The organism is Aristophania sp. ESL1142 (genome assembly GCF_058107345.1).
Genome location: NZ_JBYLUH010000001.1, coordinates 677501 through 792843 on the forward strand (window position 1 = coordinate 677501; position 115343 = coordinate 792843).

Sequence of the window (115343 nt, forward strand, 5' to 3'; positions counted from 1 at the left end):
GGCTAAGTGGGAAAGGATGTGGGGATTCCAAAACAACCAGGAGGTTGGCTTAGAAGCAGCCATCCTTTAAAGAAAGCGTAATAGCTCACTGGTCTAATAGAAACCCTGCGCCGAAAATGTAACGGGGCTCAAGCCACGTGCCGAAGCTGTGGGTGTATGAATTATCATACGCGGTAGCGGAGCGTTCTGTAAGCCTGCGAAGGAGACGGGGTGACCCTCTCTGGAGGTATCAGAAGCGAGAATGCTGACATAAGTAGCGACAAACAGTGCGAGAAACACTGTCGCCGAAAGTCCAAGGGTTCCTGCGCAAGGTTAATCCCCGCAGGGTGAGCCGGCCCCTAAGGCGAGGGCGAAAGCCGTAGTCGATGGGAACTGGGTAAATATTCCCAGGCCTGCCAGAAGTGACGAATGAGAAATGTTGTATGCTCTTAACGGATTGAGCATGCTTTTGGACCATTCCAGGAAATAGCTCTGGCGAATAGACCGTACCCGAAACCGACACAGGTGGACTGGTAGAGTATACCAAGGCGCTTGAGAGAACGATGCTGAAGGAACTAGGCAAATTGCTCGTGTAACTTCGGGATAAACGAGACCTATATGTGGGCAACCATGTATGGGTGGCACAGACCAGGGGGTAGCGACTGTTTAGTAAAAACACAGGGCTCTGCGAAATCGAAAGATGACGTATAGGGCCTGACGCCTGCCCGGTGCCGGAAGGTTAAGAGGAGATGTGAGAGCATTGAATTGAAGCCCCGGTAAACGGCGGCCGTAACTATAACGGTCCTAAGGTAGCGAAATTCCTTGTCGGGTAAGTTCCGACCTGCACGAATGGCGTAACGACTTCCCCGCTGTCTCCAGCATCGGCTCAGCGAAATTGAACTCCCCGTGAAGATGCGGGGTACCCGCGGTCAGACGGAAAGACCCTATGAACCTTTACTGCAGCTTTGCAGTGGCATCAGGAAAATTCTGTGTAGGATAGGTGGGAGGCATTGAAGCAGTGGCGCCAGTCACTGTGGAGCCGTCCTTGAAATACCACCCTGACTTTTTCTGATGTCTAACCGCGGCCCATAAGCTGGGTCCGGGACCCTGCATGGCAGGCAGTTTGACTGGGGCGGTCGCCTCCTAAAGGATAACGGAGGCGCGCGATGGTGGGCTCAGGTCGGTCGGAAACCGACTGTCGAGTGCAATGGCATAAGCCCGCCTGACTGCGAGAGTGACAGCTCGAGCAGAGACGAAAGTCGGCCATAGTGATCCGGTGGTTCCACGTGGACGGGCCATCGCTCAACGGATAAAAGGTACTCTAGGGATAACAGGCTGATCTCCCCCAAGAGTCCACATCGACGGGGAGGTTTGGCACCTCGATGTCGGCTCATCACATCCTGGGGCTGGAGCAGGTCCCAAGGGTTCGGCTGTTCGCCGATTAAAGTGGTACGTGAGCTGGGTTTAGAACGTCGTGAGACAGTTCGGTCCCTATCTGCCGTGGGTGTAAGAGACTTGAGAGGATTTGTCCCTAGTACGAGAGGACCGGGATGAACGAACCTCTGGTGCACCGGTTGTCACGCCAGTGGCATAGCCGGGTAGCTAAGTTCGGAATGGATAACCGCTGAAAGCATCTAAGCGGGAAACCAGCCTCAAAACTAGGTCTCATAGAGCCGTTCAAGACCAGGACGTTGATAGGTCAGGTGTGTAAGTGAGGTAACTCACTTAGCTAACTGATACTAATCGCTCATATCTCTCACACATCAACACATGCACAGTCATCTCCTACTCACAAAATAACTAAAAAGAAATACTTCTCAATAAGCACTAACCCCCTCACTCTTTACCTTAAGGGTGAGCGGGAAGACCTGGTGGCTATGGCAGGGGGATTAAACCCGATCCCATCCCGAACTCGGCCGTAAAACACCCTAGCGCCTATGATACTGCACCTTAAGGTGCGGAAAAGTCGGTCGCCGCCAGGTCCCCTCGCTCACCCTCATATATACCCCACCAATGCGGGGTGGAGCAGCCCGGTAGCTCGTCAGGCTCATAACCTGAAGGCCGCAGGTTCAAATCCTGCCCCCGCTTCCAAATACATACTCCCATACACTAAAAATAATACCCAAAGATGCTTAGCCTCATCTCACTATGAGGGCAGCACATTCAATCAATATGCCTCATTGGTGATATAAGAGCCCCATAAAAAGCTAAAAAGCAGGATACACTCTTTCTAGAAAAATACAGTTCTGCTTGTTACAAGAGCCCCTGTTAAAGGGATTGGAACCCATATCCAGCATCAAGGATCAATGCTGCTCCCTCTCATTACCAATATAATATGACGGTCCGCGCTTATTTGGAGGAAAAACGACTAATCAGGGAACAGTGATAGGTCCTGGAGTGCTTGTTCCACTGTGCCAGACTTCAACTATCTTGTTTAAACTTCCAAAATCGCTGACAGGATTGCCTCTCACTACTAGAAGATCAGCCTTCTTGCCGGGAGACAGGACGCCTCTATCCTGTAAGTTTAACAGATGAGCCGCATTCTCTGTCGCTATATGAATTGCCGCAAGTGCAGGGAGGCCCGCCTCTTTGTAAAGTGCAAGTTCCCGTTGCTCCGCAACTCCAGGAACCCTGCTCGGAAATGCACCACTATCCGTGCCAAAGCCAATTCGTACGTGCGCTTGATAAAGAAGTTGTAGATTTTTTATATTGATAGCAAGGGAATTGCGTGCATTTTGCGCATCCTTACTATGGCTGTGCTGTTCTGCCCAGGCAGGGTCATTGATCTGTTTAGAAAAAGAATTCCCTAACCCAGCCTTATAAAAAGCTTCTCTCGTCCAGGATAATTAATGAATCTCTTGATTTAGAGATCTGAGCTGTGTTTATTGAAATAATTATCCTTTTTAAATAAAAACGAAAAAATAAGGTAAATTATAATATAAATTTCGAGATGGGGTAAGAAAATACATGAATGATGATTCTACTATTTCTAAAAAGATAAATAAATATAATGATAATATAGAAATATTTTTTACTATTTTATTTTTGACTTCGCCAGCTATTTCTGGATTTATTTTGATTGTTTATGGTTTTGAATATGGATGTATTCCTTATATTATTAAGAATATCTCGTTATTTAACTTAATTATTATTGAATTGTTTGCGGTATTAATTGTTTTTCCGACTTTATTTTGTGGTTTGTATAGTAATTTATGGCTTTTTATATTGTTTAGTAAGTTATTTTGGAAAAAAGGTTCCATAAATAATTTTATTCTACTAGAAAGATCAAATTGGGGTTTGATGGCCTTTGTATTATTTATATTTTTTTATTATATTTAATTATAATGTTCAGAATCTTTAATGGTAATTTCGTTTATTTTTTCCTATTTTTATTAATATCATGTTTTATAATTTTATTTTTTATTAATTTAATAGATGGTAGTTGGAAAGAAATAAAGCAATTTAGTTTCGTCTCTATAATGATATCAATGCTAGGCCTTTTGGCATTTATGGAAAAGCCACTTCCATCGGCTGTTAATCTTATTATGACTGTTATGGAATACCGCTCTAATGAAAACGAAGCAGCTTTTGTTGATAGCCATGCTTATAAACAAGTTGTTGATCGTTTACGTCTCTATGGAATAAAGCTAACCACATGTGAAGTTAATATTGATACACAGACTATGTGGTATCTGCCTCATGCATATATTGTATTGAGATATATTGGTGAGAATACGCTGATTTCTGTTCATGCTCCTTTATCTCTCTTATATTTTGAGGCAAAACAGGTGATAACATTGCCTCGTAACGGTCTTTTAACGTGTAATCAACATGCGGCTTCCAATAAATGAGTTACGGACTGAACCAGTAAATTGGTAAGTAAAATGTCTTCTTAATTGCCTTTATTTCTCATCTGAGGAGAGTTTCCGTGCACCAATGAGATATTGGGTCAAGATATTGGCTCTATCTGGGAGCATGCCGCCAATAACGGCAGAGACTTTTCGTGGTGACATATGCTGGGCGACAGGGACAAGAACACGCATATCAAGTACGTTAAACACAGCAGCTGCATCGCGAGGGGGCATTTCTTCATAAACATGCGCCAGACGCACAAATTTCTGCTCAGAATCTTTTTTCTTACTTTCTTGATCTTGTGAAAGTTCAGTCGTTTTCTGATCTAACTCTTTGAGTTGATTATTAATATTTTCCTTTTCTCTCTCAAGAGCTGTTTGCTGATTATTTAAATATTGAAAATGGGGATTATTCTGCTCCTGTCTTTCCTTGATTGTTTCTTTCAGTTTCTGTTCTGCTGCATGTGTCAGAGGGTCTGATAATGGTGAATCCTCTGTTGGAGATCCTTTTTCTGTGTCTTTGGGTTTTATATTATGAACCCAGCCAAGCTCTTCTTCTGTGACGAAGTTTTTCTCTTCACCTTTTGAAGATTTCTTCACTTTCTTTTTAGGTTTTAATGGATGAGGCTGGGTTTGAGGAGGAGAGGGCTTATTAAGCTGTTCTTTTACCTCAGCAGCAAGAGAATGCAGACTGAACGCCAAGGCCACAAGCATCAGGCCTGTTGAAACATTGACAATCTTGCTTAAAGGCAAATTGCTGATTTTCATGTTTCAGAAGACCTTCCTATTGGAAGAATATTAAGCGACTGGGAGATCTCGTGCATGCAAATTAGGATTTCATCATATTGATTGTACGCGTGAGCATGGAACGTGTAATCTGCATTGTATTCAGATTGGCCTCATAAGCATGCTGTGCATCATGTGAATCCATGATTTCGATTAAAGGATTAACGTTCGGAACTTTGACATAGCCCTGAGCATTAGCGGCTGGATGGTTGGGATCGTAGCGTGTCTGAAAGTCAGAGCGATCAAGGCCGACTTTCTGGACCTCTACATTAGAGGTGCCTGTTGTACGATCCAATGCTTCTTTAAAGGTGATCGTTTTCCGGCGGTAAGGGTCACTTCCTGGGGAAGAGCCTGTCGTTTCAGCATTCGCCAGATTTTCAGAAGCAATACGCAACCTCTCTGCCTGAGAGTGCATCCCACTGGCTGATATCCCTATGATATTAGAGAAGTCCATAATTATTATCTCCTGTTTTCAAAGGCTTATATAGAAGAACCAGAACTTCCGAGTGCCATGGAATACATACTCATATAACGCCCATAAACTGTTGTTGCAAAACGGTGCTGATCATTCGTATCGGCAATTTTGACGAGTTCATCTTCAAGAGAAACTTTATTTCCTGTGAGAGAGGAAAGAGTGCTCATATCACGAGATGTCGTAATATCCTCGGCGTTTTTTTCAATATGTCGTGGATCTGTTTTCGATAAAGCGAGTGCGTTATGGGAGTTGAGAACGCCTTGAAAAGGAGAAATGTCTTTCGGCTTGTAGTCTGGCGTATTGGCATTGGCCACATTTCCAGCAAGAAGGGATTCGCGGCGTTGCAGCCAGTTCATCCGCCGTTCTGCAAGATGGAGAAGATCTGTGCCTTTGATCTGTTGAGACATTAATTGTGTTACATCTGTCATGGCGTTGTCACTTCATCAGTCGTTTCAGGCGTTACAAGAAGCTTGAAAATGTGGTCAGTATTACCACTAAAAGGTCTGCTGTCTATTTTTGTCATTAACCAGTTAAGTGTATCAGCATCTTTTGCGCGTGAGGCATCGGAGGCGAGACGTAAGGATAGCAATTGCTGGTCGAGCGTCAATGCCCCTTTATCTGGTATATTGGCTTCTGCCAGTTTTCTGACGTCAGGGATAGCGAGAGCCCATTCATTACGAGTCTCATGAATTTTGGCTCTCATATCTGCTGCTGCGAGGCTGTCATCGCCATTGAGGAGGTACAAGGCGACCTCAGACTTCCCGGAAGAGACAGCGATCTGGGCAATAAGCTGGTTTCTTTTAACCCGCTCTGCTTGAGATGAACCAGATTGGTCGGCTGTTGTCAGTATATGGTTCGCTTCATTATAGTCTCCTTGCTGCAAATAGGATGTTGCCAGGAGGTTTGTCGCTTCTGCTTTTTCTTCAGGATTTTGTAGCATAGGGATGGCTGATGAGAATGTCTGGGAAGCTTCTTCTAATAGGCCGAGGGCAGAGAGTAATTTTCCATATGAAACGAGAAGCGTCGCTTTGTCGGGACCATCTGGCAGATCGGGAAGATGGGCGCGCAAAATTGCTGCTTTGCGAAGCTCGGGACTCTCTTGCCCTGGAGTTTTCTGGAGTGGCGTGCCTGGTTCTAGAATGATTTTATCCAGAATATGCGACAGCATGGGAAGATAACGCTGATTATATTTCTGAAAAGAGAGATATTTTCCCTGATCCAAAGCTGAAAGAGCCTGTTCCCATTGCTGGGCGCGCATGGCTGCTTCAGCCTGGAGCATCAAAACCAGAGCCTCACGTCTCGCAAGGCGTGCATCAGGCTGAAGGGCTGCAAATTTTTTAATTGCATCGCTCGGTTTTAAACGGCCTTCATTTAGATCCAGAGAGATTTCAGCCTCAGTTGCTTTTTCCGAAAGAATAATATCCTGGTTAACGCTGAGAGATTTTAGTCTTTTTCGGGCTTCTACTGTCCTTCCTGTGCGAAGGTCGCGTAAAGCCAGAGCAAGAGATATGTCAGGTGTTTCTGGGAGATGATCCAGAACCCGCATATCCTCTATGCTACCATAACGGGCAATCTGCTCTGTGGCAGCAGGGAGAAGAAGTGGCCTTAATATATCAGGATAGCTTTGAAGTCGCTGAAAATCGGTAGATAAAATATGGGCTGATTCAGAATTTTTTATGCCTAGGGCTGCGTAATAAAGTCCCTTCCAGAGTTGTGTCGCTCGTAAATCATCTTCCGGCCATTTGGCGTCAAGGAGATCTGCCTGCTTCAGGTCGCCATTCAAAAGTGCGATGGCTCCGGCGAAAAAACGTATCTCAGGTCTTAAAGATTCTTCGGGATCGTCATCCAGGGCAACGTTCAAAATAGTACGTGCGGCGATGAAGTCTCCTACGTTAATGGCAGCCTGTGCTGCTTCTATGCGTTTCTGGAAACGTTCCTGAGGATTCGAATCTGCGGCTGCAAGAAGTGCTTTGCGGTATCGTTCTTCTGCTTCCTGAGGGGAGTTATGTCTTAATCCTAACCATTTCAGATCAACATCATTGGCATAGATGGCCTGATTCATATCTGGCAGAAGCTTTCCTGCCATGGAAAGAATGACGCCTTTATCAGTGCGCCGCATTTCTATTGTATGTTCAGGTGTGTTGTCATGCACAACGACACCTTCCAATGTTGGCCACAACTCATAGTGAGCACCCTGACGGAGGGAAAGGATGCCACCATCATCTAGAGTAGAGGTGGCCACAAGTAGTTTCTGCTGGGAGGCAGGATCACTGATAGAGAAAACTCTTCCCGGTTTTCTCATAGGCAGCAAAAGCCCCTCAGGAGTAAGCCTGGGAACAATTTCCTTACGTAGTTTATATCCCTCACCGGGTGGAGGGGCGTCACCTAGAATCCATCCTTCGCTCTGTTGGGAGAGAAAGAGCCTCCTTGTATCAGGAAGCGGAATTGTGATCAGTGTGACGAGTGGAAGAGATTGAACCGTTAACTTGGAAAAAATTCCATCCCCGCGTAACGAGGATGTATCCATTGGTTGGGCGCTGTCGATGACAATGACAAACTTCCCGCCGCTTTTATAGGCAGCCACGCCCATTCCTGAGGGAATGGGTATGAGGATACGGTTATGCGAAATTTCCGTGGAGGCAGGGTGTTCTGGATTAGGTTGTGCCTTTGAGAGTTTCCCTTTGGGAGGAGGCGCAGTTTTGCCCGGAAGCTTCTGGGAAGGGGGCAGAACTTCCTGACGCGCTTTCCCAACGCCAATCACGTGGGCATTCCACCCAGGAGGGAGGCCTTTAAGAAGTAAGTCTTCGTGAGAAGGTGCCTGCGTGGCGGCAGCAGAGGGCGACGAAGCCGGCGCCGTTGCAGCCAGAGCTGGGAAAGACAGTAATGTTAAGCAAGAAGCTAGTAGTAAATATTGGGGCGAACTATGTGAAGGTTTCTGACACGCTTTGAGATTTTTAACTGCATGACCTGAAAAAAACTTATTATAGGCAGGCGGCATTAAAATACTCTTTCCAAAGCAAGGCGAAACATTATCCAACACGGTCTTAAATAAAATGCCGCATGCCTATAATAAGTTTCTCTTCAGTGTGATTGAAGGTGGGAATTAGGCCAGAAGATCAACGAAATTAGCCGTTGCAGAATGTTTTTCAACATTTCGGGCTGAGGGCACAATCTGCCCAGTCGCATCAAACTGTATGGTCATTTTAGCATTTTTGCCATGGTCTGAAACGAGCTTAATGTTACCGGTAGTGTTTTCAGGACGGTTTTTGACGCGGCTTATGGAAGCCTCATGCGTGACCGCACTATGAAGCACTGAACTAGCCTGATTAGTTACAGCAACATCGGACATGAGGAGTCTCCTCTTCAAACATAGAATCAGCTTTACGCTATTAACCATTTTTAAAATAAACCAACCTTCAATGTAAACCAAGTTTTTTAGTGAAAGCTACCTTTAATATACTGGTCAGGATGTAATTTTTTGCTTAAAATGAATACCTATCCAGTTTATGGTTTTTCTGGATTAGGACAGTCTGTAAATCAATAATATTCTTTTGCCTTCTATAAGGTGGTGTACGGTTTTGTATACACCGTTGATGAAAAAGACAGGGATTGCATTGCAGGGAGCTATAATAAGAGGTTTATGACTTATGGCAGCAAACGGATTATCTTCTATCTCTGGGCAGAATTTTGATGCTGTTCGGGCATATGGAAATGCTCAGAAATTAAGGGAAGTGAACTCTCCTTCTGAAACTGATGAGGCGTCTGGCTCGGGGGCTGTCAATAACTCTTCTGATGCAGTATCAAGCTTTGGACAGGTTCTTAACCAGGCGGTTAGCAATGCAATCCAGACCGGAAAAGTTGCTGAATCCCAGACGGCAGAGGCTTTGTCAGGCAAAGGGAATCTGTCGGATGTTGTCGCTTCTGTTGAAGAAGCTAAACTGACATTACAAACAGTAACGACTTTGAGAGACAAGTTTGTTAATGCCTATCAGGAAGTGATGAGAATGTCTGTTTAAGGACAGGTGTTATGCATAATTCTGTAGATATTCAGGAGATATTGCGTCAATCCCTCATCGTTGCCGTCAAGATGGGTGCACCTTCGCTCATAGCGTCTCTTCTGGCAGGTTTATGTGTGTCACTTTTCCAGGCTATGACGCAGGTTAACGAAGCTACGCTTTCCTTCGTGCCAAAATTTACTGTTGCCATGTTTACCCTGTTACTGACGGGGTCCTTTATGGCTTCGGTTATGCGTACTTATGCCCTGATGATTTTTGATCAGATCATCAAGGTTGGAGGGTCTTGATTGTCTTGGTTTTCTGATTTTCCGGGTTCACCAAATCTGGGAGATCCTAACGGCTCAATTGCTGTTCTCGCCGGAATGTTCCTGATCATTCTATGCCGTGTGAGTGCCATTATCATGACGGCTCCCGGTTTGGGCGAGATGGTTGTCCCGATGCGGATAAGAGCTGGCATTGCTTTAACTGTGACGGTGACTATCCTGCCAGTTTTGCAGGATAGGCTGACGCCGCTTTCTGGAGAGGTGCTCCGCATGCCGGCTCTGGCAATGGGGATTATATCAGAAGAGCTGATCTGTGGGATATTTATAGGGCTTCTGGCGCGGTTAATTGCCATGTCTCTGGTAATTTCCGGACAAATTATTGCTGTCTTTACAGGGTTGGCGAGTGTTATCCAGTCTGATAGTGAGCTGGGGGCTTCGAGTACTGCTGTTGCCCACTTAATGAATGTCCTGATGCCTGTTATTTTCCTGAGCACAGGTCTTTATGCGCTACCCTTACTGGCGGTAACTGGTTCTTACATAACGTTTCCAGCCGGTCATATTACAGGGTTGATGATTGGTGATATGGCGATGAGTATGACAGAAGCTGTCAGTGAAACCTTCCGTATTGCTATGCAGTTGGCCTCTCCTTTTATTCTTGTGGGAACATTATGGCCAGCTATGTTGGGTGTTCTGAATCGTCTAATGCCAGCCTTGCAAGTCTATGGGATTGCTATGCCAGCCCAGATATTGGGAGGTATTTTCCTGCTTGCATTATTGATACAGGTTATGGCCGGAACATGGGCGGAGAAAATTGAAGGGCTTTTGTCAGCTTTGCCGGGTATTTCCGCTTTCTCCTCCGGCCTTCTATTGCCGCGGCCTTAGGAGGGGAAGAGGCTTATGGCTGACGAAAGTGGCGGAGGAGAAAAGTCACAAGCGCCGACCCCGGGAAAACTTCAGAAAGCCCGTGAAGAGGGAAATATACCCCAATCTAGGGAGTTGCTCCTTCTGGTTTCATTGGGTGGGTTTTTGCTGATCTATATTCTGACAATGGCCGATTCTGCCAAACAGTTTCTTGTTTCCATGAAAGATCTGATGTCGCGTTTCTGGCTTGTGGAAGGGGATCCGCGAATCATTTTTGCTTTGACAAAACAGGCTGTAAATAATGGGATAGCTGTTTCTATACCTTTTTTGGTTTTTGGCCTGGGGATAACAGTTCTGTTTGGTATGATGCAGACGGGCTTTCTGTTTCGGCCGCAAGCTTTAAAGCTGGATATAACGCGTCTTTCGCCAGCAAAGGGTATAAAGAGAATTGTCAGTCTCAATAATATTATTGAATTACTTAAGAATATAGTAAAATTCTCAGTATTTGGCTTTATACTATATGGTGTAGCCTATAAAACTCTGGACATATCACCGCAAACGGAAAGATGGACAACTCTGAGACTTGTTAAGGAATTAGGGAATTGGTTTGTTTATGCGGTTTTTTTAGTCATTATTGTTCAATGCGTTATTACAGTTCTTGATGAGGTCTGGACGAGATATCGACATTTTTCAAAGCTGAAAATGAGTTTCCAGGAAATTAAGGATGAAGTTAAGCAGAGTGATGGCGATCCTCTCATTAAGTCACGGATACGCCAGATCAGGATGCGTCGTGCGAGACAAAGAATTCGTGAAGCCATTCAGAAAGCGACAGTCGTAATAGTTAATCCTACTCATTATGCTGTTGCACTCTCTTATGACACTACTAGTGGTACGGCTCCGTTACTGACTGCTAAAGGCGTCGATGAACTGGCTTTCCGTATGAGGGAAATGGCTAAAGAAGCGAAGGTACCTATTATATCAAACCCACCCTTGGCACGCTCACTTTATACACTCCCTTTGGACTCTGAGATTCCTGAGGAGTTCTGGAAACCAGTCGCAGCAATTATCGCCTATATTATTAAACTTAAAACGCCGGGAGCCCGTACAGGAACGTATTAAACAGTTTTCTGATTATTAAGTTAAAGGTTGCTTTTTGTAGATTCTCTAGTCATGATACAAGAGTGTAGACATTTTTTTGGAAATTGCCGTTATTCCTTTTCTTGAAATTTATTTCGATAAGAGGATTAATATCTGGAACGTTCTGTAATTTCCTATGAGTTGAGGACGATATTTTATGTCTGGTGTTTTTAATGCGCTATCAACAGCAGTGAGCGGTATTAATGCTCAAGCTGATGCCTTTACCAATTTAAGTAATAATATAGCCAATAGCCAGACGGTTGGTTACAAAGCCACCTCAACATCTTTTCAGGATTTTGTAGCTGGAAATAATGCGAATCTGGCGGGCGCTTATTCACATTCCGTTTCCGCTTCTACCGTACAGCATGTGGATAATGATGGCGCTGCGAGTAATAGTAATAATGCTCTAGCGATGATGGTATCCGGTAAAGGTATGTTTATTGTTACCAAGCCTCAAGGGACCTCTGGTACCGGAGTTGCCTTTGGGAGCCAGCAATATTATACCAAAAATGGCGATTTCAATATCGATAAGAATGGCTATATCGTTAACACATCTGGTTATTATCTTGAGGGTTACTCCGTTGATAGTAATGGCTCTCTGAGTAATGCATTGACGCCATTACAAGTTGGTAATGTCGAGTTTAAGCCAACTGAGACGAATACTATTACGCATAATGCAACTGTCGGTAAGGTTCCAACCGATATGAGCAGTTATCAGCCCTCGGATGCGCAGACCTATACGACACCGGCAACCACGATATATGACGGTCAACACCAGCCTCATAATGTCGCTGTTCAATGGACCCAGAGTACGACGAACCCTCTCGTCTGGAAGGTTGATGTTTTTGATGCCGATGGAAAGGGCGCTATTGCTCCTGAAGATTATCAGGTCACATTTAATTCTGACGGGACTTTGGCGTCAATTGCCGACTCCAAGGGTAAACAGGTCAGCTCTTCCGCGAATGGTGCCCCGGCTGAAATTCCAATTCATGCTAAATATGGGGATAATAACACCCAGGATATGGTTCTGTCTCTCGGCACGATTGGCGGGCGCACTGGTACGATTATGGCGACAGGTAACAACCAGCCTTCAGCTTCCCAGTCTGTCCCTGTGGACCTATCAGGAAGCACTCTGAATATGGGGAATGGTATCATTCTGGGAACAACGACTGGCAGTAACCAGAGTTATATGACGTCTCCAACCACTTTGAAAGACGCACAAGGGAATCCTATCACTGATAGTGACGGGAATCCTGTTTCGGTCGCTTTAAGCTGGACACAAACATCTGCCTCCCCGCCAACATGGAGTGTTAAAGCGGTGGATCCTTATAATCCTGCTTCAAGCTCAGTCAGCGGGTCTTATTCTGTTGTGTTCAATGCTACGGGTGGGATTGATAGTGTCAAAGATGATAATGGTGCTGATGTGACTCCCTCTCAGTTAGCTTTTACTGTAAATGGTAGTTCCTATAATCTGGATGCAACAACAAGTGTCCAGCTTACAACAGCGACGTCTGTGAATAGAGATAATTCGGCCCTTATGAATGATAGTGTCACGCAGGGGAAATATCAGACGACTAAAATCAGCAGTGATGGGTCTGTCATGGCGGTGTTTGACAATGGTTATTCGCAAATGGTCGGAAAAATTCCTGTAGCGACCTTTAATAATATGAATGCATTACAGGCAGTGAATGGACAGGCTTATTTGGCTACGTCAGATTCGGGTATACCTGTAGTTGGCTATATTGGTGAACATGGCGGCACAGCTCTAAATGTTGGACAAGTAGAAGGTTCAACGACGGATCTGACCAGTGATCTATCTGCCCTGATCGTGGCACAGGAAGCCTATAGTGCTAATACGAAAGTTATTACGACGGCCGATACGTTACTTCAGCAGACGATTGCGATGAAGCAATAAGATAGCTGATTGAAAAAGGTAGCCATCTTGTTAGGGGCTGCCTTTTAATGCAGTAATATTCTGTTGGAGGGGTGTTTCCATATAATGAGGCGATTTCCTTCCTTCTGCGGGCGGTTCCTTCTTCTTACGGTGGGGATATCCAGTTTTGTAGGGGAAGTGCCTCCCGCTTTTTCTGACGTTATTTTTCACGGCCCGTTTCCAACATATCCTTCTGCACGGCCTCCCATGATAAGGCCGCCAGGGGGGGTGGGGCGTCCACCACATCATCGTCCACCTTTTCCGCCTTCTTCTTCAGGTGGTGCTAACCGTCCACCCTTTCCTCCATCAGCAGCTGTTCCTTCTTATGGGTATGGGGGCTATTGGGGAGGGGGGACTGTTATAGAACAGCCTTATAATACGCCTGGCGTGACAACCTCTCCGCCACCTTTCCGTAGAGGGAGGTCTTGCGTTGATAAAATATGTATTGGGGATTGATATTTCTTTACCCCAGAGAGAACTCTGATTAGGGTATTTTACGGCCTTTATGAGAGGTAATGCTTTTATTTAAAGCCGTGATATAAGAAGAAACTTATGAATTGGTCGGAGTAAGAGGATTCGAACCTCCGGCCCCTGCGTCCCGAACACAGTGCTCTACCAGGCTGAGCTATACTCCGAAGCTTTAAGAATTTCCTACCGTGCTCTTGCTTGATAAGCAAGACCCAGAAGTGATTAAACAAAAAAAGACTTTCACTTTTAATGGTGAAAGTCTTTTTCTGTGGAACAAAAATCGTGATTTAAAGGGCTTTTTCCAATGCGGGTAGGATTTCGAAGAGATCTCCTACAATGCCGTAATCGGCAACTTTGAAGATAGGAGCTTCAGGGTCGATATTAATCGCCACGATGATGCGACTATCTTTCATCCCTGCCAGATGTTGGATGGCACCTGAGAGACCTACGGCGATATAAAGCTCAGGAGCAACAACTTTACCGGTTTGTCCCACCTGGAGCTCATTCGGCGCAAAGCCGGAATCTACCGCTGCACGAGAAGCTCCGATGGCTGCGCCAAGCTTGTCGGCAACAGGGGCTAAAATACGCTCAAAATTGGAGGCATCTTTCAAACCCTTACCGCCAGAAATAACAATACGGGCTGTTTCAAGTTCAGGTCGGGTGGACTGGCTAAGTTCAACACGGACAAAGCGGACATCTTTATTATTTTCCGGTGCCTCAACTGCTTCAATCGTCGCGCTGGTTGCAGAATCTTTCACAGGGTCAAAGCTTGATCCACGGATTGTCAAAATTTTGACTGCATCACGTGACTGGACAGTCGCAAGAGCATTGCCTGCATAGATAGGGCGGACAAATGTTGCCTCATCCTTAATGGCAATGACGTCTGCAATAGGCTGAACACCCAAAAGGCCAGCAAGACGGGGAAGAATATTTTTCCCAATGGCTGAAGCTGCTGCCACAATATGGCTGTAAGCAGGGGCTAATTTCGCGAGTAAATCGGCAACAGGCTCAGCAAGGGGCTGGTCCAGGTTCGTGACATGAAGAACCTTTCTTATGCCTTCGAGGTGTGAGACAGCTTCGGCACCATCACCAATAAGCAGTGCATCTACTTCACCAAAAGAACGTGCTGCTGCAATGGCAGAGCGCGTTGCCTGACGGACTTTGCCACCTTCGATTTCAATCAGAACAAGTGCGGTCATGGGAGCACCTTCGCTTCTGTTTTAAGCTTGGATACCAGCTCTTCAACATTATTGACCAATATGCCAGCTTTACGTTCGGCTGGTTCTTCAACTTTAACGATTGTAAGATGCGGCGTCAGATCAACACCAAGGCTCTCTGCCTCGATTGTTTCCAGCGGTTTTTTACGCGCTTTCATGATATTGGGCAGAGACGCATAACGAGGTTCGTTCAGACGAAGGTCTGCTGTGATGATCGCAGGAAGAGGAATGGAAATGACTTCGATCCCGCCATCAATCTCACGCGCAACTTCAGCACGATTATCAGCAATTGTAACCTTGCTGGCAAAGGTAGCCTGAGGCCATGAGAGCATAGCAGCCAGCATCTGGCCTGTTGCATTCATATCGTCATCAATGGCCTGTTTGCCCATGCTGACAAGGCCGGGCTGCTCGCGCTCAATGATGAGTTTTAAGAGCTTTGCAACAGCCAGAGGCTCAACCGTCGCGTCTGTCTTAATCAGAATGGCGCGATCAGCGCCCATTGCCATGGCTGTGCGGAGAATATCCTGGGCTGCTTGTGGCCCGATGGAAACGGCTACGACTTCGCTAGCTGTTCCTTTTTCACGCAGCCTTATGGCTTCTTCAAGAGCGATTTCGTCGAAGGGATTCATCGACATTTTCACGCCTTGCGTTTCAACACCACTACCATCAGCCGCTACACGTGGCTTGATGTTATAATCAACAACCCGTTTGACGGGGACAAGAATCTTCATTGTCATCTTTCGTCGTTGTTGCCGCTGGAAAATCCAGAATAAATTAAAAAAATCCCTACTAGACTATCTTGTCTTGGCCTAAAAGTCACATCCTCTCTTCCAGAAAAGCTAATAAAAAGGAGAGGATGTCTGATTATATTTACATCCCGGAAGAGTAATTGGGTCCACTGCCTCCTTCTGGTGGTACCCATTTGATATTCTGGGTCGCATCCTTGATGTCGCAGCTTTTACAGTGAACACAATTCTGGGCGTTAATTGTCAGAGACCAGTTTCCTGTCGTGTCCTGCGCGCCTTCATACACACCCGCTGGGCAGTAACGCGTTTCAGGGGAGGAAAAATGCCGTGCATTGACTTCTTCCCAAAGCGTTTGACTACGTAAATGCAGATGAACGGGCTGGTCTTCATCATGGCTCAGATTACTGAGAAAAACAGAGCTAGGCCGGTCAAAAGTCACTTTATGATCGGGCTTGGGATAGGCAGGTGCCTTGCATTGGGACGCAGGAAGCAATGTTTCATTATCTGCATGCGTAAAATGAAGTGTCCATGGCGCTTTGTTGCGGAAGATGAAGCCGTCAATAGCGCTATAAAGCGCCCCACCCATATTGCCCCATTTTGCAAAAGCAGGACGAATATTGCGCGCTTCATATAGTTCAGACCAGAGCCATGAGTTTTTTACTCTGGAAAGATAGCTGGTGGCTTCGTTTTCTTCATTCTGCAAAGCTTCAAATACGGCTTCCGCAGCCAAGATTCCTGACTTCATGGCTGTGTGTGTGCCCTTGATTTTAGGCATATTCAAAAAGCCTGCACTATCTCCAGTCAGGACACCACCGGGGAAGGTGAGTTTAGGAACAGACTGAAAACCGCCTTCCGAAAGGGCGCGGGCACCATAGCTGATACGCCGTCCCCCTTCAAAATGAGGGCGGAAAGCAGGGTGTAATTTGGTACGCTGCATTTCCTCAAAGGGAGAGAGCCAGGGGTTACGGTAATCCAGACCCGTTACAAAACCATAACTGACCAGATTTTCTCCAAAGTGATAGAGAAAAGCCCCACCATATGTATGATTATCAAGAGGCCAGCCAAAACTATGCTGAATAAAGCCGGGTTTGTGGTTTTCCTTAGGGATTTCCCAGATTTCCTTGATCCCCAGACCATAGGTTTGTGGGTCTGATTTATCACGCAGGTCGTAGTGGTTAATGGCATGTTCACTCAGAGAGCCGCGCGTACCCTCAGCGAGGATGACTTGCCTGCCACGGAGAATCATGCCTGGAGTGAAGTCTGGTTTTTTTGTTCCATCACGGCCAATACCCATATCGCCGGTGATAATTCCGCAAACGCGCCCCTCTTCGATATAAAGCTGTCTCCCACTGAATCCGGGATAGATCTCCACATCTAACGCTTCGGCCTGTTCACCAAGCCAGCGGCACAAATCTCCAAGGGAGATGACATAATTACCCCGATTGTCCATTTGAGGCATGACAAGATGCAAGGCAGGGATGGGGAAGGCTTTTTCCTGGGTCAGGAAAAAAAGCTTCTCTTCCGTGACAGCTGTATCAAGTGGTGCACCGCGTTCTTGCCAATCAGGAAAAAGTTCAGAGAGAGAGCGTGGCTCAATGACAGCGCCAGAGACGATATGCGCCCCTATCTCACTGCCCTTTTCAAGCAGACAGACAGAGAGGTTGGGGTCAAGCTGGCGGAGTTTGATGGCAGCGCTGAGACCAGCCGGCCCTCCACCAACGATCACGACATCAAATTCCATTTCTTCACGTTCAATGGGTGTTTGTTCTGACGCAGATTGTGTCATCTGATGAGGCTCCTAAAGGGATTAGGGACGGCGTATAAAGGTCCAGTAAAAAGGCTGTCTTCCTTCCCGGAAGGCTTTGGCTTCATAGCGCGTTGGAGACCAGTCCTCAGGGCGGGTTTTTGTGAAAGAAGCCAGTTCAAAATAAGGTTGGGCAGACATAACTTCAGTGACCCATTCCTGATAGACCGGATGGTCACTTGCAATGCGCCATTGGGCCTGCGTCTTCAGAAGGCGGGCCAGCTGTGCAATATTTTCAGGATGTACAAAACGCCGCTTGGCATGTCGGGCTTTAGGCCAGGGATCGGGGAACATGAGATAAGCCTGGTCAAGGGATTGATCGGGCAGTTCTTTCATTAAAAGCCGTGCATCGTCAGTCCAAAGGCGTAGATTCTCTGGAGGAGGGGCTGTCTTTTCCTCTCCTTCAGGAACGATGCGCGAAAGGAGAGAACATATCCCGTTCTCAAAGACTTCAGAGGCGATATACCCTGCTTCTGGATTTTCTTCCGCTTGTTTCAGAGCGTGCTCCCCACCACCAAAACCGATTTCCAAGAAAATCTTGGAAACAGGGCGTGAAAATCCTTCAAGAGGTTTTTTAAAGTTATTGAAAGTGACGCGGGGAAGCGTTTCGTCAAGCAGGAGCTGCTGGCGTGCACGTAGAGGATGCCCACGCTGGCGGCCATAAAGGCGTTCTGGTTGTGGTTTCAATTCGTCAAACAACGGAGGCGTCATTTCAAAATGGTAAGATGAAAAAACCCCTTCCCTTGAGGAAGGAAAGGGGAGGCTCATTCTTCTGGGAAGAGAGTGACCTGATTAGCGGTTTAGACCGTTTTTGAGGCTCTCGACTAGGTCTGTCTGTTCCCATGTGAAGTTGTCGAGAACAGGATCAGGTGTGCGTCCGAAATGACCGTATGAAGAGGTCGGAACATAGATCGGCCGGTTAAGGCGCAAATGCTTACGGATACCACGTGGAGAAAGATCCATGATCTCATTGAGCAGAAGGCCCAGTTTTTCCTCATTGACGTCACGGCCTGTGCCATCGAGGTCAACATAGACAGAGAGTGGACGTGAAACGCCAATCGCATAGCTGAGCTGGATTGTGCAGCGGTCTGCAAGACCGGCGGCAACGACGTTTTTCGCCAGATAACGTGCCGCATAGGCAGCGGAACGGTCAACTTTGGTTGGGTCTTTTCCTGAGAAAGCGCCACCACCATGAGGTGCCGCACCGCCATATGTATCAACGATGATTTTACGCCCCGTCAGACCAGCATCACCATCAGGGCCACCAATGACAAAGATTCCTGTTGGGTTGACGTAGAAATGATCTTCCGGGCACATCCAGCCTTCAGGCAGAACTTCGTGAACGCTTTCACGGACCATTTCACGGATCTTGTTTTGAGCAAAACCTGCTTCATGCTGGGTGGAAACAACGACAGATGTTGCACCGACAGGCTTGCCATTAACATAACGGAGCGTTACCTGGCTTTTAGCGTCAGGTAGCAGACCCTGGCCATAGGCATCGCCGGCCTTGCGGTGGTCGCGCATGCGTTCAAGAATTTTATGAGCATAGAAAATAGGGGCTGGCATAAGGGTGTCGGTCTCATTTGTAGCGAAACCGAACATGATTCCCTGGTCACCAGCGCCTTCGTCTTTATCGCCGGCACTGTCAACGCCGACAGCAATGTCGGCAGACTGGGCATGGAGATAAGATTTGATATCTGCTTTTTTCCAGGAGAAACCTTCCTGATCATACCCGATGTCTTTAATCGCTTCACGAGCGCGGTCGATCAGGGTCTTTTCTACAGCTTCCGGTCCACGGACTTCACCGGCCAGGATGACACGGTTTGTCGTAACCAATGTTTCACAAGCCACACGGGCTTCTGGGTCTGCTTCAAGATAGGCATCAAGTACTGTATCGGAGATACGGTCTGCAACTTTGTCAGGATGACCTTCAGAGACGGATTCGGAAGTAAAAAGAAAATCGCCGTAATTGCGCACTCAGGGACCTCACAGGGAATGAGTGGAAAGGAAAAGACACTTATGCAACGCCCGATTACAGGCGTTACAACAGTATCAGGAGACAGATTGGTCTGATAAATCCATGACTGGATATCGTGTAGACAGGAATATTTGTCCTATCGCCTTAAATCAGACTATGTTCCCCTTCACTACATCACTCATAGTGTAGTGTCCAGATGGTTTATGATCTGCCAGCCAAATAGCTGCTTTTACAGCACCCCGTGCAAAAACGCGTCTGTCCAGTGCTCGGTGGGAAAGTGTAATTTCTTCATCAGAGGTTAAGAAGCGCAATTCGTGCTCGCCAATGACCTGCCCTCCACGAAGGGAAGCGAAGCCGATAGCGCCATCGGGGCGTTTACCATTCTGGTCCAGTCTTTTGGCCTTATCAAAATCAACATGGCGCCCTTTGGCAACTGCACGGCCAATTGCAAGTGCAGTACCGGAAGGAGCATCTAGTTTCTGGCGGTGATGTGTTTCAAGAATTTCTGCGTCATAATCGGGTAATGCTGCGGCTAGCTGGCTGGCAAGATCAAGCAGCATGGTCAAAGCGGGCGAGAAATTGGCTGCCTGCAAGACAGGAATTTTTTTGGCCGCTTCATCAATAACCTGCTGGTCTCTGCTGTCCAGACCTGTTGTGCCGAGGACCCAGGCACAGCCTGCCTCAGTAAAGGCTTGAGCATGAGGGATAATCTGGCTGGCATGGCTGACATCAATAATGACATCACATTTCCTGGCAAGTTCTAGTGGATCACTCACAATAAAACGTGCAGGGTCCGCTTTGCGTGAGAGGCCACCGACCAGATGGCAAGCTGCCTCTTCTGCGCAGAGTGAACCAAGCCGGCCTGAAATACCGGCGATACCGATTTTGGGAGATTGGATTTTTGTCATAAAGTGACTCTTGCCTTCCTTGTGGGGAGAGGCAAGAGAAAAATCACTTCATGGTAAAATCATTTCCGGTCAATTACCTTCGAAAAAGTCTTTGACGCGTTTGAAGAAACCTGCACTCTCAGGACTGGCTTTCTGGTGGTCGTCATTATCTGCTTCAAATTCCTCAAGCAGTTCGCGCTGGCGCTTGGTGAGGTTGCGCGGCGTTTCTATGTTCATCTGCAAATACATATCGCCTCGTGCGCGAGAATGAAGAACAGAAAAACCCTTCCCGCGCAGGCGTAAGGTTTCGCCGCTCTGTGTACCGGCAGGAATCTTGACCTTGGCAGATGTGCCATCAATAACGGGGACCTCAATCTCCGTACCTAGGGCAGCTTGTGTCATGCGAAGGGGAACGCGGCAGTAAATATGGGCTCCTTCACGTTGAAAAAGGTCATGATGTGCGACCGTGACGAGGACATAGAGATCACCTGGCTGTACATTTTCACCACCAGCTTCTCCTTTGCCTGCAATGCGAATCCGCGTGCCATCTTCGATGCCTGCTGGAATATCCACATTTACAACATCAGTTGCGGCTTCTGTACCGCTGCCGTGGCAGGCTTTACAGGGGCTTTCAACTGTCTGGCCAGTTCCCTGGCAGGTGGGACAGGGGCGTTCTACAACGAAGAAACCCTGCTGGACACGAACAGCGCCGCGGCCATGACAGCTTGCACAGGTGACTTTTCCTTTAGAAGGATCGGCTGATCCGGTGCCATGACAGCTTGAGCAGCTGACTCTGGTCTGGATTGTGACGTCTTTTTTGATACCAGTGAAAGCTTCTGTCAGGGTGATCTCAACCTGGACCTGAATATCAGCAGCACTGCGCTGGGAAGGACCTCTCTGCCCTCCCATTCCGAACATCTGTTCGAAAATATCTCCCAGACCACCTGCGCCGAATCCTCCAAAACCGCCGAATCCTCCAGCGCTACTACCGCCGCCATTCTCAAAGGCGGCATGACCATAACGGTCGTATGCTGCACGTTTATCTGCATCACGCAGAACTTCATAGGCAGCATTAATTTCCTTGAATTTTTGTTCGGCCTCTTTGTCGCCGGGGTTACGATCGGGATGGTATTGCATCGCTTTTTTACGAAAAGCTTTTTTCAATTCATCCTGCGTTGCTGTACGGGAGACCTCAAGTACTTCGTAGTAATCGACTTTTGTGACCATGTCCGCTTCTAACTATCCATGTCCAAAGAAAAGGAGATGTTAACTCTTTTGATGAAAAAAGGGCGTCTGGTCTATAAAAAAGACACAGACGCCTGTTAGAGGGAGGCCCGGGAGCTCCCTCAGAGTGATCAGTGAAGCTTATTTCTTCTTTTCATCATCATTGATTTCTTCGAAATCGGCATCGACGACGTTTTCTTCATCTTTTTTGGCGGAAGCCTGAGCTTCCTGCGGTGCTTCACCCTGTGCCTGATAAGCAGCCTGACCGACTTTCATCGCAGCCTGTGTCAGACGTTCAGAGGCAGCCTTGAGTGTTTCGAGGTCATCGCCATTCAGGGCATCACGAGCTGCCTTGATGGCTTCTTCTGCTTCGCTCTTGTCAGCAGCAGGAACCTTGTCGCCAGCTTCAGTGAGGGATTTCTCGGTCTGATGGATCATGGCTTCCGTTGTATTGCGCTGCTCAACAAGTTCACGACGGGCCTTATCCGCTGAAGCATTGGCTTCAGCATCTTTCACCATACGGTCAATATCAGCATCTGACAGGCCACCAGAAGCCTGGATGCGGATTTGCTGCTCTTTCCCAGTTGCCTTATCCTTGGCGGAAACATTGACAATGCCGTTTGCATCAATATCGAACGTCACTTCGATCTGAGGCACACCACGTGGTGCAGGCGCAATTCCCTGAAGGTCAAAATTGCCGAGAAGTTTGTTATCGGCAGCCATTTCGCGTTCACCCTGGAAGACCTTAATGGTCACAGCAGGCTGGTTGTCTTCAGCGGTGGAGAAAGTCTGGCTCTTTTTGGTCGGAATCGTCGTGTTACGATCAATCAGACGTGTGAAGACACCGCCTAATGTCTCAATGCCGAGTGAAAGTGGTGTGACATCGAGAAGAAGGACGTCTTTGACATCACCCTTCAGAACGGCACCCTGGACAGCAGCGCCAATGGCGACAACTTCATCAGGGTTCACGTTACGGGCAGGATCCTGACCAAAGAATTCTTTCACAGCTTCGATGACACGTGGCATACGGGTCATACCACCAACGAGGATAACTTCGTTGATTTCCGTTGTTGACAGTCCTGCATCTTTAAGAGCGGCCTGGCAGGGAGCGAGGGTACGTTTCACGAGGTCTTCGACCAGGCTTTCCAACTTGGCGCGTGTCAGACGGACTACGAGATGTTTTGGGCCGGAAGCATCTGCCGTGATAAAGGGCAGATTGACTTCGGTCTCTTTGGAAGAAGAAAGCTCAATCTTTGCTTTTTCAGCAGCTTCTTTGAGACGCTGAAGAGCCATTTTGTCTGAACGTAGGTCGATACCCTGTTCGCGTTTGAACTCGTCTGCAAGAAAGTCGATAATCTTGTTATCAAAGTCTTCACCACCGAGGAATGTATCACCATTGGTGGATTTGACTTCGATCACGCCATCAGAAATTTCCAGAATGGAAATATCGAATGTGCCACCACCAAGGTCATAGACAGCAACATGACCGGAATCACGTTTTTCAAGGCCATAAGCAAGAGCCGCGGCTGTAGGCTCATTGATGATGCGTTTGACATCAAGGCCAGCGATACGGCCTGCATCACGTGTTGCCTGACGCTGGGCGTCGTTAAAGTAAGCAGGAACGGTAATGACAGCTTCTGTCACTTTTTCGCCAAGATAAGCCTCAGCGGTTTCTTTCATCTTGCCAAGGACAAAGGCAGAAATCTGGGCAGGAGCGTAATCCTTGCCTTGAGCGCGTACCCACGCATCGCCATTTTCACCCTTAACGATTTCGTAAGGGACCATGCCCTGATCTTTTTTGACTGTTGCATCATCAAAACGGCGACCGATCAGACGTTTAACGGCATAAAGTGTATTTGTGGGGTTAGTAACAGCCTGGCGTTTGGCAGCCTGACCGACCAGAACATCGCCATTATCCGTGAAGGCAACCATTGAAGGGGTCGTGCGCGCACCTTCGCTATTTTCGATGACCTTCGTTTCATTCCCTTCGCGGACTGCGACGCAGGAATTGGTCGTACCAAGGTCAATACCGATCACTTTACTCATAATCTTCGTCCTTTCAGCGGTTACGCCCAACCCTATATTCAGGCATTGGACCTAACCCTATATGACATTATGCCGAAACGTATTTTCACATTACGGCTCTTCTATTGTGATCTAGGAAGAAAGGCTGTCTGTTTCAAGGGCGTTTTTGTGAAAAATAATCTCGGGCAATGATTGATCGCTTTTTAATTCTTTCCCAAGATTAAGGTTTATAAAATAAAAACGAGTCTAAGATGAGGCCGTTCTGAATGAATGGCCTTATGTCTGAATATCTGACTGTTTTATCTGGTTTTACGGTTTATCATGGGAGGATACCTTATTTCATTACGCTCTATAATCCTTCCTGTCGTCTTATGCGTTTTTGCCTTGAGTGGATGTATGTGGGTTGGGCCTGCACGGATGCAGAATGACCAGCTTGCCTATACGCGCGCTCTGGGTGAGACGCAGAAACGCGAAATGCTGCTGAACATTGTTAGGCGCCGTTATGCAGACCCTCCAACATTTCTTGATACGACCCAGGTGATTGCTGGTTATAGTTTCTCCCGGAGTGTGTCTGGTGGGTATTATGGATACCCTGCCTCAGCGGTCAGTAATTACCTTTTCGGGCAGGGTTCAATGTCCCTGGCGGAAAACCCGACTATTACCTACCAGCCCCTGACAGGACAACAATATGCTGAGAATGTGGTGCGGCCCATCCCCCCGAGTGTGATCATGCCATTATGTCTGGGAGGGATGTCGATTGATACGTTGCTGCGTCTGACCGCGCAGTCAATTGATGGTCTTTCTAATGTCAGAGGGCTTGGTGCCGGTCCTTTTGGAGGAGGGTCCGTGCGGTTTTATCTTTTGCTGCATGACTTAAAACAGCTCCAGCTTGCTGGTGCCATGACTGTGCGGATTTCAAGTGAGGAGGTTATGTCTGAAGAGGTCTCTGATAAAAAGAAAAAAGGAGGCCGGTCAGGAGAAGATTCTCATATTCAGAAAAGTGAGCATGTCTATCTAGTTCTTGCAAGCACGTCTGATAACAGGCTTCTTGCCATTCAGGCAGAAATCAGGCGCCTTTTGCATCTTCCAGCCCAGATGCAGGAGGCCGAGATTGTGTATGGTCCTTATCCGAAAAGACCGGGTCAGATTGCGATTCTAACACGTTCTATGCTCGCAATGCTCACGCAGCTTTCCTATGAAATGGAAGTGCCCGATGAAGATGTTAAATCAGGCCGGACGCCACCGACAATCGGGCAGATTGGTATTGAAACACGACCGGAAGTTGTCATTCATTCCGGCAAGCATGTCCCTGATGAGACTTATACTGCCGTTCATTATAAAAAGCGGTGGTACTGGATTGATGAGACGGATTTCCAGAGTAAAGAGGCTTTTACAATGGTGCAGGTTATCAGCGCACTTGCAGCCACCACGCATAGTGGTGGTGCTATTGTAACAATTCCGACAGGTGGTTGAGATTACGATGACCCAAACAGACAAGCCCTGTATTTTACAGATTCTACCTGATCTTGATGCAGGTGGTGTTGAACAAGGCACCCTCGATATGGCTGAGGCCATTGTCAGAGCAGGAGGGCGTGCCCTCGTTGTAAGTGGAGGGGGCCGTCTTCTGCCTCGTTTACGCTACGTTGGTGGTGAGCATATTACCTTGAAGCTGGATAAAACTGCCTCCCCTTTCATATACAGCCATCGCGTAAAGCAGGTGCGGGCAATCTGCCGGGATTATGGTGTTGATCTGATTCATGCCCGCTCACGTTATCCGGCCTGGATTGCCGGACGTGTTGCTCGGAAAGAAAAAATTCCTTTGGTGACGACATGGCATGGTGTCCACGAAAGCCGCACGTTTCTTAAGAAATTTTATAATTCAGCTCTTGTTAAAGGGAAGCGTGTTATTGCCGTCTCCCAGCATATTACAGAAAGGATAAAACAGACTTACAAGGGAGTGGAGGAGCGTCTTCGCCTGGTTCCTCGGGGGTGTGATCCTTCTCTCTATAACCCTGCCTCAGTTACCGGGCCACGTGTGCAGGCATTGATTGAACAATGGTACCTGCCTGAAGGGTGCCGCATTATCCTTATGGCCGGGCGTCTGACGCCCTGGAAGGGGCAGAGTTTTCTCATTGAAGCATTATCGGGGCTGGGTGAGGAACTAGGAGAAGACTGGGTCTGCGTTTTTGCCGGAGCAGAAACAAAAGCTGATTTTTCCCGCAAGCTTTCAATGCAGGCACGCAAAGCAGGGCTGGAAGATCATTTACGTTTTGTCGGTAATTGCTCGGATATGCCAGCAGCATACGCACTGGCTGATCTGGTGGTGGTGCCGTCTTTGAAGCCAGAGCCTTTTGGCCGTGTTGCCATTGAAGCCCAGATGATGGGCAGGCCGGTGATCGGCACAAGAGAGGGAGGTTTGGCTGAGACGATTATTGACGGGCAGACTGGTATTTTAATCCCTCCAGGTGATGTGTGTGCTTTGCAAAAAGCGATCATGGTCATGCTGAATGCTGATAAAGCCGCCCTTGAAGAGGTTTCTTACGCGGCACGTAATCATGCTTTGTTGTCTTTTACTAAAGAGCGCATGCAGTTTGCGACATTGCAGATTTATGATGAGTTACTGGGCACGGATATGGCTGAATGTTTTAGGGTTTCTACACCGGATATGGTCAATGCTGAAAACCTGTCTTAATTTCTTAATTAGAGATTCGTCTGATTATTTAAGCTAGGGAGGATTCCATGAAAATCGCTGTCCTGACATTTGAGGGGTTTAATGAACTGGATTCATTTATTGCGGCCGGTATTTTAAATCGTATGGCCATCAAAAGGATGGGCGGCTTATATTACGTCTCCGACAGAGCAGGTTACATCTATGAATGGTGTGACAGTCCAGCGGCAAAAGCCTCTGGAGTTTATTGCTGAGGCAGATGCTGTTCTCTTTGGCAGTGGCAGTAAAACCCGTGAAATTGCAGCAGATAAGGCTTTAATGGCACGTCTGAACTGCAACCCGGAGCGTCAGTTGATTGCAGCTCAATGTTCGGGAACTTTGTTACTGGCCAGGCTTGGATTCATTGGCAATGTGCCGGCCTGCACTGATTTATTGACAAAACCCTGGGTTGAAGAAGCTGGGGTTGATGTCATTAATGCTCCGTTTACGGCGCAAGGTTCTGTAGCAACGGCAGGCGGTTGTCTTGCTTCCCAGTATCTTGCTTATTGGCTTATTGCACGGGGTGCATCCTTGAAAGATGCGGAAGAGGCCCTTTTCTATGTTGCGCCAGTAGGGGAGAAGGAACAATATCTTGCCCAGGCAAGAAAAGTTGTGGGGCCTTTCTTGACTGAAGAAAAGGAGTAGCCATCTTTCAGAGACCAGTATCCAGAGGGATATAATTTCTTCATGGCTGCCATGACGTAAGCATATGGTCTTATATGGTTGGTTCTCCCGAAGAGCCGTGTTAGAGGGGCGTTGTCGATTTATGCGTATTATTGAGGCTTTCTTACGCTGATGAAAAAACAAACAATCCTCAAGGAAGAGGCTCAGAGGCAGCTTGAAGAGCGTCTTGAGCGGGAAGCGAAGGCGTTAAGAGCCAATCTCTTGCGTCGCAAACAGCAAAAACGTCTGCGGCCCGATGAGTCTGAGGCACTTCCAGGCTGTCCGCAGGATACGACTTCTTGATGGCAAGGCATCATGTGCCTTTGCCTTCCCGGCAGGAAGTTGCCCTTGCCATCATAACGATGTTCTGGGGTGGCACTTATTATGTGCTTCATCTTGCTTTGCAGACCAGTGGCCCCTTCTTTTTTGTTGCAATACGTTTTTTGGTCGCTGCCGTTATTGTGATGCTTCTGACGGGCAAACGCTGTCTGATCGGCATTACCAAGCGGGAGATGATAAATGGCTCCCTGATCGGGCTTTCTCTTGTTTGTGGTTATTTACTACAGCTCAAGGGTATGGAGACAATCAGCTCTAGCCGTTCAGCATTTCTAACGGCGCTTTATGTGCCGTTAGTGCCGCTGATGCAATGGATTTTCTTACGTAAGCGTCCTCATGCGATGAGCCTTTTGGGGCTGACGTTGGCTTTTACAGGATTGATCTTTCTCGCAGGGCCCCAGGGAGGTACAATTTCAATCAGCCATGGTGATATGCTTACGATTCTGGCGACGTTTGCATTTGCTATTGAGATATTACTGATCAGTGTCTGTGCAGTCGGAGCGGATAGTCGCCGTATTACGATTGTTCAGCTGGTTGCAGGCGGAATTGTCGCTTTTATTGGTATGCCGCTTGCTGGAGAGCATATTCCTTCTTTCTCCTGGGGATGGGTCTCATGCGCGCTGGCGATGGGATTATTAAGTGCTGCAGTTCAGCTCGTTATGAACTGGGCTCAGAAATCCGTTCCCGCGACAAAGGCCACAGTGATTTATTCAACAGAGCCGATATGGGGTGGACTGATTGGTCATTTCATGGGAGAGGCTCTGTCTTCAACCACGCTGCTAGGGGCTTTTCTGATTATTTGTGGGGTGATTTCAAGTGAATTACGCCCTCGGCGTTTATGGTTGCGTCGTACATTCAGAGGTGCTGCTGTGCGCCCCAGAATGCCGGCTATGGGGGATTTGTGGGTTCGGTACCCGGAAGAGGTCTGGCCGAAACCTGTTCATAAATCCTCTGCAACTAAGGTTTCGATAACAGCTTCATCACCTTCGTCAAAACATTAGCTTTTTGTCTAGGTGATTGCGCTATCTCTCATGAACGGCTAAGCGGATTAAAGCTGTTTAGAGAGGAGAGATAACGTGCCTATTATGCCAGATCATTGGATTCGACGTATGGCGCAGGAGGAAGGGATGATTGAGCCTTTCGTCGAGGCGCAGAAACGCGAGGGAGTGATTTCCTATGGCCTCTCTTCTTATGGTTATGATGCCAGGGTAGCCGATGAGTTTCACATTTTTACGGATGTGGATAATGCTGTCGTTGATCCAAAGAATTTCACGGCGAATAGTTTTGTAACGCGTCGGGGGGATATAACCATTCCGCCCAATAGTTTTGCTCTGGCTCATACTATTGAATATTTCCGGATTCCTCGTGATACGTTGGTGGTCTGCCTTGGTAAATCAACTTATGCACGCTGCGGGATCATCGTGAATGTCACACCGCTTGAGCCTGAGTGGGAAGGACAGGTGACGATTGAAATCAGCAATACAACGCCGCTCCCTGCACGTATTTATGCAAATGAAGGCATCTGCCAGTTTCTCTTTTTCCAAGGGGCTAGCCCTTGCGAAGTTAGCTATGCCGATCGTGCCGGGAAATATATGCGCCAGTCAGGTGTGACACCTCCTCGTTTGTAAAGGTCAGGTTGTGAGCTATTTTACGATAGAAGGGGGAAATCCCTTACGGGGCGAAATCATTATCAGTGGTGCCAAGAATTCCGGCTTGAAACTGATGGTGGCTTCGCTTTTGACGGCGGAGCCTCTCACGCTTCATAATGTTCCAAATATTGATGATATTGAGACAATGTGCACCCTGCTGGCGACTTTGGGGAAAACGGTCAGTAAGGATGAAGAAGCTCATAGTCTCGTTATCGAGGGGCCTATCTGCTCGGTAGAAGCGCCCTATGATATCGTCTCTAAGATGCGTGCTTCTATCCTGGTGCTGGGGCCACTTCTAGCTCGTGCAGGCGAGGCAAGGGTGTCATTACCAGGCGGGTGTGCGATAGGGACACGCCCTGTGGATTTGCATCTTAAAGGTCTTGAGGTAATGGGTGCAGAAATCACCCTTGAAAATGGCTATATTAATGCAACAGCACCCAGAGGCTTACATGGCGGACGGATTATTCTACCTTTTGCAAGTGTTGGGGCCACTGAAAACCTGTTGATGGCGGCATGTCTTGCACAGGGGAAAACAGAAATTATCAATGCAGCCCGTGAGCCGGAAATTGTTGATCTGGTCTCTTGTCTTAAAGCAATGGGTGCGCGAATTACGGGCGAATCAAGCGGGAATCTGGTTATTGAAGGGGTGCCTGCATTGCATGGCGCTGAATATAGCGTGATGCCTGACCGCATAGAATGTGGCACTTATGCCTGTGCTGCGGCCATTACCGGGGGTGATCTCCTGCTTAAAGGGGGACGGTTGATTGACCAAGAAGCTGTGATGGGGGCCTTGCAGAAAATGGGGGCCGAGGTGAAGGAAGATGCGCAGGGTCTGCGCGTGTCTTCATCGGGGAAACTCATTGGCATTGACCTGATGACAGAACCTTACCCCGGGTTTCCAACAGATATGCAGGCCCAGTTCATGGCTCTTTTAGCAGTATCAGAAGGTGCCGCTATGATGACTGAAACGATTTTTGAAAATCGTTTCATGCATGTGCCAGAGTTAAATCGTATGGGGGCTAATATCCATATTCAGGGTCGGTCAGCGATTATCCGTGGCGTTTCCAGATTATCTGGTGCACCTGTTATGGCGACTGATCTGCGGGCGTCTTTTTCTCTGATTCTTGCGGGGTTGGTGGCTGAAGGCACGACCGAACTGCATCGCATTTATCATCTTGACCGTGGTTATGAAAAAGTTGAGCGCAAACTTGCTGCCTGTGGAGGGGCAATCAGACGGATAAACGGAGCCGATTAAAAACTTTTCAGTTGCTCTATCAATGAGGAGACATCTTCTATCACAGAATAAAAACAGCTGACTTCAGAAGAGGCGAACCCTTGTGCAATCGTGGCTTTTAACAAAGTCAGAAGAGGGTCAGCCCATTGCTGGGTATTGAGGATCAGGATCGGTTTTTCGTGAATGCCTAGCTGACGGTTGACCAGCACCTCCATAAATTCATCAAATGTGCCAAAACCACCTGGCAGGATGATATAGGCGTCGCCCTCTTCAAAGAGGGCTTTTTTGCGTGCCGGCATATCCGCAACGACTTCGAGGTCTGTCAGCCCTCCCTGACGTAGTTCCTGTTCCTCCAGAAAATTTGTCGTAATGCCTCTTACGTGACCGCCAGCTTCAAGCGCAGCTCGAGCAACGGCTCCCATCATGCCAGTCCCGCCGCCTCCATAAATAAGGGTCATATTTTCGTTTGCTATAGCAGTTCCTAGTTCCGTTGCGGCTTGCTGATAGGCAGGGTCAAGGCCATCGCGTGAGCCACAAAATACAGTACAATTTTGAATCGTCATAATTAAGTACCTCAATATAATACAAAATGAAAAATCAAACGGATTTATAGTTCTTAAGTGCTTGGAGATTCTTCAATACCACTACCCGGAAGGCGTGAAAGAAAAGTTGTCAGAAATATCCCGCTTAGGCAAAGAGTTCCGACAATGGCGAACATGACGTTCCAGCCTGCTTCAATCTGGATAAAGCCCATAAGAGGGCCAACAAGGAAAATGGTTAAGTCCGTGAAAACTGAATAGGCAGCTAGAAGAATGCCACTATATTCTGGTCCTCCTGTTCTGACGGCCATAGTTCCCAGTGCCGGGAAAAGCAGGGAAAAGCCAGCTCCTGATAAGGCAGCACCGATTGTCGCTCCTGTTTCAGTATGGATGGTGCAAAAAATGACCATTGCGAGTGTCGCGACAAGAAGAGATGCAAAAGCGACGGGTATGCCACCACGCTTATCAATCTGAGAGGCAAAAAGAAGCCGACCTAGAATAAACATAAGAGAAAAAATGCCAAAAGCAAGGCCGATATGAGACCAGTGATTAACACTGAAATAAAGTGCAAGAAAACTGCTGATTGTGCCGAAGGAAAATGACCCTGCGGCAAGTCCAGCGCCATATGGAAGTACTTTACGTAAAGCATGGAGAAGGGACATATCAGCGCCTTTCTTCACCGGTAAAGGTTTTATTCCTTCATAGAAGCAGAGAAGGGTTACAAGCCCGGTTCCCGCTAGAAGGGCAGACGTGATCCCAACGGGGAGAAGTGGTATATGTGGGTCAAAATAACTCAGATATTTTCCGATGATGACGCCGATAGCAATACCTGCATAAGAGGTTACACCATTCCAGGAAATTGCCACCGAGATATGGGGCCTGCCAACGCGGCGTATATTCCATGTTGTGACAGAAGTGGCAGTCCAGCTTTCTCCCCAACCTAAGAATAAACGACTTAATAAGGCAATAGATAAAGCTATGTAACGCACGTTTGCAGATAGAGGAAACATGCCGGCAATCAAGGCTGCCAGGCACATGAACAAGCCTGAGAGAATGGTAGCAGAAAGCCCGTAGCTTAATATTTTTTTTGGTCCGTAACGGTCTACAAGAAAGCCAGAGACAAGACGGGTGCTGAATGTGCCTAGATATTGCAGGGAGAGGACCATCCCTGCAATGGCTGTGCTGAACCCTAATATATCATGAACGAACAAGGCCCCGATCACGGCATTGGGAAGACCGATGATAAGATAGACAAGAAAATTAAAAATAACGACAGGGATAACCTTTAAGGTAGGAGACCCTGTAAGAGGCTCTTCTGTCAAAATAGGTGATGACATGAAATATCGTTCCGTAATCTATAGCCTCTGACCTGATTTCAGGTAGATTGCTGACGATCTTTAGAGGAAGAAAGCTTTGAGAGGAAGGGCGACATTCTGGTATTAAGAAAAGGGAAGAGAAGTGGGGAGATCAATGGGAATAGGGTATTGGTAGAGGATATAACGTGCATTCTGTTAAATACTCTGGGTGATTGCACGTTTTGTAAGTGAGATATGATTTAATAGAGGGAAGGATATTATGACATGACTTCTGAAGATCAGGAAGACCTGCTTAACAAAGCCCGTGAGGAAGCTGGTTTTAAAATTTTATCTTCCCGTCTGGCTTATAAGAACCCCTGGACGGCTGTCCGTGAGGACATCATTATTCATCCTAGTGGTAAAAAAGGGCTTTATGGTGTTGTGGAACGGGGCACATTTGCTGTGATTATGCCGCTCCATGCCAATGGAAATGTGACTCTTGTTCAGCAGTTTCGCTATCCTGTCGGCAAACGTCTCTGGGAGTTTCCTATGGGGATGTGGGAGACGAAAAAAGACGTCAAGGCTGAGGAACTAGCTTTGGGAGAGCTTCAGGAAGAAACCGGTTTGCTGGCAAAAGAGCTGATTCCCGCAGGTGAGCTTTATCAGGGTGCTGGCTATTCAACACAAAAGGGGTATGTTTTTTTAGCGCGTGATCTTGTGCGGGGTGAAGCCGCACGTGAAGAGACGGAATCTGATATGATCGTGCGGGATCTCCCCCTGTCAGAATTTGAAGCGATGATCAGAAATGGAGAGCTGACCTGTATGGTCACAATTGCCGCCTTTGCCCTGATCAGGGCGCGTGGTCTGGTCTGATTTCCTGAATTCATACAGAGTGGAAGAAAGGGGCGAGCCTTCTATGGTGCGCACCATCATAAAGCTGGCTCTTCTGACAATAGGGCTTTTATTACTGCCTCTGTTGCTCTGGCATGTGCCGATCGTACAGGAGTATTTGTCTCATGTCCGTCACTGGCAGGAGACCCCCTGGGGATGGTTCTGGTTCTGCCTGTTTGCCATAATTTATTGCAGTTTCGGACTTTCCCGTCAGGCCTTATGTTTTGCTGGGGGACTTGGGTTTGGGTTGGGGCGAGGGCTTTTATTGTGCACACTGGCCTATGAAGCGGGAGCATGTCTGACTTATTTATGGGCCAGATTATTGGGGCGTTGCTTTTTTCAAAGGAGTGAGGTCCAACAGAAAACAAAGCTGTATCAAATGGCTGATTTTTGCCGTAATTCGCCCTTCTGGTCCGTGCTGACCTTGCGTCTTTTACCTGTCGGTTCAGCTTTGCTGGTTTCAGCAGCAGCCGGTATGGCAGAGCTTTCTTTCTGGAGGTTTGCTGCCGCAACACTAATTGGCGGGTTGCCACAGAGTTTTATATTTACCCTGATGGGCGCCGGAACGTCTCTGGGGCATTTTAATGAAATCCTGCTGGCAGTTTTATTATTCCTTTTTTCATCTTTGTCAGGATGGTTTGGTCTGAGGCGTTTCCAGCAGAGGCAGGTATTTCTAAAAAAGACTTCATTTCAATCCGACACATAGAACTGGTAAGTGATATTGGGGGTCTTGCCTGAAGGAAATTATAGATGACGCTGACGCATTTGCATGTGGAAAGAACAGAAGATGGTGACGTAAAAGAGGGGACCCTCCCTTTGTGGTTTCCCATTCTTCTGGGAAGTCTGACTGCTGTTGCGCCGGTTTCTACCGATATTTATCTGCCGGCTCTCCCGGAGATTGAACATCAGCTCCATACCCATCCCGGTGCTGGCAGCCTGACCATGACGGCATGGGTTGCAGGGCTGGCTTTGGGGCAGATCAGTATTGGCCCGATTGTTGATCGTTTTGGCCGTCGTTGGCCGCTTATTATCTGCACGATCGCTTATGCTCTGGCCGGGATTGGGTGTGCCCTGTCACAAACACTGGCCCAACTCTGTTTTTTTCGTGTTGTTGCGGCCCTTGTGGGGGCAGCGAGTCTGGTCGTTCCCAATGCCTGCATCCGTGACGTGGTTTCAGGCGATGCCATGTCACGTGTCATGTCACGCCTGATTATCATTCAGGGGATTGTCCCGATGCTGGCCCCGGCAATGGGGGGCTTTCTGCTGCAATATATGAGCTGGCGAGGGATCTTCTGGGGTACGGCTATTTATGGTGCTCTGAGTGCGCTTGCCGTTATCCTGTTTCTGCCAGACACGCTGCCAACCCATTTCCGGCGTGAGTTGAAGGTTGGCATTGTTCTTCAACGTTATATGACGATTATAAGTGACCCAAGTTTTTTCTTTACCGGGATTGTCTGGATGATGCAGGGGATGGTTGTCTTTACCTATCTGACAGCAGCTCCTTTCCTGTTTGAGGATGTTTTTGGCCTCAGCCCTTTCCATTATGGTATGCTGTTCGGGATTTTTGCTGTCTGTATGATCGGGGCATCTCAGGTGAACGCTTATATGTTACGCTTCTTCCATAGTAACACTTTATTAAAAGCGGTTCTTGGGATGGCTGTACTGTCCGGACTGATCTTTATTGGTGTCGCCATCTGGTCCGCCTTTGATCTGGATTCTTTAGGGCATCTTAAGGCGGTTTATTTCTGGCCTTTGACAATTTCCATGGTCCTGACCTTGGCGCCAGGAGGTGCTGTTGGGCCTAATGCTGCGGCGATTGCGCTGTCTCGTCAGGCGCAGAATGCGGGGTCAGCCGCAGCGTTGGGAGGAACTGGGTTTTATGTCTTTGGTATTCTGGCGACATATGCCTTTACCTGTTTCCCTTTAGGAACGGCGATTCCAATGGCGGGGATATTGCTCTTGGCAGATGTGGTGATGTTGGGTTTTGTCTTTGCCGGAGAGGTTAGAAACCGGCGTCAAACCCTCTCGGGGAATGTCCAGAAGAAGCGTTAAGTAGGTGAAATAGTGAAAATTCTGCTTGTCGAGGATGAAGAAATCATTGCCCTTATGGTGCAATCAGCCTTGAAGAAGGAAGGCTATCAGGTTTTATCCTGTTCTGACGCGCAGGAGGCTCTGAGGCTTGCGGAAAATGAAACGATTTCACTCCTGGTGAGCGATGTTAATCTGCCTGGCATGATGAATGGTATCGCCCTTGCTGAAAACGTGAGAAAGATATTCCCCTCATTGCCGGTCATTTTGGCATCAGGGAGTTATGACGGCACGCAAACGGTTCATGAAGGGCTGAAGGCTTTCTTATTACCTAAGCCTTTTCGTAAATCGGAGCTGATTGAAATGGTCCAACGGCTTTTGCAGTTCCCTTCATAAAAGGAAGGGGTTGAGCCTTTGGGCGGGCTTGCGTACATAGAAAACTCTTGCGTCAGATACGTTACGATTTGAGGAATTTTTTGCCATGTCTTTTCAGGAACCAGCCCCGATTGATCTTAAAAAATATATTCGGACAGTGCCGGATTTCCCTAAAAAAGGGATTCTGTTTTACGATATTTCAACTTTGATCAATAATGCAGAAGGTTGGCAGATTGCGACCGGGCGTCTGGCACAGGCAGTCGCGCGTATGAGTCCTGACAGTCTGGCGGGAATTGAAAGCCGTGGTTTTTTGACAGCGGCACCGCTTGCTATGCGTTTGGGATGTGGTTTTTCAATGTTGCGTAAACCCGGTAAATTACCGGGCAAAACAGTTTCATATCAATATGGCCTGGAATATGGTCAGGACGAACTTCATATTCAGGAAAATGCTGTCAGACCAGGGGAGCGCGTTGTTGTTCTTGATGACCTTCTTGCGACAGGGGGTACGCTGGCAGCGTCTATCGAGCTTCTGCGTAAAGTCGGTGCTGAAGTTGTTGGTGCAGCTGTGATGATCGAGCTGTCTTTTCTGAAAGGCCGTGAGAAAATAGACGTGCCCGTTACATCACTTATGACGTACGAGGCATAAGCCTATGAAAAAAGCCTCGCTTTTTTATGGTCCTGACATCAATAAACTCTGGCAGGAGCGTTATCGCCAGAAAGCCCCTGCTGGTCTTGTCGGTAATGAGACAATAAGAGGTCTGCTTTCTCATCAGAGTGTGCGTGACTATAAATCTGACCCTCTGCCAGAGGGGATGATTGAAGCGGGGCTTGCGGCGGCATCTTCTGCGGCGACTTCCTGTAACCTGCAAAACTGGTCTGTGATCGTCGTTACAGACCAGCAGAAACGCGACAGGCTGGCAGAACTTGCCGGTAATCAGGAATTTATCAAACAGGCCCCTGTTTTTCTGGCATGGATTGTTGATCATTCCCGTCTGGCCCGTCTGGCCCGTCTGGCCCGTCTGGCTGAGCAGGAAGACCTCGCCCAAACTGCATTGGATTATGAGGAATCACACCTCATGGCGGTGCTTGACGTGGGATTGGCGGCACAAAATGCGACAGTAGCGTTTGAATCGATGGGGCTTGGTACGGTCTATATCGGTGGGTTGCGCAATCATGTTGAAGAAGTCGCGCAGCTTCTGGGCCTTCCCCTGCGTGCTTATGCGGTTGTTGGATTATGTGTCGGATACCCTGCCGAAGAGGTTACACGTCATATCAAACCCCGTTTGAGTCAGAACGTAGTTGTGCATAAGAATTATTACCAGACTGAGGGCGAAAAAGACCATATCACAGATTATGATCAGAAAGCAGATGCTTATCAAAAAGAGCAGGGTCTGCCTTCTCGGCGCTGGTCACAGACTGTTGCAGAGCGTGTTTCCAGCATTAAGGGGCTGGGCGGGCGGCATGTCATAAAAGATGTTCTGCATAAACGCGGTTTTCCATTGCAATAAAATCTCCTCGCCTTTGTTTTATTCTGTAAAGAGATGAGAAGTGATATGTCTCTTCCTGTTGAAGATGTCTTGCCTGCACTTCTTGACATGCTTGATAAAGCCTCAAATCTTGTCTTGATGGCCCCTCCGGGAGCAGGGAAGACAACGCTTGTGCCTCCCTGCCTTTTAGAAGCAGATCCTGCTTGGCTCGCGGGCAGGAAGATTATCCTGATAGAACCACGCCGAGTTGCTGTCAGGGGGGCTGCTTTTTATATGGCGCAGCAGAGGGGAGAAAAACCGGGAAGGGTTATAGGGTACCGTACAAGGCTGGATCAGGCTGTTTCTTCACAGACACGTATTGAGGTTTTGACTGAGGGTATGTTTCTAAGGCAGCTCCTTATGAACCCCTTGCTGGATGATGTTGGTATTGTTATTTTTGATGAAGTTCATGAGCGTTCTCTTGATTGCGATGCGGGACTTGCTTTCTGCCTTGATCTTCAAAAAAATTTCCGCCCGGAATTAAGGGTGCTGGCAATGTCTGCAACCCTGGATACGGAGCTTTTTACCAGTTTCCTACAAGCGCCTCTGCTTGAAAGTCAGGGGCGTTCTTACCCTGTTTCTGTTGATCACCGGCATGATATTGCTGATTTACGTGATCTGCCGAAATTATGTGCTAGAGTTATTCATGAAGCATGGGAGGCAGAAGAAGGCTCTATTCTGGTTTTTCTGCCAGGGATTGGTGAAATCAGGCATGTTGCGTTGCTTCTTGATGCCAGACTGCCTGTAAGTCTGCTTTATGGCGAGCAGCCTGTTGAAGAACAGCAGAAAGTACTTGCAACAGACCAGGCTCGTCATATTGTTCTGGCAACGTCTATTGCAGAAACTTCCGTGACAGTGCCCGGGGTAAGGGTTGTTATTGATGGCGGGTGGCGCCGTAGCCCTGAGCGTGATTCCGTTACAGGTCTGCCAGTATTGAAGACGCACCGTATTTCCCGTGCGACAAGTGAACAAAGGGCAGGCCGTGCGGGCCGCCAGGGTCCGGGGAAAACTGTGAGATTATGGTCAGAAGCAACACAGCGCCGCCTTTCTCTACAGGATATTCCCGAGATCAGGGAAGCTGACCTGAGTTCCCTTGCGCTCCTGATGGCCCGGTGGCGTGAAGTTATGGGGACAGTGCCTGAGGATCTGGAATTCATCGAACGCCCTCCTGCCGGAAATCTATCATTGGCACTGGAGCTTTTAAGAATGTTGGGTGCCGTTAATGATAAGGGCCTCTTGACATCTCTTGGGCAGAAAATGTCAGAAATCGGGGCGCATCCCCGTCTGGCAGCCATATTATGTGCTGCACGTAATGAAGCAGAGAAGGTCACAGCTGCTTCGCTTGTTGCCTTACTCGAAGAACGCGATCCTTTTAGGCGTGGCGATCATAGGGCAGAAATTACATCAGATATAAGGCAGTGTCTGGTTCTTTTTGGACGTGACAATCATTTTGTACCTGCTTTTTTGCGGGATCATCTCAAAAGAATGGCCTATCGTTATGGGCGGCGTCTTGGATTGAAACAGGTTGATTTTTCCCTGATTGATGGAGAGACCGTTCCATTTCTGCTGGCTGCCGGTTTCCCTGACAGGTTGGCACAGCAATCCGGTGCGCAGGGGCGTTATCGACTGGCTTCCGGGGGGAGTGCCCATCTTTCTCTTGGTGACCCTCTTTCAAAAGAGAGTTTATTGCTAGCTCTTGGTGTGCATAAAAAACGCTCTCATGAAATTACACTTTCTGTGCCAGTTCAGGCTGATAAACTCCCTGTTGCCTTGCGTAATGTCATAACCGAGCAACGTGAATTAAGCTGTGACTCCCAGACTGGACGATTATGGTCGCGTGTGCGTATCCGGATTGGATCAGTCATTCTACAGGATAAAAATCTCCCAGCAGAACCTGAAGAGTCAGCTCAATTTCTTTTGGAGCGTGCATTAAATGAGCTTTCCCTTTTAGGGTGGAGCGAGCAAGCGCGTCAGCTACAGGCGCGTCTCTTATGGGCCCGTCATCTTTTAAAACCAGAATGGCCAGATCTTTCAGATCAAGCGTTATCTGAAGAAGGTGAATGGCTTCGTCCATGGCTGATAGGGTTAAATAGTCTCTCTCAGCTTAAAGGGATTGATATGGTGGTTCTGTTCCAGAGCTTTCTTTCTTACGAAGACCGTCAGTTTCTCGAGAAAAATTTTCCTGCTCATCTCACTTTGAAAGGTAGAGATTTTCATATCGACTATACAGGCGCAGCGCCTACGATTTCGGCCAGGGCACAGTTTTTCTATGGTTTGACGTCTTTGCCGTTGCTGGCTCAGGGAAAGATTTCTCTACAGGCAATCTTTTTATCTCCCGCCAATAGACCACAGGCCATTACGTCTGACCTTGAAGCTTTCTGGAAAAATGGCTGGCTGGATTTACGTAAAGATATGAGAGGGCGTTATCCTAAACATGACTGGCCGGAAAATCCGTCCTGAAAGGGTATTAATGGCAGGATGTTATGCCCAATAAATTGTTAATAATTGTTTGTAAAAACAGGATTAACAGAAAATAACGAAGATATTTTACCGCTTAGCATTGTGATGGTTTGGTGCTATTATTACACCCTATTTTATTTTTAGAATGCTTTTGGCCGTGTTAGGCAAAAGGCCATTATATCGGGAATATTAACCATGAAGCGGTTTGTACAGGCAGCTCTGATTTCCGCTTTGACAGGCGGTCTTTCAGCTGGGGCTGTATGTACAGTTTTCTTGACTTATAGTGAAACCCCTTCTGTTTCAGGAACTCCTAATTCACAATCTTCTTTAAAAGAACATTTTTTTCATCATCATCAGCCTCCTGTGCCGATCTCGGCGCCACTTGTCAGGCCAACAGTGCCTGCCAGTTCTGTTATGACATCAGCAGAGACGAAAAAGCCAGAGCCCGAAAAGACGCCGGCTACCGTGCCTGGCATGAGTATGATGGCAGATCTGCCAAGTTTTGCACCACTTGTCAGACAGGTTATTCCAGCGGTGGTGAATATCTCTATTTCCCGCAATCCTGCTGATAGGGAAAAGCCGTCCAGGTCGGTTCCTGCTCCTTCTGAAAAATCGTCTGCTGCTGATGGTAATAAAGGGCTGCAGAAGGCTCAAAGACAGGAGAGGAAAGCGTCTTCTGGTCATCTTAAGAGATTACATAAAAAAATGCGTCATTCTTCTCGCCGCAGGATTGTCAGACCAGCAGAGGACGATATGACGGGGGCTGGTTCAGGTTTCATTGTTGACCCTTCCGGGCTGATTGTTACGAATCGCCATGTTATCGGCGGGGCAACTCGTGTAACTGTTTCTCTCTCTGATGGGCGTAGCCTGCCTGCGCATTTATTGGGGAGTGACCCCATGACAGATATTGCAGTTATCAAGGTCGATGCTGATACGCCTTTGCCCTGTGTCACGTGGGGGGATAGCCGTCAGGTTGAGATAGGGGACTGGATTTTGGTTGCAGGAAATCCGTTTGGTTTTGGTTCTTCTGTAACAGCAGGAATTATTTCGGCTGTAGGGCGTGATCTTGGAATCGGTGCCATGGATGATTTCATACAGCTTGATGCACCTATTAATCCCGGTAATTCAGGGGGGCCTTCTTTTAATCTTCATGGACAGGTCATTGCGGTAAATGCGGCGATTGCATCACCCAGTGATGGTTCCGTGGGGATCGGATTTGGAATCCCTGCGGAAATCGTCGCCCCCGTTGTGGAGCAGATTGAAAAAACAGGCCATGTTGATCATGGCTGGTTGGGGGTTACATTAAATGACACGAATGTTCCCATGATTGTTGAAGATGTCGATCATGACGGCCCTGCCTGGCAGGGAGGATTGCGTAAAAAAGATGCCATTCTGGCCATGGGTAAAGTACAGGTAAAGGACGCCCGCACAGTTTTAAGAAGTGTTGCTGCGGCTCTTCCCGGCACGATTTTCGTTTTTACGATTAAACGTAATAATGAAGAAAAGACGCTTTCCATCACTTTAGGAAAGCGCCCTCTGTCGGACTAATAAAAGCCCTTATTATTATGGGTTATCAAGTCGGGCCTGGGCCATAACAGTTACAGTAACTGACTGGTCTTCAGGCGTACTCTGGGGGGCAGAAGCAGTATTTTCCACAGAACGTGAGAGCATCATTGTCATAGGATGCGGGCCCATATGGTTGGGCATTCCGCCAGTATGAACCATGACACGGTCCAGTTTGATGAATTTCAGACCCAGGTCCCGTGCGTCTGATTCAGCCTGTGTCCGTACTTTCTGCAAAGCTTCAGTCCGGGCCTTCTGTTCAAGTTTATGGCGTGTCTGAGAGTCGAGGGACCAGGTAAAATTATCAATATTTAAGCCAATTTTTTGTAATTTCTCGGCATAAGAAAGTAATTTCTGGCTGTCTGTCCCACTGATTTTGATATTTTGGCGCGCACTCCAATGCGCTGGACCTTTTGGGCTATATTCCTGTGAAATGGAATAATTGCCTATTATGGTCTTGATATCACCTTGTTCTGAAAGGGTTTTAATAGCTTCATCAACCAATTGATTCAGTTTGAGCTGGGCGGAGATGGGGGAGCTGTTTTCCTTGCGTGCTTCGAACTCAATAGTAAGTTTCGTTGGTTTTGCATGAGCCACACCTTTTGTCATGAAAGCCAATTTGACCCCTTTTTCAGGAGGGGGCGGCGCTGTTTCAGCGGGGTCAGCCTTGGCGGATGGGACACTTGAAAAAACAAAGGCAAAGCTGCCAAGGGCAAATATTGAGGCTGCTTTAAGCCTGGAACGATGTCTGACAGGTAAGAGAGTCATAAAATATCTCCATATTTGAGGTCAGGTTTACTATAAAGGGGATGGTCTAAATAGAAATATTCTCTCCATACCCTTCTGGTTATCTAAATTTTATTATGAGATCTTTTGGTTTTTTATCAAGTAAATATAATATTTATAAAATTTAATTAAGTATAATCGTTAATTAATATTAATTTTTTGAAAATATAACTCTAGTTTTTTAATGGATGACTGTTTTTGTCGTAATTTTTAAGTAGGACAAGAGCACGTCTTAAGCGCTCAATGCCTCCTCTTATATGACCCTCAGTGCAGAGCTCGAGTCCTCTGCGTTGTAACAGGTGGGCATCTTCCATAACGCCAACAGGGATACTATGAGGATGAAGCAGTTTGCGTGTTAAAGCGCGGTCCAGTCTCAGGCAGTAATCAAGCCTGTCACTCGTCACTTCCAGTCCCTTTGATGAGTCATTTTCCTGCGGTTGCATGAGGGTATCGGCGTAGGCGTAGTGAAGAGGCGGTTCTATAAAAAGAGCTGTAAAGAGAGCGAATATGAAAAATGCCTCGACGAAGCTCATCGTTTTTTCTGAAGATATTTTGGGAAAATAAAGGAAAAACATATTTTTTTTCATAAAATGATTAATCTTTCAGAGGAAGAGTCAAGGTTACAGCCAAACCAGGATTTTCATTGCGTAATGTTAATTTCCCCTTGTGAAGCTCCATAATTGCCTGCACAAGCGAGAGCCCTAATCCCGACCCAGGAGTATGGCGAGCCGTTTCCGCACGGAAAAAGCGTTCATGGGCACGGGCAATATCTTTTTCGGCCATCCCGGTCCCCTGATCTCGTACTGTAATCGTAACCTTACCGGTAAAAGTCTCATGAGGAGGAAGGAGCTGGGTTTGTAACGTGATTATCCTGCCGGGAGGGGTAAATTTTATGGCATTATCCAACAGATTAGCAATGGCTTGTTGTAAGAGTGACTTATCACCAATAATGGGGGGGAGGGGTGTCATTTCAAGGACAAGTTTCATTCCCGCGTCCTCGGCAGAAGCACTATAAAAATCAGCCATTGTTTCTAAAAGCTGGTTTAGGTCAAGTTCAGCAAAGGCAGCACGCTTGGCCCCAGCCTCAATTTGAGCGATACGCAGTAACGCCTCAAAAATCATTGTGATATGATCGAGGTCGTCAATGGCTGCTGTGACTGCCTGGCGGATTTCTTCTTCCGTTTTTGCATGTTCGATTGCATCTTCCAGGCGTGTTCTGGCGCGTGCAATAGGGGTTCTCAAATCATGGGCAATGGCATTAGAGACCTGTTTGACACCATCCATTAAGCGGTTTATGCGCTCGAGCATTGTGTTGACTGTTTCTGCAACCAGATCGGTTTCACTTCCATTCAGGGCGATGCGGTGGTTAAGGTCTCCACTTGCAAGAGCGCGGGTGGTGCGAGCTATGGAATAGACGACATGCCTGAAAAGACGGCGCACTACAAAGGCACCCCCCAATGCCAGAAGTGAAACCATGAGCGAGCACCAGACAAGTGTTTCTGTAATAATATGGCTGAGTAATGAACGGTCTCGTACGTCATGACCTATAATCAGGCGATATTGTCTGGGTAGGTTATAGGCCCTGAATTTTGCGGTTATTCTGAAGGAATAACGTCTTATGGGGAGTTCGTAATAATGGTCTGTTTTCTGGATTTTTACAGGCCACCCTGGAAGGTTGCCTGCAAGACGACGTCCTTGCCCATCGACTAGAAGATAAAGCGCATCATCATCCACATTTTGATCCAGCCTGTCTTCAATAGCATGAGCAAGAGCATGGGGGCCACCTGCCTGCCAGCGGTGCATGAGATCTGAGGCATCCGTTTCAATGGCTTGTTGTACGTGACGGTTAAAGAGGTTAGCTGTACTCCACCATGTAAAGGAAAGAAACAGTCCTGCTGAAACGATAAAGACCACGCTATAGGCTAATGCAAAATTAACGCCTATTGAACGTATTGGCCAGCGTCGCCAGCGGGGAAGGGAGGACAGAGCCTGATTCATGGGGGCAAATTCATAGCTCAGGCAGTTTTGTCGGGAACACGCAGAATATAACCGGCATTACGTACTGTATGAATCATGGCTTGGGCATAGGGTTTATCGACTTTCTGGCGTAGCCTTGAAACATGAACGTCAATTACATTGGTCTGCGGATCAAAGTGGTAATCCCAGACTTTTTCAAGAAGCATGGTACGGGTGATAACCTGCCCTGCATGACGTGCCAGAAATTCAAGAAGGCGGAATTCACGAGGCTGCAGATCTATTCTTTTACCTTCACGCTTGACTTCCCGGGCCAGGAGATCAAGCTCAAGATCGCCGACAGCGAGTTTTGTTGTCTGGGGGCTGTCGGTCTGACCTCTTCGGCATAAGGCTTCGACCCGGGCGAGTAGTTCTGAAAAAGCAAAAGGTTTCGTGACATAATCGTCGCCTCCGGCCTTCAGACCAGAGACACGTTCATCCACTTCTGCCAGAGCTGAGAGGATTAGGACCGGGGTTTTGTTTTTCTGTCCCCGCAATGTTTCGACAATATTGAGACCATCAATGCCTCCTGGCAGCATACGGTCAAGGATGATGACGTCGTAGACTTCACTGACTGCCAGAAAGAGACCGTCCTTGCCATTATCTGCTTCATCAACAGTATGGCCTGCTTCTTTCAGTCCTTTAGATACGTAGGAGCGTACGGTAGGATCATCTTCGACAAGAAGGATACGCATCGGTCCGAATTCTTTCTTCAGTGTTGATAGTATAAAGTATCGTTTTAACCGTTTCACGATAGCGTTTTACCAGACTGAATAAAAGCTTCCGGGCATGTTATAATTTCGTAAGAATTTGTTCATTTCAGATCATGGTGTCATTTCAAAGAGGGTATTATGCATTATCATGAATTAGGGGAAACCGGTCTTCAGGTAAGTGAAATCTGCTTGGGGACCATGACTTTTGGTCAACAGAATACAGAGGCAGAAGGGCATGCACAGCTCGATCAAGCGCTTGATCATGGCGTGAATTTTGTTGATACAGCTGAGTTATATTCCATTCCCCCCAAAGCCGAGACTTACGGCACGACTGAACGTATTATTGGAAGCTGGCTGAAAGCACGGGGCTCACGTGATAAAATTATCCTGGCCAGCAAGGTTGTCGGTCGTTCTTCAAATGACTGGTATCGCCCCGAAGGTGAAAAGCCGCGTTTAACCCCAAAGCAAATCCGCTATGCCATTGAAGGTTCATTAAAGCGCCTGCAAACGGATTATCTTGATCTTTATCAGCTTCACTGGCCTGACAGGGTCATTGGATTATTTGGCGAAGGGGGAACGACCTTTAGGGAATTATCCAAATCTGATGAAGTTCCGGTTGAAGAAACATTGGGTGCCTTAAGTGACCTTGTTCAGGAAGGGAAAATCCGTCATTTCGGCTTGTCAAACGAAACGGCCTGGGGGACTGCCAAGTTTCTGTCCGAGGCAGAGAAAAAAGGACTGCCTTCCATAGCGTCGATTCAGAATGCCTATAATCTGATAAACCGCACCTTCGAGATTGGTCTTGCAGAAATGTGTCTGCGTGAAAAGGTCAGTCTTTTGGCTTATTCCCCTCTTGGTCAAGGTTATCTGACAGGGAAATATCTTGATGGTGCCCGTCCCGAAGGCGCACGGACGACATTATTCAATCGTGGACAGCGTTATGAAAAACCGGGTGTTGATAAAGCCATTAAAGCTTATAAATCCTTGGCAGAGCAGAAAGGGCTGAACCTCGCCCAGATGGCAACAGCTTTTGTAATGTCACGTCCTTTTGTGACGAGTACGATCATTGGGGCAACGTCACAGGCGCAGCTTGCTCTTTTGCTGGAGACAAAGGCAGATATGATCACGCCTGATATTGAGGCGGAGATCAATGCGATTCATCAGCTGAATGCCAACCCCGCTCCCTGAGCTTATGGAAATAACCCCGTTCTGTTATGAAAACAGGGTTATTTCCAGATTATCCTTTTCAGACATAAAAGCAGGCCAAACATAATAAAAAGATAAGCTAGTATTGCGATGCCATAAAACTGGCGATGTGTTGCCCGTGGTGCTGCTGCCCAGTCCAGGAATTTTGAAACATCATGCGCCATTTGAGGGATGTCAGCGACTGTCCCGTCGGGATAGGTAATAGTCTCTTTTAAAAAAGGAGATGGCATGCGGAAAACGCGATGACGTGTCAGGGCGACTTTATTGTAATAGCTTTGCGGGGCAAGGATGTAGCCAGCGGGTGGCGGGGTGAAGGATTTAAGCATGGCCTCAATATAGCTTCCCCCCCCGACCTGACGGGCGAGTATGGACATGTCTGGCGGAGCATCGCCCCCAAAAGAGGCTTTTGCCGCTTCCAGGGTTGGAAAAGGGGAGGCAATGAAGTCGCCAGGTTTGGCGTTTCGGCTTTCAGCCCATTTTTTGAGTGATGAGGGCGCGATTCCTAAAGCAGCCATATCATTATAACGGGCCTGGGTCATGCCGTGGCAATCCATGCAAACATGCTGGAAAACATATAAGCCGTGTTCCAGTGTTTTCTCATCTGCATAAGAATGAGAAGATAATCCAAAAAGGCCAATTCCCAGAAGTAGGATTTTCAGTGTCAGCCCTTTCATTTTAGCATCTCCTTCTGGCGTTCCTGCCAGCTGACGCAGGGGAGCAGGATGAGAAAAACGCTGAACCAGACGATCAGGGCAAGCCTGCTTAATATGACCCATAAAGCAGAAGGAGGTAACAGACCTGCAATCGTAAGGATGATGAAAGATACAAAAAACAGGATCCATCCGGCACCAATAAAAGGTCTGAAACGTGCATTATGACGAGAAGAACGGTCCAGCCACGGGAGAGCAAATAATAACAGCATACTCCCCAGAGCCGTCACCAACCCGCCTAATTGAGAGGGGATAGCACGTAACATGGCAAAAAAGGGCGCAAGATACCATTCAGGGCTTATGGTCGGTGGGGTTTTGAAAGCGTTGGCAGGGAAAAGATTTGCCTGTTTTTCAATAAGTCCTGGAAGGAAAAAGATGAGAGAGGCATAAAGGATCAGGAACAGACAAATCGCAATACCATCCTTGATTGTATAAAAAGGATGGAAAGGGCGCATATTCATATCCGGTTTGGGAGAGTCTTTCGTTGGATTGGTAGAGCCTACACTATGGAGGCAGAGAATATGTATTATAACCAGCGCGACAGCAATAAAACCTAACGCAAAATGAAGTACGAAAAGTCGCCGCAGGGCAATATCTCCTAGCTCACTTCCTCCAAGCAAGAGGGTCATGAGGGGTTTACCGATCAGGGGGATGGATGCAAGCGCATGCGTTGCAACTGTGGCGCCCCAATAGGACATTTGTCCCCAGGGGAGAATATATCCAGCAAAAGCTGTGCTCATGAATAAAGTCATAAGCAAGAGTCCGCTGCACCAGACAAATTCACGTGGCGCCTTATAGGATCCGTACCAGAGGCCGCGCCCTGTATGGAGGTATAAGGCGGCAAAAAGCATTGTGGCCCCTCCCATATGCAAGGCACGGATGAACCACCCTGCTGGGACGCGGCGTTCTATTGACATGACAGAAGAAAAAGCGTGCTGTACGTCCGGTTGGTAATTGATTGCAAGAAACAGGCCACTAAGTCCCATAAACCCCAAGGCGACGACCAGACAGGCCCCCACACACCAAAGCCAGTTTACTGCCGGCATTGGGAAATGGACAAAATGCTCATGACATTTCCGAAAAAGAGCGAGGCGCTGGGGAGGATTTTTCTTGTGGGAATCAGGGGTCATGGGACTCAGTTATCAGGGTTAGAGCTGGCGGATATCATTCATGGTAAAATGAGGCTCCCCAGCGCTCTCGCCTAACCTCAATGTCGTCGGATTTATAAAGCGGGCAGGGGGGACAGGCAGGTTATAAGGTGCCGGCATGGCTGTAAGAACACGTCCCGCATTATCATATTCTGAACCATGGCAGGGACAGAACAGTCCCCCTTTAAGATAGGGGACACGATTATCGGAAAATTTAGGCACACAGCCAAGGTGAGTGCATATACCAATCAATATGGCATAAGCGGGATTGATGGACCGGTAATCATTTACGGCATCTTTGGGTTGTTGACGGATTTTCGAATCAGGGTCGCTGAGTTTGGCTTTCAAAGCAGGATCAGTCAGAACGGCCATCATTTCAGTCGTTCGGTGCAGGATGAAAACAGGCCATTGTTTCCATATAACCTGTTTATGCTCTCCAGGTTTGAGATCCGATAGATCAACATCAAGCAATGCTGCTCCTTCACTGTTATGACCCGATTGTAATCTGGCATTAGGTCCTTTTAAACTTTCGATAAAAGGTGCAGCCAGTGTGCAGGCCCCTGCACCTCCCAGAGCTACCGTACTGGCCGTCAGGATTTGACGCCTGGTAGGGGAAGGGGTGTGCGTTTTTGATGGATCGTCAGAAGGAGGTGTACTGCTCATGGGACCGATTTGATGTCTATGGTTAAGAGAGGATTACTTAATGAAGAATATCTTCTTTATCAGAAGAAGAAGGGAAAAGCCGATGCACAAAATGGTTAGTATAGACGCCAAGCCTTCCCATCCATAGATAAACTATAGGCGTGGTATAAAGTGTGAGCAACTGGCTTACGGCCATTCCACCAAGAATAGCAACACCGAGGGGATGACGTAATTCACATCCATAACCATTTCCCAAAACGAGGGGGACCGCACCCAGAGCTGCGGCCAGGCTGGTCATTAAAATAGGCCTGAAGCGTGTCACAGCCGCTTTTGCGACAGCTTCCTGTGGGGAAAGCTTTTCTTCGCGTTCAGCCTGTAGGGCGAAGTCCACGACAAGGATGGCATTTTTTTTGACCAGTCCGGTCAGGAGGATAATGCCGATGATAGCGATAAGACTGAAACTATCGCCTGCAATCCATAATCCAAGAACACCCCCAATCCCTGCGGAAGGAAGCGTGGATAAAATCGTGACCGGGTGGATCAGGCTCTCATAAAGGACACCGAGTGTAATATACATTACTGCAATGGCAGCAATAAACGCGATCAGAGCATTTTCCATTAATTCTTTTGTCTCACCAGCGGTGCCTGTAAAACCGCCTCTTATCTGTGCGGGGGCATGAAGACTGACGAGTGTTTGTTCAATGATACTGACAGCATCGCTGTAGCTCACACCTTCAGGCAGATCAAAAGAGAGGGATGCTGCATAGCTTCCATCATGGTGATGAATGGATAAGGGTTGAGGAACCTGTTCAATATGGGCCACATTATCAAGTGGAATCATTGTCTCTTTTGAGGAAGAAACAGGTGCTCCGCTGGAGCTGTTGCCAGAAATCTGATTAGCAAGGTTATTGGTAATGGAGGCTCTGGCAAGGGCAGCCGCCTGATTTTCCTTATTTACACCTCTGACACGTATGAGGTTGGAAGCAATTCCCCCTGCTGCCGATCCAGCTGAAGTCGAGAGCCATAAATGATGGAGAAGCTGCGGATTTTCACGCCATTTTGGCCCCAGAACTAGCACGACACGGTGATCGGTCAGAGGGAGATGGATGGTCGAGGCTATTGCCTGACCATAGGAATCATATAGGGCATTCTGAACCAGTTGAGGGGTGACATTATAGCGCGCTTCAAGGTCGCGTATAATCATGACGGTAGCAGAGAAGGCGGGTTGCTCATTATCGGCTGTGAGATTTGTTAATTTTCCGCTCTGACGGAGCTTATCCATCAAGAGGGGGAGAATATTCAGTAGAGGGGCAGAGTCATCACTTTGCAGAACATATTGAAAATTACCCGTATCATTATCGCCACTACCGCTTTTACGACTATTGCTCATTGCCCAGAACATGACGTCAGCCCCCGCTTGGGGAGGAATCATTTTATTCATCCGTTCAATGACGTTATTGATGTTGTCACGTTCTGACTTATCTTTAAGCTGTATGAAAAAACGTGCGTTATTACTGGTTTGTGACATGGCTGAGATGGATGTTATCGCGGGGTCTTTTTGTAATATGCTCTCAACCTGATTCATTCTTCTGGTTAGTGCCTGAAATGAAAGTGAGGGCTCTCCCTTAATCCTTCCGATTATAATAGCCATATCCATAGAAGGCACAGGCTCTTTGGGCAGGATTATGATACCAATGATAAGCAGGAAAAAGCTTCCTGGAAGGGTCAAGCCGATTAGAACAGGATGTCTGAGTGCCCAATGAATGGAGTTTTTATAGGCATTGGTGAGGGCAGAGAGTGCTTTTTCTGTGTGCAGAAAGAATTTTGACAGTTTTCCAGAAGGAGAGACTTCTTCTTCTGAGTGGGTGCCTATCTGCAATAAATGTGCACACATCATGGGGGTAAGGGTAAGTGACATAACTGTGGAAACAGCAATCGCTGAAACAGTTGTCATTCCGAACTCATAAAGAAGAGAGCCTAATGTGCCAGGAATAAAAAGAAGGGGAATAAAGACCGCAATCAGAGATAGGCTGATGGAGAGCACCGTGAAAGTGATTTCAGACCCTCCTTTGATACTGGCCTGACGTCTTTCCATCCCTTCTTCCATGTGACGGGCAATATTTTCCATGACAACTATGGCATCATCAATCACGAAACCAATGGCAATGGTCAGCGCCATGAGAGAAAGAATATCAAGCGTAAAATGGAGAAAACACATTAAGGCCAGTGTCCCCGAGAGGGAGACAGGAACTGTGATCGTTGGAATAAGGGTATTGATGGGACGCCTGAAAAACAGGGCGATTACAAGAACGACGAGTAAAATGGAAATAATGAGAGTCAGTTTAGCATCAGCTAAGGAGGCCCTGATGGTTTTGGAGAGATCAATGCCAATATGAAGAGAAACAGTTCCTGGCAAGACTGCTTTCAGAGTGGAAAGGTGGTTATTAATGTCCTCTACAATTGCAACTGTATTGGCATGGGGTTGTGGCATGACGAGAATGGCGACTGCCCGTTTCCCGTTGAAACTGCTTGTCTGGTAAATATCCTGGACACTGTCATGAATTGAGGCAATGTCACGTAAATATAGAGGATTGAAATCATTCCGATAGCCAATAATCAAATCACGATAGGCAGCGGCATTCACGGCCTGATCGTTTGTTTTTAGACTGAGCAGCTGCCCGTTAAGAGAAAGAAATCCCTTTGGTGTAAAAGCATTGGCTGATGCCAGGGCTGAGCGGACATCTTCAAGACCCACGCCCCATTTATAGAGCGGGTATGGGTTTACTTCTACCCGAACAGCTGGGGTGGATGCTCCAACGACCTCAACACGGCCTACACCATTAATTTGCGCCAGAAGGGGGCGGACCCGGATCGTTGCGAGATCATATAAGTCAGCTGTAGAGAGTTGCGCTGATGTCAGGCTGAGCAAAAAAACAGGCATTCCACCACTATTGAGCTTGAATGCTTTGGGGTCAGAATCCAGTGTCCCAACAGGGAGGTCGTTACGTGCTGCCCTGAGAGCTGCCTGAACATCTCGTAAGGCCCCATCAATATTACGGGATGATGAAAATTCGAGAAATAAGGAAGACTGCCCGTTTTCTGTATCTGATTCTAATGTTTTAAGGTCTGCGATGGAGGAAAGATGTCGCTCAAGTGGTGTTGTGACTGAAGTTGCCATTTGCTGGGGGGCAGCGCCAGGCTGATTGGCGACGACCATAATGGAGGTCGCTGTCATATCCGGCATGGTTGCAACGGGCAGAAAAGGCAGTGCAATCAGGCCAGAGAGAAAAATAGCGAAAGCAAAAAGCGTGGTTGCTACGGGTCGATCAATGAAAAAACGGCTAAAGGCCACCCACCCGTCTCCATCTTTTCTGTTAAGGGTCTGATCATAGGGGGCAGGAAGTCTATGCTGCCCCTATATTTTAAAAATTAGGCGGTGCAATAATGGGTCCGGAAGTATAACCATATCCCGGGTTGAAGGTGGTATAACCGGGTACAGGATAAGGATAAGCAGGTGGTAATTCTGCGACTGGAGGTGGTGGCGGTGCGTTATAAATAATGGTTTGTGAGTTATCTATCACGGGACGGCCACGATAACCGTAGCTACCATAGCCATAATAGGGACCAGTACTATACGGATAGCCATATTCTCTATGTCTTAATGCGTAATCTACCGCACCATAGCCGACTCCAAGTCCGACTCCCCAGCCTAAGCCACGGCCAAAACTATGGCCGAAACTGTGATGGCGCCAGTAATGATGATAACCGCCATAATATCCATGGAAGCCGTGACGGGCTTGAGCAGGGGAGGAAGAGAGGCCCAGAATTGTGACTGAGCTTAATAAAATAGCAAATATTGTTTTTGAGATAAATCTGTTCAACATTAATATCCGCTCCATGAAGGGGGCCGTTTGGTGAAGTCTTGTTCAGTTGATTATATAAATTTTCATCCCTGTAAGTAGAGTGAAATTCACGTCATTTTTCTGTCATATAAGAGGGGACTCCTCAACAGGCAATATTCGCCCTGAGAGCATTTGTAATGTTCAGAGCATCATGGGGTGAGAGACAAAGAAGAAAACCCTGGGCGCCGCCATTGATCCAGATTTTGGAATGATTAAAGGCCGCTTCATCAATAACAACAGGCATCATTTGACGGGAACCGAAAATCGTGGTCCCACCAGAGACAAATCCCGTGCATGAATGTGCTTCCTCTGGCTGCATCATTTTGGCTTTTTTGGCGCCGAGGGTTTTCGCCAGGATTTTGAAATCAATGTGCTTTTCAACTGGGATAACAGCAAAAGCGCCTTTTTGTCCGTCCAGTTTTACGACCAGTGTTTTGAAAACCATATCCGCCTCTGCCCCGATAGCCTGGGCCGCCTGCTCACCTATATGGCCTTTCTGCGGGGCATAATGATATGATTTTGAGGTGAAAGTGATTCCCTGTGCTTCAAGGAACTGTGTAGCAACTGTTTCTTGTGGCAATGATAGGCTCCCTGTTAGATTTCGTCTGAGGTTGATTAAAGCCTTTATATCAGGAGTGAAATGTTAATGTATAAACTTTATGCTGCTTATGGGACAATGAGCTTGCCTGTGCATATTACACTTGAAGCTCTTAAAGTCCCTTATGAAATTCAATATCTTGACCTTGGAAATAGTGAACAGAAATCACCAGATTATCTGAGAATCAATCCTAATGGACGGATTCCTGCACTTGTTCTTGAGGACGGACAGGTCATTTATGAATCCTCAGCTATTTTGCTGACGCTAGCTGATTCCCATCCCGAAGCAGGGCTTTCACCCCGTCTTAATGATCCAAAACGTCCTCTCTTTTTGCAATGGATGTTCTTTCTGACAAATTCGCTGCAAGCAACAATGCTGAACAGCAAATATCCATACCGCCTGGTTGGAGAGGCCTCAGAAGAAGTTCTGAAAGCTGTCAGCAAGGGAGCTTCTGACTGTGTTGAAAAGTACCTTGCTGTTATTGACCAGCATCTGGCCAAAAATGGCCCCTATTTTATGGGAGAGCAGGTCACAGTGGCAGATTTCCACTTCGCGCTGAGCTGCCGTGCCTTAAGTGATTCTGCCAAACCACCTCGCTCATACACCCATATTGCAGCACTTTTAGACAAGTTGGATGCGTTGCCTTATGTGCAGAACAGCTGTGAACAGGAGCATCTCGACGGGCCGCTAGCCTGAGACGCTGATAAGGACAATTGTAGTTTCCCCTTATGATTTGGTATTTTCTCATATTCATAAGGGGGCCATATTCTAATGGAGTTCGGGTCTTAGGGACGTTTTGTAAGGGCTGTTAGCTGGGAGTGCGAGCACATTTTCGATATTTGCACCATGTCGATAAAGTGAATATCCCAATGAACGCAGGTAGGTACGTGCCTCGGCACCTTCTTTATTGTTCCAAGAGCTCATATAAATAATGGGAGAGAATTTCCTTATGGTTTTTTCACCACCTTCAAGGACATTCTTTTCCATGCCCTCTACATCCATTTTAATGAGATCTATTTTCGTTAATAGAAGTGAGTCTATGGTAACTATATCAACCACTTCTCTGTCATCCCGAGCGCTGGTGGTGTCCTTCTTGATAGGACGTTCATCTTTCAATGAGATGCCACCAAAATTATTTGTTTTGTAATAATCAATTTTTGGGACATGAAGGCTCATTTTTTGATGCCCAAGACCTTTCTGGTAACAATAGGCATTAGGAATATTATTGAGAGCGATATTAGAGACGAGTTCCTGAAAAACAAGACGTTGCGGTTCAAAAGCCAATAATTTTCCACTTATGCCAGCCATTCTACATAAGTCTACACTATAGGAACCTATATTAGCCCCGGCTTCTATAATGACACTTCCTTCGGAAATGAAATTCTTTAATAGTTCCAGCTCTACACCACACCACTGACCAGTTTTATATAGATCATTGCCCACATATAAATCATTTCTGTTAATAAGACGGGGGCCGGTCGGTGTTGTTATAAGATCATTAAAGACCGGAAATTTGGAAAAAACTTCAGATTTATAAGGAGAAGTAGCGAGATCAGATGTAATTTTGTCATGATTGTTTTGCCCTTCCCAATAGTGTCTGGCAAATACGTGCCCTGTCCCATTATAAGAAATACCTGAGCGAGATTCAGGAAGGAAATAATGGCTTGGCCATATAGTAATATTATGAGCTTCGTGAAACGCATTTATGATTTGGGTAAGAGTGTTTGCACCTATTTCCTCCCAATTTTCTTCCATCACAATATCGGATATATTTAAATCATTAAGATATTTTATAATACCCAGCAGAATAGGGTGTTCTTGAGTTGCAGCTAAATAGCCGTTAAAGAAAAGATGTGGTGTTTCAGTTTCATTTGCTGCTGATAGGCAGAATTGACTGTCAAAGAGCCACGCCTCAAGGGGTCTGATGCAGAGTGAGTTTGCATCAACGCAAAAGCCACCAACAGCATGGAGAATTTCATAACGCATCATATCTGAGATGAAAGCATAAACTCTAGAGGCGCTATTGTTGTTGCCGTTTTCTTTATAATGAGATGCAAGTTTTAATAATGACTTGATATGTTCCTCATTATGCCAGCTCATGCTTTCCAGATGTTCATTGGTCCATAAATGGACTATCCAGCCCGGGTTCATCTTTACCCAGCTTTCGATGCAGTGCGTGATAACTTCGTCATGATCGTCAATCCAGATAAGATGTAAATGCCGTGGAATATGCGAGTTCTCATTATACATTTCTGGGTCTCCAATTATTCATGCTGAAAATGATGTCTAGCATGAATTTCTATTTATTGGCGATGAGTAAATTATGAGAAAATGAGAAGAAGGTATTTGCAGTTAATTCTTATAGATATCATAATAATAATTATGGCCCTGTTATGGGTTTATAACAGGGCTATAAATGGTGATATTGGGTTTAATCAGTCAGTTTTTCTGGTCTGGATGGTAGTTCGGTACTGGTTGTATCTGAGCCCTCCAGGATGGCATTGAGGGCTTTAACATAAGCCTTGCTTTTTTCTCCAAAACTTTCTCCCATTGCGACAAGCAGGCTTGCATCATTTTTAATAGCGGCGAGTGCGGAGTGAGCCTGTTCAATGAGAGGAACGGGTTTTGGGGGAGGAGCATAATCAATGATTTTTCCATCCTGCACGCCCCGTCCCATAGGCAGGCGGAATGTGTCCTGATTAGCCCAGTCCGTAGCGGAAATAGCGATCATCTGATCAGCAGGGGGGACGAGAGCGACCGAGGATAGTGCCCATGTATCATACCAGCCAGTCACAGAGGTTGGCTGCGTGGCTTTGATGTCATAAGATGCATAATAACGGGCAGGATAATCAGTTTTACGTGTATTTTTTGATGTATTTGTCATGATAAAGATCTCTTTATTCAATAATGATGTAAATAATATTATGCCGGGCCGATGGCTATAACGTTTAATTTATAATCATGATCAATTTTTCCATTTGAGCTTCCTACGCTCAATGAAAATGATGAATGATTAATGGCTGGTGACATGTCTGTTTTATTATTGTGCTGTAAGCTTGCAAAATAAAATACGTCCCAGTAATCATCTATTGAAAAATGGCCATGACCGCATGTTACATATACCATGGGGGATGAAGAGAATGCTTCGGGGAAGCTGATTGTAGGGGTTGTATTATTTGATGTCGTCTGAAATGCCAGTAGTTTCATCGGTGTTGTGGAGCTATTGCTAATTTCCAGAACTCTATAACCTTCCTTAGGGATGATAGATCCATCTTCATCAGTTTCTAATATCTGGAAGCGATCTCCGTCTTTATTGACTAGTCCTAAGCGGCCATAAACCTGATCAGAAGCGGCATTATCGGCAAGTTGAAGATAAATTTGCTCAATATCAAGTTCACCAATTTGCGCACCTAGGGGCTTGGTGATTGTTTCATCATCCTGGGGGTAAGTCGCTGTAATGAAAAGTTCGCCTCCATCAGGGATGGCAGGAGATATGGATAAGTTTGTAGCTTTATCCGTAATTGGTGCTGGATGATAATTGCTCTTTAGGATAAAGAGGTTTTCCGCGTCTTTTTTGGTTAAAAGAGCTTCGTCACTGCCGTTTGTGACTATACCATCACTTTCAATCTGCACGCCAATATGTTCATTTCCATCCTGGTCACGGATAACGAGACGGCCAAACATTTTTCCCTGAGCAGGATTATTGGCAAGTTGGAGGAAAAACTCCGCACTTTCTCCGTATATTGCTCCAAGAGGCTGGGTGAGGGTTTCTTTATTACGGATAAAGGTCTTATCGACGATCAGGCTGCCATGAAGGACGCCACCAACGAGGGGATAATAAAGTTTTTCTGCCTGTTCTGTTGTAATAAGGCTGCTGACAGGCGTTTGGGATGCTAAAGAGTCCCGTAAAAGAGAGGTATTTTTATTTAATAGCTCAGTCGAAAGCGCTTGCCATGTTCCTGTATTCTGGGAGGGATCATCTTCATTATGGTCAATGGTTGAAACCCATAAACTATTCTGGTCATCTGGGTTTAAAAGAACGGATCCTGCTTCATAGCCGTTATGGGCTGTGACGTAAGCTTCATTCCATTCTGAAAGTTGCTTTGTTCCATAAGTGGCACAGGCTTTTTGTAGAATATACAGAATTTTATCAAGTGTGACTCCTTTATTCACAGGAGTCTGGGTTGTGTCATCAGAACTCATTGAAATCTCTTTCAATCAGGTTTCGAAAGATCGTTTTGCATTTTGTGACCTGTCGAAACCCTAATGTTATTTATAAATTTATTTTGATATTAATCAGTCAGTTTTTCTGGTCTGGATGGTAGTTCGGTACTGGTTGTATCTGAGCCCTCCAGAATGGCATTGAGGGCCTTAACGTAAGCTTTGCTTTTTTCTCCAAAATTTTCTCCCATTGCGACGAGCAGGCTTGCATCATTTTTAATAGCTGCGAGTGCGGAGTGGGCTTGCTCAATGAGAGGAACGGGTTTTGGGGGAGGAGCATAATCAATGATTTTTCCATCCTGCACGCCCCGTCCCATAGGCAGGCGGAATGTGTCCTGATTAGCCCAGTCCGCAGCGGAAATAGCAATCATCTGATCAGCAGGAGGGACGAGAGCGACCGAGGATAACGCCCATGTATCATACCAGCCTGTTACAGAGGTTGGCTGTGTGGCTTTGACGTCATAAGATGCATAATAACGGGCAGGATAATCAGTTTTACGTGTATCTTTTGATGTATTTGTCATGATAAAGATCTCTTTATTCAATAATTATATAAATAATATTATGCCGGGCCTACAGCGATAACATCCATCGCCCATACATCATTGGAAGCCCCACCAGAAGTGGCGATTCTTGCAACAAAAGCTGTATTGGTAATATTTAGATTTGGTGTATTGGTTCCATTTGCACTGATACACATAAAGCGCGGATTATGGGCAGCGTTAGACTCAACAGTAATCATGCCTGTAACGATTGGTGTTCCTGAAAAAGCCTCTGGGAAGTGAATTGTTGGTGCGTTATCATTAACGCCGCCAGTGGTGCGGAACATCAGGACTTTTGTTGGACCCGAGCCTGTCGTTTTACCAACTTCGAGAAGGCGGTTCCCGTTCTGGGTAAAGAGATTACCTTTATCGTCAAACTCCATTACCTTATGGTAGTCGCCCTGCTTGTCCCTCAGCACGAAGCGGCCTGTGGGTACGCCATCAGCGGTTGGTGAGCTGTCAGCAAGCTGCATGAAGAACTGCGCTTCACCAATCTGGGCACCGATGGGGCGTGTCAGGGTCTCGCCGTTTTTGACAAAAGTGGCTGTTGAAAAGAGTTCTCCATCAACAGAGCCGCTGGGAATGGGAACTGTTGAGGTTGGTAAATCAGACTGCCTGATGAATAGATCTTCAGCTTCTTTTTTGGTGAGAAAAATATCGCCCTGATCATCTGTAAGATTGCCGTTACCATCAATCTGGAGGCCGACATGCTCGTTTCCATCTTTGTCACGCATAATCAGACGGCCATAGCTTTTGCCTGATTTTTTGTTAGTGGCAAGTTGGAGGTAAAACTGTGTTTTGCCATCAGTTGTGGCACCAAGAGGTTTTGAAACAGTCTCGTCATTTTGGTCGAAAACTGTATCAATCAAGACCGTACCATGAACATTTCCCCCTGCAAGCGGGAAATAGGTCTGATTTGCGGCAACTGTAGTGAGATAATTATTATTGGTATTGTCAACGACGCCTGAATTGTCATGAGCATCACTGATGCTATCACCTGTGCTAGGTTTGCTGGTGTCCATATTATCACCTGAAGAAGAATTGTGGTCTGAGGAGCTACTATTATTTCCGTTATCTGTTACAGGCGGTTTGTTGCCTGAAGAAGAATCATTCCCACCAGGGGGTTGGTTGTTAACCGGAGGGTTGCTGTCACCTCCGTTATGATTGAGCGGCGGGTTATTATTGGTATTATTGTCGCTTGAATTATTGGTGTTATTCCCACCGGAAGGTTGGTTGTTGACCGGAGGATTGTTATTTCCCCCGTTATGATCGACGGACGGGTTATTATTGGCGTTATTGCCGCTTGAATTATTTGTGTTATTCCCACCAGAGGGTTGGTTGTTAACCGGAGGGTTGCTGTCACCTCCGTTATGATCGACGGACGGGTTATTATTGGCATTATTGCCGCTTGAATTATTTGTGCTATTCCCGCCAGAAGGTTGGTTATTAACTGGAGGATTATAATTCCCTCCATTATTAATAGGAGGATTGGGGCAGCCATTCCATGTGGGGGGGATATTCCAGGCTGGAGGATTATTCCAGGTTGGGAGGTATCCATTATTCCATGATGGGAGTGTAGGACATCCACAATAACCATTATTAAAACTGGGTAGAACAGATGGATTATAGGATGTACTGCTTATCGGTCTCCATGTTCCTGTGTTCCAGGATGGATCATCCATATTATTATCAATTGTCGAGACTAAAAGTGTGACGGTCCCCATGCGTGTCATGACGAGGGCGCCAGCAGGATAGCCGCCGACAGAGTTCGCATAGAGAGGGTCCCATAATGCGACTTGTCCAGATTCATAATTGCGGCAGGCAGTACTAAGGAGCTGAAGAATGTTATTAAGGTTGCTCCCTATTTCATAAAAAAGATTCGTGTTATTTGTTGTCCTCATAGGATTAATATTCCCATAAAGACTTTCCAATATTTCATTTAATTCTTATTGTTTATATAATCTTTATTGGAAAGTCGTAAGTTATAATGTACAAAAAATAAAATGATATTCTATAATCTATTAGAATATCCGTCATCATAAATGACAATTTGTCACATGTAAAGAAAATTATCGTTATTTTGTCCTTGAATTGAAAATTTAAGAATACCATGATTAGAGTCCTAAAATTTTTTGTCTGTAAGAATGTCTTTAAGCAGTAAGACAAGTCGTATTAGTAAGACTCTGCTGAAAGATGCTTGTAGTCTGTATCGTTATTGATAATGCTACAGACTTTCTTGTACTGCGTTGTATCGATTTAATGTTGCTTGCAATGGTCATGATGGTATGACAATATGTCACGTATAGCTATGATCAAAAATTACTATGTCCATTTTGTGGTGTCCTATGTGTCGGAAATGATTCTGTATCCCAGACCGATGTCCGGTATCGGTGGGTGTGTTTCTGCTATGTGCATACCATATCACTTTCGATCTCAGTACATGTTATGTCGTGCTATTTCTTGGTAGATGATAAAATAATCCGAATAACAGACCAGGAAAATCTTAGGTATAATTCAGGAGGTAAATGAGCGTCGTCCAGGGGGTCACAACGAAAGCAGAGACAGCATATCGGACATGGGTAAAATCTTGTCTCTTCTCTTTATTCTGAGAAGTGTATCCTCACCATATGTTGGCTTGATCTAGTTTTTGAAGTTACAGGACAAGTCTTTTGTCTAATTGCAAAAATACAAAAAAAGTCTATGGAGATTTTTCTCGAGTGTTCCAAGGGATGATCGTATGCTGACAGGCAGAAAGCAAGAATGACGGAGTTTCTTGGCATGCTACTTCTTGCTACATCACCAATAAACCGCTTTTCGCTCTAGGTGGCACATATGTGCCGTCACGTATTTCAAATATTTTTTCAAAAACTGCAGCTAAGTGCTGGCGTCCCGTACGGGATTCGAACCCGTGTTGCCGCCGTGAGAGGGCGGTGTCCTAGGCCTCTAGACGAACGGGACCAGAGGTGTTCCTTCATCTAGAGGATTAGGGCATAACGTGCAAGGGCAATTACACGTTATAGTCTGATTTTTCAGGCGTCCGAGCCTGAAAGCAGTGGTCCGAGAGGAGCACCGCCGAGAATATGGACATGGAAGTGCGGTACAATTTGCCCGCTATCCTTGCCTGTATTTGTTACGAGTCTGAAGCCACCAGGCACGAGTCCTAATTCCTGCACAACACTGTCAACGCTTCTCCAGAAATCGACGATTTCATCATTTGAAGCGCGTGTCGTGAAATCATGAAAATCGATATAAGCCCCACGGGGAATGACCAGAACATGCACGGGGGCTGCTGGTGTTGCGTCCCAGAAAGCGTAGGTATCACTGCTTTCGTAAACCCCTTTGGAAGGGATTTCGCCACGTAGGATCTGGGCAAAAACATTTTCCGGATTATAGTCAGGATTGGTATTATCTTTTACCATAATGGAGAAACTCCTTATAAAACTTACCGAGGGCGGGAAGCTTTTTCTTCTATACCACTTGTCCCTTCCCGGCGGGTTAATTCTTTCCAGATCATATCAGGCGTAATCCCGGCATCAACCCACATTACTACCAGATGATAGAGCACGTCAGCGCTTTCGCTGATCAATGCCTTACGATTGCCTGAAACAGCCTCAATGACACATTCAACGGCTTCTTCTCCGAATTTCTGTGCGATCTTATTGCGTCCTTTAGCCATCAGACGGGCTGAGTGACTTAACTCGGTTGAGGCGCCTTTCCGTGCAGTTACGGTGTCGAAAAGACGTTGGAGAACATGGTTCGAATTTTGAGGCATGCTGCAAACCTATCGATTAAGCCGGACGGGCAGATTAGCATTATAAAGGGTTTCTTTCACCTGTTTGATGGTAAATTGGCCAAAATGGAAGACACTGGCCGCCAGAAGACCGGTTGCACCTGCTTTGGCCCCTTCGACAAAATGTTCAACTTTACCAACGCCACCTGAAGCAACGACGGGGACCGGAACCTTTTTACAGATAGTGCGAAGGAGGTCGAGGTCGAAGCCCGATTTGGTGCCATCGCGGTCCATACTCGTAAGTAAAATTTCACCCGCCCCGCGTGAGGCCATTTCTTCAGCCCACTCAATCGCATTGAGGCCCGTTGGTTCACGCCCACCCTTCGCATAAACTTCCCATCCTCCACGACCGTTGGAGCGTGCATCAATGGCGACGACAACGCATTGACTGCCAAAACGCTGTGCAGCCTCATTTATGAGGTCAGGATTGCGGATGGCAGCTGAATTAATGCCACATTTATCAGCCCCGCAAAGGAGTAATTGCCTCATGTCATCTGTCGTTCTTACTCCCCCTCCAACAGTAAAGGGCAGACATATCTCAGCAGCAGTCCGGCTGACGACATCGAGGATCGTACTGCGATTTTCACTACTGGCGGTGATATCGAGGAATGTGAGCTCGTCTGCACCGGCAGCATCATAGAGTTTTGCCTGCTCTACTGGGTCGCCGGCATCACGAAGGGAGACAAAGTTAACGCCTTTGACAACGCGCCCATCTCGCACATCAAGGCAGGGAATAACGCGAAGTTTCAGCATGTTCCCTCCAGAAGTTTGATGGCTTCGGGCAAGTTAATGCGTCCATCATAAATTGCTTTACCAACAATAACTCCTTCAATACCTGGGATATCCCTGGCTGTATGGTAAAGGGCTTTAAGATGCTCCAGAGAGCCGACACCGCCACTTGCAATGACAGGAATGGATACCTTGCTTGCCAGGCTAGCAGTTTGATCGAGATCTAATCCTTCTAACATGCCATCGCGTGAGATTTCTGTGAAAATAATCGCTGAGACCCCCGCGTCTTCCATTCGTTTTGCCAGATCAATGGCAGTCAGTTCTGAGACCTCAGCCCAGCCTTCAGTTGCGACAAAGCCATGTCGGGCATCAATTCCGGCAACAATTCTGCCTGGCCATTTTTTGGCAGCTTCACGGACTAGCTCAGGGTTTTTGACGGCAGCAGAGCCTAGAATAACGCGCGTGATGCCTGCATCTAGCCAGTGTTCGATTGCTTTGAGGTCACGTAGCCCTCCTCCCAATTGGATAGGAAGAGACGTACGGTGGATAATTTCCTGAATTGCATCTGTATTGGCTGAGTGACCTGCAAAAGCACCATCAAGGTCAACCACATGAAGAAAGCGGCATCCGGCTTTGGCAAAGAGCTCTGCTTGGGCGGCGGGATCGTCAGAGTAACGGGTTGCAGCTTCCATATCGCCTTGCTTGAGACGCACGCAGGCTCCGCCTTTAAGGTCAATAGCGGGAAAGAGAGTGAGTTTAGGAGTCATGGGAGGTGCCTCTATTGGACAAGAAAGAAAAGAAGCTGGATGAGAGGGAGACCAGTGGGGAAGAGGGGGTGCTTTGGCGATATATTTTGAGAAAAATAACCCCCTGACGGTTTGTCCCCCCATACGGCCATAATAAGGATGTGTTCCCCAATGCTCAAAGCCAAGTCTGAGAAGGAGATCAGCAGCGATTTTCTGCGTTTCTCTCAATTCACAGTCTATAACTTTTACCTTCAGGGTGCTGGCACGTTCAAGCATTGCTGTAAGGAGGCTCTGGCCAAGACCAATGCCTCGGGCATAGGGGGCGACATAGAACCCCATGATCCTGGCTTTTGAACTGTGCAGGTCAAGATGTGTAGGGGGCATGGCCAGAAGCCCTGCACCACAGATCGTTCCATCAGAATTACGGGCAACAAATAGCTCTCTTTCTGGAACGAGGCGTATCCCTCTGAAAAAACGCTCCAGAATAGGTCGGTCAGGGGGCTCCAGCCAGCCAAATGTACCACCATCAAGAATGGCGGCCATAATCGAATCCGTCAGATGATGCAGCTCATCATCTGAAAGAGGCTCTGTTATGCGGGTGATGGCAGTATTGCGGGGCATGACAGTCTAGTCGGGATGCCATAACAGGAAATTGCGCAGAATTGTCAGGCCGACTTCCTGACTTTTCTCGACATGGAATTGCGTGCCGCATCGGCAGCCGCGGGCGACAATTGCCGGGATAAGCATACCATATTGTGACGTCGCAATGATGTCGGAAGGATCATAATCCTGAAGGGCATAGGAATGGACAAAATAGCCATGTTCTCCCGGTGCCAGACCTTCTGTCAAAGGGTGTCGACCCGGTGTGAATTCAAGCTCGTTCCAGCCCATATGAGGAAGTCTCAATCCCTTGGATGCAGGTGCGCTCATGGGAGCAATATGGCCTTTGATCCATCCAAGACCGTTAGTTTTATTATGTTCCAGACTGTAATCCGCCATAAGCTGCATACCAACGCAAATTCCCAGAAATGGGGTTCCTTTCTGGGTACTTTGCTCCAGAAGTGCATGAATATTGTCAGTTTCGAGTCCGCGGGCACAATCGGGAAAGGCGCCTTGCCCTGGAAGAATTAATCTATCGGCACCGAGAATGTCTGCTTCTTGTCTTGAGATTATGATCTCGGCTTCAAGGCTGAGCTGGTTAGCGGCCCGTCTGGCTGCCTGCTCAGCTGAGGCCAGATTGCCCCCATTATAATCAATAACGACAACACGCATAATCACGCTCCGGCGGGAGAGAAAGGAAATTTACAATACACCCTTTGTGGAAGGGATTTTATTGGCTGAACGTGGGTCATAAGACACGGCCATACGTAAGGCACGGGCGAAAGCCTTGAATGTACTTTCAGCCATATGATGGGCATTTTTACCGGATTTTTCTGTCAAATGAACAGTCATACGTGCTGACATGACGAGGGCACGGAAAAATTCTTCAATCATTTCTGTGGCCATCGTCCCGAGCATCTCGCGGGAGAAAGAGACATTCCAGCTTAAAAAAGGACGGCCTGAAATATCAATGACAGCTTCACACAGGGCCTCATCAAGCGGAACAAGGGCCTGTCCAAAACGCTCAATACCTTTTTTGTCTCCGATAGCTCTGTAGAGAGCATCACCTAAAGTGATACCGACATCCTCAATGGTGTGATGATCATCAATATGTAAATCTCCCATGACAGAAATAGAGAGATCCAGCCCGCCATGACGTGCTAATGCGTCGAGCATGTGATCAAAAAAACCAATGCCGGTTTTAATATCGCTATTGCCCTGCCCATCAAGGTTCAGGGAGATGGTAATATCGGTCTCGCCAGTACGGCGAGTCACGTTTACAATACGGGGGCTGTGTGTTGTCATATTTCCCTGCTACACCATTATTCTGGAATTTTCCAAGAGGAATGGATAGATTAATATAAAGTGGTCACGTAAAGGCTTATAACTGTCACGGTGATCTTTTAGCGCTAAAAGGATTCATTATGCAGAATAAATCTTCGTCTTCTTCTAAACTTGATATGCTACTTTCAAGAGTATCAACGGATGCCTTGCAGGAACCGGCACCTCAGAATGAGAAGTTGGAGCTTATTTTAGCAACAGCTTTGCGTGCGCCAGATCATGGGAAATTACGCCCTTGGCGTTATATTATCGTCGAAGGCGATGAGCGGGCAGCTTTTGCCAAAGAAGTTGTTACAGCTCTTGAACGTTGTAACCCCGATGTGTCTGAAGAAAAAAAACAGAAAATTCTGCATCGTTTTTCTTCTGTCCCTGCTCTGATTGTCTTGGGAATGGCCCTGCGTGTTGGCAATAAAATTCCCGAGTCAGAACAGATTATGGCAGCAGCAGCAGGGGCCATGAATATTCTTAATGGGCTTTTTGCAGAAGGTTTTGGTGGTATCTGGGTCAGTGGTGCTTATTGCGAGGAACCAGGTCTGGTGCACAAGGTCGGCCTGTCTGAAACGGGCAGGCTGGCAGGCATCTTGCTAGTTGGTACGCCACGCGATTCGACAAAGAAAGCCAAGCGGCCTGAAATTAGGGATTATATGGCCTATTGGCATAAGGATGAAATTCCCTCTTTCGGTGCTGATAAAGGAGCGAAATAATGACAGGACGTCCTCCCAGGCCGGATTATGATGTGATTATAGCCGGTGGGGGGCCTGCTGGTCTTGCCAGTGCGCTTTCTTTTGCGCGTTTCGGGTGGAACGTATGCGTCATTGAGCATCAATCCAGAGAAAAACTTGAGCACCCAGCTTTTGATGGACGTGAGATTGCCCTCACACATCATAGCCGGCATTGGCTGGAGGAAGCAGGAGTCTGGTCATTCATCCCTCCTCATGCGGTGTGCCCGCTTGAAGTCGCACGGATTGAAAGTGGCAAAGAAGGGGGCCCACCGCTTCTGTTCAGCCCCGCTTCTGTGGCAGAGTCCGGTGAGGCCTTGGGGTATCTCGTCGCAAATCATCTGATACGCCATGCCTTATATCAACGTGTTTCTGCCGTAGAAAAAATCACTCTGAAGACGGGTCTTGCTGTCCAGAAATTCAAAACCACACCTTCAGAAGTCATTGCGACCTTAACTGATGGCAATGTCATTAGGGCACGTCTTCTGGTTGCTGCGGATGGACGTTTTTCAAAATTACGAACAGAAGCAGGAATCGGGGCCATTATCCATGATTTCGGTATGGATGTGATGGTCTGCCGTGTTGAACATGAAAAATCACACGATAATATCGCCCTGCAATGGTTTGATGAGAATCAGACAATTGCCCTTTTACCTGTATCGGACGAGGAGCGGACAAAGCGTGTCTCGTCTCTGGTTCTGAGTTTGCCACCCGCTGAGATTGCCCGATTAAAAAATGCAGGGTCTGATGGTTTCAGTAAAGAAGTAACAGAGCGTACGCATGAGCGGCTTGGGGCCTTAAAACTTTTGAGTCCACGAGTGACTTACCCTTTGAAAGCTGTTTTTGCCCATAGATTTCATGCAAGGCGTTTTGCGCTGATAGGTGATGCAGCTGTTGGTATGCACCCTATTACGGCTCATGGGTTCAATCTTGGCTTGAAGGGGCAGGAGACGCTTGTGAAATCCTTAGCACAAGGAGCGGGAGACCCGGGTGATCGGCGTCGTCTGGAGGCGTTCTCGTGGCAGCATCGTAAAGATACATTTCCGTTATTTGCGGCAACAAATATGATCGCCAGTACTTATACGCGTGATGAAATGCCATTTTTGCTAGCACGGCGCATCGGGCTGCGTCTGGCAGATCGTCTGGTGCCTTTTAAAAGGGCTGTGACCCAGATGCTTATGGATCCTGCGGCCTGACATCTGTCATGAGAAGTGTTTCAGAAGATCTGCCATAGCTGGTGGTGGTAGCGCAGTTGCGCTGATCTGGGTTTCTTCAGAAGGCAGGTCCAATTTTATGCTGCGGGACAGGAGCTGCAAAGTCTGATGAGGGGAGGCACCTTTATAAGGTTTCCGTCCATAAAGAGGGTCTCCAAGAATGGGCGCCCCCACGGAAGAGAGATGAATGCGCGCTTGATGGGTGCGTCCTGTCAGAAGGGTGAGTTCCACCCAGCTCAGTGTTTCGGTCTGCCCAAGGACACGCCAGAGTGTGTGGGCTTTCAGGGCTTCAGAATCGTTTTGATCGGCTGGTTGAATTTTCCAGCCTTTCTGGTTTTTGATGCGTTTCAGAGGTACTGTGATTTCACCTTCTGAGGAAGGAAGGGTGCCCTGTACAATGGCCCAGTACGTCTTGTGAACCTGACGTTCCTGGAAAGCCTGTTGTGCCGCGATAAGGGCAGTTTTCCGTCGGGCAATAAGCAAGCAGCCAGAGGTATCCTTATCCAGCCTATGGACCAGCCATGGTCCCCCTCTTTTTTGGGTAATTAGTCGCGTCTCGACGCTGTCATCGGTGCGTGGCCCAGGGTGAGAGGCCAGACCGGCAGGTTTATTGATAATGAGGAAATGTTTGTTCTCCCATAAGATTGGAAGAGCTTTTCCATTATGAAAAAAGGGCGGCGTGCTCATTCATCTTCATCATCAAAACTGTCTTGGCGGTCCAGGGGATTGTGTGAGACTAGGACTTCACGTTTGCCGACATGATTGCTGGCGCTAATGATTCCTTCACGTTCCATCTGGTCTATAATATTGGCCGCCCGGTTGTAACCAATGGAAAGATGACGCTGGACAAAACTCGTAGAAGCGCGTTTTTCCCTTATGACGAGATCGACCGCCTGTTCATAGAGGTCATTATTGCTATCTCCGTCACTAGGTTTTCCTGAGCGTGAGGGAGGTTCTTCTGCAACTTCTTCTGTGATGACCTCGTCATTATAGACTGGTTCACCTTTGGCGCGTAAATCTTCTACTACAGCCTCGACCTCTTCATCACTGATAAAAGGGCCATGGACACGCGTAATCCGTGCCCCTCCCTGCATAAAGAGCATATCTCCACGTCCTAGAAGCTGTTCTGCGCCTTGTTCACCTAAAATAGTGCGGCTGTCATATTTATTGGTGACCTGAAAAGAGATACGTGTCGGGAAGTTCGCCTTGATTGTGCCGGTAATGACATCAACAGATGGACGCTGTGTTGCCATAATGAGGTGAATACCTGCAGCACGCGCTTTCTGGGCCAGCCGTAAGACGGCTGCTTCAATTTCCTTGCCTGCAACCATCATCAGGTCAGCCATTTCATCAATGACAATGACGATATAAGGCAGATGTTCAAGTTTTAGGCGACATTCATCAAAAACAGGGCGCCCTGTTTCTGGGTCAAACCCTGTCTGGATACGGCGTGTTGGTGCTTCTCCAGCTTCACGTAGCCTTTTGATGCGGTCATTATAGCCACTGATGTTACGGACCTGATGATCAGCCATCATACGGTACCGGCGGTCCATTTCCTGAACAGCCCATTTCAAGGCACTGACAGCTTTGGAGGGTTCCGTTACGACAGGGGTCATAAGGTGAGGGATGCCATCATAGATTGAGAGCTCAAGAATCTTGGGGTCAATCATGATGAGCCGACATTCTTCAGGGCTGAGGCGGTATAGAAGAGAGAGAATCATGGCGTTGATTCCCACCGATTTCCCCGATCCTGTCGTTCCTGCGACTAAAAGATGCGGCATTTTAGCCAGGTCAGCATAAACCGGCTGCCCTGCTATATCTTTTCCCAAGGCAAGCTTGAGTTTCGCCTTGCCCTCTTCCCAGGCTGGGTCAAGCAGCAGTTCTGGAAAATAAACAGTGTCACGGGTCGCATTGGGTACTTCAATTCCGATGACATTGCGCCCCGGAACTGTGGCAATGCGTACACTCAGAACGGAGAGCGAACGGGCAATATCATCTGATAGGCCAATTACACGTGATGACCTGACACCCGGCGCTGGTTCCAGCTCATAAAGTGTCACAACCGGTCCAGCATGATAACCTGTAATGGTGCCCTGAACGCCATAATCATTAAGGACACTTTCCAGAAGATGTGCATTTTCCTGTAGGCTTTCTTCCGAAGGGCCAACCAATGTTTGACTGGGAAGTGGGTTGAGGAGGGATAAAGATGGTAAAACCCAGTTCTGTTCGGATTGCGGCGCGGAAAGCGACTGATGATCTGGCTGTTCCCAGACTGAAGCGGGCTGACAGGGTTCGGCTCCTGCCGTGGTGGTTTGCGCTTGTTCTTCAAGCGGGGAGGCTGCCTGACTGTCATCCTCACCAGAAGGAAAAACATTTAACCCTTTATGGACCATACGTTTAAAAAACTGGCCATAGCCATGTTCAGACTCATCAGGGGAGACAGCAGGAACGATGTCATCTTCTTCTGGGTCGTCATCCGCTTCTTCAGGAAGGAGGGAGACAGGAGGAAGGGGTTGTGGTTTTTCACTTGTACGGTTGATCTGGGCCAGCTTCTCCCCATAAGGGTTGGTATGGGTATTTTCTTCTGTTTTTACAGAAGCAGGCAGACTGGCTGAAGGCGCATGTTCCCATGGAGTTGATGCCTGGGGTGGGGGTGGTTGGAGCCAGTTATTATGAGGGGATTCTGGAGGCGGAAGACGAGGGTCATCGCGTATGAAATTCCGTCGCAGCAAGCCTGTAGGTACGCCGCCTCGCGGAGCAAAACGGTCACTATAACGAGAGGGGCTTCCTGCTGGGGGGGTAAAGATTTTAGCAGAAGTGTCGCCAGAATTATTCTTATCTGCTTTTTTATGGCTTGCCAGTCCATATATCCATTGTGAGAAGGATATAATTCCACCTGCCAGACCACGCCACTCACCGCCACTTAGTCCCATTGCGATGGGGAGAAGAAGAAGAAGAAGGATGAAGGCGAGGACAAGAGCAGAGAGACTGCCCAAAGTGCTGCCTAGTTCACCTGTCAGGGCATTGAGAAGCAGGGATGCAAGACTATAGCCGATCTGTCCGCCAAGACCACTGCTGGAAGGCCAGTTAAGTGCACTGCCGGAGATTAGGATCTGGAACAGGCTTATAAGCATGGCTCCAGAGGGAAGCAGTAGAATGGCAGCGATGAAGCGTAATAAGGGCGCTCCTAATGTATGGGTCCGTACCAGCCTCCAGCACCAGGCCAGGAGTATCAAAGGAGGAAAAATGCTGGCAATGCCCAACCATTGAATCAGACTATCAGCAATAGTGGCGCCAGCACGCCCCAGCAGATTGGTGGGCTGAGTACCGGTCGCTGTATTGAATGAGGGGTCTTGTGGGTTAAAGCTGAAGAGGGAAACAGTGATTGCAATAGCGATAATCAGGAGAATCAGGCCACAAAACTCCATCATCCGCGCTGACATAAGACGCGTGAGTGGATGGTCAGCCGCTATAGGAGACGATGAATTGGATGGAGCGGGTGTTTGCGACTTGCGACGCGCTCGTTTCAGGAAAAGCAAGACAACTTACCCTCTGGAGTTTTGCCTTTCGGCATTTGTCAGGAGAAGCCTTTGAATCAAAGGCATCCCGCAATTTTCATATGAGTACAGTAAATTAGCGATTTTCCTGCTTTAAGGGAAGTCAGATCGCTCATGAGGCTGCAAAATAGGGTTTTATAAAAACCAGAAACGCAGCTCAGCAACCCCGATCTGTCGTTTGAGCAGAAGGGGAGGGGAGGTCTCATTCTCTCCCTCCTGATGTTCGCTTTCAGCGATAATGAGAGCGTTTTCGGCAAGCCACCCTTTTTGCAAAAGAATCTTTAAAGCCTGCGGAATCAGGTTTTTCCTATAAGGTGGATCAAGAAAAATCAGATTATGTGGACGTATAGAAGGGCCGATTTTTGTGATGTCGCACAGGGTAATATCGGTCCGTTCTTCGACAGAACATGTTTTTATGTTATCGCGTAAAATAGAAACTGCTGAACGGTTTTTTTCGATAAACCCTGCAAATTTTGCCCCTCTGGAAAGTGCTTCAAGCCCCAGGGCGCCTGTTCCTGCAAAGCAATCCAGGACGACAGCTTCTTCGAGTAATTGTCTGCCATACCAAGGGGCATGCATTAAATGATCGAAGATGATTTGTCGTGCGCGCTGTGATGTCGGGCGTGTGGTTTCCCCTTCAGGAGCCTTGAGCCTGCGCCCTCTGAACTGCCCGCCAATAATCCGCATCAGCGTGTATGTGTTTTCTGGTCAGGTTTGTAAAAGGCTGTTTGTTCGGACAGAACTTTGCCGGAAACTTCCTCAAGGTCACCCGGTTTTAAGGAACCGAGCATAAAGGGTCCGTAAGAAAGACGGATGAGGCGGCTGACATGCAGATTCATGCCAAGCATCACACGTCGGATTTCACGGTTTTTCCCTTCAGTGAGGCTGACAGTCAGCCATGAATTATCACCTTTCTGGGAATCGAGAACAGCTTTGATAGGGCCATATTTAATACCCTCAAATTCCGACCCATGGGCGAGTGCTTCAAGACGTTTGGGATCGACAAGACCAAAAACACGGACCCTGTAACGTCTGATCCATTGGCGGGAAGGAAGTTCCAGTTCCCGGGCCAGGGCGCCATCATTGGTAAGGAGCAGAAGTCCCTCTGAGTTTAAATCAAGCCTGCCAACACTGACGACACGTGGCATGGCAGCAGGGAGGGATGAGAAAACGGTAGGGCGTTCCTGCGGGTCGTGATGTGTTGTGACCAAACCAGTTGGTTTATAATAGCGCCATAAACGTGTCCGTTGTGGCGGCTCTATGATTTTTCCGTCCACTCTCATAATGTCGCCCGGTTGTACAAATGTTGCCGGGTGCATTACTTTTTCAGAGTTAAGAAAAATACGCCCTTCCTCAATCATGCGCTCAATATCCCTGCGACTGGCAACGCCGCATCGGGCCAATATCTTGGCAATACGCTTACCGCGCTGGTTGGAGTTTGACTGGTCTGGAAAGGAATCTTTGTTCATAAGCTGCACATACCTTGCAGTTGATGCTAACGCAACGGACTTCTTATGATAAAGTCTTCAAGAAGGATCAAAGCTGAAAGATTATTTGTTCCTTCAGAGGGGTTAAGGATAAGCAATATTTTGGTTACTTTGTCAAAATCAGTGCCTGACTGGTCTGTTTTTATGAAGCAGGCCCTTTCGCTGGCTCAAAAGGGGGCTGAAAAGGGAGAAGTGCCTGTTGGTGCTCTGGTTCTTGATGAGCATGGAGACGTGATTTCAGCCTTTCATAATCTTGTGGAAACACGCCATGATGCCTCGGCTCATGCAGAGATCCTTGCTTTAAGAGAAGCAGCGCGCCTTTTGGGAACACCTCGTTTAACTCACTGCACCCTGATTGTAACTTTGGAGCCTTGCATTATGTGTGCAGCAACGATCAGCCATTTCCGTCTCGGGAGGGTAGTCTATGGTGCTTATGATCCTAAAGGAGGGGGCGTTGATCACGGCCCCCGCCTTTTTCAGAGAGTAGGATGCCTGCACAGACCTGAAGAAATTATTAGCGGCATCTGTGAACAGGAAGCCGCTTTAATGTTGAGGCAGTTTTTTGCTGAAAAACGTTAAAGATCGGCTTGGAAACGAAAACCCACCACGAGGGCATCTTTGTAATAACGGGCTGCATCTGGTCTGAAAATAATCTGACAGTCTGGGACGAATTTGATGCCATTGGAGAACTGGAAGCCGTAATTGAATTCCAGAACCTCAGTGTAGGTTTCAATGGCTTTGACGCCATTCTGGAGTGGAAGATGGTGATCCATCTGGAGTTCCTGGGTTTTGGTCAAATAAGGATTGACGATCAGTTCTGACCAGAAGACGGATATATAATCTGCTGGACGACCGGGGATGACGTGCTGTGCGATCAGCCCGGCTGAAAAATCGTGTCTGAAAGGTACTGATGTTCCGTTCGTTCCGGTAGCGATTCCAAAGACCATGAGGCCATCGCGCTCACCAGGGCCGAAACGATAAAGCATCTGATCACCCCCGATATACCATGCTCCTCTCTGAGGCTCCAGTCGGGCAGGCTGCTTTGATGTCGCAATGGGAGCACCTGTTACGGAATGGTAAAGATCTTTATTGTCTGACGTATCGATATATCCGCCAATTTTATAATGGCCGGGTAATTTATCCTTGCCCCAATGGGGGTTCCAGCCAAGTTCTATGGGAATGACAATTCCTAATGAATTTGCTGAAATATAGAAACCTGTATGTCCTCCATCTTTTTTGGTTGCCTGAAACAGACCGACGCGCATGTAAGTGTTCTTTGTCGGGTCAAATTCAATTTGTGCACCGAGTTCTGCAAATGGCCAGGAACGCCAGTGTGAAGAAACGGAAACACCCGTAGGGTGGGCACAGGTGACGTTATCAAGAGCGTAACATCCTAACGGGAAAGAGCCGAAACTCATATTGGGAGGGTAATAACCAGCCGTTATGATGACCCTGTTATTGGCAAGCTTTTGCTGTACATAAAGCTGTACAAGGTGATAAAGCACGTTCCCACCAACACCGAAATCCTGTTGGGGTTCAAATAAGGTTAGGTGACTAATGTAATCTTTGGCGACATCTCTGCCGGCACGCTGCACGCCCAGCATACGAAAGCTGAGTCCTTTGGCGCCGAGCAGTTTTTCCAGATTAACATCGACGCCCATTGTTACCTGATGGGAATAATCCATGCCAGCGCGGTGCCCACCAGCGACATTTGCCAATGTTTCAGTAAGGTAAGTGAGTGTGAGGTCCACACCTCTATCAGCCAGCCATCCACGGGTGCCATAGGGGTCGCCGAGAAGTTTCCCACTAAAGCGTTTATCGGATGATGAAGCAGGGGTGAGCTTGATGATGCCAGCTTGGGAATGCTGGGTTATATTTGTTTCTGCCCGAACCGGGAGACTATATGCCAGGACCGTTATTATGAATAAACATCCTGCGAAACAGGCATTTAAAAAAGAAACTATATGTGAGCGAACTTTTGAAAAGTCGGAGCAGACTGACATGAAAAACCTGTTTCTACCATTTTCCTGTTACATAACTATCTAGTTAGTTATTTTTTTGAAAAACAGCGGATAAAACAGATTGCTGCTTTATGAAAAGTCACTCTTTGGTGAGAAAGGGGATTTTTTTACCGGATAACCTGATTGGGTCGTGATTAATTGTCAGGGGTGCTGGTCATAAAAGCGATAACGGACTCTTTAATCATGCGTCTGTGACGCTTTGCATTATCGCTATTGAGCATATTCAGACCTAGAACCGTGTTAACGGTTGCCCGATTGCCGATTCGGTAAAAGCAGAATGATGTGTAGAGAACGTGAAGATCGACAGGGTAAATATCACGTTTAAAAATGCCGGCATGCCGTCCGCGCTGGATAATATCATCCAGTGCTGACAGGATTTTATAGCGGGCGATGCTATCAAGACCGGTCTGTTGCAGGTAGCGGGCATTATTAATGTTTTCAATGGTTACAAGCCGGACGAAAAAACTGTGTTTTTCATGATAATCAATTGAAAAATCTATTAATTTTTCAAGGGCTTCCAGAGGTGGAAGTTCCTTGAGGGAAAGTCCTTCTTCCTCTTCTCTCAGGTTTGTATAAACCTGTTCCAGAACTGCTTTATAGAGACCTTCCTTATTACCGAAATAATAATAGATCATCCCTTTGGTGGTCTGCATGGCTTCAGCGATGCGGTCAACGCGGGCGCCAGCTAGGCCATATGTGGCAAATTCTTCGAGAGCGACGTTGATGATATCTTTTTTGGTCTGGTCTGCATCACGCGTGGTGTGGGGATTCTTGGTCATTCTTTTTCCCGGTTACCAAGAGTAAGACTCAAGATTTATGTTAAAAGCATGGTTAGCATAACTCACCGTATAACGACAATTTGAACCAGAGAAATAGCCATTTTTCATCTGATATTCCAATGACGCCTTGGTTATGAGATAACTAAACATATAGTTAGTAATAGCAATCTTCCGAGAATTTGGGAGAGCCATAGAGGTTTATTGAGGAGAATATTGTGCAACCCTCTAGTTGTTTACCCAGTCGTCTGGGTATGTTCGTAACCTGGATTCTGGTCCTCGCTCTGGGCGTGACCGGATTATACTTTCTGATTGGAGGAGGGTGGCTGCTCTCTCTCGGGGGAAGCTGGTATTTTATCCTTGAAGGGCTTCTCCTTCTGGTAACGACTGTTTTTCTTGCAAGACGGAGTGAAAAGGCATTTCTCTTCTTCCTGCTTTTTTATGTCAGCTCGGTAATCTGGGCTTTATGGGAAGTCGGGGTCGAGTTCTGGCCATTATTGTCCCGTTTGATGGTCCCGTCTGTCTTTCTGATGCTCTTTTTTATCGCTTACCCATATTTACGCGCGGTAAAGGGCAAAAATACCCTTACGGTTCCATCATGGGGTGCGGCTCTGGTCAGTCTTGTAGGGGTTCTGGCAGCTTTTGGTGCCATGTTTATCCCTCATGCAACAGTCTCTGGCCCTTCCAAAGAGCTTTCACTTGAGACTGGAAAAGAGGATCAGGGCAACTGGCTGGCATATGGCCGCGATCATGGGGGAAGCCGCTTTGTGCCTTATTCCCAGATTAATCGGAATAATGTCACGCACCTCCATCAGGCCTGGGTCTTTCATACAGGGGATGTTCCACTCAGCCCGGATGGCAATGGTGCAGAGGATCAGGAAACACCATTGCAGATTGGAGATAAAATTTTCCTCTGTACCCCACATAATAATGTAATTGCCGTTGATGCAGATAACGGTCAGAAGATATGGGAAGCAAAAATTAACTCCCAATCCAAAATCTGGCAGCGTTGCAGAGGGTTGGCTTATTTCGATGCCCAGGCACCTCTGGCTGTGGCAGCTGATGGTTTTTCCCAACCTGCATCCGTCTCTCTGGATCCTGCACTTCCTTGCCAACGTCGTATTTTCGTCAATACACCTGATGCACGCCTTATTGCAGTGGATGCTGATAATGGTCAGAAATGTGCTGGTTTTGGGGTTGATGGTACGGTTAATCTTCTTACAGGTCTTGGTTCCGCACCTGACCCTCAATATCAGCTTACCTCTCCTCCTACCCTGGCGGGTACGACAGTTGTTGTCGGTGGGCGTGTAGCTGACAATGTCAGCACAGATATGCCTGGTGGGGTTATTCGTGGTTATGACGTCATAACGGGTCAGTTGCGTTGGGCATTTGATACTGGAAATCCAGATCCCAACCATGTTCTGGCAGAAGGTGAGACTTATCATCGTAGCACTGCAAATTCATGGGCTCCGATGTCTTATGACGCGTCCATGAATACCGTTTTTGCCCCGATGGGAAGCCCATCAGTTGATTTGTGGGGCGTTCCCCGCACGAAGGAAGATCATAAATATGCTTCTTCCATTCTGGCACTTGATGCCACAACGGGCAAAATGAGGTGGGTCTATCAGACTGTTCATAACGATCTGTGGGATTTTGACGTCCCCATGCAGCCGACGCTGATTGATGTCCCAACGGCGGAGGGAAAGAAGCAGGCTGTTGTTTTCGGAACAAAGACTGGCCAGATCTTTGTATTGGACCGTCATACAGGGCGGGCTTTGACTGAAGTGCAGGAAAAACCTGTTCCTGCTGCCAATATTCCCGGTGAGCCTTATGCACCGACTCAGCCTTTCTCCGTAGGAATGCCCTCTATCGGGGCTGGTCCGCTGAAAGAGTCTGATATGTGGGGTGCGACACCTTTTGACCAGCTGATCTGTCGTATTTCATTTAAATCCATGCGCTATACTGGCCTGTTCACGCCACCAGGGACGGATACTTCTCTGAGTTTTCCAGGCTCTTTAGGAGGAATGAATTGGGGGGGGATTTCTGTTGATCCTGACCATAATTACATTTTCGTCAATGATATGCGTCTGGGTCTTTGGGTGCGTATGGCTCCTAATGCTAAGGGTGCGAAGGCGAATAATGAAGGTGGTGAATCCGTTAATGCTGGAATGGGACTGGTGCCTCTGAAAGGCACACCTTATTCAGTTGTAAAAAACCGTTTCATGTCTCCGCTCCAGGTGCCCTGTCAGAAGCCACCTTTTGGAACGCTTTCTGCCATTGATATGCAGACTCGCAAGATTGTATGGCAGGTACCCGTCGGAACCGTGCAGGATACGGGGCCATTCGGGATTAAGATGCACGCTAAAATGCCTGTTGGCATGCCGACATTAGGGGGTACGTTGGCAACAAGAGGGGGCCTCGTCTTTATTGCTGGGACACAGGATTTCTATCTGAGGGCTTTCGACAGTTCTACTGGTAAGGAAATCTGGAAAAACCGCCTACCTGTAGGTAGTCAAGGTGGGCCAATGTCTTATGTGTCACCAAAGACGCACAAGCAATATGTGCTGATCTCGGCAGGTGGTGCGCGTCAGTCTCATGACAGAGGCGATTATGTTATTGCTTACACGCTTGATGATAAATAATAAATGAACAAATAGCTCGTGTTCTTTTAGAAAACCCGCCCGGAAATGGGCGGGTTTTTGTTGTTTGGGGAGGGTATGAAACTGTTTATTACTAATCTTTCATCAAACAGATATAGGTGGCTCACTTAAAGTTTGTCATATTAAGGAAAATTTTCTTTATAAAGAACAGGATCGATGCAATGTCTTCAGCTTCTCGTTTGTCGTTAGCCTGTCTGGCGAGTTTACCTTTGATCGCTATTGGTCTCAGTCCGGTTCGTGCAGGGGCACAGAGTCAGCCCATCAGACCACAGGTCACGATGCAGAATATGCCGAATTTTGTTGATCTGGTAAAACAGGTCAAACCGGCTGTTGTATCAATCTCTGCACGGATCAAAGAAAGTGACATGGATGATGGAGGAGATAGTGGGCAGCCCTCCATGAATGGGATGCCTTTTCCGTTTCCTTTCCCATTTCAGATGGTTCCAGCACCTTCCAACCGTCTTGTTGAGGCGAGAGGGTCGGGTTTTCTGGTTTCAGATGACGGCTATATTGTAACCAACAACCATGTTGTAAATGGCGCTGTGAAAGTCTCTGTCAAATTTGATGATGGAACGGTCCTGCCAGCTAAGGTTATCGGGCGGGATCAGAAAACGGATATCGCCTTGCTTCGTGTGAAAGCAAATGGCCGTCTGCCTTATCTGGAGCTGGGTGATTCAGACACGGTTCAATCCGGGCAATGGGTTGTTGCCGTAGGAAATCCTTATGGGCTGGGTGGCACGGTGACATCAGGTATTGTCTCAGCCTTAGGACGTGAGCTGAATACAGATGCCTATAATGATTTTATCCAGGTTGATGCACCTATTAACCGTGGAAATTCTGGTGGTCCTCTGATTACGCTTGATGGAAAGGTAATCGGGGTTAATTCCATGATCATGTCTCCTAATGGAGGCGGATCAATTGGTATTGGTTTTGCCATCCCTTCCGATACGGTTCAGTCAGTTGTGGAGCAGCTGCGTAAATCAGGTCATGTCGTGCGTGGCTATTTTGGTGTTGTTACCCAGACCGTAACGCCTACCATGGCCCAGGCGCTTAAACTTCCTGTCGTGGAGCCAGCTAAAACAGCGCATGGTGCCATTGTTGCCTCCGTTGTGCCAGGAGCCCCCGCTGACAAGGCTGGGTTGAAAACAGGGGATGTGATCCTGAGCCTGAATGGTCATCCTGTCAGCAGTGCGCATAGTTTTGCTGTGAAGGCCGTTGCACTCCCTCCTGGTACAAAAGCTGATCTTTCTGTTTTACGTGATGGGAAGTCTCAGACGATTACAGTGATTGCCGGTAATCAGGAAGATAAGGATTCACATAGCATGGCTGGATCTTCAGACATGAGTGCTTCTGGGAAGATCGGGATTTCTCTTGCCGCTATTACACCTCGAACGCGCCAGGAACTGGGGCTTGATGAAACTGTGAAGGGAGCTGTCATTGCCGATGTTGCTCAAGGAAGTATTGCTGAACGGTCCGGTATTCATCCTGGCGATATTATCGTGGCTGTGGGTAATCATGTAACGACTAACCCCCATGCCGCAGCTTCGCTGATCAAGCAGGCCCTGATGAATAAACAGCCCCCTTTACTACGGATATTACGTGACGGGCAGCAATTATTCGTTGCTGTATCACCGGATGGCTCCGATGATGGAAGCAATGATGACGAATAAGAATGGGAATGTTTTTTAATTCAGGAAGACGTACCCCTTCATTATGAAAATCATAATGAAGGGGTATTCCATTATTGATTAATGGCCTGGATGAGGGCTTCAACATCCTGTTTGCGGGTGTAGAAACTCGTTACGAAGCGTACGAGCTGGCCTGAGACACCTTCTGGCGTCGGGTAGCGATAGAACCCGAAACCGTTTTCTTCCAGCGCTTCAATCAGCGCTTCAGGCAGAACCACGAAGACTTCATTACTTTCAACGTCGAAAGGGATGTGCGCGCCTGGATGGCGCAGAAGTTTAGAGTGGAGCAAGGTGGCCATTTTATTGGCGTGCGCTCCATTTTTCAGCCAGAGATCATCATGTAATAATGTTTGTAGCTGTATGCTTAAAAACCGGCTTTTAGACCATGAGTGACCGCTACGCTTAATCAAATGGGGCAGGGCCTGCAGAAGTGGGCGCGTTCTGTCATTCAGGAAAACAATCAGGGCCTCAGCAGCCATAGCGCCTGCTTTAGTGCCGCCAAAACTTAATAAATCAATACCTGCTTTCCAGGTTGTATCAGCAGGGGTGCATCCCAGATGGGCGAGTGCATTGCCTAGCCTTGCACCATCCATATGGACAAAGAGATCATTCTCATGGGCGATGTGGCTCAGGCTGGTTAATGTCTCTGGGTTGTAAACAGTACCCCATTCAGTTGCCTGTGTCAGGGACAGGGCCTGTAGGGGAGGAGAGAGTACACCTTTTTCTTTATTGCGGGAAATGGCCTCTTTTAATGCCTCTGGAGACATCCGTCCTTGAGGGGAAGGAAGGGTGGTGATTTTTGCACCTGATGTATAAAATTCCGGTGCACCTCCCTCATCATTTTCAATATGGGCGCTATGGTCGCAGATGATCCCCCCATAAGGTCTGACAAGGGCAGAAAGGGCGAGTGCATTTGTAGCTGTGCCTGTGGTAAGGGGAAAGACGGCGAGTTCTGTTGCAAAAGTCTTTTCAAAAAGAGAGGTGAGCTGCTCAGTGTAAGGATCTTTTCCATATGAATGAAAATTATCATTATTGCCTTGGGCAAGAGCAGCGAGAATTTCTGGGCATGCTGGTGTGACGTTATCGCTGGCAAAATTTTTGCGTATGTTCGCGGGCATTAATGAAAAATTCCTTAAAAAGCGTAATCTTTGTTTTCTTAGCCATTAATCTCGGCTAGTTCGTTTCATGTGACTTGATCTAAATATAGGAAGCTGGTGAAAAAAACCATATTTTCGCCCTTTCGTGACTGCCAGCTTGAGGAGAGCGCCCATCATGACAACCACCTGTGCTACACCGATTGATGGTAAGGCTATTGCAAAGAAGCTTACAGAGACAATCAGGCAGGAAGTTGAGGAAGAACTTCTGAAAGGTCATACTGTACCGGGTCTGGCAGTGGTTCTGGTAGGGAATGATCCGGCCTCTGAAGTTTATGTGAAAAACAAGGCACTTCAGACTCATCATGCCGGTATGCGTTCTTTTATGCATATGCTTCCGCAGAGTACAACACAGGAAGAATTATTAAGCCTGATTTCTGATCTGAATGAAAATCCGCAGATTCACGGAATTCTGGTCCAGCTTCCTTTACCAGCCCATATTGACCCGGTAGTGGTAACGAATGCTATTCTTCCGGAAAAGGATGTTGATGGGTTGGGTGAGGTCAATACGGGGCGTTTGGCCTTGGGGATGACAGATGGCATTGTTCCCTGCACGCCATTAGGATGTCTGAAATTATTGCAATCCGTTCATGCTGATATGACAGGGATGAATGCTCTCGTCATCGGTGCTTCCATTCTGGTCGGACGGCCTATGGCACAATTATTGTTAAGTCAGAACTGTACAGTTACAATTGCCCATATTCATACACGTGACCTGCCTTCCATTGCCCGACAGGCTGATATTATCGTCGTCGCAACGGGGAAATCAGGACTTGTGCGTGGCGATTGGGTAAAGCCAGGGGCAACGGTGATTGATGTTGGTATTACACGGATCATGCAGGAAAATGGTCGTAGCCGTCTTGTAGGCGATGTTAATTTTGAAGAGGTTAACAAAGTGGCAGGGTATTTGACGCCTGTACCTGGTGGCGTTGGTCCCATGACGATTGCTGGTTTGTTGTATAATACACTTAAAGCGGCAAAATTGAGTTATAACAACAAGTAATAGAGTCCCTCATATCGCAGTGAAAGAAGCGTGATATTGAGGGTAGTATAGAGGGTTTATAGGCTTTAAAGAGGCATTAAGTTTTTTGGTGTAATTTTTACTTAGCCTATCTGAGTTTAGATGAAATAATATGGGTGGGAGTTCTATGGCGCAGGATGATTCACAAAAGAAAGAACAGGATAATTCCCATAAAAAGCCCTCTGAGAAAAAAGGCGATGAAAAGGGAAGTCCTTTAAAAAGGGCGATTCTGATTATCATCGTCGTGATCGTCCTGTTGGGTATCGGGCTATATATATTTCTGACGAGGAACCACGTAAGCACTGATGATGCCTATACGACAGGACGGAAAATCTCCATAGCGCCACATGTCAGCGGGTTTGTTGCGAGACTGCTCGTTGATGATAACCAGTTTGTTCATAAAGGTGATCTGCTCGTTCAACTTGACGGGCGTGATTACCTTGCGACTCTCCATCGGGCTGAAGCAGCCGTGCAACAGGCACAGGCTGACATGAACGCTTATAAGATGACCTTGATTGTCGCTCAGAAAGACTATCCTGGCCGTCTAATCTCGGCGCAAGGAAATGTTGCCGCCGCTCAGGCTAAGCTTTTCAAGGCAAGGACTGATTATAGTCGGCAGCATCGTGTCGTTCGTGCGGCAACGACCCAGCAGGATATAGATTACGCCAAAGCGGCCTTAGATGAGGCGAGTGCACAAGTTGTGCAGGCTGAGGGACAGCTGACACAGGCTGAGCCAGTAAAGGCCAATATTGACACAGCAGATGCCCATGTGGCTCAGGCTCTCGCTAGTCTGACTTCTGCAGAAGCTGACCTCGAAAAAGCCAGACTTGATGTTGAATGGACGAATATCATGGCACCACGTGATGGGCGTATTTCGCAGCGTAATATCGAACAAGGTACCTTTGTCCAAACCGGGCAGGAGATGTTCTCAATTGTGCCAGATGATATCTGGATTGTTGCTAATTATAAAGAAACCCAGCTAACAGATATGCGTCCAGGGCAGAAGGTGAAAATTGAAGTTGATGCTTATCCTAAGCTTCACCTGAAAGGACATGTTGATTCTATTCAAATGGGATCAGGAGAGTCTTTTAGTGCGTTTCCACCTCAAAATGCTACCGGCAATTTTGTCAAGACGGTGCAACGTGTGCCAGTTAAGATCCTGATTGATAGTGGGTTGGACCCCAAAATTCCTTTAGCGATTGGCTTATCTGTTGAACCAACGGTTTATACTGAATGAGCACGGTAGCAGCAGATACGGCACCAGAAGCTGAATCTGATCACAGCTCGTGGAAGCCCAAGCATAACCCATGGTTAATTGCCGTTGTGGTGACATTGGCGGCTTTCATGGAGGTTCTTGATACCACGATCGTCAATGTAGCACTTCCACATATTGCGGGGTCGTTAGGGAGTTCCTATGATGATGCAACCTGGGCTTTAACATCTTATCTGGTGGCAAATGGGATTGTTCTGACAATTTCAAGTTGGCTGTCGCGTTTTTTTGGGCGTAAGCGTTATTTCTTACTATGTATTTTTCTATTTACGGTTACGTCTTTTTTGTGTGGTCTTTCGACTTCCTTGCCAATGCTCATTTTCTGCCGTTTGCTTCAGGGTTTTTTTGGGGGAGGGCTTCAACCTTGCCAGCAATCGATTATTCTAGACACTTTTCCCCCAGAAAAGCGTGGGGCAGCATTTGGATTGACGGCTGTTGCTACTGTGGTGGGACCAGTTTTAGGGCCAATGGTTGGCGGCTGGTTGACCGACAATTATAGTTGGCGATGGATTTTTTACGTTAACGTGCCTTTTGGCATTATTACAGTATTTGCTGTGATGTATTTCTTAGAAGATCCACCATGGGAAAAAGCAAAACGTGAAAAAATTGATGTTATTGGTATTGGCTTAATTTCATTGGCATTAGGGTGTATCGAAGTTATGACTGATCGTGGGGAGGATGATGATTGGTTTGGATCACCTTTCATTATTAAAATGGCCCTGATTGGTGGTATTGGTTTTATTGTCGCTATTGTCTGGTTGTTAAAAGTGAAAAATCCACTCGTCCGGTTGTCTGTTTTCAAGGACCGTAACTTCACTTTAGGGACTATCATGATGGGGATGCTTGGCGTTTTATTATATGCTTCTGCAGTGATCGTTCCACAATTTGCCCAGCAAGTGCAGGATTATACAGCGACGATTTCTGGACGTCTTATGGCTCCAGGGGGCGTGACTATCATTATTTTGATTCCAGTAGTTTCATATTTAATGAAAAAGATTCAGCTTCGTTATCTTATTGCATTTGGCTTTATCTGTATGGCGATGGGATTATTTTTCTCTGCTGTTTTGTATCAGGATGTTGGTTTTCCCTTTCTTGTTATGTGCCGTATTATGCAGACAGCCCCCTTGGCTTTTCTTTTTGTCCCAATTTCAACATTTGCATATTCAACCTTGCCGCGCGAGCTGAATGGAGACGCATCAGCCTTATTTAGTATGGTTCGAAACTATTTTGGTTCACTTTCAATCTCATTAGCAACAGCAGCCATTATTGAGACAAAGCAGGTTCATCAGACGGAGCTTTCCAGCCATGCTATTTTAGGCAGGTCAGAGGTGAGTAATTATCTGACTCAAGTGCAGGCTGCAGCGCAAGCGCATGGTATGTCTTTATTACAGTCCAAATCCTTTGCTATGCAGCATCTTTATGAGGAATTTTTAAAACAGGTTTCTTTGCTGGCTTATAATCAAGTGTTTAATTTATTAGGGATTATAACGCTTTGTATCGTTCCACTTTGTTTCCTGATTAGCCCTTCCAAGGGTGGGGAAAAAGCAGCTGCTGGGGGACATTAATGGAGATGCAGCAAAATAATAGGAGCACTTTTGTGGAGTTCGCTCAATTATGCCATTTGGCAAGCCGGTATGCCGTAAAGAATTTTCTGCCAATGGTATCGTTATGTGCTTTAAGTGCCTGCATGGTTGGTCCTAAATATCAGGCTCCCAAGCCTTGGTCTCCTCCACATTATGATACCCATGCTCGCGAACATGGCAAGACGTCTCCTCAGAGCGTGGTTACGGAGCTTCCTTTTGATGATGCCTGGTGGAAATCCTTCAAGGATCCAGAGCTTGCCTCTTTGGAAGAACGGATTGCTACGCAGAACCTGGCTTTTGAATTAGCCACGGCTAATCTTGCACAAAGTCGTGCTGAAATGATGATTGCGGGGGCAGAACGTTTTCCTATGCTTTCGGCGCAGGGTTCTTATGCGCGTACTCAGAATAGTTCCAGAATGCTGCAACGGATGATCCGCCGTATCAGTCATAAAACATTGGATATGCAGTCAGTCCCACATGATACGGTTATTCCTGTTTTAGACCAATGGGCCTATTCAATCGACGCGACTTATGAAGTAGATTTATGGGGGCGTGTAGCACGGCAATATCAGGCCTCCAAAGCCATGATGGAGATGACAGAGGAAGAGCGAAGAAGCGTCCTGATTGCCCAGCAGGCAGATATGGCGCGTGATTATTTGCAATTACGGGGTGATCAAAAAAGGCTGAGGGTGCTGAAATCCAGTCATCATACGTTGTCTGAATTATATCATCTAACGGAGAATCGTTATAAAACAGGTATCGTGAATGAGCTGGATGTTGATTCGGTAAAATCACGTCTTCATCAGGTAGAGGCCCAGATAGCGCAATTATCACAGACGGTATCGCAGGAAAAAAATGCCATTGCCTTTTTACTTGGTGCTCCTCCTCAAAGTTTAGAGAGTGAACTGGAAAGAGGGCAGGAAATACCTATTGTTCCTCCGTTCATCCCGGCAGGTTTGCCATCTGAATTAGCTCATCGGCGTCCTGATGTCAGGGAAGCTGAGGCCCGTCTGCGAGAAACTGTCGCGGAAGTGGGAGAGGCTATGGCTGATTTCTATCCTAAAGTGACAATCAATGCTGATTTCGGCTTCCAGACCCTTTCTTTTAAAGATCTGGGGTTCTGGGGTTCACGTGCCTGGAATGTTGGTCCGAGTATTTCCATTCCTGTTTTTCAGGGGGGGCGTCTGCATGGACAGCTGAAGTTAAAAAAAGCTGCACAAAAAGCTGCGGCTATTTCCTATCGTCAGACAGTGTTACAGTCATGGCATGAGGTGGATAATGCACTCCAGGCCTATCATGATGAACAAAATCGCAGGGAAGGGCTTTATCAAAGTGTCCGTGACAGCCAGCGGTCCTATGACCTGGCGCTCAATCAATATCGTTCAGGGCTAAGCACGTATCTTGACGTCTTAAATGCACAAATGCAGGTGCAACAGGGGCAGATGGACTTGGCAAATAGTGACGCAACGGTCGCAATTAATTTGGCACGTCTCTATAATGCCTTAGGTGGTGGATGGCAGAATACTTTGCCTGTTAATGCAACACAGACGGAAAAACCTGCGCAGAAATAAGTAATGTCCAGTTTCCTTATCTTTCGGAGAATTTTATTGTTGATTTTGTAGTAAATAAAGTTCCATCGTTTGATTGGAACTTTATTTGGAAAATTTTTAACGGCGGGCGACTAGCTCATCTTGTTTATAGACGTTCTGGGCCAGGATTGTTGTGCTAAAAACTTTTTGTGGAATGAAGATATAATGATCTAAAGCTGTCCGTATGAGAGCACGGGTGGAGGGAATGTCCTGCTCATGAAGTGTTTTCAGAGCGGTTTCAACAGTTTTTATTGTAGGTTCGAGAGGTGCAATAGCAATGGAAATCTGCACTTTCTTCTGGAAATCACTGATGGTTTTATAGGCAAGGTCAATCTTACCAGCTCTCAGGTCATTATTGGCTTGTGTGACTGATTTTATTTCATTTGAAGAAAGTTTTGAAAGAGCAATAAATTTGCCGCCTACAGGTGCCCAATTTGCTTTGCTGTAATATGTTGATCCGGCTAAGGCTGGGTTTGTTCTGGTAATTCCTTCAATATAAGAGACGGATTGAACCAGATTTTGATGAGTTTGAAGAGCAATCTTAAGCTCCTGTTCTGCAAAAGAGAGTTTTGTCTTAGCGTCTTTCAAATTGTGCTGCGCAATAAGTGTATCAGCATCCAGAATGGCATTAAGCGCTTGAAGATTCTGGTTTGATAACTCATTAAAGGAATGTCGTTCCTCAAGCCCATTCCAGTAACTTTTAACCTGTTCAATGGTACTTTCTTGTGCAGGATGCCTATCAACGGGGGCCGCATGGGCTGTATTGAAAGTAGGAGCAGCTATGAGGCTCAGACTTATTAGAGAAAGGACTGAAACAGCATAACATTGAGAAACTTTATAAGATGTCATGTCGGATTCCTTTCTGGGATGACGGGAGCGTTACAAAGAATTCGCCAAGGCTTATAATTGGAATAAAAATCCTTTCAAGGTGAAGAATTTATGTTTCTTATTATACAAGATTCCGGTTTCTCTCATAGAAAGGGCTAGATCATTTTTTCTTGATCGTGCAGCGGAGTACATCTTCGAATATAGATATATTTGAAAGCGAAAAATCCTTCATTACCAACAGATTCTTTTTAAAAAATAGGAAGAATAGCTCTTCTCTTCTGACAGCAAATGTGGGAAATCACGGCTTATGACACAAAGCTTTGAACACCATACCATCTATCCAATTCCGCTTTCTCAGCGCTTCGGAAAAGCGTCAGACCTCTTTCCGGTCTGGTTTAGCGCAAATATGACCCTTCTTACCGTTGTGACTGGTGCATTGGGACCGGTCGTTTTCAAGCTTTCCTTCCTGTGGTCACTGATTGCTCTGGTGATCGGTAATATGATCGGGGCTATTTTTATGGCATTGCATGCTGCCCAAGGGCCAAGGCTTGGAGTGCCGCAAATGGTCCAGAGCCGGGGGCAGTTTGGCCTATATGGCTCAGTGCCACTGATTGGGCTTGTAATTATCATGTATATCGGGTTTGCTGCCTCTAATTGTGTGGTGGGGGGAGAAGCACTTTCTCGTATTATGCCCTCCCTTGGTGGCACAGACTGTATCCTTCTGATCGCGCTTTTGACTTTTATCCCTTGTATATTGGGCTATAAGGTGATTCACCTCTGCTCAAAAGTTGCCAGCTGGCTTTCAGCGAGCGCCGTGCTTTATGCGATAGTATGTGGATTTCATGCCCTTTCCTGGACTCTTTTGAGTGATCTGCATGGATCAGTCTCTGGTATTCTAGGTGCAGTATCTGTTTCAGCATTATGGCAAATTGCTTATGCTCCTTACGTTTCTGATTCGTCACGTTATCTGCCCTTAACTGAAACATCTCAAAAACAGACATTCTGGGCCTGTTATGGTGGTACGGTCATAGGCGCAATTTTACCTATGATGTTAGGGTCCTTACTTGTTATTTTATGGCCTGACCTTTCGCCCTCACAAGCACTTATTCATCTGGCTGGTCCACTTGGTCTGGCTGTGGTCTGGATTTTGGCTCTGGCGATCCCACTTGGAAGTGCCATGAGTGTTTATTGTGGTGGGTTGTGTTGCCTGACCTTTATCCAGACATTTTACACAAAACACTCATTAGGACGTTTCTCTCGCGTAACAGTAACAACGCTTATTTTAGTAATTGCCCTATTTATAGGGTTGGTGATGTCAAAAACATTTTTACAGTCTTATACAGCCTTTCTTGACTTTTTGTTAGCAGTCCTTGTGCCCTGGACAGCGATTAATCTTTATGATTACTATATTTTGAAAAAAGGCCATTATGAAGTCGATGACTTTTTTAAACCTTTTGGCGGTTGTTATGGCCTTATTAATTATCGAGCTGCCTTTTGCTACATAATTGGTGTGTTCGCGGAGCTACCCTTTTTGAAAACAGAATTTTTTACAGGTTTTCTGGCTTCCAGAATGGGGGGAGTAGATATTTCCTGGCTCATTGGTTTGATAATAACGACACTGATTTATGCCCTATTATCGAGGATGGAGAAAAAAGAAGCATTACGCTTTTGAAGAAGAAGCCCCTTTCAATGAGGGGCTTTTATAAAATATGATCTTGTTATTTTTGGGGATTTTGCCACGGATTTGCTTTAAGTTCCTGGCGCATCGTTGCGACAGCATCTGTTGTAACAATTGGAGCAGAGTTTCCCCAATTATTACGGATATAGCTTAAAACAGCAGCTATATCCTCGTCAGACATATTCCAGTCGAAGCGCGGCATTCCGGCTCCAGTGGGGTTTCCTTTGGTCTGTGGTCCCATCACACCTGTCAGAACGCTGTGGATGAGTGAAGAGGGGTCCGGTGCATTGATAAGAGGATTATGGGCAAATGCAGGGATCATATTGGGTACACCAGCACCATTTGAAATGTGACAGGCTTCACATAAAACCTCATAAACTCTTTTACCATGCTGCATGAGGGGAGCAGAGGATGGCAGAGCGGCAGGAGGTTGATAAGGGCTTGCAGGAACTGCTCTTAGATAGGTTATCATTGCCCTAATATCGTCTTCTGTCAGATATTGGAGCGACTTCTCGACAGCCTCTCCCATGGGGCCGGAAGCAACGGAAACTTTATTGGTTCCTGTTTTGAGGTAGCTAAAGAGTTCTTCGTCGCTAAGGGCACCAATACCGATCGTTTTATTGGGCGTTATGTCGGAAGCATGCCAGTTTTGTAATGTTGCCCCTGTAAAGACTTCACGTATATTCCCACCCAGACTGTTTTTGCCTGTATGGCATGTTCCACAATGTTCTGCGCCTTCCACAAGATATGCACCTCGGTTCCACTCCGTACTATGATGTAGGTCGGGTTGGAAAACCCCTTCTTTGAAGAACAGGAAGTTCCATCCTGCTAGAAGAAGCCTGTGATTATAAGGGAAGGGGAGATGATTGGCTTCTATCTGATTATGGATGGCAGGAATTTGTTGCATATAGGCCCATAAATCGCTGACATCCTGATCGGTCAGTTTTGTATAAGCATTATAGGGCATGGCAGGATATAAGAAGCCATGTGTACCAACACCATGGCGTAGAGCCGCATCAAATTTCTTGATGGTCCAACCTCCAATACCGGTTTCTTTATCAGAAGTGATATTGGATGTGACAATATCCCCAAAAGGGGTGTGGAGGGCAAAACCGCCACTATAAGGAGCTTGACCGGGGCGTGTGTGGCAGGCCTCACAATCAGAGGCGAGGGCAATGTAATGGCCTCGTTTGATCTGAGCCTGGAGTGTCTCACCTTCTTCGTGATAATCCTGCAATGGAGAAGATGGGTGCAGCTTCAGTTCGATATATCCTGTCGCAATGCCCAGAGCTGCGCCTATGGCAATAGCACCGCCAATAAGAGTTTTTTTCAGTCCTTGAAACATATTTTCCCCCTCAACGAACCAATGGTCCAGGATTATGGCGGTAAGTGTCAATAATCGCGCGTGCTGTCCAGAGTGTCAGGGCTCCGAGTGTTTCTGTTGGATTATAACCTGCATTATTAGGATAGGAGGAGGCACCGACAACAAAGAGATTATGCATGTCCCAATGTTGCTGATAGCGGTTCAGCACTGAAGTTTTGGGGTCAAGCCCCATAACTGCCCCTCCGATCGTATGTCCACTATTATAAGGGCGGAACGGGTTGCTCGGTTTGTCAGGGAATGCTTCTGTCATCCATGATTTGGCACCTGTCTGACGGCAGATACCTTCTATTTTTTTCTGGATAAAGCGGGCCATAAGACGGTCATTCTCATTATATTCAAATGTAACACGTAAAAGAGGCTGCCCGTTTGCATCTTTATATGTTGGATCGAGATCCAGATAAGAGCCAATATGAGAGTAGGATGTGCCTTGTCCCTGGATCTTGCCGTAGTTACTATAAGAATGTTTAAAGGCTTTCTTCCATTGACTGCCCCATTTCTTCGTTCCTGGTGGAACCCGGTCCAGCATGGCCAGGGGTGTTCCCTGATCGGAAATTGCCTGTATGCCAGCGCCACCTATAAAACCAAGGCCGGAATGATCGAAATTATCGCCGTTAAAATCATCGATTTGTGTTGAGAGCGCTCCGGTTGAGATAAAAGAATTCATATATTCATTTTCGAAATATAAAAATCCCATTGTCATGGTTTGCCAGTTATAGGCGCGCCCCAGAGTGCCTTCGCCTGTTTTGGGATTATAAGGCGTGCCAATTTCGGAAAGGAGCAGAAGGCGTACATTATCAAGCTGATAGGCTGCAATGACGACGATATCAGCTGGCTGGAATCCGATATTACCGTCACTGTCGCGGAAGGTAACGCCTGTTGCCGTTTTTCCATCTACTGATTTTTCGACTTTAAGGGCTGTACATTCTGTAAGAAGAGTGAAGTTATGACGTTGCATTAAGGCTGGTATAACGCAGATATTTGGGCTGGATTTGGAGTAATTGCCGCATCCATAAAAAGCGCAGTAACCGCAATAGGTGCAGGGAGCTAATTCAATCCCTAAAGCATTACGATAGGGCGCTCCTATGGTTCCAGCAGGAATGGGAAAAGGGTGATAGCCCATGCTTTCTGTCGTTTTATGAAAAATATCATTCCAGTGAGAGCGTGCAAGAGGAGGGGTTGGGTAAGGGTTTTTGCGTGAACCTTCAAAAGGATTTCCCCCTTTCTGGACAATATTATTTAAAACGCCCGCATTTCCGCCGATACCGGCAATTTTTTCAAAACGGTCATAGTAAGGCTCAAGGTCATCATAACTGACGCCCCAATCCTGCACGATGAGTCCGTCTGCCAGTTTCATGCCTTTATAACGGGTTTTGATGCGTGTTTCCATTTCGAAGTCGGAAGGATTAAAGCGCCATGAATTTACAGCCCAATGCTTTCCTGCACCACCAACTGAATTACCCATCTGCCAGGTGCTCCATTCCCGTCCTGGAAGGGCGATCTGGTCGCCCATATTCCGATAGGTGTAAGCTTCAGTTGAAGGTGTTTGCAGGGCTTCCTTGCGTACGCCAAAACGGAGTTCATCTGCAACGATGGAAGGGGGAAAATTCTGACTGGTTGTTTCCCATGGACCGCGATTGATTGCAACAACATCAAGTCCGGCACGAGTCAATTCTTCAGCCATAAGAGAGCCTGACCAGCCAAGCCCGATAATTGCAACATCTGCTTTGGGTCTTTTATAATCCATAAGGAAGGTCCTTTTATCTCGTCTCGGAGCTCAGTTATTAAACAGGTTCGGAAGAGCCCAGTTTCTGGGCAATGCTGACAGGCTTGAGGATGATGGGCTTGCCTTTCATATGGACAACATCACGATAATCATAACGGGCACCGGGGAAATTAATCATTTTCCAGCCAGCCATATTTTTATTCCCACCATAGAGTGGGTCAGAGAAATAGCCCTCCTGTGCATTTGCCAGAAGCTGGGCAAAGAAGGCTGCGGAGGAGACGTGAGCAAAATCACATTTGTCAGCTTCCATATCTTCCAGACATATATCTTGTTCCTGAGGTGACAGAGCTTCGAAATTTCTGCCATATTTTTTCTGGCAGAAACTATCCATATCTTTCAGCCCAAGACGATAAAGCTGTGCTGGTGTCAGAGGAGACTGATATCCTTGTTCAGCTGTTCCTTTAAGATAGGGACCATCTTTATAACGGTAATCAGCATTGCCCCATGGACTGGCAAGTTGATGGTCAGCGAAAATAACGCATCCTGCTTCAGAAGCACTTGGTCCCAGTTCATCAGCTGGAATCATCCGGTCAAAAACGGCAGCAACCTGCCGGGCTTCTGTTTCTGTGAAATAAACGCGTTTTGTGGGGTCAACCGGTTCTGGTGGCTGAAGATTACGGGCGGTCCATCTGTTCCCACCAGTCAGGATCCGTGCGGCTGCTCCTGCTGGCCGGAGGATCGTGGCGATTGTGGTTGAAGCAACAAGAACAAGGCCTGTTTTCAGGAAAGAACGTCGTTTAATTCTAACAGGTCTTTGACCCGATAAATGAGGAGTTTTGTTCATAATACCGCCATGAAAAGAGACAGATTAAAAAAGGGTGTATTTAATGAGAACGCTCTATTCCTTCTCGAATAATTACCGGAATATCTTTGCGCCAAAAGAAAAAAATGACAATAATATTTAAAGTAACAATTGAGTGAATATATGGAATAATAGAATATTATTGAAAATAATTGAAATTAATAAATATAAAATTTATATTATTATCATAGAAAATAAAAATAAGTCATTCCCTTCTATTATTTTGGAACGATTGATTTTTCGTTTGCAAAGATAGTGCCATAACAAGGGCGATAACCCATCCAATTATGGTCCATCCTAAAAAGATGTTGAGTAAAATTACACCTGTTTTATTTTCTACGCGACGAAAGAAGACAATGATGACAGGAACAAAATAAATTAAGAGACCAAAAAGAGAAGGCGTTGAAAAGTGATAAAAATCCTGTCGCGTAAAATGTCCAAACATAAAGAAATTCCCTTACTGGCTTTTTCTTAGTTATGATAACAGGGGAATGCTTAAAAAAATGTAATAGGACGGTTAAACTATGATTTAGGTATAAAGAGCAAATCTTCCAGTATTATAAAATTTGCGAGTTATCATAAGAAATTAAGTACTAATTTTCTCGCTAAGAAATTTTACAAACTTAATACAATATCAGATCAGTAATAATATTTTCACAAATAAGGTTTAATCTTTGAACCTGAATGTTTTTAAAACACGGGACATTATATGGGCTCTGTGTCGCTTACATTTCAACGTGTGAAGATATTATATATAATACATGGAGATAATGGTGCCGGATGAGAGATTCGAACTCCCGGCCTTCGGTTTACAAAACCGCTGCACTACCACTGTGCTAATCCGGCGCGGGCGGAGAGATGCCATGTCTGGGAAGATTAATCAAGAGGGAAAATGACATTTTAATAAAAATATGCCATTTCCGTTCACTATAACCTCAAAAAATTTATTTATGACGTCTTTTTTGTCTTGTTACGCGCACTGGCGTGGCAGACAGTACGCCTCCATCCGGAAGGATATTATCATCAATAACGGGGGCAGGTTTAACGGGCGTTGGTTTTTTACGAGGTGTGGGTACCCTGGTGATGACAGGGTGAGAAGTCATCGAAGGTGCTGCACCTGGTTTAGGAGGAGCAGGGGTCCTGTTGTGTGTTTTTGCCGATTCTGCTGTGGGAGAAGGCACTACAGGTGCCTGGGTATAGGAAGCATGTACAGATGCAGGATTTTTGAGGGCCTGACTTTCCTGATTGGACATGTGGGTTACAAGACCATTAGGCGGTGGTAACGTCGGACCATTCTTGACATAGCCATAACCATCTGGCGATAGGCCAGGATGGTGAACTCCTTTCTGAGAGGCACAGCCAGCGAGAAGGATAAAACCAATTGCAGGTGCAATAAAAGATGGTTTCATGAATGGTTTGCTTTCATCATCTGGGCAAGTTTTTCAGCGATAGCATGGTAGGTTTTAGCATTTTCACTGTCAGGGGAGGCGATAATAAGAGGAGTTCCGCCATCAGCTCCTTGACGGATGTCAATTGAAAGGGGAATTTCTCCCAGGAATGGAAGTTTCAGTTTTTCAGCCTCAGATTTAACGCCTCCGTGGCCGAAGATGGGGGTGGTCTCCTTACAGTGAGGACAGCAGAAATAGGACATATTTTCAATTAAGCCCAGAATAGGCGTCTGGGTGCGTTCAAAAAGCGTGATAGCCCGTCTTGCATCTAGTAGAGCAATATCCTGCGGTGTCGAGACGATAACAGCTCCTCCTTTTTCGAGCTTATCTCCCAGTTTTTTGGTCAGGGTTAATTGTGCATCTCCAGTGCCTGGCGGCAGGTCAACAACCAGCACATCCAGCACTCCCCATTCCACATCGTCCAGAAGTTGGTTAATTGCCCCCATGACCATAGGGCCACGCCAGATTAGGGCCTGTTTTTCTTCGATCAGATAGCCGATCGACATGGTCTTTAGATTCCATTTCTCAATAGGATGAAGTTTGCCTGAAATAACCTCTGGTTTTAGTGAAGCTCCGAGCATTGTCGGAAGAGATGGGCCGTAAATATCAGCATCAAGAAGGCCTGTTTTAAGTCCAGTTTGTGCCAGAGCGCAGGCAAGATTCAAAGCTGTCGTGGATTTCCCGACCCCTCCTTTCCCGGAGGCAATCGCAATGACTGCTTTAATTCCTGGAGCAGTCGGCCCGGAAGAGGCCTTGCCCCCTAATGGACGATGAGAGGACGGCTCGGATGAGGAGAAAGAGGCCATGAAGGATATAGTCACCGCCTCCAGACCTGTCTTTTCTTGCAGGAAGAGGGAAAGCGCCTGCTGAAGTTTTTGCAGATAACTGTTATTTTTGACTTTTGTTTCAAGGCTGAGAAATGCCTGTTTCCCTTTCAGGGTTATGTCTTTAAGGCTGAAACGGCCAACAAGATCATGATTGTGCAGAAACTCGGCACAATTTTTCTCAATAAGGGCGGAAATGGAATCGTTCTGATAGGACATGAGGCGATTTTCTCACGTTGTGAGCGTCACGAAAAGGGGAAAATCAGAAAGCTGGGAGAGAAGGAGATGACGTTTGGGAGGGAATAGAGTAGAGTCTTTCTCTATGGTTCAGAATGTATCTTCTTTCCCGGTCCGTTTCTCTGTTTCCTGCCTGGCATTATGGGTAGCGGGGCTCTGTATATCTCCTGTCTCTGCACAGGCTCAGACTGGGTCTCAACCGGCCTTGATACAGCCTTCTACATCCTCTCTTAAAACAGTGCCTGAACTTAACAGGGGGTTTGCTGATCTGGTTGATCAGCTTTTGCCTGCTGTTGTGAATATTTCGGCGTCGCGTGTGATCCGTCCGGCCGATGATGAGAAATCTGATGGTCCGGATGCCAGTAGCCCTAATGGACCACAAACTCCTCCTTCTCCTAAAGGGTCCCCGTTAGATAAATTTCTTCATGATTATATGAAACATAAAGAGGGCGAAGCACCTAAACGTGAGGTGCAGGCTCTGGGGTCGGGGTTCATATTAGACCCTACAGGGATTGTGGTTACGAATAATCATGTCATTGACAATGCAGATCAGGTGAGTGTCACGCTACATGATGGCACCGAGTTACCAGCCAAAATCATCGGGCGTGACAGCAAGGTGGACCTGGCCGTCCTACAGGTGAAATCCCCTCACACTTTGCCTCACGTGGCTCTGGGAAAGAGTGATCAGGCCCGTATTGGCGATGTCGTACTGGCGATTGGAAATCCCTTCGGGCTGAGTGGTACGGTTACGGCGGGTATTATTTCCTCTCGTAAACGTAATGTCGATCATGGTTTGTATGATGATTTTATCCAGACTGATGCTGCGATTAATCGGGGTAATTCCGGGGGACCACTTTTTAATCTGAAAGGTGAGGTCATTGGTATTAATACGCTGATTTATGGCGGAGCTAGTGGCGATTCAATCGGGATCGGCTTTGCTATTCCATCAGATGATGCGCGTGGTATTATTGACCAGCTTCGTCAGAAAGGATTTGTGCAGCGTGGCTGGTTGGGAGTCTCTTTTCAGGATCTGACTCGCTCCATGGCTGATGATTTGGATATTTATGATCAGAATGGAAATCCTGCCAAGGGCGCCATTTTGTCAGAAATTAAGGAAAAAGGGCCCGCTGCGAAGGCAGGATTAACTGTTGGGGATGTCATTCTGGCGATTAACCAGCAGGATATAACAGGGACGATTTTACCGCGCCTTGTTGCTGATCATCAACCTGGTGAAACAATTACGATGGAAGTCTGGCATCGTGGCGCGCATAGGACAGTGCCGCTCATTTTAGGGAAATCGCCTGAAGAGCGGGATCCTTTGCCGTCAGATATACATCTGCCAGAGCACCCGCATCAGACAGTGGCCAGTTTGGGGCTTAAAGTCAGTGTGATTGATTCAGATATGAGAACGCAATATGCCTTGTCTGACAGCCAGCGCGGTGTGCTTGTCAATGAGGTGATAAAAGGTAGCATCGCCGATCAGCGCGGGATCATAGAGGGTTCGATTATCACGCAGGTAGGGCAGACAGAAGTCAACACACCCGATGCTTTTGCACGGGCTGTTCAGCATGTGGAAGAGTTGAAAAAGAAAGAGGTTCTGCTTTTGGTGCAGGATAAAGAAGGGATGGTCTGGGTGCCCCTTCCCTTATCCCGTCAGTAATGATCTGAATTACAGGCCGCGGTCGCGTTTGATCTGGTCCCATGCTGCATTAATTCTGGCTACGCGCTCCTGTGCCTGGAGGCGTTGTCTGTCAGTCATTGGGCGCTGAGCGAGGACATCAGGATGATTTTCCCGCATCAGGACGCGCCAGCGTATCCGGATTTCGTCGATGCTTGCGGAGTGCGTAACTCCAAGAATACGGTAAGCATCTACAGTAGCGTTTGAAGAGGCGCTTCTGGTCTGTCCTGTTTCAGCACGGTTCCACGCTGCTTCAGAAAGACCAAAAGCCTTATGGACACGTTTGAGATAATCCAGCTCACGGGCATGTAAAGGAGAGCCTTGGGGGAGATCAGACCGGGCAATATAGAAAAGTGAGCCTAGCAGACCTTCCAGGGGAGCAAGGTTGTGGGAATAAGCGCGTCCTAACTCCTGGGCATACATTTCAAAATCATCAGTACGATTGCGGGCGCGGTCAAAAATCAGGCCAATATTATGGAGTGCATCAGGTGGAAAATGATAGCAAGTGCGAAAGGCGCGGATTTCGGTCTTGTTGACAGGGCCATCAATCTTGGCAAGTTTGGCGCTCAGCGCAACAACACCAAGCCCGAAAAGCTGGTCATTCTTCCCAAGGAGGGAAGCCATCTTGGCGGCAGTAAACATGGCAGCATTATTAGGGTCAGGCGCTCCGCTGCTTTTAAAATGACTGCTCCATGTCCCTGAGGGAGGGTCAAGGAGCCTTTTTTTATCGGCCAGATGGCCTAGCGCAAACCCCATAACCGCGCCGACGGGGCCTCCTGTGACAAAGCCTGCGGCACTTCCAAATAATTTTCCCCATACTGCCATTAAGTCACTCCGTTTTATAGAGCTACAATCATATAACGAGATGTCGTTTATAAAAGAGAATTCAAGAGGGCTTATTCTGTGCTTGGGAGGGGCATCGCGTCAATATATCCTCTAAAACGGCAATTCTGAGCGATGAAGCAAGACCGTTTTCTGGTATCCGGCGGGAATCAATATTGACGATCAGTGCGGCAAGTGAAAGATTTTTACGCTGGGCCATTTGTTCGAGAAGATGCCAGAACGCCTCTTCCAGTGCAATGGAAGTACGGTGGCGGCTAAGCGTGATACTGCGTTTGATAAGCCTGCTCATGAAGATTCTTTTACAATATTGTCGTGGTTATCAAGCTGTTGGAGTGCCCATAAAGCAGTTTCAGCAATGATTGGGTTGTTGTCTTTTGTTAAACGGAATGCTGCATTTCTGAGAGAGTGATCGCCCGAATTACCGATTGCAATGAGGACATTGCGGATGAAACTGTCACGCCCAATGCGTTTAATGGGGGAGCCGGAAAAGCGTTGCCGGAAGGCTGCATCATCAAGAGTGGCCAATGTTGCAAGGGATGGGCTGATATTTTCTTTTTTGGCATGGAACTTGATAGTCTGGGATGTTGTAGCGAAGCTGTTCCAGGGGCATACTGCCACGCAATCATCGCAACCATAAATGCGGTTGCCCATTTTCTTGCGGAGTTCAGTGGGTATAGAGCCCTTATATTCAATTGTCAGGTAAGAAATACATTTTCGTGCATCCATCTGACCTGATCCCAAGAAAGCTTCTGTCGGACATGAATCCAGACAGCGTGTGCAGGAGCCACATTTCCCGCCTTTCGGAAGTGAAGGTGTCAGGTCAAGCGTTGTAAATATTTCTCCCAGAAAAAGCCATGAACCATGAGAACGGGAAACAAGGCACCCATGTTTCCCACGCCAGCCAAGATGCGCTTTTTCAGCAAGGTCACGTTCTGAAACAGGGGCGGTGTCAACAAAGACTTTTACCTGTGTTCCCGCGCCACCATATTTCACGACGAATTGCGCAAGCTGTTTGAGCATGCCTTTCATCACATCGTGATAATCGCGGTTACGGGCATAAACAGAAATATTTCCACATTCTTTCTGTTTTAAGCCATTCAGGGCATTTCCCTCTGGAGCATATGATAATCCCAGGGAAATGACGCTCTGTACTTCAGGCCATAATTTCTGAGGCTGAGCCCGCTGTTCGATACGTTCTTCCATCCATGTCATGGTGCCATGATAATTATGGGCGACAAAAGCACGCAATCCTGCTTCAATAGCTGGATCAAGAGAAGCTTCGCAAAAGCCGATGGCATCAAACCCCAATTCCCGGGCATGGGACTCGATTTTTTCTTCAATTGTTTGGGGTTTGTGAGACAGAACATCTCTCCTTTGTTAGAAAAAAGCTCTCTTCCTGTTGGTTTTGCGTGGATCGGAATGAAATTGCAATATCTGCTTCTGAAAATACTATACAAGGTCCTGCCATCTTTTTTCCTGATGGTTCTAGCTGGTTTGGGTATTTCTTCTCCGCTTCGGGCTGAAGGATCATCCCAGACGGTTGAGCAGCTTTATAACCATATTAGAAACGACCCACAGCGTCTCAGAATTTTCTTGCGGTCCTTCCCTAAAGGCGGTGATCTTCATAATCAGCTTGATGGGTCGGTCTATGCAGAAACACTTCTGCGCTGGGCGGCAGGGGATAATCTCTGCATTTCTCTTAATATGGGTAAAATTTTATCGGCTCCTTGTGGTGTTTCAACTAATAATGAACAGCCAGCATCACTTTTATTGAAAGATCTTACCGGCTGGAGCCATCTGGTTGCCGCACTTTCTCTGCGGGACTTTGTCCCCACGGTTGGAGATCGTTCCGCCCATGATCATTTCTTTGGCACATATGAACGTTTTTCTGCTGTCGAAAAAGCCCATCAGGGCGAGCTTCTCACAGAGGCAATGAAAGAAGCTGCACGTAATCATGTCAGCTATATAGAATTTGCTCTGGCACCTCTGGCCAGCTCGAGAGTGTCTGTTGCAGGAAGACCCAGATTGACCACTCCGTCAGATCTGCCCCATGTGCATGAAGAACTTCTAAAATCTCTGCCGGATTTAACGCAGCAGGTCCAAAAAGAGATCACAAATATGCAAAGCAGGGCGCGTAAGCTTCTGTTCTGTGGTGAAAAAAATGAAAATCCCGCCTGTCATATTGAAGTGCGTTATCTTTTTCAGGCTTCACGAAATATGGCTCCCATCGTGGTTTTTACAGAATTGGAGGTGGGGTATCTTTTAGTCCAGAATGATCCCCTTTTTGTAGGCGTTACCCTTACAGGCCCTGAAGATGCACCAGTAGCGTTGGCAGACTATACGCTGCAAATGAGTATGTTTCGATTCCTTAACAATGTATATAAAAATACAAGGCTGGCTCTTCCGGCCGGAGAGCTGACAAATATGCTCGCTCCCCCGGAAAATCTGTCTTTTCATATAAACTCGGCTGTGCAGGATGCCTCTGCAAGGCGGATCGCCCAAGGGCTTGATATTACGTACGAGCATGATGCGGCAGAGCTTCTCCAGACGATGGGTCAGCGTTCTATTGCCCTGGAATTGAATTTAACCCGTAATGAGAAGCTGGCAGGTGTAAAAGGGCTGGATCATCCTTTTATGCTCTTTCACCATGGGGGGGTACCGATCGTGCTGACCAGTGATAATGGGGGTATTCTGCGTGCAGACCTGACAGAACAATATGCTTTGGCTGCTGGCGATTATCAGCTAAGCTATAAAGACCTTGTGAATTTATCGCGTGCTTCTCTGGAGTATTCTTTTCTCGAAGGGGATTCTCTATGGGTAAAGGGCCATTGGGGTCAAAGAGTCAGATCATGTGCTTCTGAAACATTATCTGCTCACCTTACTAGAAATTGTGAGAGCTATCTCCATACGAATATCAAGGCGAGGTTGGAGTGGCAGTTGGAAATCTCCTTACAGAAGTTTTCTTCTGAGGTAATGCGGAACATAGTTCTGACACGTTAAAAGATTAATATTACCTGAATTCAGGTAAAACTTATTAAGGTAGTGGATGAATGATTGATTATATCGCCCTCATTAGTGAAGATGATGGAATGACTTACCATGTTATGTTTCCTGATTTTCCAGGATGTGTGACAAAGAGCTCGACGATAGCTGGGGCTAAACGCATGGCGCGTGAGGTTCTTTCGCACCATATCGGTGTTATGCAGAGATGTGGAATGGTGATTCCTGGCCCTTCCTCCTGTACAGAAATTATGGATAATCATTCTTATCATGGAAGATTGGCTTTTGAGGTATCTGTTTCTTCATTTTATTGAATAACCGTAGTACAAATAGGGATAGCTATTATATCCAGATAAGAAGAATTAGAACTGATGAGATTTTCCCGTTTTTTTTTGTGTGCATTGGCTGGTTTGGCTTTTCTGATGAAAAGTGTGCCAGTATCTGGTGCCGCAATTGTCAATCAGTCAAAGCCGTTGGAAATCCGGGTTGTTGTCGTAACGGCCTTTGAAATCGGGAAAGATGAAGGAGACGTTGCCGGTGAATTTCAGAACTGGGTGGAAAAACTTCCTTTAAGTAAGACAATCCCTGCGCCAGCTACTTATCATGAGCTTTATCGCTATAATCCTGATTTGCATGTTTTAGGTGTAGTCGGTGGTGAAGGGCCAACGCGAATGGCTTCTTCCATTACGGCTTTGGCATCTGATTCACGTTTTGACCTGACGCATGCCTATTTCATATTGGCCGGAATTGCGGGGATCAATCCGCGTGCCGGAACAATCGGCACAGCCGCCTGGGCACGTTATGCCGTGAATGGGGGCGCTGCCCATCTTATTGATGCACGCGAGATTCCATCAGATTGGCAGGATGGTTTTACACCTGTGCAAGGCTCTACCCCTTATGAGAAGCCAAGACCACCAGCTCATTCTATTGCAGCTGATATGGTTTATCAGCTCAATCCGGAGCTTGTGAACTGGGCGTATCAGAAAACGAAAACTGTTTTGCTGCCTGATAGTGATGAGGTGCAGGCAAAACGTAACCGCTATCATACTTTTCCCAAAGCTATAGCAAAGCCCAGGGTCATTTTAGGCGATACCATCTCATCAGAAACCTTCTGGTTAGGTGCGCGCATGAATGACTGGGCCGAACGTTGGGTGCGTTACTGGACAGACGGCAAGGGCGAGATGGCAACGACGGCCATGGAAGAAATCGCTCTTTGCCAGGCTTTGAGTTATCAGGAAAAAATTGGTCGCGTTCATGCAAACCGTGTACTTGTTTTGCGAACAGCCAGTAATTTCGACATGCCTCCTCCGGGAGAAAATCCGGCATCCATGCTGGCAGAAGAGGCACATGAAGAAAGTTTCATCGGCTTAAAACTGGCAACACAGGCCGCCTATGATGTGGCAAGCCCGGTTGTAAGGGAACTTGCCACCCATTGGGACCGGTATAAAAACACAGTCCCCACCCCATAGTCTGCCTGAAGAAGGCTCAAAGAGGCGCTTTGTAGCGAAGTGCCTTGATAAGAGTGCGAAAGGCAGGAGAGGACTGGCGGGAGCTGGGGTAATAAAGATAATAGCCATCCCAATAAGGGGACCATTCCTGGAGCACGTTTTGAAGCCTGCCATTTTTTATATAAGGCAATGCAAGTTCTTCAGGGACGTAAGCGAGGCCTCTGCCTGCAAGGGCAGCTTCAAGAATGAAATTTATATTATTGAAAATAAGCTGTCCTTTAACATGAACTTTAATTTCACGTTCATCTTTTCCAAACTCCCATGCGTAAAGAGCTTTAGAGGAAGAGAAACGATAATTGATACAGTCATGTTTCGTAAGATGATGTGGTGTGTCAGGGGCTGGATGGTGTCTGAAGTAAGAAGGTGCCCCGATAACGCTAAAACGTATATCCGGCCCAATACGGACGGAAATCATATCCTTGGCAAGCAGCTCTCCCATGCGGACCCCGGCATCAAAGCGGTCTGTGACAATGTCTGTGAGACCATTATCGAGAAAAAGCTCCACTTTTATATCAGGATAAAGCGGCAGAAACTGCTCAAGTTTTGGTAGGAGAATATGGCTGATGGCATAATCAGGTGCATTGATACGAATTGTCCCGGCAGGTTTTTCACGTAATTCATTCAGAGCGTCAATTTCAAGATCTATCTGATCAAAGTGAGGGCCTACCCGGTTCATAAGCCTTTCACCTGCGTATGTTAAGGCAACAGCGCGTGTTGTCCGCATAAGTAAGCGCAGGTCAAGTCGTTCTTCAAGGCGGCGTATTGTGTGACTCAGCGCAGATTGTGAAACACCTAATTGCGTTGCCGCTTTTGTAAAGCTGCCTGTGCGTGCGATCGCCAGAAAAGCGATCAGGTCATTGACGTTCTGGCGGAACATTTACGATTCTTCAGGCGCGAAGATATTTATTGAAAAACTGTACAATTCTGTCGAAAGGGATAACGTCCATTTTATCATAAAGATCCGTATGGTTGGCACCAGGAATGATGAGAAGTTCTTTAGGGTTAGCTGCGTTTTCATAAGCTGTCTGGCTAAAATAGAGTGAATGGGCTTTTTCCCCATGAATGAATAAAATAGGACGTGGGGAAATATCTTTTATGTAATTCATAAGCGGGAAATTCATAAAGGATAATGGGGTTGTCCGTGTCCAGGCATTGCCCGAATTTACAGAGCGTTTATGGTAACCACGGGGCGTCATGTAATAATCATGGTAATCAATCATGAATTGTGGTTCTCCTCCCTGAAGTTCATTGGAAGGGGCCTGATAATCAGGTGTTCCCTGTGCTGCGTCCTGCCATCGCTGCTGGCTTAATATTTCAAGAGTTCGGGCTCGTTGTTCTGGTGTTACGCTGTCATTATAACCTTTGGACATCAGGCGGCTCATATCATACATGGTACTGGTCACCACGGCTTTGATGCGTTTATCAACAGCAGCAGCTGTCAAGGCAATACCACCCCATCCACATATACCGATTATGCCGATCTGCGCCTGATTGACTGCGGGAAGAAGCCCCAGATAATCCACTGCGGCACTGCAATCTTCGGTATTTATATCGGGGGAGGCAATGTTGCGGGGTGTGCCATTGCTTTCCCCTGTATAAGAGGGGTCAAAGGTAAGGGTTGCAAAGCCACGGGCAGCCATTATCTGGGCATAGAAACCGGATGCCTGTTCTTTTACAGCGCCGAAAGGACCACAGACGATCAATCCCGGTAATGTCTGGTTTCCCTTGTTTCCGGGCTGGTAATAGTCAGCCGTAAGTGTGATCCCATAACGATTTTTAAAGGTGACTTTCTGATGATCGATTTCGGGATCTCGAGGAAAGGTTTTATCCCATGTTTCAGACATTATTTGCGCCTTTGCTGTAAAAAAGAGGGAATGATGCAGGGAAAGGAGAACGCCAGACATAGTGAGCGCTGCGCTGCCTCCTTTTAGGAAAAGACGGCGCTTCAAGGCGCAATCTGTTTTCAGGGACCGATTATTTGCCATCTTTATGTCCTCCGATAACGCGTCCTTTCACAAAGTGTCATGCCTTTATTATAAGCGATCCAGAACCGTTTATTAGAGGGGCTGAATGATATGAGCTTATGAGTTCAGTTCATAAATGAGTGCATGAAGCGGTGTCTGTCGCTCTATATTCATGAATTGGATTCATAAGGACATGCAGCGTCTGCCTGCTGGTATTCATTGCAGGAATCCTTTACGCCCTGTCGGGATGCTTACGGCGCTTTGATGATAGTGGAGCTGACGTGACTTTTCACTCTGATAAAAATGCGGAGAAGACCCGGGGAGAAGACACTCATTGGAGTGCTGTTTTTGCCATGTCCCTGTGCGTTTTTGTCCTCATTGCCTCAGAATTTCTGCCAATCAGCCTGCTGACGCCGATTGCCCGTGACCTTCATGTGCATGAAGGGCAGGCCGGGCAGGCAATTTCCGTATCCGGGGTTTTTGCGGTTATAACGAGCTTATTTATAGCCACTCTCGCAGGGAAATGTGACCGTAAACAGCTTCTTCTTGGCTTGACCGGCCTTATGGTCATATCCGGTATTATGGCAGCATTAGCTTATGATTACGTTCTTTTCATGATCAGCCGGGCCTTGTTAGGTGTTGTTATAGGCGGGTTCTGGTCAATCTCTGCTGCGACGGCCATGCGCCTTGTGCCAGTGTCAAAAACTCCAAAAGCATTGACGATTTTTAATGCGGGCAATGCTCTGGCAACGGTTATTGCGCCACCATTCGGGAGCTTTTTGGGCTCATTAACAGGGTGGCGGGGTGCCTTTTTCTGTGTTGTTCCTGTCGCTATTGTCGCCTTTATCTGGCAATGGATCAGCCTGCCTTCCATGAAAGTCGAAGCACATGCCAGTCCCGGCGCTATTATCAGAATCTTGAAAAGACCTTTTATGGCGTTGGGAATGGCTGCAGTTGGTATTTTCTTTATGGGGCAGTTTTCCCTCTTTACGTATGTTCGACCATTTCTGGAGCAGGTGACTCACATAACGATTTCGGAATTATCATTGCTTCTTTTCGTCATTGGGTGTGCAGGTTTTACAGGCACCACCCTTATAGGCATCTTTCTGAAGAAGCGTATTTATCAGACCTTAATTCTGCCCCCAGTTTTTATGGCGATTATTGCCGTTTTTCTGATTATATCAGGACATAATCCAGTCTTAACGGCCAGTCTCCTGATAGGATGGGGGCTGATTTCGACACCCGCACCGGTTGCATGGTGGGCATGGCTGGCCCGGTCCCTGCCGGAAGAGGCGGAAGCAGGAGGTGGTCTGATGGTCGCATTGATTCAGGGTGCCATCACGCTTGGGACAGTCACAGGTGGCCTGTTATTCGACCATAGCGGTTATCAGCTTACCTTCATCACCAGTGCCGTTCTGCTTGTTTTTGCTGCCTGTCTAGCGTTTCTTACTTCACGTGCTGCTCGCCATAAAATTTTATGAAATAAAAGATGGTTTGGGGAACTCGTCTTCGCTCCAGTCGCCCTTTGCCCAGTTTTCTCGCAGGGTGATGGCCAGTTCAGGCAGGGTTCCATCAAGAATGGCGGCCCTGATCTGGCGCATAAGTCTCTGATAATAGGCCAGATTATGCCAGGTCAGTAGCATAGGGCCGAGCATTTCATTGGAGCGGAAGAGGTGGTGAATATAAGCGCGTGAATAACGACCTGCCAGCGGGCTATCATCTTCAGGGCTGATGGGGCGGGTATCTTCGGCAAAGCGGGCATTACGCATATTCATCGTGCCGCGTTCTGTATAGGCGCGTGCCGTGCGCCCTGCACGTGAGGGCATGACGCAGTCAAACATATCGCACCCGCGCATGACGGCCCCCAAGAGATCGTCAGGAGTGCCGACCCCCATAAGATAGCGGGGCTGGTCTTCAGGCAGTTCCGGCACTGTATAATCAAGGGTTGAAAACATCAGTTCTTGCCCTTCTCCAACGGCCAACCCTCCGATGGCGTAGCCTTCAAAGCCGATCTCACGCAGGGCTTTGGCAGAATATTTGCGGAGGTCTTCTTCTGTTCCGCCTTGTACAATGCCAAACTGTCCATAACCAGGGCGGGCAATAAACGCCTCTCGGGAGCGGGCCGCCCAGCGCATGGAGCGCTGCATGGAGGTCTCCAGCGTTTCCTTTGTCGCTGGCAGGGCAGGACATTCGTCAAAGGCCATCGTAATTGTGGAATCAAGCTTGAACTGTATATCAGTCGAGCTTTCTGGTGTAAGGCGATGTTTGCTTCCATCAATATGAGAGCGGAATGTCACGCCATCTTCATCCATCTGCCGTAATGGCCCTAAGGACATGACCTGAAACCCGCCGGAATCCGTCAGGATAGGGCCGGGCCAGTCCATCATGCGGTGCAGGCCTCCCAGTTTTTGGACACGTTCAGCCGTTGGACGAAGCATGAGATGGTAGGTATTGCCCAGAATGATGCCCGCTCCCGTTGAACGGACAGCATCTGCTGTCATGCCTTTGACTGTTCCCACTGTGCCGACAGGCATGAATGTTGGTGTCTGCACCTGACCATGACGTGTATGTAAAATGCCGGCACGGGCATTGCCGCAGCGGCCTGTTTCCTGCCAGTACATTTTATCACAAGCTGTATAATCCGGGGTCGGAATAAATTTCTGCGTCATGATTTTTGCCCTATGATTGGCGTTCGAGGAGGCAGGCATCACCATAGGAATAAAAACGCAGATCATTTTCTATGGCATAGTGGTAGGCTCTGCGCATGGTTTCAGTACCTGCAAAAGCACAGACGAGCATAAAGAGCGTCGAGCGAGGGAGGTGGAAATTGGTTAATAGACGGTCAACAATCTTGAACTGATAGCCTGGCTTGATGAAAATACTGGTCTCTCCACGCCATGGTGCTAGTGTTCCATCCTTTTGTGCAGCACTTTCCAGGAGACGTAATGTTGTCGTCCCAACAGCAACAATGCGTCCTCCTCTGGCTTTTGTTTCGTTAATCATCAGGGCCGTTTCGTCATCGATATGACCCCACTCAGCATGCATTTTATGTGCTGCAATCGTTGAACGCACGGGCAGGAATGTCCCAGCACCAACGTGGAGGGTCAGGCTGCAATGGCGGATATTTCTCGCTTTTAAAGTAGCCATCAGAGTGTCAGTAAAATGGAGTCCTGCTGTCGGGGCCGCAACAGCGCCCTGAAAACGCGAAAAGATCGTCTGATAGTCCAGCGCATCCTGTGCGGTAGGGCCATGGGGACGGTCGATATAGGGAGGAAGAGCCAACACGCCCTGCCGTTCTATAAACTGGTCAAACTCTTTTCCTTCAACAGAGAAGCGTAATGTAACGGCTCCTTCTCCCTCAAGCTTTTCGACGTGCGCTGTAACATTATGTTCGTCATTGAAGGTCAGCTCATCGCCTTCATGAAGTCTGCGTGCATTACGGGCTAGGGCATGCCAGTTTCCATCAGGTAGGATGCGGTCAAGTGTAATGCCTATTTTTGCCTGACCACGATAGGCCTCTAATTTAGCTTTGATGACTTTGGTGTTATTGACCACTAACAGATCATCTTTTCCCAGAAGGGTTGGTAGATTGCCGATGATATCAAGATGAAATTGTTCAGATAGGGACGTGTGAGGGTCGATATGCAACAGGCGCGCTGCCTCACGCGGGCGTGCAGGTTCAGTTGCGATATTATGGTGTGGGAGGTGGAAATCAAAAAGAGCAAGATCATCAGTCATGCTGATGCTCTGTAAAGAGGGAAGAGACCATATTCAAGAGATAATCCTGTATATGGCCCCAAAAGAAAGACATCGGAAGGGAGAAAGGGGGCCTATGTCAGGGCTGTTTACCAGCGAGACGGTCATTATTGCGGGCAACCTGTTCTGACAGTGCTTTGATCAGGGCTTCCACGTTATCGTCGTGACGTGAAAGATAGGCCGTATAATCACTTCTCTGGGTCAGTCGCATACTGGCGCCTTCACCATAAAGATCAACAACGCGCAAGGGATTACCGTTAACAACAACGGTCATAGTGACATCAGGCTGTTTGGGACGGCTGACAAGGATATTGACCTTTTCTCCAGCCGGGCTTGGTACATCGCCAGTAATCTTCAAGGAAACATTCTGATAATTTCCCACCTGCATGGTTACTGCATAAAGTAGAACCTGATCAAAAAGAGCGAGGTAACGTTCTTTTTGTGAGGGGGTTGCAACGCGCCAGTACCGCCCAAGACAGTATCGTCCGATTCCTTCAATATCGACATGTTTCTTCAGAAGAGGAAGAATTTCTTCACGTTTTTTCTGCAAAGAATCGGAAGAATCAAGAATTTTCGTCAGTTCTGTTCCGAATTTACCAACAAAATCTGTAGCAGGGGAAGCGAAAGCCCAGCTAGGAAGCAGACACAATACCCCCATACTAGCCAGAACAATTCTGCGTGATAAGCGGGGAAGCATCATTGATGGGTCTCCTGAAGCAGGGTGCGTCTGCATATTCTAGAGTAAGAGGTCTGAAAAATCGTTAATACCAGTCCGGCGTCGTTGCCCTATGGTCTGATTTCAATGTGTCAATTTCACCCTGTCTGGTTTGCTGCCAGGCACTGCGTAAATAGGCATATGGATCAAGGCTTTGATGCTCAAGTTCATCAAGCTGATCCGTACTATCGGCGAAGGTGTTGAACGTCCCTAACACATTATAGCCCCAGTTGAAGCTTAGCAAGCCATAACCACGTGGGACATAATTAATGGGTGTCAGACCCTGGCTGATGGCATATCCCGCCATATCACGAAAATTGGATGGTCCAAGGAAGGGCAGGAAAATATAAGGACCGGTTTTGACACCCCATAAGCTCAGAACCATGCCGGGGTCAGTTTCATGCTGTTTGTAACCGGCATAGCCGGCAACATCAATAAAGCCGGCAAGACCCGCGCTCATATTAATGACGTAACGCATGAAAGCATCACCAGCACGGCGTGATTTTCCGGCACCCACGTCAGAGAAGAAAACGGATGGCGCCCGCCATGTTTCATTAACTGTCGCGATGGAATGGCGAACCGGTCCTGGTACATATTTCTTCCAGCCACGACCTACAGGACGCAGTGCTTTATGATATACCCAGCTATTAAAGCCAAACATTTTGCGGTTTACAGGCTCGTAAGGGTCATTGGCCTGTTTATAATCCTGAAGAGCATCAGGATCTTTAGGGGGTGGTTTTCGCCACGAGCCACAGGCTGAGAGTGTTAAGAGAGCGAGAGCGCCCGCCATGAGGCGTGGAGACTTTTTCCAACGCTGAAGGCGCATTTTCTTGCAGGCTCTACGGGCCATTATCCACCACTCCTGATGCTGAGATAGAGAGGATCAGACTGGCCCCCTCTCACGAGAAAAATCGCATTGCGGCTCTTATAGTCTAAAAATTTATCTCCTGCATCCTCTTTTCTTTCATCTTTTTTGCGGAAATGGCTTTCTTAATCAGAAATATAAAGAATAAGGCGGGATTGGACTATTGACTCATTCTTATCCCCATAATCCCAAAAACTCTTCACAGAGTCGTGCCCGAGCTTGTCCCCTTTTCTGTGGATAACTGGTTCCAGAGTGAAACTGCCTGAAGCTCTTTGTGTTTTAGGAACGAGGCGTTTTATAGAATGTCGCAAGTGATTACTGTTTCAGCTCAGCGAATTTAGCAGTCATGGTGGGGTTCCCACGTGTGAGTCTTTTAACGGTAAGGTCCTCGGCCTTATCATTGGCAAGGCGTAGGTTATTGGCAGATTTATGAAGAGCTTCTTTGGTTTTCTCCAAATCCTTTATGGCTTCGTCGATACGCTTGATAGCCTCGGCAAATCCTTCCGAGGCGATACGCCAATTGCGGCCAAAAGCGGTTTTGAACTCATCCAGTCTGATTTCAAAATCGGTAATGTCCACATTCTGTGCTTTGATGAGAGCTAGCTCTGTTTTGTATTGGAGGGATTTTGTTGCGGCATTACGAAGTAAAGTGATGATAGGGATAAAAAACTGGGGTCTGACAACATACATTTTAGGATATCGATGGAACATATCAACAATGCCACTATTATAAAGCTCGTTCTCAGGTTCCAAAAGGGAGACAAGCACGGCATATTCACAGTTTTTCTCTAACCGGTCCTTATCTAGCTCTTTTAGAAAATCTTCATTCTTTTTCTTGGTCGCTGTTTCGTCATTTTCATTTTTCATCTCAAACATGATTGAGATAATCTCAAGCCCGGATTTATCATGGTCACGGAAGATATAATCACCCTTGCTGCCGGTCCGTGCGTCATTATCTTTTTCGAAATAGGCATTCTGAAAAGCAATTGAGCGCAGGCGGTTGAATTCTGTTTCACAGTGCTGCTCAAGTGTTTCCCCGATCATTTTTGTCGATAATCGTGCTTTCATATCGCGCAACCGTTCAATAGCTTCGTTGCGGTCTTTAAGTTGTGTTTCGTACTTATCTTTCAGTGCTGTTTCCGCAAGCTGTTTTTCAAGATCAAGTCGGTCTAATGAAGCTTTCAGTCGTTCGATTTCTACATTTTTTATAGAATTTTGTTGCTGCAAGTCATTAAGACGCTTTGCCTCAGCAAGCTGGGAAGCTGCCTCTTTTTCTGCTTTTGTCTTTTCAAGTGCTGCTGCCAAGGCAGCTTTGTCTTTTTCGATTTTATGTAAAGCTTCATTTACTGCCAGCTTCTGTGCGACAGCTTGATTATCGATTTTGGCTCGTAATGCCTGAATTTCTGCTTCTTTCTGGGAGGTGAGCTTTTGTAATTCACTATCAGCTCTCGTCTGAACAAGGGTAATGGCGTTCTGTTTATCCTGCTCAGCAAGGGAGAGGCGTTCATGTAACTGTTTATCAAACTCATGATCATGAACCTGCTTGAGAATATCCGCATAGCCAGCCTCGTCAATTTTAAAGGCTTTATGGCAATGCGGGCAGATGATTTCATGCATAACAGTTTTGTCCCTCTTTCTTTCATAGATCGTTATGAAAGATTGCTCTCCTTTCTTATATGCATAATTTGATAGAGTTTGTCAGGAAATATCAGAGGATTTTGCCGTGTTATTTTCTCATTTTTTAATTATCTGAAGAGTGAGTGGAGGACAGGGTACAGCCTTTATGTGTCAGGTTGGGTTGATTGTCTTCAGGTGGAAATTTGTCGAGTTCTGCAAACTCTGTCATGGGGGTTCCAGCTTTGAGTTCCAGCTCATTGACCCTAAGACGAGCGATCAGGGCGGCAGAATGGTATTGTTTGGTGATCTCTTCGCGTTTATAAAAGCGTTCCCATAAAAGGGTGTAATGCTCGCCACATTCTGTAAGTTTGTCGGTCAGAAAGCGCTCTCGCTCAAGGGCAAGACGAAGCTGCTCATTTTCAAGCGCTGTCGCATCAATCACATTGCGTTCATGATGCAGGCGGGCTTTGGCCCATTGCCCAAACCAGCCTGCAAACATGCCCACAACCCCGCCTATAACAGCTTCCCATCCTTTTGCGAGGCTTAAGAACTCAAACGGGCTCACATTTACTCTGTGAAAGCATCCGGCTTTACCGGGAGGTCTGTTGATGTTGTGTCAGTGCCATTAATAATGGCTTGCAGTGCCTGCACATAGGATTTTGTTTTGGGGCCGAACGTCTCACCCATAGCTACCATCATCGGTGCTTGGGATTGTACATCAGAAAGGGCACTCTGGGCGAGGTCTTTCAATGGTGGTTTTGGTGGTTCTGGCGGGATATAGGTTGTGATCATCCCATTCTCGGCAATATTAACACCTAACTCATCCTGAAAGAGGAGATACTCGATCTTTTTATAATCATCTGAGGAGAGATTATAATAGCTTTTGGCAGTGGCAATGCCTGGAAAAATGACCATATTCGTTACGTTACGCTTGTCATCAAGAACGGCATAAAAGTCTGATATTTTGTTAGTCGCGCTCATTATTTTATAATCCCCACAGCCATGACGCATACTGATGCATGGAGAGGCGCAAACCCATCTCCACGTGCAATAAATGCCCTGAAACCCGATTTTGTTATATCGAGTGTCTCAGTCTGCTGATCCAGTTTATTGCAAAGTCCAACCCATCTGCCTCGCCCATTTGCATTGGCATTCAATCCACCATATTCGTTATTGACATTTGCGACGACGCATAAGGCTGGCTCAGAAAATTCTATTGGAAAATCTATCCAGTTTAATGTTGGTAATCCTGCTGCTATAAATTTCGCCTCAAAGACCTGCATAACAACGCGTCCAGTTGAGCCTCCTCCCATCATGATCTCCAGTAATGACGAGTTATGGGGCGTCGTAACACTATTATCAGCATTCAGGAACAGAGAAGCGCTTCTACCATCTGCAGCAAGCGTTGTAAGAGCAGTTGCGGGGTTGGTTTTTGTGCCGACCAGCTGGAGCTGTCCTTGGTTTTTATCTCCTGCAGTCGTTAAATATAGTGTTCTGCTGTAAAGATTATCGCCATTGATATTACCCTCCAGACTAATATCTCCAATGAGGGCTCCCCCAGTTAGAGGCAATCTGGTGTCTTTGGCTTCCTGCACATCATCAGTTGTTGCCAGTATCTTGCCATTGAGATTTTTCAGGTTACCTTGTGTATCGGCTTCCAGAACCCTGTAGAAATTCCCGTCCAGATCCTTAATCACTAGCCGTCCGGTCAGATGCTTGACATCGTCAGGTTGGACAGCTTGCATATAGAACTGACCAGTTCCTACCTGTGTGCCGAGTGTTTTTGAAAGTGCTTCCCCATTCTGATGGAAGGAAGCATCGACGAACAGCTCTCCTGAGAGGTGCCCTCCTGAGAGAGGAAGTAAGCGGGCTTCTGCTTCCTGTACGTCTGAAATCGTCGCAAGGTTATCGCCGTTCAGGTTTTTCAGAGTTCCTGTCGTGTCGGCTTCCAGAACCCTATAGAAATTTCCGTCCAGGTCTTTGATAGCTAGTCTTCCTACCAGATGGTTAACATTATCTGGCTGGACGGCCTGCATATAGAACTGGCCTGTTCCTACTTGCGTGCCGATGGATTTTGAGAGTGTTTCCCCATTTTGGTGAAAGGAGGCACTGATAAAGAGATCTCCTGAAAGCTGTCCTCCTGATAAAGGAAGTAATTCAGCTTCAGCCTTCTTTGCACGGTTAGTCTCAGTGGTTATATCGTCAATATTTGCGACTTTCTTACCTTGTATGCTCAAATCTCCGGTGATATTGCCGCCGGATATTGGGAGTAATTTCGGTAGAGTGGTATCAATTGCATCGATATCATCTCTTAAATCGCAAATATTATGAATAATTGGGTTAATGAGGGCCTGATTAAGCGGTGTCCCTTTCTGTTTGCCAGAAATATGATCAAGAGCACTGGGTCGACCTTTTTCATCAACAGTCATATTTGGCACATCTGGAAAGCGTGGCCAGTGTGGATTGCTCATGGATTTCTACTCCATTTATCTGGAAATATTTATTATTACGCTGTTAAATGATCCGGCTTGGTGGGTAGCTCAGTGCTGGTTGTATCAGTACCATTAATAATGGCTTGTAGTGCCTGCACATAGGATTTTGTTTTGGGTCCAAAACTTTCACCCATAGCCACCATCATCGGTGCCTGGGACTGCACGTCCGAAAGAGCACTCTGGGCGAGGTTAGTGAGTGACTGCGGTGCATTATAGCGAGACTGAGGGGTATCATCAGAAAGAGATATTAATTCATCCTTATAGTTTCGTGCTACAACAGAGCCATTCTCAACTGTTAGTTTGGCGCCTCTATAGTTTAAATTTAGAAATAGTTTATACTGATTATCTGTCAATAAAACAGCGTTGTCTGGTGGTGTACAGATTTGATCATCGTAAAATCCATTTTCTGAGAAAAATATTGTCATTTTTAATACCCTATTGCGATTAGAGACATTGCATATCCGCTATAATGACCTGCCCACGTGCCAGCAAAAAACGTTTTGTTATCGTTTATAATTGCAAATGCGGCATCCGCCTCTGTTCCCTGAGGGCAATTGTTCCCTGGAATAATAGATAAGCATTTATTGGGGAATGCAGTCGGAAAGCTATAGTTGTTACTTGAGGATTGTAATGAAACCCATTGTATGATTAATCCTCCTGGTAATTTCTGATAGCCAGAAGTTTCAAGATTATTTAAAAAATCAGACTTTTTAGTTAATTTTTTTTCAGCAGATTTAGCTCGTTCAGTCTCATTATTAATGGCATTGTTTACGGTGTTAATTGCTGCATCGACAGCACGTGTTGAGGGGGAGCTGATAGGATCAGAGTTGTCATTTTCGATGAGAAGTTCAGGATAATTACCCCAGCCCTTTTTCAGCGTTCTGATGGTAGTGGGACGTGCATCAGCATCAGAATAAACAAGTGCTTGAACGGATGCATCCGTAGGGTAGAAGGATCTCCAGCTATTATCAGGTAATTGAGCTGCTAGGTGGTTGCCAGTGTGATTCCACACAAGATTATTGAGCCGGTCGTCATTATCAGATGCTGGAACGGTCTGTAATTTAACGGCCTCAGCTGCCTGAGCGCGGACCGTTTCATTTTCTAACGCTGTTTTATCAGCGTAATACTGATCGACCCAGAATGTGTTGGGGATGGCACTTCCTGCTGAACCGGGTTTGTCAGTGACTGGGTAATTGGCGTTAATGACGCCTGTGACTGTACCACCAGTCAGGGCTAATTTGCCAGCCTCAGCCTTCTGTGCACGTTCTTTCTCGGCGTTCACATCATCAATGAGAGCGACTTTCTTGCCTTGAATGCTTAGTTCGCCAGTAATGTCTCCCCCTGCTGTGGGGAGTAAAGTCGGCAGGGTGGCATCAATCTGGTCAATATCATCTGTTAAATCACAGAGAGTATTTATTAACGGGTTAATCAGTGATTGACTAAGAGGTGTGCCTTCCTGTTGCCCTGGGATAAGATCAATGACATTGGGGCGTCCTTTTTGATCAACTACCATATTCGGCACGCCCGGAAATTGGGGCCAATGCGGATTACTCATGAATCCATACTCCATCATGTCTGAAAGAAACTTCGGTATCAGCGGGTTTTAACAGCCTGAAAATCTGCTTCAGCTCAGTAAATGTGTTTTGTTCTTCCTGAGCGAGTTCCATCATGCCGCAGATTGCATCACCACAAATGGCCTTCAGCACATCAGCGGGTAAGTCCACAATCCATGTAAAACGGAGTGTCGGCTCAGCAACCTGAAGACCACCTCCACAGATAGTTGGTCCACAGATTGGTGGTTCCGGTTCCGTAATGGAAATGGTAGCATCATAGCTTTGAGCCAGGGCAATATAAAAAGCAGGGGTTTGATTGCCGCGTGCGGTCCATCTCTGTTGCAGAAGGAAACGCCATTGGTCCTCTGTAAGCTCTCCTTGGTCCCGCCCATAAGGGTCAGCCCCTAGCAGGGTGCGGTAATCATCAAGGAGTAATGCAGAAGAACCTGGGCATATTTCGTAAGCAAGGGCAGTGCTATCACGTTCAAGCGTTGCACGGGGCTCAGCGAGAACACGTAATAATGACCTGATATTAGGGCCTTTGAGAGCTGTCCCAGGAGGGAAGAGATCTTCTGCCCATTCATGAGCAATCTCATCAGCTGATCTGGGTGCGGGATAGGAGATCATGCGCCCAGATCCTGTTCTTTAGTATCCTGCCATGTAATATTGCCCATAATAGGCATTTCATTGGGGTGATATGTGACGTCATTACTAGGAGAGATAACGGAAGAAGCGCCACCGACAGCATTAAACAGGGCTGCTTGTAATGCTTCAATATAGAGGGTCTCTCCGATATTGATACCGTTATAAATAGAGGCAAATGCTGCGGTGACCTTGTCACGATTGATCTTATTATCCAGATTTAGCTGAACAATGGGTGTTTCAGTAACCAGCTTGACAGGATAAACTGTTACATTCCCGCGGATTGGTCGCCGCTCATCAATATAAGCTTGAATGCGTGCGATTTCTTCTTCTGTCGGCGCTCTTGGGCCGGCAAAGCCAATAATGACCCCAACTGTGCCAAGC

At 46.9% G+C, this 115343-nt stretch carries 109 protein-coding genes, 4 tRNA genes and 2 rRNA genes (2 of these 115 running past the window's edge); 44 read left to right on the forward strand and 71 right to left on the reverse strand.

Annotated elements, in window-relative coordinates; all coding sequences use genetic code 11:
* The 3 genes from AC3B6P_RS03035 to AC3B6P_RS03045 all read left to right on the forward strand — a co-directional run.
* Window positions 1-1743: ribosomal RNA gene (locus tag AC3B6P_RS03035) — 23S ribosomal RNA — on the forward strand; it begins 997 nt to the left of the window's first position.
* 103 nt (window positions 1744-1846) lie between these two features.
* A 5S ribosomal RNA gene (gene rrf, locus AC3B6P_RS03040) occupies window positions 1847-1961 on the forward strand.
* 32 nt (window positions 1962-1993) lie between these two features.
* Window positions 1994-2070: transfer RNA gene (locus tag AC3B6P_RS03045), tRNA-Met, on the forward strand.
* 281 nt (window positions 2071-2351) lie between these two features.
* On the opposite strand, the gene AC3B6P_RS03050 is transcribed toward AC3B6P_RS03045, so the two are convergent.
* Entirely contained in the window at window positions 2352-2765 is a 414-nt protein-coding gene (locus AC3B6P_RS03050; protein ID WP_489805529.1) for an amidohydrolase family protein, read from the reverse strand.
* Window positions 2766-2946: 181 nt separating this feature from the next.
* Between AC3B6P_RS03050 and AC3B6P_RS03055 the strand changes: the two genes are divergently transcribed.
* Window positions 2947-3318: a hypothetical protein gene (locus AC3B6P_RS03055; protein ID WP_489804664.1), complete on the forward strand. Its 372-nt coding sequence runs from the start codon at window positions 2947-2949 to the stop codon at window positions 3316-3318.
* A gap of 170 nt (window positions 3319-3488) precedes the next feature.
* On the forward strand, window positions 3489-3830 hold the full coding sequence (locus tag AC3B6P_RS03060) for a hypothetical protein (RefSeq protein WP_489804665.1): 342 nt from the start codon (window positions 3489-3491) through the stop codon (window positions 3828-3830).
* A 51-nt stretch (window positions 3831-3881) separates the two neighbouring features.
* Here AC3B6P_RS03060 and AC3B6P_RS03065 read toward each other — a convergent pair whose 3' ends face one another.
* The 5 genes from AC3B6P_RS03065 to AC3B6P_RS03085 form a co-directional block, all read right to left on the reverse strand.
* Window positions 3882-4598, reverse strand: a complete 717-nt coding sequence (locus AC3B6P_RS03065; protein ID WP_489804666.1) for a MotE family protein — start codon at window positions 4596-4598, stop codon at window positions 3882-3884.
* Window positions 4599-4659: 61 nt separating this feature from the next.
* Complete coding sequence (gene flgC, locus AC3B6P_RS03070; protein ID WP_489804667.1) at window positions 4660-5070, reverse strand: flagellar basal body rod protein FlgC; 411 nt, start codon at window positions 5068-5070, stop codon at window positions 4660-4662.
* A gap of 26 nt (window positions 5071-5096) precedes the next feature.
* Window positions 5097-5519: a flagellar basal body rod protein FlgB gene (locus tag AC3B6P_RS03075; RefSeq protein ID WP_489804668.1), complete on the reverse strand. Its 423-nt coding sequence runs from the start codon at window positions 5517-5519 to the stop codon at window positions 5097-5099.
* On the reverse strand, window positions 5516-8089 hold the full coding sequence (locus AC3B6P_RS03080; RefSeq protein ID WP_489804669.1) for a hypothetical protein: 2574 nt from the start codon (window positions 8087-8089) through the stop codon (window positions 5516-5518). Before AC3B6P_RS03080 ends, AC3B6P_RS03075 begins: the two co-directional genes overlap by 4 nt.
* 105 nt (window positions 8090-8194) lie before the next feature.
* Complete coding sequence (locus tag AC3B6P_RS03085) at window positions 8195-8440, reverse strand: hypothetical protein (protein ID WP_489804670.1); 246 nt, start codon at window positions 8438-8440, stop codon at window positions 8195-8197.
* Window positions 8441-8738: 298 nt separating this feature from the next.
* Between AC3B6P_RS03085 and fliE the strand changes: the two genes are divergently transcribed.
* The 6 genes from fliE (at window position 8739) to AC3B6P_RS03115 (ending at window position 13757) form a co-directional block, all read left to right on the forward strand.
* Window positions 8739-9107, forward strand: a complete 369-nt coding sequence (fliE, locus tag AC3B6P_RS03090) for a flagellar hook-basal body complex protein FliE (protein ID WP_489804671.1) — start codon at window positions 8739-8741, stop codon at window positions 9105-9107.
* A gap of 11 nt (window positions 9108-9118) precedes the next feature.
* Window positions 9119-9394, forward strand: a complete 276-nt coding sequence (locus AC3B6P_RS03095) for a flagellar biosynthetic protein FliQ (protein WP_489804672.1) — start codon at window positions 9119-9121, stop codon at window positions 9392-9394.
* On the forward strand, window positions 9395-10252 hold the full coding sequence (locus AC3B6P_RS03100) for a flagellar biosynthetic protein FliR (protein WP_489804673.1): 858 nt from the start codon (window positions 9395-9397) through the stop codon (window positions 10250-10252).
* A 15-nt stretch (window positions 10253-10267) separates the two neighbouring features.
* Window positions 10268-11350 carry an EscU/YscU/HrcU family type III secretion system export apparatus switch protein gene (locus tag AC3B6P_RS03105; RefSeq protein WP_489804674.1) on the forward strand — a complete coding sequence of 361 codons (1083 nt, stop codon included), beginning with the start codon at window positions 10268-10270 and terminating at the stop codon, window positions 11348-11350.
* A gap of 175 nt (window positions 11351-11525) precedes the next feature.
* A complete protein-coding gene (locus tag AC3B6P_RS03110) occupies window positions 11526-13283 on the forward strand; it encodes a flagellar hook-basal body complex protein (RefSeq protein WP_489804675.1) in 1758 nt (585 codons plus the stop codon).
* An 84-nt stretch (window positions 13284-13367) separates the two neighbouring features.
* Window positions 13368-13757, forward strand: coding sequence for a hypothetical protein (locus AC3B6P_RS03115; protein WP_489804676.1), 390 nt, complete (start codon window positions 13368-13370; stop codon window positions 13755-13757).
* Window positions 13758-13859: 102 nt separating this feature from the next.
* Here AC3B6P_RS03115 and AC3B6P_RS03120 read toward each other — a convergent pair.
* From AC3B6P_RS03120 to dnaK, 9 genes are all read right to left on the reverse strand, one after another.
* A tRNA-Pro gene (locus tag AC3B6P_RS03120) sits at window positions 13860-13936 on the reverse strand.
* Window positions 13937-14056: 120 nt separating this feature from the next.
* Entirely contained in the window at window positions 14057-14968 is a 912-nt protein-coding gene (locus AC3B6P_RS03125; protein ID WP_489804677.1) for an electron transfer flavoprotein subunit alpha/FixB family protein, read from the reverse strand.
* Window positions 14965-15717 (reverse strand): electron transfer flavoprotein subunit beta/FixA family protein, encoded by a 753-nt coding sequence (locus AC3B6P_RS03130; RefSeq protein ID WP_489804678.1) that lies wholly within the window; start codon window positions 15715-15717, stop codon window positions 14965-14967. Before AC3B6P_RS03130 ends, AC3B6P_RS03125 begins: the two co-directional genes overlap by 4 nt.
* 139 nt (window positions 15718-15856) lie before the next feature.
* Entirely contained in the window at window positions 15857-17518 is a 1662-nt protein-coding gene (locus AC3B6P_RS03135) for an electron transfer flavoprotein-ubiquinone oxidoreductase (protein ID WP_489804679.1), read from the reverse strand.
* A gap of 21 nt (window positions 17519-17539) precedes the next feature.
* Window positions 17540-18247, reverse strand: coding sequence for a tRNA (guanine(46)-N(7))-methyltransferase TrmB (trmB, locus tag AC3B6P_RS03140; RefSeq protein ID WP_489805530.1), 708 nt, complete (start codon window positions 18245-18247; stop codon window positions 17540-17542).
* Between the two features lie 81 nt (window positions 18248-18328).
* Window positions 18329-19513, reverse strand: coding sequence for a methionine adenosyltransferase (gene metK, locus AC3B6P_RS03145; protein ID WP_489804680.1), 1185 nt, complete (start codon window positions 19511-19513; stop codon window positions 18329-18331).
* A 150-nt stretch (window positions 19514-19663) separates the two neighbouring features.
* Window positions 19664-20422: a 4-hydroxy-tetrahydrodipicolinate reductase gene (gene dapB / locus AC3B6P_RS03150; RefSeq protein WP_489804681.1), complete on the reverse strand. Its 759-nt coding sequence runs from the start codon at window positions 20420-20422 to the stop codon at window positions 19664-19666.
* A 69-nt stretch (window positions 20423-20491) separates the two neighbouring features.
* Window positions 20492-21628 (reverse strand): molecular chaperone DnaJ, encoded by a 1137-nt coding sequence (dnaJ, locus tag AC3B6P_RS03155; protein ID WP_489804682.1) that lies wholly within the window; start codon window positions 21626-21628, stop codon window positions 20492-20494.
* 138 nt (window positions 21629-21766) lie between these two features.
* On the reverse strand, window positions 21767-23671 hold the full coding sequence (dnaK, locus tag AC3B6P_RS03160; protein WP_489804683.1) for a molecular chaperone DnaK: 1905 nt from the start codon (window positions 23669-23671) through the stop codon (window positions 21767-21769).
* A gap of 396 nt (window positions 23672-24067) precedes the next feature.
* On the opposite strand from dnaK, the gene AC3B6P_RS03165 reads away from it, so the two are divergent.
* The 8 genes from AC3B6P_RS03165 (at window position 24068) to murA (ending at window position 30260) form a co-directional block, all read left to right on the forward strand.
* Complete coding sequence (locus AC3B6P_RS03165; protein ID WP_489805531.1) at window positions 24068-25123, forward strand: hypothetical protein; 1056 nt, start codon at window positions 24068-24070, stop codon at window positions 25121-25123.
* 7 nt (window positions 25124-25130) lie between these two features.
* A complete protein-coding gene (locus AC3B6P_RS03170) occupies window positions 25131-26342 on the forward strand; it encodes a glycosyltransferase family 4 protein (protein WP_489804684.1) in 1212 nt (403 codons plus the stop codon).
* A gap of 47 nt (window positions 26343-26389) precedes the next feature.
* On the forward strand, window positions 26390-26572 hold the full coding sequence (locus AC3B6P_RS03175; protein WP_489804685.1) for a hypothetical protein: 183 nt from the start codon (window positions 26390-26392) through the stop codon (window positions 26570-26572).
* A complete protein-coding gene (locus AC3B6P_RS03180) occupies window positions 26523-27002 on the forward strand; it encodes a type 1 glutamine amidotransferase family protein (RefSeq protein ID WP_489804686.1) in 480 nt (159 codons plus the stop codon). The genes AC3B6P_RS03175 and AC3B6P_RS03180 overlap by 50 nt, the downstream gene beginning before the upstream one ends.
* 150 nt (window positions 27003-27152) lie before the next feature.
* A complete protein-coding gene (locus AC3B6P_RS03185) occupies window positions 27153-27323 on the forward strand; it encodes a hypothetical protein (protein WP_489804687.1) in 171 nt (56 codons plus the stop codon).
* Window positions 27323-28357 carry a DMT family transporter gene (locus AC3B6P_RS03190; RefSeq protein ID WP_489804688.1) on the forward strand — a complete coding sequence of 345 codons (1035 nt, stop codon included), beginning with the start codon at window positions 27323-27325 and terminating at the stop codon, window positions 28355-28357. The genes AC3B6P_RS03185 and AC3B6P_RS03190 overlap by 1 nt, the downstream gene beginning before the upstream one ends.
* A gap of 75 nt (window positions 28358-28432) precedes the next feature.
* Window positions 28433-28984 (forward strand): dCTP deaminase, encoded by a 552-nt coding sequence (dcd, locus tag AC3B6P_RS03195; RefSeq protein ID WP_489804689.1) that lies wholly within the window; start codon window positions 28433-28435, stop codon window positions 28982-28984.
* A gap of 10 nt (window positions 28985-28994) precedes the next feature.
* On the forward strand, window positions 28995-30260 hold the full coding sequence (gene murA / locus AC3B6P_RS03200; protein ID WP_489804690.1) for a UDP-N-acetylglucosamine 1-carboxyvinyltransferase: 1266 nt from the start codon (window positions 28995-28997) through the stop codon (window positions 30258-30260).
* On the opposite strand, the gene AC3B6P_RS03205 is transcribed toward murA, so the two are convergent.
* Together AC3B6P_RS03205 and AC3B6P_RS03210 are read right to left on the reverse strand one after the other, a co-directional pair.
* Window positions 30257-30802, reverse strand: coding sequence for an LOG family protein (locus AC3B6P_RS03205; protein WP_489804691.1), 546 nt, complete (start codon window positions 30800-30802; stop codon window positions 30257-30259). The two genes, murA and AC3B6P_RS03205, sit on opposite strands and share 4 nt — an antisense overlap.
* A 53-nt stretch (window positions 30803-30855) precedes the next feature.
* Window positions 30856-32115, reverse strand: coding sequence for an MFS transporter (locus AC3B6P_RS03210; RefSeq protein ID WP_489804692.1), 1260 nt, complete (start codon window positions 32113-32115; stop codon window positions 30856-30858).
* A 243-nt stretch (window positions 32116-32358) separates the two neighbouring features.
* Here AC3B6P_RS03210 and AC3B6P_RS03215 point away from each other — a divergent pair, with 243 nt between their 5' ends.
* The 8 genes from AC3B6P_RS03215 to AC3B6P_RS03250 all read left to right on the forward strand — a co-directional run bounded on the left by AC3B6P_RS03215 (window position 32359) and on the right by AC3B6P_RS03250 (window position 40901).
* Window positions 32359-32946 carry an NUDIX domain-containing protein gene (locus tag AC3B6P_RS03215; RefSeq protein ID WP_489804693.1) on the forward strand — a complete coding sequence of 196 codons (588 nt, stop codon included), beginning with the start codon at window positions 32359-32361 and terminating at the stop codon, window positions 32944-32946.
* A gap of 43 nt (window positions 32947-32989) precedes the next feature.
* Window positions 32990-33670, forward strand: coding sequence for a TVP38/TMEM64 family protein (locus AC3B6P_RS03220; protein WP_489804694.1), 681 nt, complete (start codon window positions 32990-32992; stop codon window positions 33668-33670).
* 44 nt (window positions 33671-33714) lie between these two features.
* Complete coding sequence (locus AC3B6P_RS03225) at window positions 33715-35016, forward strand: multidrug effflux MFS transporter (RefSeq protein WP_489804695.1); 1302 nt, start codon at window positions 33715-33717, stop codon at window positions 35014-35016.
* Window positions 35017-35028: 12 nt separating this feature from the next.
* The gene (locus tag AC3B6P_RS03230; RefSeq protein WP_489804696.1) at window positions 35029-35388 is read left to right on the forward strand and encodes a response regulator; all 360 of its coding nucleotides are present in this window, start codon (window positions 35029-35031) and stop codon (window positions 35386-35388) included.
* Window positions 35389-35473: 85 nt separating this feature from the next.
* Window positions 35474-36013 (forward strand): adenine phosphoribosyltransferase, encoded by a 540-nt coding sequence (locus AC3B6P_RS03235; protein WP_489804697.1) that lies wholly within the window; start codon window positions 35474-35476, stop codon window positions 36011-36013.
* A 4-nt stretch (window positions 36014-36017) separates the two neighbouring features.
* Window positions 36018-36875, forward strand: coding sequence for an NADPH-dependent oxidoreductase (locus AC3B6P_RS03240; RefSeq protein ID WP_489804698.1), 858 nt, complete (start codon window positions 36018-36020; stop codon window positions 36873-36875).
* Between the two features lie 45 nt (window positions 36876-36920).
* Window positions 36921-39353, forward strand: a complete 2433-nt coding sequence (gene hrpB, locus AC3B6P_RS03245; protein WP_489804699.1) for an ATP-dependent helicase HrpB — start codon at window positions 36921-36923, stop codon at window positions 39351-39353.
* A 195-nt stretch (window positions 39354-39548) separates the two neighbouring features.
* Window positions 39549-40901 (forward strand): S1C family serine protease, encoded by a 1353-nt coding sequence (locus tag AC3B6P_RS03250; RefSeq protein ID WP_489804700.1) that lies wholly within the window; start codon window positions 39549-39551, stop codon window positions 40899-40901.
* A 15-nt stretch (window positions 40902-40916) separates the two neighbouring features.
* Here AC3B6P_RS03250 and AC3B6P_RS03255 read toward each other — a convergent pair whose 3' ends face one another.
* The 4 genes from AC3B6P_RS03255 to AC3B6P_RS03270 form a co-directional block, all read right to left on the reverse strand.
* Window positions 40917-41684 carry an SIMPL domain-containing protein gene (locus tag AC3B6P_RS03255; RefSeq protein ID WP_489804701.1) on the reverse strand — a complete coding sequence of 256 codons (768 nt, stop codon included), beginning with the start codon at window positions 41682-41684 and terminating at the stop codon, window positions 40917-40919.
* Between the two features lie 191 nt (window positions 41685-41875).
* Window positions 41876-42289: a hypothetical protein gene (locus tag AC3B6P_RS03260; protein ID WP_489804702.1), complete on the reverse strand. Its 414-nt coding sequence runs from the start codon at window positions 42287-42289 to the stop codon at window positions 41876-41878.
* 7 nt (window positions 42290-42296) lie between these two features.
* A complete protein-coding gene (locus AC3B6P_RS03265; protein WP_489804703.1) occupies window positions 42297-43700 on the reverse strand; it encodes a sensor histidine kinase in 1404 nt (467 codons plus the stop codon).
* 17 nt (window positions 43701-43717) lie between these two features.
* On the reverse strand, window positions 43718-44410 hold the full coding sequence (locus tag AC3B6P_RS03270) for a response regulator transcription factor (RefSeq protein WP_489804704.1): 693 nt from the start codon (window positions 44408-44410) through the stop codon (window positions 43718-43720).
* 156 nt (window positions 44411-44566) lie between these two features.
* Between AC3B6P_RS03270 and AC3B6P_RS03275 the strand changes: the two genes are divergently transcribed.
* Window positions 44567-45616 carry an aldo/keto reductase gene (locus AC3B6P_RS03275; RefSeq protein ID WP_489804705.1) on the forward strand — a complete coding sequence of 350 codons (1050 nt, stop codon included), beginning with the start codon at window positions 44567-44569 and terminating at the stop codon, window positions 45614-45616.
* Between the two features lie 38 nt (window positions 45617-45654).
* Here AC3B6P_RS03275 and AC3B6P_RS03280 read toward each other — a convergent pair whose 3' ends face one another.
* From AC3B6P_RS03280 to AC3B6P_RS03305, 6 genes are all read right to left on the reverse strand, one after another.
* Complete coding sequence (locus AC3B6P_RS03280) at window positions 45655-46308, reverse strand: cytochrome c1 (protein ID WP_489804706.1); 654 nt, start codon at window positions 46306-46308, stop codon at window positions 45655-45657.
* A complete protein-coding gene (locus AC3B6P_RS03285; protein ID WP_489804707.1) occupies window positions 46305-47474 on the reverse strand; it encodes a cytochrome b in 1170 nt (389 codons plus the stop codon). The genes AC3B6P_RS03280 and AC3B6P_RS03285 overlap by 4 nt, the downstream gene beginning before the upstream one ends.
* A gap of 18 nt (window positions 47475-47492) precedes the next feature.
* Window positions 47493-48155, reverse strand: a complete 663-nt coding sequence (gene petA / locus AC3B6P_RS03290) for a ubiquinol-cytochrome c reductase iron-sulfur subunit (protein WP_489804708.1) — start codon at window positions 48153-48155, stop codon at window positions 47493-47495.
* A gap of 37 nt (window positions 48156-48192) precedes the next feature.
* Window positions 48193-51486, reverse strand: coding sequence for an efflux RND transporter permease subunit (locus tag AC3B6P_RS03295; RefSeq protein ID WP_489804709.1), 3294 nt, complete (start codon window positions 51484-51486; stop codon window positions 48193-48195).
* Window positions 51487-51556: 70 nt separating this feature from the next.
* The gene (locus AC3B6P_RS03300) at window positions 51557-52018 is read right to left on the reverse strand and encodes a hypothetical protein (RefSeq protein WP_489804710.1); all 462 of its coding nucleotides are present in this window, start codon (window positions 52016-52018) and stop codon (window positions 51557-51559) included.
* 121 nt (window positions 52019-52139) lie between these two features.
* Window positions 52140-52616 carry a YbaK/EbsC family protein gene (locus AC3B6P_RS03305; protein ID WP_489804711.1) on the reverse strand — a complete coding sequence of 159 codons (477 nt, stop codon included), beginning with the start codon at window positions 52614-52616 and terminating at the stop codon, window positions 52140-52142.
* Between the two features lie 66 nt (window positions 52617-52682).
* Here AC3B6P_RS03305 and AC3B6P_RS03310 point away from each other — a divergent pair, with 66 nt between their 5' ends.
* The gene (locus tag AC3B6P_RS03310; RefSeq protein WP_489804712.1) at window positions 52683-53330 is read left to right on the forward strand and encodes a glutathione S-transferase family protein; all 648 of its coding nucleotides are present in this window, start codon (window positions 52683-52685) and stop codon (window positions 53328-53330) included.
* Window positions 53331-53402: 72 nt separating this feature from the next.
* On the opposite strand, the gene AC3B6P_RS03315 is transcribed toward AC3B6P_RS03310, so the two are convergent.
* From AC3B6P_RS03315 to hisB, 12 genes are all read right to left on the reverse strand, one after another.
* Window positions 53403-54884 (reverse strand): FkbM family methyltransferase, encoded by a 1482-nt coding sequence (locus AC3B6P_RS03315; protein ID WP_489804713.1) that lies wholly within the window; start codon window positions 54882-54884, stop codon window positions 53403-53405.
* 181 nt (window positions 54885-55065) lie between these two features.
* Window positions 55066-55518 (reverse strand): hypothetical protein, encoded by a 453-nt coding sequence (locus AC3B6P_RS03320; RefSeq protein ID WP_489804714.1) that lies wholly within the window; start codon window positions 55516-55518, stop codon window positions 55066-55068.
* 38 nt (window positions 55519-55556) lie between these two features.
* The gene (locus tag AC3B6P_RS03325) at window positions 55557-56837 is read right to left on the reverse strand and encodes a hypothetical protein (RefSeq protein WP_489804715.1); all 1281 of its coding nucleotides are present in this window, start codon (window positions 56835-56837) and stop codon (window positions 55557-55559) included.
* A gap of 89 nt (window positions 56838-56926) precedes the next feature.
* Entirely contained in the window at window positions 56927-57379 is a 453-nt protein-coding gene (locus AC3B6P_RS03330; protein WP_489804716.1) for a hypothetical protein, read from the reverse strand.
* A gap of 38 nt (window positions 57380-57417) precedes the next feature.
* Window positions 57418-59298, reverse strand: coding sequence for a hypothetical protein (locus AC3B6P_RS03335; RefSeq protein ID WP_489804717.1), 1881 nt, complete (start codon window positions 59296-59298; stop codon window positions 57418-57420).
* A gap of 981 nt (window positions 59299-60279) precedes the next feature.
* Window positions 60280-60355: transfer RNA gene (locus AC3B6P_RS03340), tRNA-Glu, on the reverse strand.
* 71 nt (window positions 60356-60426) lie between these two features.
* Entirely contained in the window at window positions 60427-60816 is a 390-nt protein-coding gene (locus AC3B6P_RS03345; protein ID WP_489804718.1) for an HIT domain-containing protein, read from the reverse strand.
* Between the two features lie 23 nt (window positions 60817-60839).
* A complete protein-coding gene (locus AC3B6P_RS03350; protein WP_489804719.1) occupies window positions 60840-61169 on the reverse strand; it encodes a phosphoribosyl-ATP diphosphatase in 330 nt (109 codons plus the stop codon).
* Window positions 61170-61178: 9 nt separating this feature from the next.
* Window positions 61179-61940, reverse strand: coding sequence for an imidazole glycerol phosphate synthase subunit HisF (hisF, locus tag AC3B6P_RS03355; protein WP_489804720.1), 762 nt, complete (start codon window positions 61938-61940; stop codon window positions 61179-61181).
* Window positions 61934-63283, reverse strand: a complete 1350-nt coding sequence (gene hisA / locus AC3B6P_RS03360) for a 1-(5-phosphoribosyl)-5-[(5-phosphoribosylamino)methylideneamino]imidazole-4-carboxamide isomerase (protein WP_489804721.1) — start codon at window positions 63281-63283, stop codon at window positions 61934-61936. The genes hisF and hisA overlap by 7 nt, the downstream gene beginning before the upstream one ends.
* 6 nt (window positions 63284-63289) lie before the next feature.
* On the reverse strand, window positions 63290-63934 hold the full coding sequence (gene hisH / locus AC3B6P_RS03365) for an imidazole glycerol phosphate synthase subunit HisH (protein ID WP_489804722.1): 645 nt from the start codon (window positions 63932-63934) through the stop codon (window positions 63290-63292).
* A 30-nt stretch (window positions 63935-63964) separates the two neighbouring features.
* Window positions 63965-64567 carry an imidazoleglycerol-phosphate dehydratase HisB gene (hisB, locus tag AC3B6P_RS03370; RefSeq protein ID WP_489804723.1) on the reverse strand — a complete coding sequence of 201 codons (603 nt, stop codon included), beginning with the start codon at window positions 64565-64567 and terminating at the stop codon, window positions 63965-63967.
* A 119-nt stretch (window positions 64568-64686) separates the two neighbouring features.
* Between hisB and AC3B6P_RS03375 the strand changes: the two genes are divergently transcribed.
* Both AC3B6P_RS03375 and ubiM read left to right on the forward strand, forming a co-directional pair.
* On the forward strand, window positions 64687-65307 hold the full coding sequence (locus AC3B6P_RS03375; RefSeq protein WP_489804724.1) for a nitroreductase family protein: 621 nt from the start codon (window positions 64687-64689) through the stop codon (window positions 65305-65307).
* Window positions 65307-66518 (forward strand): 5-demethoxyubiquinol-8 5-hydroxylase UbiM, encoded by a 1212-nt coding sequence (ubiM, locus tag AC3B6P_RS03380; RefSeq protein ID WP_489804725.1) that lies wholly within the window; start codon window positions 65307-65309, stop codon window positions 66516-66518. Before AC3B6P_RS03375 ends, ubiM begins: the two co-directional genes overlap by 1 nt.
* Before the next feature lie 6 nt (window positions 66519-66524).
* On the opposite strand, the gene AC3B6P_RS03385 is transcribed toward ubiM, so the two are convergent.
* The 4 genes from AC3B6P_RS03385 to AC3B6P_RS03400 form a co-directional block, all read right to left on the reverse strand.
* Complete coding sequence (locus AC3B6P_RS03385; protein ID WP_489804726.1) at window positions 66525-67223, reverse strand: RluA family pseudouridine synthase; 699 nt, start codon at window positions 67221-67223, stop codon at window positions 66525-66527.
* On the reverse strand, window positions 67220-69967 hold the full coding sequence (locus AC3B6P_RS03390) for a DNA translocase FtsK (RefSeq protein ID WP_489805532.1): 2748 nt from the start codon (window positions 69965-69967) through the stop codon (window positions 67220-67222). Before AC3B6P_RS03390 ends, AC3B6P_RS03385 begins: the two co-directional genes overlap by 4 nt.
* 261 nt (window positions 69968-70228) lie before the next feature.
* Entirely contained in the window at window positions 70229-70780 is a 552-nt protein-coding gene (gene rsmD, locus AC3B6P_RS03395; RefSeq protein WP_489804727.1) for a 16S rRNA (guanine(966)-N(2))-methyltransferase RsmD, read from the reverse strand.
* A complete protein-coding gene (locus AC3B6P_RS03400; RefSeq protein ID WP_489804728.1) occupies window positions 70780-71562 on the reverse strand; it encodes a pseudouridine synthase in 783 nt (260 codons plus the stop codon). The genes rsmD and AC3B6P_RS03400 overlap by 1 nt, the downstream gene beginning before the upstream one ends.
* Before the next feature lie 45 nt (window positions 71563-71607).
* Between AC3B6P_RS03400 and AC3B6P_RS03405 the strand changes: the two genes are divergently transcribed.
* Entirely contained in the window at window positions 71608-72159 is a 552-nt protein-coding gene (locus AC3B6P_RS03405; protein WP_489804729.1) for a nucleoside deaminase, read from the forward strand.
* Here AC3B6P_RS03405 and AC3B6P_RS03410 read toward each other — a convergent pair.
* Window positions 72156-73583 carry a carbohydrate porin gene (locus AC3B6P_RS03410; RefSeq protein WP_489804730.1) on the reverse strand — a complete coding sequence of 476 codons (1428 nt, stop codon included), beginning with the start codon at window positions 73581-73583 and terminating at the stop codon, window positions 72156-72158. The two genes, AC3B6P_RS03405 and AC3B6P_RS03410, sit on opposite strands and share 4 nt — an antisense overlap.
* A 152-nt stretch (window positions 73584-73735) precedes the next feature.
* Window positions 73736-74380: a TetR family transcriptional regulator gene (locus AC3B6P_RS03415; RefSeq protein WP_489804731.1), complete on the reverse strand. Its 645-nt coding sequence runs from the start codon at window positions 74378-74380 to the stop codon at window positions 73736-73738.
* A gap of 215 nt (window positions 74381-74595) precedes the next feature.
* Here AC3B6P_RS03415 and AC3B6P_RS03420 point away from each other — a divergent pair, with 215 nt between their 5' ends.
* Both AC3B6P_RS03420 and AC3B6P_RS03425 read left to right on the forward strand, forming a co-directional pair.
* Window positions 74596-77019 (forward strand): membrane-bound PQQ-dependent dehydrogenase, glucose/quinate/shikimate family, encoded by a 2424-nt coding sequence (locus AC3B6P_RS03420; RefSeq protein ID WP_489804732.1) that lies wholly within the window; start codon window positions 74596-74598, stop codon window positions 77017-77019.
* A 179-nt stretch (window positions 77020-77198) separates the two neighbouring features.
* Window positions 77199-78707, forward strand: a complete 1509-nt coding sequence (locus tag AC3B6P_RS03425) for a Do family serine endopeptidase (protein WP_489804733.1) — start codon at window positions 77199-77201, stop codon at window positions 78705-78707.
* Between the two features lie 71 nt (window positions 78708-78778).
* On the opposite strand, the gene AC3B6P_RS03430 is transcribed toward AC3B6P_RS03425, so the two are convergent.
* Window positions 78779-79843, reverse strand: coding sequence for a threonine aldolase family protein (locus tag AC3B6P_RS03430; RefSeq protein WP_489804734.1), 1065 nt, complete (start codon window positions 79841-79843; stop codon window positions 78779-78781).
* Window positions 79844-79997: 154 nt separating this feature from the next.
* Here AC3B6P_RS03430 and folD point away from each other — a divergent pair, with 154 nt between their 5' ends.
* The 4 genes from folD (at window position 79998) to AC3B6P_RS03450 (ending at window position 85324) form a co-directional block, all read left to right on the forward strand.
* Entirely contained in the window at window positions 79998-80882 is an 885-nt protein-coding gene (gene folD / locus AC3B6P_RS03435; protein ID WP_489804735.1) for a bifunctional methylenetetrahydrofolate dehydrogenase/methenyltetrahydrofolate cyclohydrolase FolD, read from the forward strand.
* A 145-nt stretch (window positions 80883-81027) separates the two neighbouring features.
* A complete protein-coding gene (locus AC3B6P_RS03440) occupies window positions 81028-82137 on the forward strand; it encodes an HlyD family secretion protein (protein ID WP_489804736.1) in 1110 nt (369 codons plus the stop codon).
* A complete protein-coding gene (locus AC3B6P_RS03445; RefSeq protein ID WP_489804737.1) occupies window positions 82134-83735 on the forward strand; it encodes a DHA2 family efflux MFS transporter permease subunit in 1602 nt (533 codons plus the stop codon). Before AC3B6P_RS03440 ends, AC3B6P_RS03445 begins: the two co-directional genes overlap by 4 nt.
* Window positions 83736-83767: 32 nt before the next feature.
* The gene (locus tag AC3B6P_RS03450; RefSeq protein ID WP_489804738.1) at window positions 83768-85324 is read left to right on the forward strand and encodes an efflux transporter outer membrane subunit; all 1557 of its coding nucleotides are present in this window, start codon (window positions 83768-83770) and stop codon (window positions 85322-85324) included.
* A 96-nt stretch (window positions 85325-85420) separates the two neighbouring features.
* Here the strand turns inward: AC3B6P_RS03450 and AC3B6P_RS03455 are convergent, their stop codons facing one another.
* Window positions 85421-86191 carry a YfdX family protein gene (locus tag AC3B6P_RS03455; protein ID WP_489804739.1) on the reverse strand — a complete coding sequence of 257 codons (771 nt, stop codon included), beginning with the start codon at window positions 86189-86191 and terminating at the stop codon, window positions 85421-85423.
* 286 nt (window positions 86192-86477) lie between these two features.
* Between AC3B6P_RS03455 and AC3B6P_RS03460 the strand changes: the two genes are divergently transcribed.
* Window positions 86478-87842: a purine-cytosine permease family protein gene (locus AC3B6P_RS03460; RefSeq protein ID WP_489804740.1), complete on the forward strand. Its 1365-nt coding sequence runs from the start codon at window positions 86478-86480 to the stop codon at window positions 87840-87842.
* A gap of 46 nt (window positions 87843-87888) precedes the next feature.
* Here AC3B6P_RS03460 and AC3B6P_RS03465 read toward each other — a convergent pair whose 3' ends face one another.
* The 7 genes from AC3B6P_RS03465 to AC3B6P_RS03495 all read right to left on the reverse strand — a co-directional run bounded on the left by AC3B6P_RS03465 (window position 87889) and on the right by AC3B6P_RS03495 (window position 94308).
* Entirely contained in the window at window positions 87889-89193 is a 1305-nt protein-coding gene (locus AC3B6P_RS03465; RefSeq protein WP_489804741.1) for a c-type cytochrome, read from the reverse strand.
* A 10-nt stretch (window positions 89194-89203) separates the two neighbouring features.
* Window positions 89204-90976 carry a GMC family oxidoreductase gene (locus AC3B6P_RS03470; RefSeq protein WP_489804742.1) on the reverse strand — a complete coding sequence of 591 codons (1773 nt, stop codon included), beginning with the start codon at window positions 90974-90976 and terminating at the stop codon, window positions 89204-89206.
* 37 nt (window positions 90977-91013) lie between these two features.
* Entirely contained in the window at window positions 91014-91799 is a 786-nt protein-coding gene (locus AC3B6P_RS03475; protein ID WP_489804743.1) for a gluconate 2-dehydrogenase subunit 3 family protein, read from the reverse strand.
* Window positions 91800-92022: 223 nt separating this feature from the next.
* On the reverse strand, window positions 92023-92262 hold the full coding sequence (locus AC3B6P_RS03480) for a superinfection immunity protein (protein WP_489804744.1): 240 nt from the start codon (window positions 92260-92262) through the stop codon (window positions 92023-92025).
* A 326-nt stretch (window positions 92263-92588) separates the two neighbouring features.
* Window positions 92589-92663, reverse strand: a tRNA-Thr gene (locus AC3B6P_RS03485).
* 98 nt (window positions 92664-92761) lie between these two features.
* Window positions 92762-93226 carry a hypothetical protein gene (locus AC3B6P_RS03490; RefSeq protein WP_489804745.1) on the reverse strand — a complete coding sequence of 155 codons (465 nt, stop codon included), beginning with the start codon at window positions 93224-93226 and terminating at the stop codon, window positions 92762-92764.
* Complete coding sequence (locus tag AC3B6P_RS03495) at window positions 93223-94308, reverse strand: Mrp/NBP35 family ATP-binding protein (protein WP_489804746.1); 1086 nt, start codon at window positions 94306-94308, stop codon at window positions 93223-93225. Before AC3B6P_RS03495 ends, AC3B6P_RS03490 begins: the two co-directional genes overlap by 4 nt.
* Before the next feature lie 103 nt (window positions 94309-94411).
* Here AC3B6P_RS03495 and AC3B6P_RS03500 point away from each other — a divergent pair, with 103 nt between their 5' ends.
* Window positions 94412-95986 (forward strand): Do family serine endopeptidase, encoded by a 1575-nt coding sequence (locus AC3B6P_RS03500; RefSeq protein WP_489804747.1) that lies wholly within the window; start codon window positions 94412-94414, stop codon window positions 95984-95986.
* A 9-nt stretch (window positions 95987-95995) separates the two neighbouring features.
* On the opposite strand, the gene AC3B6P_RS03505 is transcribed toward AC3B6P_RS03500, so the two are convergent.
* From AC3B6P_RS03505 to queG, 3 genes are all read right to left on the reverse strand, one after another.
* Complete coding sequence (locus AC3B6P_RS03505) at window positions 95996-96829, reverse strand: TerB family tellurite resistance protein (protein ID WP_489804748.1); 834 nt, start codon at window positions 96827-96829, stop codon at window positions 95996-95998.
* A 61-nt stretch (window positions 96830-96890) separates the two neighbouring features.
* On the reverse strand, window positions 96891-97136 hold the full coding sequence (locus AC3B6P_RS03510) for a ribbon-helix-helix domain-containing protein (RefSeq protein WP_489804749.1): 246 nt from the start codon (window positions 97134-97136) through the stop codon (window positions 96891-96893).
* Entirely contained in the window at window positions 97133-98209 is a 1077-nt protein-coding gene (gene queG, locus AC3B6P_RS03515; protein WP_489805533.1) for a tRNA epoxyqueuosine(34) reductase QueG, read from the reverse strand. Before queG ends, AC3B6P_RS03510 begins: the two co-directional genes overlap by 4 nt.
* Here queG and AC3B6P_RS03520 point away from each other — a divergent pair.
* Genes AC3B6P_RS03520 through AC3B6P_RS03530 form a run of 3 tightly spaced genes read left to right on the forward strand, consistent with a single transcriptional unit; the run spans window position 98201 to window position 101316 of the window.
* Window positions 98201-99847 (forward strand): adenosine deaminase, encoded by a 1647-nt coding sequence (locus AC3B6P_RS03520; RefSeq protein ID WP_489804750.1) that lies wholly within the window; start codon window positions 98201-98203, stop codon window positions 99845-99847. The genes queG and AC3B6P_RS03520 overlap by 9 nt on opposite strands.
* A gap of 50 nt (window positions 99848-99897) precedes the next feature.
* On the forward strand, window positions 99898-100161 hold the full coding sequence (locus tag AC3B6P_RS03525; RefSeq protein WP_489804751.1) for a type II toxin-antitoxin system HicB family antitoxin: 264 nt from the start codon (window positions 99898-99900) through the stop codon (window positions 100159-100161).
* A gap of 57 nt (window positions 100162-100218) precedes the next feature.
* Window positions 100219-101316 carry a purine nucleoside permease gene (locus tag AC3B6P_RS03530; protein WP_489804752.1) on the forward strand — a complete coding sequence of 366 codons (1098 nt, stop codon included), beginning with the start codon at window positions 100219-100221 and terminating at the stop codon, window positions 101314-101316.
* A gap of 16 nt (window positions 101317-101332) precedes the next feature.
* Here AC3B6P_RS03530 and AC3B6P_RS03535 read toward each other — a convergent pair whose 3' ends face one another.
* Window positions 101333-102232, reverse strand: coding sequence for a LysR family transcriptional regulator (locus AC3B6P_RS03535; RefSeq protein WP_489804753.1), 900 nt, complete (start codon window positions 102230-102232; stop codon window positions 101333-101335).
* Between the two features lie 10 nt (window positions 102233-102242).
* On the reverse strand, window positions 102243-103340 hold the full coding sequence (locus tag AC3B6P_RS03540) for an alpha/beta hydrolase (protein ID WP_489804754.1): 1098 nt from the start codon (window positions 103338-103340) through the stop codon (window positions 102243-102245).
* Between the two features lie 260 nt (window positions 103341-103600).
* On the opposite strand from AC3B6P_RS03540, the gene AC3B6P_RS03545 reads away from it, so the two are divergent.
* Window positions 103601-104800 carry an MFS transporter gene (locus tag AC3B6P_RS03545; protein WP_489804755.1) on the forward strand — a complete coding sequence of 400 codons (1200 nt, stop codon included), beginning with the start codon at window positions 103601-103603 and terminating at the stop codon, window positions 104798-104800.
* Here AC3B6P_RS03545 and tgt read toward each other — a convergent pair.
* The 12 genes from tgt to AC3B6P_RS03605 all read right to left on the reverse strand — a co-directional run.
* Complete coding sequence (tgt, locus tag AC3B6P_RS03550) at window positions 104795-105940, reverse strand: tRNA guanosine(34) transglycosylase Tgt (RefSeq protein ID WP_489805534.1); 1146 nt, start codon at window positions 105938-105940, stop codon at window positions 104795-104797. The genes AC3B6P_RS03545 and tgt overlap by 6 nt on opposite strands.
* Window positions 105941-105998: 58 nt before the next feature.
* Window positions 105999-107057 (reverse strand): tRNA preQ1(34) S-adenosylmethionine ribosyltransferase-isomerase QueA, encoded by a 1059-nt coding sequence (queA, locus tag AC3B6P_RS03555; protein WP_489804756.1) that lies wholly within the window; start codon window positions 107055-107057, stop codon window positions 105999-106001.
* A 97-nt stretch (window positions 107058-107154) separates the two neighbouring features.
* Complete coding sequence (locus AC3B6P_RS03560) at window positions 107155-107775, reverse strand: MlaC/ttg2D family ABC transporter substrate-binding protein (RefSeq protein ID WP_489804757.1); 621 nt, start codon at window positions 107773-107775, stop codon at window positions 107155-107157.
* 61 nt (window positions 107776-107836) lie between these two features.
* The gene (locus tag AC3B6P_RS03565; RefSeq protein ID WP_489804758.1) at window positions 107837-108640 is read right to left on the reverse strand and encodes an MlaA family lipoprotein; all 804 of its coding nucleotides are present in this window, start codon (window positions 108638-108640) and stop codon (window positions 107837-107839) included.
* A gap of 330 nt (window positions 108641-108970) precedes the next feature.
* Window positions 108971-110272: a DUF2130 domain-containing protein gene (locus AC3B6P_RS03570; RefSeq protein ID WP_489804759.1), complete on the reverse strand. Its 1302-nt coding sequence runs from the start codon at window positions 110270-110272 to the stop codon at window positions 108971-108973.
* Window positions 110273-110396: 124 nt separating this feature from the next.
* Entirely contained in the window at window positions 110397-110837 is a 441-nt protein-coding gene (locus tag AC3B6P_RS03575) for a hypothetical protein (protein ID WP_489804760.1), read from the reverse strand.
* 2 nt (window positions 110838-110839) lie between these two features.
* A complete protein-coding gene (locus AC3B6P_RS03580) occupies window positions 110840-111253 on the reverse strand; it encodes a hypothetical protein (protein ID WP_489804761.1) in 414 nt (137 codons plus the stop codon).
* The gene (locus AC3B6P_RS03585) at window positions 111253-112743 is read right to left on the reverse strand and encodes a hypothetical protein (RefSeq protein WP_489804762.1); all 1491 of its coding nucleotides are present in this window, start codon (window positions 112741-112743) and stop codon (window positions 111253-111255) included. Before AC3B6P_RS03585 ends, AC3B6P_RS03580 begins: the two co-directional genes overlap by 1 nt.
* A gap of 35 nt (window positions 112744-112778) precedes the next feature.
* Window positions 112779-113189 (reverse strand): hypothetical protein, encoded by a 411-nt coding sequence (locus tag AC3B6P_RS03590; RefSeq protein ID WP_489804763.1) that lies wholly within the window; start codon window positions 113187-113189, stop codon window positions 112779-112781.
* Between the two features lie 2 nt (window positions 113190-113191).
* Entirely contained in the window at window positions 113192-114319 is a 1128-nt protein-coding gene (locus AC3B6P_RS03595) for a gp53-like domain-containing protein (protein WP_489804764.1), read from the reverse strand.
* The gene (locus tag AC3B6P_RS03600; protein ID WP_489804765.1) at window positions 114312-114944 is read right to left on the reverse strand and encodes a putative phage tail protein; all 633 of its coding nucleotides are present in this window, start codon (window positions 114942-114944) and stop codon (window positions 114312-114314) included. Before AC3B6P_RS03600 ends, AC3B6P_RS03595 begins: the two co-directional genes overlap by 8 nt.
* Window positions 114941-115343, reverse strand: partial view of a baseplate J/gp47 family protein gene (locus AC3B6P_RS03605; RefSeq protein ID WP_489804766.1) — the end only. Its footprint extends 695 nt past the window's final position; the window shows 403 of its 1098 coding nt (coding positions 696-1098); the start codon falls outside the window, past its right edge; its stop codon occupies window positions 114941-114943. The genes AC3B6P_RS03600 and AC3B6P_RS03605 overlap by 4 nt, the downstream gene beginning before the upstream one ends.

What these genes read in the sequence shown, in the direction of transcription:
- AC3B6P_RS03475 (WP_489804743.1), bottom strand. Translation starts at nt 91,799, where the DNA reads ATGAACAAAACTCCTCATTTATCGGGTCAAAGACCTGTTAGAATTAAA.
- AC3B6P_RS03560 (WP_489804757.1), bottom strand. Translation starts at nt 107,775, where the DNA reads ATGATGCTTCCCCGCTTATCACGCAGAATTGTTCTGGCTAGTATGGGG.
- AC3B6P_RS03335 (WP_489804717.1), bottom strand. Translation starts at nt 59,298, where the DNA reads ATGAGGACAACAAATAACACGAATCTTTTTTATGAAATAGGGAGCAAC.
- AC3B6P_RS03460 (WP_489804740.1), top strand. Translation starts at nt 86,478, where the DNA reads ATGACACAAAGCTTTGAACACCATACCATCTATCCAATTCCGCTTTCT.
- AC3B6P_RS03080 (WP_489804669.1), bottom strand. Translation starts at nt 8,089, where the DNA reads ATGCCGCCTGCCTATAATAAGTTTTTTTCAGGTCATGCAGTTAAAAAT.
- queA (WP_489804756.1), bottom strand. Translation starts at nt 107,057, where the DNA reads ATGACTGATGATCTTGCTCTTTTTGATTTCCACCTCCCACACCATAAT.
- AC3B6P_RS03135 (WP_489804679.1), bottom strand. Translation starts at nt 17,518, where the DNA reads ATGACACAATCTGCGTCAGAACAAACACCCATTGAACGTGAAGAAATG.
- AC3B6P_RS03375 (WP_489804724.1), top strand. Translation starts at nt 64,687, where the DNA reads ATGCAGAATAAATCTTCGTCTTCTTCTAAACTTGATATGCTACTTTCA.
- AC3B6P_RS03270 (WP_489804704.1), bottom strand. Translation starts at nt 44,410, where the DNA reads ATGCGTATCCTTCTTGTCGAAGATGATCCTACCGTACGCTCCTACGTA.
- AC3B6P_RS03430 (WP_489804734.1), bottom strand. Translation starts at nt 79,843, where the DNA reads ATGCCCGCGAACATACGCAAAAATTTTGCCAGCGATAACGTCACACCA.
- AC3B6P_RS03570 (WP_489804759.1), bottom strand. Translation starts at nt 110,272, where the DNA reads ATGCATGAAATCATCTGCCCGCATTGCCATAAAGCCTTTAAAATTGAC.
- fliE (WP_489804671.1), top strand. Translation starts at nt 8,739, where the DNA reads ATGGCAGCAAACGGATTATCTTCTATCTCTGGGCAGAATTTTGATGCT.
- AC3B6P_RS03110 (WP_489804675.1), top strand. Translation starts at nt 11,526, where the DNA reads ATGTCTGGTGTTTTTAATGCGCTATCAACAGCAGTGAGCGGTATTAAT.
- AC3B6P_RS03065 (WP_489804666.1), bottom strand. Translation starts at nt 4,598, where the DNA reads ATGAAAATCAGCAATTTGCCTTTAAGCAAGATTGTCAATGTTTCAACA.
- AC3B6P_RS03190 (WP_489804688.1), top strand. Translation starts at nt 27,323, where the DNA reads ATGGCAAGGCATCATGTGCCTTTGCCTTCCCGGCAGGAAGTTGCCCTT.
- petA (WP_489804708.1), bottom strand. Translation starts at nt 48,155, where the DNA reads ATGAGCAGTACACCTCCTTCTGACGATCCATCAAAAACGCACACCCCT.
- AC3B6P_RS03345 (WP_489804718.1), bottom strand. Translation starts at nt 60,816, where the DNA reads ATGGTAAAAGATAATACCAATCCTGACTATAATCCGGAAAATGTTTTT.
- AC3B6P_RS03500 (WP_489804747.1), top strand. Translation starts at nt 94,412, where the DNA reads ATGGTTCAGAATGTATCTTCTTTCCCGGTCCGTTTCTCTGTTTCCTGC.
- AC3B6P_RS03535 (WP_489804753.1), bottom strand. Translation starts at nt 102,232, where the DNA reads ATGTTCCGCCAGAACGTCAATGACCTGATCGCTTTTCTGGCGATCGCA.
- AC3B6P_RS03280 (WP_489804706.1), bottom strand. Translation starts at nt 46,308, where the DNA reads ATGAAAGGGCTGACACTGAAAATCCTACTTCTGGGAATTGGCCTTTTT.
- AC3B6P_RS03210 (WP_489804692.1), bottom strand. Translation starts at nt 32,115, where the DNA reads ATGTCATCACCTATTTTGACAGAAGAGCCTCTTACAGGGTCTCCTACC.
- AC3B6P_RS03565 (WP_489804758.1), bottom strand. Translation starts at nt 108,640, where the DNA reads ATGGCCCGTAGAGCCTGCAAGAAAATGCGCCTTCAGCGTTGGAAAAAG.
- AC3B6P_RS03425 (WP_489804733.1), top strand. Translation starts at nt 77,199, where the DNA reads ATGTCTTCAGCTTCTCGTTTGTCGTTAGCCTGTCTGGCGAGTTTACCT.
- AC3B6P_RS03220 (WP_489804694.1), top strand. Translation starts at nt 32,990, where the DNA reads ATGGTGCGCACCATCATAAAGCTGGCTCTTCTGACAATAGGGCTTTTA.
- AC3B6P_RS03400 (WP_489804728.1), bottom strand. Translation starts at nt 71,562, where the DNA reads ATGAACAAAGATTCCTTTCCAGACCAGTCAAACTCCAACCAGCGCGGT.
- AC3B6P_RS03470 (WP_489804742.1), bottom strand. Translation starts at nt 90,976, where the DNA reads ATGGATTATAAAAGACCCAAAGCAGATGTTGCAATTATCGGGCTTGGC.
- AC3B6P_RS03165 (WP_489805531.1), top strand. Translation starts at nt 24,068, where the DNA reads ATGCAGAATGACCAGCTTGCCTATACGCGCGCTCTGGGTGAGACGCAG.
- AC3B6P_RS03440 (WP_489804736.1), top strand. Translation starts at nt 81,028, where the DNA reads ATGGCGCAGGATGATTCACAAAAGAAAGAACAGGATAATTCCCATAAA.
- AC3B6P_RS03125 (WP_489804677.1), bottom strand. Translation starts at nt 14,968, where the DNA reads ATGACCGCACTTGTTCTGATTGAAATCGAAGGTGGCAAAGTCCGTCAG.
- AC3B6P_RS03260 (WP_489804702.1), bottom strand. Translation starts at nt 42,289, where the DNA reads ATGAAAAAAAATATGTTTTTCCTTTATTTTCCCAAAATATCTTCAGAA.
- AC3B6P_RS03600 (WP_489804765.1), bottom strand. Translation starts at nt 114,944, where the DNA reads ATGATCTCCTATCCCGCACCCAGATCAGCTGATGAGATTGCTCATGAA.
- AC3B6P_RS03590 (WP_489804763.1), bottom strand. Translation starts at nt 113,189, where the DNA reads ATGACAATATTTTTCTCAGAAAATGGATTTTACGATGATCAAATCTGT.
- AC3B6P_RS03525 (WP_489804751.1), top strand. Translation starts at nt 99,898, where the DNA reads ATGATTGATTATATCGCCCTCATTAGTGAAGATGATGGAATGACTTAC.
- trmB (WP_489805530.1), bottom strand. Translation starts at nt 18,247, where the DNA reads ATGACGCCTCCGTTGTTTGACGAATTGAAACCACAACCAGAACGCCTT.
- hisB (WP_489804723.1), bottom strand. Translation starts at nt 64,567, where the DNA reads ATGACAACACACAGCCCCCGTATTGTAAACGTGACTCGCCGTACTGGC.
- AC3B6P_RS03510 (WP_489804749.1), bottom strand. Translation starts at nt 97,136, where the DNA reads ATGAGCAGGCTTATCAAACGCAGTATCACGCTTAGCCGCCACCGTACT.
- AC3B6P_RS03505 (WP_489804748.1), bottom strand. Translation starts at nt 96,829, where the DNA reads ATGGCAGTATGGGGAAAATTATTTGGAAGTGCCGCAGGCTTTGTCACA.
- dnaK (WP_489804683.1), bottom strand. Translation starts at nt 23,671, where the DNA reads ATGAGTAAAGTGATCGGTATTGACCTTGGTACGACCAATTCCTGCGTC.
- AC3B6P_RS03390 (WP_489805532.1), bottom strand. Translation starts at nt 69,967, where the DNA reads ATGATGGAGTTTTGTGGCCTGATTCTCCTGATTATCGCTATTGCAATC.
- AC3B6P_RS03095 (WP_489804672.1), top strand. Translation starts at nt 9,119, where the DNA reads ATGCATAATTCTGTAGATATTCAGGAGATATTGCGTCAATCCCTCATC.
- rsmD (WP_489804727.1), bottom strand. Translation starts at nt 70,780, where the DNA reads ATGCGGATTATTGGCGGGCAGTTCAGAGGGCGCAGGCTCAAGGCTCCT.
- hisA (WP_489804721.1), bottom strand. Translation starts at nt 63,283, where the DNA reads ATGCCCCGCAATACTGCCATCACCCGCATAACAGAGCCTCTTTCAGAT.
- hrpB (WP_489804699.1), top strand. Translation starts at nt 36,921, where the DNA reads ATGTCTCTTCCTGTTGAAGATGTCTTGCCTGCACTTCTTGACATGCTT.
- AC3B6P_RS03405 (WP_489804729.1), top strand. Translation starts at nt 71,608, where the DNA reads ATGATAAAGTCTTCAAGAAGGATCAAAGCTGAAAGATTATTTGTTCCT.
- AC3B6P_RS03415 (WP_489804731.1), bottom strand. Translation starts at nt 74,380, where the DNA reads ATGACCAAGAATCCCCACACCACGCGTGATGCAGACCAGACCAAAAAA.
- AC3B6P_RS03180 (WP_489804686.1), top strand. Translation starts at nt 26,523, where the DNA reads ATGAATGGTGTGACAGTCCAGCGGCAAAAGCCTCTGGAGTTTATTGCT.
- AC3B6P_RS03455 (WP_489804739.1), bottom strand. Translation starts at nt 86,191, where the DNA reads ATGACATCTTATAAAGTTTCTCAATGTTATGCTGTTTCAGTCCTTTCT.
- AC3B6P_RS03085 (WP_489804670.1), bottom strand. Translation starts at nt 8,440, where the DNA reads ATGTCCGATGTTGCTGTAACTAATCAGGCTAGTTCAGTGCTTCATAGT.
- AC3B6P_RS03115 (WP_489804676.1), top strand. Translation starts at nt 13,368, where the DNA reads ATGAGGCGATTTCCTTCCTTCTGCGGGCGGTTCCTTCTTCTTACGGTG.
- dapB (WP_489804681.1), bottom strand. Translation starts at nt 20,422, where the DNA reads ATGACAAAAATCCAATCTCCCAAAATCGGTATCGCCGGTATTTCAGGC.
- AC3B6P_RS03250 (WP_489804700.1), top strand. Translation starts at nt 39,549, where the DNA reads ATGAAGCGGTTTGTACAGGCAGCTCTGATTTCCGCTTTGACAGGCGGT.
- AC3B6P_RS03330 (WP_489804716.1), bottom strand. Translation starts at nt 57,379, where the DNA reads ATGACAAATACATCAAAAGATACACGTAAAACTGATTATCCTGCCCGT.
- AC3B6P_RS03310 (WP_489804712.1), top strand. Translation starts at nt 52,683, where the DNA reads ATGTATAAACTTTATGCTGCTTATGGGACAATGAGCTTGCCTGTGCAT.
- AC3B6P_RS03350 (WP_489804719.1), bottom strand. Translation starts at nt 61,169, where the DNA reads ATGCCTCAAAATTCGAACCATGTTCTCCAACGTCTTTTCGACACCGTA.
- AC3B6P_RS03315 (WP_489804713.1), bottom strand. Translation starts at nt 54,884, where the DNA reads ATGTATAATGAGAACTCGCATATTCCACGGCATTTACATCTTATCTGG.
- AC3B6P_RS03240 (WP_489804698.1), top strand. Translation starts at nt 36,018, where the DNA reads ATGAAAAAAGCCTCGCTTTTTTATGGTCCTGACATCAATAAACTCTGG.
- hisH (WP_489804722.1), bottom strand. Translation starts at nt 63,934, where the DNA reads ATGCGTGTTGTCGTTATTGATTATAATGGGGGCAATCTGGCCTCAGCT.
- AC3B6P_RS03275 (WP_489804705.1), top strand. Translation starts at nt 44,567, where the DNA reads ATGCATTATCATGAATTAGGGGAAACCGGTCTTCAGGTAAGTGAAATC.
- AC3B6P_RS03320 (WP_489804714.1), bottom strand. Translation starts at nt 55,518, where the DNA reads ATGACAAATACATCAAAAAATACACGTAAAACTGATTATCCTGCCCGT.
- AC3B6P_RS03175 (WP_489804685.1), top strand. Translation starts at nt 26,390, where the DNA reads ATGAAAATCGCTGTCCTGACATTTGAGGGGTTTAATGAACTGGATTCA.
- AC3B6P_RS03325 (WP_489804715.1), bottom strand. Translation starts at nt 56,837, where the DNA reads ATGAGTTCTGATGACACAACCCAGACTCCTGTGAATAAAGGAGTCACA.
- ubiM (WP_489804725.1), top strand. Translation starts at nt 65,307, where the DNA reads ATGACAGGACGTCCTCCCAGGCCGGATTATGATGTGATTATAGCCGGT.
- AC3B6P_RS03540 (WP_489804754.1), bottom strand. Translation starts at nt 103,340, where the DNA reads ATGGCAAATAATCGGTCCCTGAAAACAGATTGCGCCTTGAAGCGCCGT.
- AC3B6P_RS03225 (WP_489804695.1), top strand. Translation starts at nt 33,715, where the DNA reads ATGACGCTGACGCATTTGCATGTGGAAAGAACAGAAGATGGTGACGTA.
- AC3B6P_RS03285 (WP_489804707.1), bottom strand. Translation starts at nt 47,474, where the DNA reads ATGACCCCTGATTCCCACAAGAAAAATCCTCCCCAGCGCCTCGCTCTT.
- dnaJ (WP_489804682.1), bottom strand. Translation starts at nt 21,628, where the DNA reads ATGGTCACAAAAGTCGATTACTACGAAGTACTTGAGGTCTCCCGTACA.
- AC3B6P_RS03490 (WP_489804745.1), bottom strand. Translation starts at nt 93,226, where the DNA reads ATGAAACCATCTTTTATTGCACCTGCAATTGGTTTTATCCTTCTCGCT.
- AC3B6P_RS03205 (WP_489804691.1), bottom strand. Translation starts at nt 30,802, where the DNA reads ATGACGATTCAAAATTGTACTGTATTTTGTGGCTCACGCGATGGCCTT.
- AC3B6P_RS03075 (WP_489804668.1), bottom strand. Translation starts at nt 5,519, where the DNA reads ATGACAGATGTAACACAATTAATGTCTCAACAGATCAAAGGCACAGAT.
- AC3B6P_RS03580 (WP_489804761.1), bottom strand. Translation starts at nt 111,253, where the DNA reads ATGAGCGCGACTAACAAAATATCAGACTTTTATGCCGTTCTTGATGAC.
- AC3B6P_RS03215 (WP_489804693.1), top strand. Translation starts at nt 32,359, where the DNA reads ATGACTTCTGAAGATCAGGAAGACCTGCTTAACAAAGCCCGTGAGGAA.
- AC3B6P_RS03585 (WP_489804762.1), bottom strand. Translation starts at nt 112,743, where the DNA reads ATGAGCAATCCACACTGGCCACGCTTTCCAGATGTGCCAAATATGACT.
- AC3B6P_RS03595 (WP_489804764.1), bottom strand. Translation starts at nt 114,319, where the DNA reads ATGAGTAATCCGCATTGGCCCCAATTTCCGGGCGTGCCGAATATGGTA.
- AC3B6P_RS03465 (WP_489804741.1), bottom strand. Translation starts at nt 89,193, where the DNA reads ATGTTTCAAGGACTGAAAAAAACTCTTATTGGCGGTGCTATTGCCATA.
- AC3B6P_RS03300 (WP_489804710.1), bottom strand. Translation starts at nt 52,018, where the DNA reads ATGTTGAACAGATTTATCTCAAAAACAATATTTGCTATTTTATTAAGC.
- AC3B6P_RS03530 (WP_489804752.1), top strand. Translation starts at nt 100,219, where the DNA reads ATGAGATTTTCCCGTTTTTTTTTGTGTGCATTGGCTGGTTTGGCTTTT.
- AC3B6P_RS03055 (WP_489804664.1), top strand. Translation starts at nt 2,947, where the DNA reads ATGAATGATGATTCTACTATTTCTAAAAAGATAAATAAATATAATGAT.
- AC3B6P_RS03170 (WP_489804684.1), top strand. Translation starts at nt 25,131, where the DNA reads ATGACCCAAACAGACAAGCCCTGTATTTTACAGATTCTACCTGATCTT.
- AC3B6P_RS03265 (WP_489804703.1), bottom strand. Translation starts at nt 43,700, where the DNA reads ATGAATCAGGCTCTGTCCTCCCTTCCCCGCTGGCGACGCTGGCCAATA.
- AC3B6P_RS03445 (WP_489804737.1), top strand. Translation starts at nt 82,134, where the DNA reads ATGAGCACGGTAGCAGCAGATACGGCACCAGAAGCTGAATCTGATCAC.
- AC3B6P_RS03235 (WP_489804697.1), top strand. Translation starts at nt 35,474, where the DNA reads ATGTCTTTTCAGGAACCAGCCCCGATTGATCTTAAAAAATATATTCGG.
- AC3B6P_RS03060 (WP_489804665.1), top strand. Translation starts at nt 3,489, where the DNA reads ATGGAAAAGCCACTTCCATCGGCTGTTAATCTTATTATGACTGTTATG.
- tgt (WP_489805534.1), bottom strand. Translation starts at nt 105,940, where the DNA reads ATGTACTGGCAGGAAACAGGCCGCTGCGGCAATGCCCGTGCCGGCATT.
- AC3B6P_RS03385 (WP_489804726.1), bottom strand. Translation starts at nt 67,223, where the DNA reads ATGAGCACGCCGCCCTTTTTTCATAATGGAAAAGCTCTTCCAATCTTA.
- flgC (WP_489804667.1), bottom strand. Translation starts at nt 5,070, where the DNA reads ATGGACTTCTCTAATATCATAGGGATATCAGCCAGTGGGATGCACTCT.
- AC3B6P_RS03495 (WP_489804746.1), bottom strand. Translation starts at nt 94,308, where the DNA reads ATGTCCTATCAGAACGATTCCATTTCCGCCCTTATTGAGAAAAATTGT.
- hisF (WP_489804720.1), bottom strand. Translation starts at nt 61,940, where the DNA reads ATGCTGAAACTTCGCGTTATTCCCTGCCTTGATGTGCGAGATGGGCGC.
- AC3B6P_RS03130 (WP_489804678.1), bottom strand. Translation starts at nt 15,717, where the DNA reads ATGAAGATTCTTGTCCCCGTCAAACGGGTTGTTGATTATAACATCAAG.
- AC3B6P_RS03185 (WP_489804687.1), top strand. Translation starts at nt 27,153, where the DNA reads ATGAAAAAACAAACAATCCTCAAGGAAGAGGCTCAGAGGCAGCTTGAA.
- AC3B6P_RS03255 (WP_489804701.1), bottom strand. Translation starts at nt 41,684, where the DNA reads ATGACTCTCTTACCTGTCAGACATCGTTCCAGGCTTAAAGCAGCCTCA.
- AC3B6P_RS03105 (WP_489804674.1), top strand. Translation starts at nt 10,268, where the DNA reads ATGGCTGACGAAAGTGGCGGAGGAGAAAAGTCACAAGCGCCGACCCCG.
- AC3B6P_RS03410 (WP_489804730.1), bottom strand. Translation starts at nt 73,583, where the DNA reads ATGTCAGTCTGCTCCGACTTTTCAAAAGTTCGCTCACATATAGTTTCT.
- AC3B6P_RS03480 (WP_489804744.1), bottom strand. Translation starts at nt 92,262, where the DNA reads ATGTTTGGACATTTTACGCGACAGGATTTTTATCACTTTTCAACGCCT.
- folD (WP_489804735.1), top strand. Translation starts at nt 79,998, where the DNA reads ATGACAACCACCTGTGCTACACCGATTGATGGTAAGGCTATTGCAAAG.